Origin of the sequence: Halalkaliarchaeum sp. AArc-GB, from assembly GCF_031432225.1 — an archaeon.
Taxonomy (GTDB): domain Archaea; phylum Halobacteriota; class Halobacteria; order Halobacteriales; family Haloferacaceae; genus Halalkaliarchaeum.
This window is the reverse complement of sequence record NZ_JAVKGM010000001.1, coordinates 111,181-222,679: the sequence shown is the minus strand read 5'-3', so window position 1 is coordinate 222,679 and position 111,499 is coordinate 111,181. Positions and strand designations below refer to the sequence as shown.

Sequence of the window (111,499 nt, the reverse complement as noted above, 5' to 3'; positions counted from 1 at the left end):
CTGGGCGCGTTCCTCGTCGGTGTCGGCGGCGGCCATCGCTGCGGCGAAGGCGCGGCGGTCGAGTTCACCTTTGAACTCCGCGGCGCCGACGCCGACGACACCGCCGAACTGCTCGCCTGGCGCGACGGAGTCGTTCCTCGCGTCGCCGTCGGCACCGTCGTCCGCGTCGCCGTCGTTCGTGTCGGTACCGTCTTCGTCGTCACCAGGAGTGTCGTCGGCCTGGAACTGGCCGACGACTGGAACGTCGCCGTCCAGCACAGTCCGATCCTCGGCGTCCAGCGCCGCACCTCCCGTCGCACCGAACGCCGACGTCACCATCACGATCGCCATCGCGATCGCCACGATCTGATTCATGTTCGCCACATAGCGAGCCCATCGCTTATACGTTCGACATACTCGCCCGGAATCAGCCCGAATTAAGCCGAGTTAAGCGAACGACATCGCGGTACTGCATCCGGGTCGGTGTCAGGGGCGAACCCCGCACCGCAGGAGCTAAGTTCCGACCCCCGGAAGCATCGTGCATGGCAGAACACACAGCGTCGACCGATATGGGACTAGGACTCATGCTCGCGCTGTCGGCGGTCGCGATCGTCGGCGCCGTCGTCCTGTACGGCGGACCGACTCAGCTCGACCGGGCCTGGGGGTTCCTCGTGGCGATCGTCGCCGCGTCGCTTGCCGTAAGCGCCATCCACCTCTTCGACGGCTGAATCGACACTGTTCCACGCGGCGCCGGACCGTCCGATCGGCGAAGAAATCGTTAAGGCTCACAATCCCCTACCTACAGTGAAGATGACCGAGCTGACCGACGAGGAACAACGGATCCTCGCGTACCTCTACGACAGCGTCTCGCGCGGACAGCGGTACTTCCGCGCGAAGACCATCGCGGAGGCGATCGGACTCTCCTCGAAACAGGTCGGCGCGCGTCTACCCCAGCTCGCAGAGAAGTCCGAGGACGTCGAGATCGAAAAGTGGGGTCGTGCCCGATCGACGACCTGGCGCGTGACTCCCGAGTGAGGAAAAGACCGTTCGTGTGGAGCATCTACGTTTAAGTAGCCCGAACGGGTCGTTTTATATATGGATATCGCTGGATACGAGTTCAAGGGACCGTTCACCGACGTGTCGAAGGTACCGCTCGACCGCCGAGGCGTCTACGTCGTCGTCTGTCTCGTCGACGGTGAGGTCGACTGTTATCTGGACGTCGGGGAGTCCGAACAAGTCGGCGAACGCCTGCGAACGCACAACAGGAGCGGCTGCTGGGAGGAGCACGCCCACGGAGAGATCGCCTACTGCTACCGGCTGACCTCCGGGACGTGGGATCGGGACCTCGAAGTCAATCCACTCCAGCACGTCCGGAGCCACAGCCGGTCGGAACAGTTCGGGATCGAAGGAGAACTGAAGTGGAAGCTGGACGTCGCCTGTGGCCCGAACCCGTGGAAAGAGATCGAGGAGTACTGGGAGATCTACCGGGAGTACGAAGAGCAGTTCGGTCCGAGGGCCGGCGCCGACGCGGAGTGAACATCTCGAGGGTACGTCCTCGAAACTGTCGACGCGAGCGCCACGTGACGGGGAATTGCCACCCCCTCTTGAATACCTGTTTTTGTCCCCCCGACGCTTTTCTTGAGTGGGAGCCTACCGTCGGACATGACCGTTCGCGTCTCCCGGACCTTCGAGTTCACTTCCGATCCCGACGATGTCTGGGCGTTCATCTCCGATCCAGACAAGCGCGCCGCCGCGATAAGCGTGGTCGACTCCTACGAAGTTCACGAGGACGGTTCGGCGACGTGGCACGTGGCGTTGCCGATCCCGGTGATCTCCTCGACGGTGACCGTCGAAACCGAGAACCTGCGGATGGAACCCCCGAACCGTGTGAAGTTCATCGGGCGGTCGAAAGCGCTCCGGGTGACCGGCGAACACGAGATCGAACCCACCGAAACCGGCTGTAATCTCCACAACGAGTTCATCGTCGAGGGGCGACTGCCCGGCGTCGAGCGGTTCTTCAAGCGGAACCTCGACGAGGAGCTGTCGAACCTGGAGCGGGCGCTGCGCGCCGAACTCGATCGAATCGAAGAGGTGGACCCGTGACAGTCTCGCTCGCGCTGTGTCAACTCGAAATCGAACCGGACGAGGTGGCCAGGAACCTCGAACGCGCCCTACAGCGCATCGAGGAGGCGGCGGCAAACGGTGCGGACGTCGTCGCGCTTCCGGAGCTTTTCGACGCGGGCTACTTCGCGTTCGACGCCTATCCGCGGGTCGCCCAGGGGCTCGAGGGGGCCCGGCTGGGCGAACTCGCCGACGCGGCTGCAGATCACGGGATCTGGTTGCTGTCGGGTAGCGTCGTCGAAGATCTCTCTGCCTCCGCCGAGTCCGGGGTGGACGTGCCGGCGACGGACGGCTACGCGAACACGGCGGTGCTCTTCGATCCGTCCGGGACCCGGCAACTCGTCTATCGGAAACACCACCTGTTCGGGTACGAGTCGGCGGAAACCCGCCTGTTGACGCCTGGAGAACGCATCGACACGGCCGATGTCGGCGGGTTCACCGTCGGCGTGACGACGTGTTACGACCTCCGGTTCCCGGAACTGTACCGGGAACTCGTCGATCTGGGCGCGACGCTCGTACTGGTTCCCAGCGCGTGGCCGTACCCCCGTGTCGAACACTGGAAGACGCTGTCGCGGGCCCGCGCTGTGGAGAACCTCGCGTACGTGGCCACGATCAACGGATCCGGAGAGTTCGAGGAGGCGACGCTTCTGGGTCGGTCGGCGGTGTATAACCCGTGGGGAACCACGGTAGCGGCCGCCGGCGACGAGCCGGCGACGGTGACCGCCGACGTCGACCCCCGCCGAGTGAGGGAGATCCGCGAGGAGTTCCCGTCCCTCCGGGATCGACGTCGGTGACTCGACACCGGTGATTCGGCGCCGGTGACCGACGCCGGAGCCGGTGGCTTTATGTCCGTGAGTCGGTTACGAACTGACGCCGACGATACGGCGCTTTTCTCGCCGTTGGAGTCGGCACAATCCGGCCTGCTCCCACACTCCCGATCCCGTCGCGCTCGGGCTCCTCGTCCACCCGTCCCGTTTCCGTCCGTTTCGACGTCGCCGGGCCGATGCGTTTTCGTGACGCCGTTTTCAGTCCGAGGCCACCGGTACTTCGCCGGGGACGTCGTCGTCGGTCGCCGCGAGCAACCGATCGAGTCCCTCGACCATGGCGTCGACGCTGGCCCGCGTGATGTCCGCCTCCGATGCCGACACGGTCACCGACCGATCGCCACGCGAGATGTCGACCTCGACGGTGACGACCGCGTCCGTCCCGCCGGTGATCGCGTCCACGTGGTAGGAGTCGAGATCGAAGTCCACGCCGTCGAGCGCCTCCCGGACCGCCTCGACGGCCGCGTCGACCGGCCCGGAACCGGTACCGGCGGCGATGCGCTCGGCGTCGCCGATCCGGAGCCGCACCGACGCGGTCGGCACCCCTGCCCCGGAGGTCGCAGACAGATCCAGCAGTTCCACTGTCCGATCCCGCGTTCGCCCCTGGACGTCCTCGACGATCGCCAGCAGGTCGGCGTCGGTGACGCGTTTGCCCCGGTCGCCGAGTTCCTTGACGCGAGCCACGACGGCGTCGAGATCCTCCTGGGAGGTGTCGACGCCGTGTTCCGAAAGCGCCGCCCTGACGCCCGCCCGTCCGGCGTGTTTCCCCAGAACGAGCCGGCGCTCCCGGCCGACGCGTTCGGGCGGATACGGCTCGTACATCCGGGTGTCCTTGAGTGTGCCGTCGGTGTGGATCCCGCTCTCGTGAGCGAAGGCGTTCGCCCCGCAGACAGCCTTGTTCGGCGGATGGCCGACACCGGTGACGTCGGCAACCCTGCGGGTGAGCTCGTAGAGCCCCTCGAGGTCCACCGTCTCGACGCCGTACCCCTCCTCGAGGGCGACCGCCACCTCCTCCAGGGCGACGTTGCCGGCGCGCTCGCCGACGCCGCCGACGGTGGCGTGGACGAAGTCCGCCCCGGCGCTCACTCCCGCAAGCGCGTTCGCGAGCCCGAGCCCGAGGTCATCGTGAGTGTGAACGCCCGTGGGCCCGTGTGTTTCGAGCCGCGCGACCGCCTCGGCAACCTCGTCGGGGGTCGCCGCGCCGACGGTGTCACAGTAGCAGATCCGGTCGGCGCCCGCCTCGATCCCCGCCGAGAGGAGCCGCTCGAGGAACGCCGGATCCGCCCGGGAACCGTCCTCGCCGAGCACCTCGACCCAGAGGTCGTGGTCTTTGGCGTACTCGACGAGTTCCCGTGTTCGGTCGACGACCGCCTCGCGGGTCGTCCCCACCTTCGTCTCCACGTGGCGATCGGAAGCGGGGACGACGAGGTTGATGCCGTCGACGTCACAGGAAAGTGCGTGATCGACGTCGGCGCGGACGCCGCGGGCGAAGCTGGTCACCCGTGCGTCGAGGCCCTCTCTTGCGACCCGGGCGATCGCCTCGCGCTCGCCCTCGGAGGTGCAGGCGCTGCCAGCCTCGACGGTCGAGACGCCCACCGCGTCGAGCGTGCGGGCGATCGACACCTTGTCCGTCGGGGTGAGCGAGACGCCCGGCATCTGCTCGCCGTCGCGAAGCGTCGTGTCCAGAAGCGAAACCTCTCCCGAGAACGACTCGGGACCGAATACGTCTCGTGCGTTACCGGAGAATTTCTCGGCCAGCCGCCGTGAGGCGACTTGGTCTATCCTCCGTGCCGGTGTTGGAAAGATCCGACATGGTACCTTCCCCTCTGGAGGCAGGGTACTTAAACTGGACGATCTGGCAGGTATTGCCTGGCGGAGCAGCGACAGCTATACGCCGTTTCAGTGTAACCATCGCCCGTGACGGACCGAGACGAATACACCGGAACGGCAGATGAAGACGGCGACACGGACGCCGACACCGGCGACGGCGAATCGAGACTGACCGCACACCCGATCGAGCCGTCGGTCCCCGAGGAGTTCGGCCTGGTACAGGCGTGGTGGGGCGACGGAAAGGGGAAGACCACCGCCGCCCTCGGCATGGCGTTCCGGGCGGCTGGACACGGCTACCGGGTGCACGTGCTCCAGTTCCTGAAAGGCGGAACGGAAAGTGTCGAGGACGTTCGGGGCGAGTACAACGCGATGGCGATGGTGCCCGGGATCAGCTACGAGAACACCGGCCACTACGGCTGGTACGGATTTCTCGACGGGACCGCCGACAACGAACACGAGGCGAAAGCACGGGGGGCACTGGCCCGGGGTCAGGAGCTCCTGGAGTCGACACGGGAGACGGATCTCCGTGAACCGCTCCCGCTGGACGGGCCGCCGGAAGACGGGATCCACATGCTCGTGCTCGACGAGATCCTTTATGCGGTCGACCGGGAGCTGCTCTCCCCCGACGACGTTCTCGGACTGATCGAGGACAAACCCGAGAACCTCGAGTTGATCTGTACCGGCAGCCACAGCCGACCCGACTACCTGTCGGAACACGCGGAACTGATAAGCCAGGTGAAAAAGGAGAAACACCCTCTCGAAGGTGGCTACCCCGCCCGCAAGGGCACCGAGTTTTGAGACCGACCGTCGAACCGCTTCGAGCGGAGAACAAATCGAGTTGTGATCTCAAAAGTCGAGTTGGAAAGCTTTATTGAATCACCCGCCGGCAGCCGAACCGATGGAGTTCGACATCCCGCAGCTGGACGAATCCGCGATGGACCGCGCGAGAAAGCGACAGGACCAGCTCACCAAGCCGCCCGGCAGCCTGGGCCGACTCGAGGAGCTTTCCGTCCGGATCGCGGGGATGGTCGGCGATCCGACGCCGTCGATCGACTCCCCGGTCGTCGTGACGATGGCGGCCGACCACGGTGTCGTCGAAGAGGGAGTGAGCGCGTTCCCGCAGTCGGTGACGGCGGCGATGGTCGAGAACTTCGCCCACGATGGCGCCGGCGTCAACGCGCTCGCACGCACCGCGGGCGCAGAGAACCTCATCGTCGACGTCGGCGTCGTCGGCGACTACGACGGCAACGGCCGAGTGATCCGAAAGCCCGTCGCCGACGGGACCGCAAACCTCGCAGAGGGGCCTGCAATGAGCCGCGAGGAGGTGATCGAAGCGATCGAGGCGGGACGAGCGGTCGTCGCCGAACACGCCGCCGACGCCGACGTGATCGCGCTCGGCGACATGGGGATCGGCAACACGACCGCGAGCGCCGCCGTCACGGCGGCGATTACCGGCTCGGATCCCGCCGACGTGACCGGTCGGGGGAGTGGCATCGACGACGAGGGGCTCGATCGAAAGGTCGCGGTGATTCGGCAAGCGCTCGCCGACCGCGAACTGGACCCCGAGGACGGCGTCGACGTGCTCCGTGCAGTGGGCGGGTTCGAACTCGCCGGACTCGCCGGCGTCGCGCTCGAGGCGTCCAGCCGGCGGATTCCGGTCGTCGTCGACGGGTTCATCACCGGCGCGGCGGCGCTTTCCGCGTGGGCGATCGACGAACGCGTGAGCCGCTACCTGCTGCCGTCCCACCGTTCCGTGGAGGACGGCCACGACGTCCAACACGACGCGCTCGGCCTGGAGCCGTTGTTCGACTTCGACATGCGGCTCGGGGAGGGCACCGGCGCGGCGGTCGCGATCGGCATCTACCGCGGCGCCTGTAGGGCGCTCCGGGAGATGGCGACCTTCGAGGAAGCCGGGATTCCCACGTAGGCAGGTGCGCGCGGCCCGGGCGCATTGGCCGGCAGCGACTCGGGCGCATTGGCCGGCAGCGACTCGGGCGTCACTCGACGACGTGTATGGCGCCTTTCATCCCGCTGGTTCGGTGGGGCGTACAGACGTACTTGTACACCCCCGCCTCCTCGAACGTGTGGCTGAACTGTCGTCCGTCCTCGAGATACAGCTCGCTTTCGAACGCCCGATCGACCTCGACGACGTCGTGTTGCCCCCCGATCCCGGTCCAGTCCCAGATGACGGTCGTGCCCGTCGAAACCCGGACTGCAGCGGGATCATACGAGAGGCCGTTTCCGGTTCCGACCTCGACGACGACCTCCGGTTCCCCGGTCCGATCGACGGTGCCCTCGAAGTTGTTGGCGCCCCGGAACCAGTCCCCATACGTTTCCTCCTCGATGTCGCCGTCCCCGAGACAGCCCGCGAGTCCGGCGGCCGCGACAGCCGCACCCAGCCCTTCGAGGAGGCGACGGCGGGAAACGACACCGGAGGGACGATCCGACTCCCCCCGGTCTGCCGACTGCGTTTGCATACCGGCGGTACGTGCCGATCGCCAAAGAGCGGTTCGTTCCCGTCGGGAGATTTTTTACGGCGCCGGAGGACCCATCCCCATGAACGACCGCTCCGAGGGCGCCCGTCGAGACACCGACCGCAGAGCCGACGGCGGCTCCGAGGCGATCGATCGGCCCGATCCGACAGACGTGACCGTAGACAGCGACGTCATTGACCTCGAAGCCCACCGAGCGGGCGATCCGGAGGGCGTCGTCAGACTCGTGCTGGACGACCCGGACCGGCGGAACGCCCTCTCGCGGGAGATGGCCGACGGGATCGTCGATGCGATCGACGCGATCGAAGGTTCAGACATCCGGTGTGTCGTCCTCGAGGGACGGGGTCCCGCCTTCTGTGCCGGCGGGGACGTCGCCGCGATGGCACAGCTTCAGACGACCGACCTCCCGCTGGAAGCGGCAGTTCGACACGTCATCCGGAACACGGCCAGATGCGTCAGGCGGACGGCCGAATGCGAGTTCCCGACCGTTGCCGCGATCGACGGCCCGGCGATCGGCGCCGGTGGGGCGCTGGCGCTTGCGTGTGACCTCCAGCTGGCTCACGAGGACGCCCGGATCGGGTTCGGGTTTCGGGAGGTCGGCCTCGCGATCGATTCGGGGGTGTCGTACTTCCTGCCCCGGTTCGTCGGCGACAACGTCGCCCGCGAGCTGGTTTTCACCGGCGAACAGCTGGACGCCGAACGCGCACGGGAGCGGGGATTGGTAAACCACGTGTACACCGACGGCGAGTTCGAGAAGGGAGTTCGGGAGTTCGCCGAACGCGTGGCGAGCGGCCCGCCGATCGCGCTTCGCGCCTCCAAGCGGCTGCTTCGGGACACCGGCGGGCGGTCGCTTTCGGCCACGATCGAGCGCGAGGCCGAGGCCCAGGCCGCCGCACTGGCCTCGCGAGACCACAGGGAGGGTGCCGAGGCATTCCTCGAGCGGCGGGAGCCGGAGTTTTCCGGCCGGTAGCCGCCGAGGACAGCCCGACGAACGTGACGATCGCGAGGGCGAGCACAACGCTTTCCTCCGATGCACCGAACCTACGGGTATGAGTGACTGGACCGACGCGATCGTCGGCGAGCGAATGGCCGTCGACAGGGAGTTCAACGACCGGGTGCAGGCATCGGAGTTCTCCAGCCAGGAGTGGGGACTTATCATGACCGCCACGGAGTTCGAAATCGAACACGCCGACGATCCCGACCGGGCACGGATCGTCGCCGACACGGAGAAATTGCCCAGCATCATGCCCGAACTGGACAATATCCAGGATCAGATGGCCGCGATGGGTGGCGGGGCAGGCGGTGGATCCGGCGGATCGGGCTCCGGCGGGCTACTCGACGGGATAAAAAGCGCGCTCGGACTCGGCGGCGAGGACGGTGTCGATGCAGAGCGGCTCGAGGCTGCAGAGCAACTCACCCAGGAGTACGCCGACGAACTCCAGGCACACCTGGAAGCGAACAACCGCTTCGAGCAGGTCAGAATCGCCTATCAGGAGTAACCCCGACCGCGGATCCCTTCAGAACTTCTCGAGGTACCGGTCGAGCTCCCACTGGGAGACTTCCGCGACGTACTCGGCGAACTCCTGTGTCTTCGCCTCGATGAACTTCTCGGAGACGTGTTCGCCCAGCGCGTCCTGGACAACTTCGTCGTCCTCGAGGGCGCTTACGGCCTCGCCGAGATTGGCGGGAAGCGTGTCGATGCCGTACTCCTCGCGTTTGGCTTCGTCGAACTCGTAGATGTTCTCCCGGACCGGGTCGGGCGCTTCCAGCCCCTGTTCGATCCCGTCGAGTCCGGCGTGAAGCATCGCCGCGATCGCGAGGTACGGGTTACACGAGGGATCCGGCGACCGGAGTTCGATCCGCGAGGCGGCCGGCACGCGCGCGGCGGGCTTGCGGATCAGCGCCGACCGGTTGACGTCCGACCAGGCGACGTAGACGGGGGCCTCGTAGCCGGGGACGAGCCGCTTGTAGCTGTTCACCGTCGGGTTGCACACCGCCGTAAGCGCCGGTGCGTGTTCGAGCACCCCCGCCAGGAAGGACTTCGCTTCCCCGGAGAGGTTGAACTCGTCGTCCGGGTCGTGGAACACGTTCTCGCCGTCGTCGAAAAGTGAGAGGTGGGTGTGCATCCCGGAGCCGTTGATGTGAGCGATCGGCTTGGGCATGAACGTCGCGTGCAGGTTCTTCTCCTCTGCGGTCGCGCGCACGACCGACCGGAACGTGGCGATGTTGTCGGCGGTGGTGAGGGCGTCGTCGTATTTGAAGTCGATCTCGTGTTGCCCCTCGGCGACCTCGTGGTGGCTCGCCTCCACCTCGAATCCCATCGCCTCGAGGTTGTAGATGATATCGCGGCGCAGATCGGAGGCGTGGTCCTTCGGCGCCAGATCGAAGTATCCACCGGCGTCGTGGGTCGTCGTCGTCGCGCGGCCGTTCTCGTCCTTCTCGAACACGAAGAACTCCGGCTCCGGACCGACGTTCAGCGTGTACCCCATCTCTTCGGCGCGATCGATCGCCCGCTTGAGGACGTACCGCGGGTCGCCCACGAACGGCTCACCGGTGGTGGTGTCGATCACGTCACAGATGAGGCGGGCGGCCGATCCCGAGTTGGTGTCCCTCCAGGGTAACACCGCAAACGACTCCGGATCCGGCTTGAGCCGCATATCCGACTCCTGGATCCGGACGAACCCCTCGATCGAGGAGCCGTCGAAGTAGATCCCCTCCGCGAACGCCTTCTCCGCCTGGGATGCCGGAATCGAGACGTTCTTTACGGTGCCCAAAATATCGGTGAACTGTAGCCGGAGGAAGTCGACGTCCTCCTCTTCGATGGTCTCTACGAGCTGCTGTTCCTCGGCGGAGAGTCCGCCGTCGGGTACGCTGTGTTCGTCCGTCATGTTATGGACGGATGAACGCAATACAGCCAGTATAAAGACGTTGTTGTTTGATGCACAATCCGCCCAGGCTGCTCAGACAGTGGACATTCGTAAAATTATAGGCCTCCCGTCCCCAGCGTGAATGTAATGACGTACGAAAACCTCGACGCCAAGTTGGTAAACGAGCTATTGGGCAACGGTCGCGCGAGTCTCCGGAGCCTCGCAGAGGAACTGGACGTCTCCGTTACGACTGTCTCGAACCATCTCCGCGATCTCGAAGAGGAAGGAGTGATCCGGGGATACACGCCGATCGTCGATTACGGTGCGCTGGGGTACGACGTCACCGCGATCCTCCAGTTGAAGGTAGAAGGGGACGCACTCCCGGAGATTACCGAACGGTTACGGAGCGAACGGCAGATGATCTCGGTGTACGAGGTCACCGGCGACTACGACGTGATCGCCGTCGGGAAGTTCCTCGACACCGACGGGATGAACCGCCAGATCAAGAAGCTGCTCACCGACGAGAACATCCGCGAATCGAACACCGCCGTGGTGCTCAACGCGGTGACGGAAAACGAGCAGTTCGAACTCGACGTAGACGAGTGAGCCGACGACGACACGAAATGTCGTTCAGGTAATAGCTATTCGGTCGGAACGGCTTTCCCTCCCGGGCCCGCAAGCCCGGGCATGGAACTTTTCGGGTCCAGTGGAACGCGCGGCATCGCGCTCTCGGACCTCACGCCGTCGCTCGTTTTACGGATCGCACAGGCCTCGGGGTCGGAGTGGGAAACCGACAGCGTCGCCGTTTCACGCGATACGCGAACGACGGGGGAACTGTTCGAGAACGCGGCGGCTGCAGGGCTCGCCTCCGCCGGCCACGACGTCGACCGACTCGGCGTCGCCCCGACACCGGCTGTCTGTCGGTACTGCCGACGCGAAGGGGTGCCGGCAGTGCTGTTGACCGCCTCGCACAATCCGCCGGAGTTCAACGGAGTGAAGCTGGTCGGTGCAGACGGTGTCGAACTGTCCGTCGACGCGCTCGAAAGCGTCGAAGAACGCGTCCTCACGGAGTCGTTTTCGGTGGCAGCGTGGGACGAAGCCGGACGCACGAGGGACGTCGACGGCGTCAACCGGATCTACGTCTCGGAGCTCCTCGAGGAGATCGACCGCGATGCGATCGCCGACGCCGAGCTGACTGTGGCGCTGGATCCGGCACACGGTGCCGGTGCGCTCACCTCGCCGACGTTCTTCAGGCAGTTGGGTTGTAACGTAGTGACGGTGAACGGCCAGCCCGACGGCCACTTCCCGGGTCGGCTTCCCGAACCGGTGCCGGAGCATCTCGACGACCTCCGGCGACTCGTCCGCGCCTCCGACGCCGACGTCGGGATCGCCCACGACGGCGACGCGGACCGGGCGATCTTCGTCGACGAGAACGGCGAGTACGTAGAGGGTGACGCCTCGTTTGCGGCACTCGCTGCGTCGGCGCTTGAACCGGGCGATGTGACCGTGTCGGCAGTGAACGTCTCACAGCGCCTGGTCGACGTCTGCAACGAGGTCGGCGCGGACCTCGAACTCACGCCGATCGGGGCGACAAACATCATCACGCGCGTTCGCGAGCTGTGGGGGATCGACGGCGTCTCGGACACTGCCAGCCCGAGCGAGGGCGTCGACGAACCCAGGCGCGTCCCGATAGCAGGCGAAGGGAACGGCGGGCTGTTCTTCCCGGAGGACGCCCTCGTGCGGGACGGTGCCCTCATCGGCGCGCGGTTCCTCGAACTTCTCGCGAGAACGGACGCGACGGTGAGCGAACTCGTCGCCCCATACCGGGAGTACGTGAACGTCCGGCACAACCTCGAATACGACGACGACCGGCAGCTCGAGGCGATGCTCGAAGCCGCCGCGGAGTACGTCCGCGAGGCCGACGCCGAACCGGACACGACCGACGGCTACCGGCTCGACTACGGCGACGCGTGGGTGCTGGTCCGTCCCTCCGGTACCGAGCCGAAGATCCGCATCTACGCGGAGGCGCGTGATTCTGATCGAGCACACGAACTCGCGGACGACCTCTACGCGACGCTCGAGCGCGCTCGCGAAGGGACCGCCACAGCGGCATAGTCGACGCTCAAAACTCGCCGAGAGACGACTGTTCGGCCGCCGCGAGGACGTCCGCACACGTCGCCCACGACCGACGGGCGCAGTCGGGGACGTCGCCGTGTTCGCGGACGTACGCCCGGAGGAACTTGCGAGTCGCCGGATCGCTCGGATAGCCGCTTCCGATCGTATCGATCCCCTCGTCGGTCACTCGAGGAGCGTACTCCTCGTCGATCAGTTCCATTCGGCGGTCTCGTTCGACTTTCGCGACGACGCTCGCGGCCGCGACGATCGGATGTCTGTCGTCCGCGCCGTGCTCGGCGGTCACCTGTATCCCCACGCCGCGGTCTTCGACGCCCTCGCGGACGCGACGCGCGAACCGCGACTCCGAGACGTCGCCGGCGTCGACGATCGCCACGTCGCCGTCGTCGACGACCGCCGAAAGCGCACGGGCCTGTGCCGCGACCGTGAGGCCGTTCATGTCGGTTTCGAGGCTGTCGATCCTGACGGGCTCGACGGCGGCGACGGCGACCTCGACGTCGGGGTGTTCCCGGAGCTGCCGGTCGAGCAGTTCGCGGCGATCGGATGAGAGGCGCTTGGAGTCGGCCACGTCTTCGGGAATGGCCTCGGTGGGCGACCGCACCGCGGCTGCGATCATCGGACCGAGCACGGGCCCTTTTCCGGCTTCGTCTGCGCCGACGTGCACGGGTGGCGAGTTGGATGGATCCCCTCAAGTGTGTTTCCCTCGCCGTCGGCGTCGATCGGACGCGGATCCACAACGGCGGAGTTTTCCCGGTCCCGCCCGCAGCCGGAGTATGGACGACGACCTCATCCACGCCGAGGACGTTCCGCTCTCTCGACGGTCGCGGCTCCCCGGGGCGGGGTTCTTCTATCCGGACTCCCTCGGAAAACAGCGGGCACAACAGCGCGCGAAGGAAGCGATCGAGGGCTCCGAAGTCGTAGTCGTTACCGACTCCGACGCCGACGGGCTGGGCTGTGTCGCGCTCCTCCGGGAGCTGTACGACGCGGCACTGGACGTCGCCGACTTCGAGGCGGAACTGGAACGACAGCTCTCCGAGGACCCCGAACCCGACGACGGGGCGGTAGACGACACCGACGAGGACCCGACCGCGAACGCGCACGCCGAATCGACGGTGGCGCTTCTGGCCGCCAGCCCGTACTCGCTTTCGAACGCGCTCGAACAGGTCGCCGAGTACGCAGATCCCGAAATCGACCTGTTCGTGTGTGACCTCTGTCCCGACGAGTACGAGCCGATCGCCGATCCGCTCGAGACGCTCGTCGGCCGGTGTGATCGGGTCTCGTGGTACGATCACCACCAGTGGGACGACGACGTCGCTACCGCTGTTCGGGAGGCCGGCGCACAGCTCGTCGTCGGCGAATCCGACGAGGAGTGTACAGTCGACGTGGCGTTGCGATCGCTGGAGTACGAGTTCCCCGATCGGTTCCGCGAACTCGCGGCAGTCACGCGGGATCACGACCTCTGGCTGAAGGAGGATCCCCGAAGCGACGACCTCGCAGATTACGCCCACTGGGCGGATCCCGAGGAGTACGTCACCGTGGTGGGCGCCTACGGGGTCGACCTCCCGGGGCCGGTCGAGGGGTTCCTCGAGGAACGACGGGTCGAAAAGCAGCGACGGATCGAGGCGGCGGTCGACCGGGCCGTCACGACCGATGTGGGCCCCTGGACCGTCGGGGTCACGTACGGCCGGTGTTCGCAAAACGAAGTCGCCGAGGCGCTACGGGAGGCGGGCGCCGACGCGGCCGTGATCGTCAAACCGGCCGGGAGCGCGAGCATCCGGGGCAGCGATGGGTTCGAGCGCGCACACGAGGTTGCCGGGCAGGTGCAGGGGGGCGGTCACCCGCGCGCCGCCGGCTGCAAGCCCGACATCTACGACGACATGCTGGATTACGCCCACCACTGGACCACGGAGGGACAGGCAGCAAAGCGGGTGATCCTTCAGGCGTTCGAACGCGTCGCGGAGCAAGCGGAGGAAAGCGTCGACCGGGCGGCAGACTCGAACGACGGGGACGTCACGAACGACGAGTAGACGGAACGGAGACGGGACGGAGACGGGGAAGGACGGAGACGGGGAAGGACGGAGACGGGGTCACTCGACGCCGAGGCCGTCGAGCAGGCTCCGCAGCGACGCCAGGTCGTACTGACCGGGAGCGGTGGCTTCGTCGGGATCGACCGGCGCGTAGCCGATCAGAGAGCCGTAAATCGGCGTCACTGCCCGGGTGTGTCTGCCCGCCTCGCCCATACACATCGTGGCGACGTCGTGTCCGGCTGCCGTCGCCCGGTGGGTCGCAGAGAGCATCGCGAGGGCGTCTACCCTCCCCTCTGCGGTCGTCGCGAGCTTCGCGACGTCGCCCTCGGCGGCGGCGTCCGCGAGTAGCTCTACCAGCACGTCCTCCTTGGGAGTGCTCTCGAAGTCGTGGACCGACGCGATCACGGTGACTCCCTTCTCGCGGGCGGTCTCCCGGAGCGCGACGGCGTGTGGCTGTTCGCCCTCGGGAGCGTTGCCCCGTAACGCGGAAAGTTCGATGTCGACGGCGACGACAGCGTCGTGGGCGACGGCGTCGGTCAGTTCGTCGTACCGGCCGAGATCCTCGGCACCGCCCCCCTCCCACTCCGCGCGGTTCGTGACGACGATCGGCAGTTCGCCGTCGTACGACTCGAGATCGGCGGTCGGCTCGTCCGCGAGGTCCATTCGGAACTCGACTGCGTCGGCGCGATCGCGGGCAACAGGTTCCCGGGAGAGGTCGGCCGTGCTGGCACACAGGGTAAACCCGTCGAGGTCGGCGTCCATACCGGTCCGGTGGTGGGGTCCGGACAAAAATGGTCGGCTCTCCGCACGCGCCGGGGCGGGCCGGACGCGAGGGAATCGGCGACTACTCCACGACGTCGAAGACGTCTAGCCGGCTGAACGCGACCCGCAAAACGTCGGTCCGGGCGTGGATGCCGTCGGCGATTTCGCGGGCTGCACGCTCGTCGTCGTCGGTGTCGATCTGGGTGAGAAGCGGGATCACGGACGCGTCGTCCGGGACGTCCTTCAGCCCGCCCGAGTCGCTTGCGAGCACGGTCGCGACCGTTTCGGGAGTTACCCGATCGCCGACCGACAGCCCGGTGAGTTCGGCGACCCGTTCCGGCCTGTGGACCCACTCGTCGGTGAGGGGACGGCCGACCACGCGGACGCTGGTGATCGGAACGACCACGTCGACGGCCGACGGAAGCTGTGGTTCCCGCTCGTTCGGGGCCTTGAACGTCCGGGTTCGCGCGCCGTCGGCCTTCACCAGCACCGGTCCGTCGTGTTCGGCGGCGATCTCGTCGACCGTCTCGGGGCCGTAGCCGAGATACCGATCCGACCGCTCCTGTGTCGGAACCAGCCCGAGGGGGAAATCTTCGGGATCGGCTTCGCGAAGCACTTCGGTCGGCGACCGGGTGACGGCCACGCTGGCGACGTGTGAATCGAAGATCGGAATGCGGACGGTCGAGGTGACGATGGAACGTTCCATCCGGGCAGAAAGCGCGTACATCGTCGTCTTCTTGCCGCCGGCACCGACCATGCAGATCGTGGGATCCTCGCCGACCGCGAGTGCGTCGACGAGCCCCTCGTTTCCGGTCATTAGTGGTGATCGAATCGCCAGGCGTGTGTACGTTTCGATCGCTAGCCCGAACTGCAGTCCGGGCGCATTCAACTGCGCTATCTGAAAAACCCCGTTAATTCGAGGACCGAACCCACTCTTCGAGGGTAAAATCGTCGTACTCGACCCGGTCGACCAGCTCCCACTCGTCGGCGTCCCACTCGGGGAAGTACGCGTCTCCGTCGTATTCACCGGGAATCCGACTCAACACCATCCGGTCGACGACTGGCTGGAAAAGATCGTAGATGACGGCACCCCCGATTACGTACGCTCGGTCCCCCCCGAGTGACTCGGCGACCGCAATGGCGTCGTCGACGTCAGAGGCGTGGTGAGCCGTCTCGACGTCGAACTCCCGCTGGGAGCGACTCAAGACGACCTGTGCAGTTCCCGGGAGGTCGTCCACCATCGATTCGAACGTGACGCGGCCCAAAATCACGGTCGCGTCCGCGATCCGATCACGGTACTGCCGTTTGTCCGCGGGAACGCTCGGCCACGGAAGTTCTCCGTCGTTGCCGATCACGCCGTTTTCTGCCACCGCAGCGACTGTAACGAGTTCCATGGTCGACGCCTTCGAGTCGCGGCGCCTTAATCGCCTCCGTGGATCCCGTAATCGTCCCCGTGGATCCCGTAATCGTCTCCGTCTGCGGCTGTTACCGAGAAGAAACCCGACACGATGCTGTGCGATCGGGGGCCACGGACACAGCGTGCAGCGATTCGACTGACGGAACAAGAAGGCGGGGAAAAACCCCGGATCGCCACCGGGAGGGCTACGGGTTCGAACTGGATTCGAGGCCGACCTCGAACCGTTCCGCGTCGAACCGCACCAGCCCGTCCAAAACGTCGGCGATCGCGCGGTAAAACTGACTGTCTGCCGAATCGCGAAGGTCTGCAGCCAGTTCCGGAAGCCACCAGCCGTGATCCCGGAGGAACAGTCGCTTGTCGTCGGGGCTCTCCCCTTCCCGTCGACTCAACACCGAAAGCGCCGCGAGTTCGACGGCGGCGTGGTCGGCCTCCTCCTTGAGGTCCTCACTCGGTTGGATACCGAGGCCGGCGTAAGTGCCCTTCACCGCCGCCAGCGGTTCACCCAGATAGTCGTCGGCGTAGTACGACTCGTGGACCTGGAGACTCGGTCGGGGACCGACAAACAGCCGGGTGTGTTCCCGCTCGAGCTCCGCCGCCGCCTCGGCCGGAGCCTCGACCCCGTCAGCCCACTCCCGGAGGGAACCGAACCCCTCACGGAGCGCTCCGGGTGGGAGTCCATCCGGCTCGGGAATCGCCCCGGCCTGGAACTCCTCGATGGCTGCCGCGGACGGTGGATCCGCCAGGACGCCCGAGACGAACCGGTACAGTTCCGAAAGCGTCTCGCCGGTGTCGGGTTCCCGGTCTCGAGGGGCGTTCGTCGGTTCAGACATCGTACTCACCCCGGAGCCGTTTGCCTATTCCGTAGATGATCGCGGCGCTCCCGCCGAGAACCATCAGAACGGCGACGTTCAGTCCGATGAAGTAGACGACGCCGGTCACCCCCTGTGCGAGGACGTCTCCCGACACTGCGAGCAGGTAATCGCGGGTCGGTAGCGGCGAGAACACGGCGGCAAACAGCGTCGCCGTCACGACCACCGCAAAGAACACGAGCAACGCGAAGGTGATCCCGGCCAGCGTTTTCTTGGAGGGAGCTGCGGTCTCGGCGTGGCCCGGAAGCTCGCCGAGCTTCTTTTTGACCCACGCCGGCCAGTGATGCGCCGCGCGGTCGACGGAGACGTCGCCGGAGAACATCGTCTCGTTGAACGGATACTTCTCTTTGACGTTCACGATGTAGAGGTGGAACGCGATCCCCATCAGGAACGTCAGCGCGAAGATAAGGTGGATGTCCCGAGCGATAAGGAGCATGAAGTCCGCCAGCGGCTCGTGACCGCCGAGCAGTGCCCGGAACTCGGGTGAAACGAACAGCCCCCTGTACCAGAGCAGCAGGCCGGTGAGGCTTATAAGCGTGAGTTCGGTAACGATCACGCCGACTTCGGCCTTCTGGAGCCAGCCGTACTTGTCCGCCTCGGGTTTGTTCGCTCTCCCCCCCAGATACTTCCCGTACTGTACCGCCTCACGGGCGTCCTCGAGGGTCGGCACCGCCGGGATGCCAGCGCGTCCGGAAAGAACTCCGAGCAGGAGATACGACACGTAGTAGATACCCACCAGAATGAGCGCGACGCCGGCAATAATGTGCAACAGCACCACGTTACCGTAGCCGAAGATCGCAAAGAGCCATCCGAGGTGCTCGCTGAAAGTGATCGGCAGCCCCGTCAGATACAGGAAGAATATCGACAGGGCCGCGGTCGCGTGGACGTACACCTGAACGTCCGAAAAGCGATTGATCCGTCCGAACGCGCCGGAGTCGGTTTCGGTTGCCATTATTCGAGCACCTCCTTCCAGGTCGCGAACGCGAGCACCGAGATGAAGACCGCGACGAAGACGATGTAGGCACCCATGGTCGCCCGAACCGCCAACCAGAGACCGGCGTACTGGTTGTACACGGAGTCGCCGCCCGCAATGGCGGCGCTGCCGGCGACGCGAAGCGTCTCCCCGGTCTCGAGGGGTACCGCGATCGCGTCGAGTGCGAACAGCACGACGGCAACTACCACTACTGTGAGGACCGCCGCGATCTGCGAGCGGTACTGGGCGATCGTGCCCGAGATCCCGCCGCCGTCGACGTCGATTGTTTGACTGGCCATGGTTGCGGTCAGTGACGGTTACAGCGACCCGCCGAACACGACGTCACCGAGGTCTCCCCGGAACATATCCGCGCTTCGGTCACCCCGGAGCTCCTGTGCGATCTCCGATGGCGTTCCGTACGCCAGCGCGTCCGTCGCACACTGGTCGAAGCAGACCGGGTTTTCGTCCTCCTCGATCCGCTCGACGCAGCCGGTACACTTGTCCATCGTCCCGGCGTTGCCCGTCGATTCGATCTCGTCGGGGAACTGGGTTGCACCGAACGGACACGCCCAGGCACAGTACGAACAGCCGATGCAGTCGTCCTTCTCGACCTGAACCAGTCCGTGCTCGTCACGATAAATCGCGTCAGTGGGGCACACCTCCTTACACGGTGCCTCCGCACAGTGGTAACAGGACATCGGGACGCTGGTTTCGCCCGCACTGAACCGGCCACCTCCCGTTCCTTCGTTGTGGGTGACGACCGCGATGCGGTCGTTGTTGTCCGAGAGGTCCCACTCGTCTTTACATGCGACGTTGCAGGCGCCGCAGTCGATACAGGCTCCCACCTTGGGAATCACTCTAAGGGGTGTGTTTGCGCTCATTGGAGATCACCTCTTTTTGAATCCGCGCTGCTTCTGGTAGGCTTGCTGCTTCTCCGGAAGCTCCGGAATCTCGTCGGCGCTCGCCGGCTCGAGGCCACACAGGGTCACCTTCGTCGCCTGCATGTTGGTGACGGCGTCGTAGCCGACCGACGTCCCGATGTTCGCCGAATCGCCGATCACGAGCGGTTCCGTTCCCTCGGGATACCGGTCGGTGTAGGACTCGCCTTCGAACAGGCCGCCCCAGTGGAACGGGAGGAACACCTCCTCGTCGTTCACGCGTTCGGTGACGCGAGCCTGCACGAGCATCCGTCCGGGATCGGTCTTTACCCAGATCCACTCGCCGGTGTCGACGTTCAGCTCGTTCGCGACGTTCGGGTGGATCTCGGCGTACATCATGGGTGCGCGGTTCGCGGTGCCCATCGTGTTCCGCGTGGTGTAGCCGCCGCCCTGGTGTTCCACCTGCCGGCCAGTGGTGAGGACGAACTCGAAGTCGTCGACCAGGTCCCGGCGTTCCTCCTGTGCGCCGCGGTTGTCGAGGTCCAGGCGGTAGAAGTCCTCCTGGCGCTCGTAGTTGGGGTACTCGTCGATTAGGTCCTTCCGGGGCGTCTCGACCGGTTCCCGGTGTTTTGGCACGTCGTCAGGGAGGTTCCAGGCACGGGCACGGGCACGACCGCGACCGGTCGGTGGGTCGGGCTGTTCGTTGTCGAACTCGGCGAACTCCGCGGCGTCGACTCCGTCGACCGCCTGTGCGGCGTCGTACACCGAGTGATCCTCGCTGAGCGCGTATTCGATCGGGGTCGTCGGAGCGGCGGGTGTCGTTCCGTCCGGCAGCTCCGTCGCGTACCCAGGGTACTGCGGGACGCCCTCGATCTCGCCGTCCCACCAGTCGGGATCGTAGCTGTTCCGGAGGAGGGTCTCGCCGTCCGGGGCCTCCGTCCCCCACCGGGCACGGAAGTCGAGCCCGCCCTCGGCAGGATGCACGCTGTCGCGGTAGAGGATCGTAGTTCCGGGGTGATCTTCGTGCCAGCAGGGCCACGGCAGCCCGAAGTACTCCCCGTGGAGGTCGTGGCTCTCGGTGACTTCCGCCTGGAGCGTCTCCGAGCTGAACACGTGGCTGTTCTCCATGTGGGCCTTGATACGCTCGGGTGTCTGACCGATCTGACCGATCGAGCGCATGCCGAGGTTGTACTCGTCGGTCACCTCCTCGACTGCGTCGTAGTCGAAGTGCTCGGCGAAGCCGAGTCGCTCGGCCAGGTCGGTGAGCATGTCGAAGTCGGTCCTGGAGTTGTGCCGCGGCGTCACCGCCTGGTAGCGCCACTGCACCGAGCGGTTCGTCGCCGTAACGCTGCCTTCACCTTCCTGTCGTGTTGCAGCCGGCAGCAGGATGATCCCGTCGTCTCGGTCCGCAAGCGTTCCCGACAGGCCAGGGAAGGGGTCGACGCCGACGACCAGATCGACGTTCTCGAGGCCCTGTTTAACCCGCTTCATCTCGCTGAGGGAGTTCAGCGAGTGACCCCACACCATCACGGCCTTCACTGGGTTGGGCTGGTAGAGACCACCCTTCCGTTCGTCGTCCTCGAGGGCGCCCTCGAACCAGCGGCTCACCGTGAGACCGTTCTTATTCATCAGGTCCTGGCTGTGGAAGTGATCCGCCAGGAGTTCCTCGCGGGTGATGGTCCCGCTGGTGCTCGGCGTTTCCGACCAGACGTTCGTCCAGTGATCCCACGCACCGTCGTCGAGACCGTAGTAGCCCGGGAGCGTGTGCGAGAGAATGCACATGTCCGTCGCACCCTGGACGTTGTCGTGGCCCCTCACCGGGTTATTCCCGCCGCCGACCTGTCCCGAATCGCCCAGCGTCAAGTTGAGGATCGCGTACGACCGGATGTTCTGCGTGCCGGTGGTGTGTTGGGTCGACCCCATCGACCACTCCACTGTACTGACGTCGGAGTCGACGAGCGTCTCCGCGACGTCTTTGATGTCTTCGACGTCGACCCACGTGATGTCCGAAACCGTCTCGAGGTCGTAGTCGGCGACGTTTTCTTTGACTTCCTCCCAGCCGTAGACGCGGTCCGCGAGGAATTCCTCGTCGTGGGCCTCGAGGTTGTAGATGATGTGATAGAGGAGACCGTTGATGAACGCGACGTCCGTTCCGGGCCGGAATCGGACGTACTCGTCGGCGTGAGCCGCGGTCTTGGTGAACCGCGGTTCGGCGACGATCACGTCCCCGCCGTTCTGACGCGCCTGCTGGATGTACCGCATCATCACCGGATGCGACTCCGCGGGGTTGTGTCCGATGATGAGGTTGGCGTCGGCGTGTTGAACGTCGTTTGCCGACTGGGTCATCGCGCCAAAGCCCCAGGTGTTCGCCAGTCCGGCGACCGTCGTCGAGTGGCAGATCCGCGCCTGGTGGTCGACGTTGTTGGTGCCGTAAAAGGCCGCGAGCTTCCGGAACAGGTACGCCTCCTCGTTGCTGATCTTCGCCGACCCCATCCACATCGTGCTGTCGGGCCCGTACTCCTCGCGGATTCGGAGTAGCTCGTCGGCGATTTCGTCCATCGCCTCATCCCACGAGAGGGTCACCCACTCGCCGTCAACCTTTTTGACCGGCTCCTTGAGCCGTCGCGGCGAGTTTACGGTCTGGGCCTGGCTTGCACCCTTCGAACAGAGTCCGCCCTGGTTGATCGGATGGTCCTTCCAGGCCTGTTGACCGACGACCGTGTCGTCTTTGACCTCCATTTTCAGTCCACACCCGACCGCACAGTGTGAACAGATCGTCTTCACCAGTTCTGTCTCCCCCTCCTCGTCGGCGTCTTCCTCGGCTTTCCCGGGTTCGACGAGCGTTCGCCCGCCGACGAGTCCAGCAAGCGCGGCGGCCCCTCCGAGCTTGAGGACTCCCCGGCGTTCGATGTCGAACTGTGACGGTGTCGTACTCATTGGTGCATCTCCACGCAGACGTACACGATTGCTGTTCTTAGTTCCAGCCGGGGAGCCCACGTACCTTAGAATAATGGGAAAAGTTAAGCACCAAATTTAATACCATAGACTAGATAAGCCTGAACAAGTTCCGACCTTTATTATGGGGTGTCTATCTCCATGTTCGGCATAACGATCCGTTGTGACTGGGACTTCGTCCGCGAGGAACTATGACGGAAAAATCGGACTCATACTGATTATTCTCGGCCGTAACCGGACGATCGGCCCACCGAGTGGCCGATCGCCCGGTAAATCGCTACAATAATCAGTATCAGGCTCACTCCACGTCCGACGAGTCGGTCCCGTCGGCGTCGGTCTGCTCTGCGAGCACCGACTGGATGAGCTTCGATTCGCTCGCGCGGAGGCGCTGTGAGACGGCGGACTTCGAGACGTCGAGTTCGTCGCTTATCGCCTCGAGATCCGTCTCCCGGGGCGTCTCGTAGTAGCCGCGTTCGAACGCCAGTTCGATCGCCTTTTGCTGTTTTTCGGTGAGTTCGTCCAGATCCACGATCGCGAGTGAGGAGTGGGCCCCCGCGTCGCTGATCCGGTTGATCTCGAATGGAACGTCCGACTGGACGAGCGATCGAAGCACGTCGTGAAGCGTCGGTCGATCGGGGACCTGCAAGGAGAGGTGGATACCGCCTTCGGGGTCGATGTTGTGACGTCCCCTGGCGTCGGTGGCGTCGGCGGTCGGCTGGCTGTCGTCACCGCAACACTCGGAACCCGCATCAGTCTGTTGACTGCTCTCGGTACATCGCTGATTGTGTCCTCCGTCCTCGTTCATGTGGTAGTAAATCGATCCGATCTGTTCTGGAAGGCAACCGACGTACAGTACCGGAGACATGGTAATAGACTTTCATCTTCACATGGTTGTTTTTTATCAGCGGGCAAGGCGAATACCCCGAGGCTTGACCTCGGGGATGAAGCCGACAACTCGTGATACAAACCATTAAGTCAATAGTTCCTAATCGAGAGACAGCGATGGAACACAGTCACCGCTACCACGCCCACCCGACACAAGAGGTAGCGGAGCGACTGGAACACCATCTCGACGTTCATCGCCAACTCTACAACCACGTCCGCTGGGACTACGAGAACAGTCCAGAGGACGATAAGCCGAGTGAGTACGACCAGAACAACAAACTCCCCGAGTGGAAGCGCAAGTGGCCAGTGTTCGGTGAACTACATTCGAAGGCCGCGCAAGCCACCGTCGCACGCTTCCATCGGAACCTCTCGAACCTCAAAAAGAAGAAAGAGAAGGGGTACAACGTTGGTCGGCTCAAGAGGCAAGCACCCACAGAGTACCGGAGTGTGACGTACACCCAGTCTGGTTTCGACCTCGATGAAAAGAGGGGCCGCGACAGGTATGCTTACGTCCGCTTCAGCAAAATCGGCTGGGTGAAAATCCGTTACCATCGCCCAATCCCAGACCACGCCACCATCAAAGAAGTCACGTTCAAAAAGGAGACGACCGGCGAATGGTTCGTCTCTTTCGGACTCGAAACTGATGCGGCTGACCTGCCCGAGAAAACCGACGTAGACTCGCTGGACGCGAGCAACAGCGTCGGTATCGACCTCGGCATCCTCAACTACATCCACACCTCGGACGGCAAGACCGTGGATTGGCTTGACCTCGAAGACGAGTACGAACGACTTCGGCGTGAGCAACGGAAGTTGTCTCGAAAGGAGAAAGGCTCGAACAACCACGAGAAACAACGCCGGGAAGTGGCGAAGGTCAAGCGTCACATCAAGCGGAAGGTTCTGGACTACCAGCACAAGATAACGACGTGGCTCGTCCGCGAGTACGACGCTGTATTCGTCGAGGACTTGGACGTGAAAGAGATGCTCGAACAGTCGCATAATACTCGGAACAAGCAGGATGCTGCGTGGCGACAATTCATCACGCTCCTCGAATACAAAGGCGACCTCTACGGCACGCACGTCGTGCAGGTGGAGGCTCGGGGCACAACCAAGGAGTGTGCGTCGTGTGGTGTGGAAACAGCGAAGCCCATCTGGGTACGTGAGCATTCGTGCCCGTCGTGTGGGTTTGAGTGTGACCGTGATACGAACGCGGCGATGAATGTTCTCAAGAGAGGCTTTTCTGAATTAGGGCTGGGATGGCCCGAATCCACGCCTGTGGAGACTGCGCTCCCTACGGACACCACTTCGGTGTCTGCAAAGCGCGTCGTAGAAACAGGAAGCCTCGGGGTCGTTCGAGAGAGCGAAGCTCTCTCATGATGACGAGAATCTTCGATTCTCGAACCACTTGATCCCGAGGCGATTCACCATTGCGTGTCTTTACTTGAACCCCCCATTTATTGTACTGCAAGAACAATACCGGTCCAGACGACCGATGACCGCCGACACGGACGCGCACTGGGAGGAGCAAACCGAAGAACAGCGCCGACAGCGGGAACGGTACTTCAGGGAGCATCCCCAGTCGCCGCTTCCCGAGGAAACATTCGCAGGGTTAGCATACTACCCGATACGCGAGAACTACCGGTTCGTCGTTCCTCTCGAGGAACACGACGATCCCGAACTGATCACCGTCGAGACGACGGCAGATGGGGAACAGCAGTACCACAGACACGGCGAATTCTCCGTCGAACTGGAGGGCACGGAGATCACGCTACAGGCCTATCGACCCCCCGAATCGGATCGGCTGTGGGTGCCGTTCCGTGACGAGACGAACGGTGACGAGACGTACGGCGCGGGGCGATACCTCGATCTCGACCCGGAGTCACACGAGAGGGAGGACGGCTGGATCCTCGATTTCAACGCCGCGTACAATCCCACCTGCGCGTACAACACCGCATACGAATGTCCGTTGATCCCGATGGAAAACTGGCTCGACGTCCGGATCGAGGCCGGCGAGAAAGACTACCCCGGCGAACCCGTCGATCCACACGGTCACAACCAGCAACGCTAAGGCGTAGGAACTGCGCTTCGGGTCAATCCCTCTCCGATCGTCCTGTATTGTATATACACCACAATACTTTATGGCGGGGAGACGAATCCTCTGGTATGGACGACACCACAGCCGAGGTACCCGGAGCAGCCGACGAAAACCCGGTCGTCATCGTCGGCGGCGACGCTGCGGGGATGAGCGCCGCGAGCAAACTCAAGCGGGAACGGCCGGACCGAGAGGTGATCGTCTTCGAGAAAGGGGACTGGGTGTCGTATGGAGCCTGCGGGCTGCCGTATTATATAAAAGGCGAGGTGGAGTCGCTCGACGACCTGGTGTCGATTCCGCCGGAGAAGTTCAGATCGGAGCGTGGGATCGACCTCCGGACGAACCACGAGGTCATCGAGATCGATCCCGACGACCGGACCGTCACCGTCGAACCACTGGGCAACGAGGACACTGAAACGTTCGTCCAGCCCTACGGCGAGCTTCTCATCGCAACAGGGGCTAGGGCGGTGGAACCGCCGTTCTCGGGGATGGATCTCGACGGCGTCTTCACCCTCCACGAGATGGACGCCGCACGCGAAATCCGAACGTACCTCGGCCTCGAGACCGGCGACGAGCCAGATCACGACGCTGTCGCGATCGTCGGTGGGGGGTACGTCGGCATCGAGATGGCAGAGGCGTTCGCCCACCACGGGCTGGGGGTACACCTCTTCGAGATGCTCCCACACGTTCTCCAGCCGTTCGGTAGCGACGCCGCGGAAGTCGTCGAGGACCACCTCCGTGAACAGGGAATCCGGCTCCACCTCAATACGGGCGTCGACGGCTTCCTGCCCCGCTCGGCAGTAGAGACCGACGCCGGGGACGCCGACGACGGGTTCGGCAATGGCGACGCGATCGGTGCAGTCGAGGCCGGGGAAGATCGCTTCCCGGTGGATCTCGCGCTCGTCGGCGTCGGCGTGGTTCCGAACGTCGAGATCGCCGAGAAGGCAGGAATTGAGACCGGCCCTACGGGTGCGATCGCGACCGACGAGCACGGGAAGACGAACGTCGAAGGCGTGTACGCGGCTGGCGACTGTGCGGAGGCCCGCCACGTCGTCACCGGGGAGCCGGACCACGTTCCCCTCGCGTTGACGGCGAACCGGGCGGGTCGTGCAATCGGGTCGACGCTCGCTGGCGATGCAACCGCCGTGGGCAAGATCGCCGGCACGGCCGTGCTGAAAGCGTTCGACCTCGAAGTGGCCCGCACCGGCGTGATCGACCCCGAACGGGCGCGATCCAGCGGGTTCGATCCCGTGTCAGTGACGATATCGGCACCCACGCGGGCTCACTACTACCCCGGTGGCGCCGAGTTGCAGGTCACGATGGTCGCGGACGCGACGACGAACCGGGTGCTCGGGGCGAGCATGGTCGGCGAGGAAGGCGCAGCAAAGCGGATCGATACCGTGGCGACTGCACTGTCCGCCGGACTGACGGTTCCGGAGCTCGAGCAACTAGATCTGTCGTACGCGCCGCCGTTCAGTCCGGTGTGGGATCCGGTGTTGACCGCCGCAAAAGTGCTCGCCGGAAAACTGGAGCCGGACGAAGACTGATTGCGACCGCTCACCGGTCTTTGAGGACGTTCTCGCCGGGTGTCGTCGTTGCGCCTTCCGAGAGAACCACCCCGGCATTGATGCTGGTGTCGATCGCCGTTTTGACGTCGTCCCCGCAGACGACACCGAACTTCCGTCGACCGGTCGAGATACGGTCCCCTTTGACGGTCACGCGAACGTCCTCGCCGTCGTGACGCAGGTTGGCGACCGTCGTTCCGGCGCCGAAGTTGACGTCCCGGCCGATCACGCTGTCTCCGACGTACGTCAAGTGGCCGGCGGTCGCCCCCGACATCAGGACGCTGTTTTTGATCTCGACGGCGTGGCCGACGTGGGCACCGGCGCCGATGGCAGTCGCACCGCGGACGTACGCGTTCGGGCCGACAGTCGCGTCCGGCCCGACGTACACCGGCCCTTCGAGGGTCACACCCTCCCGGATTTCGGCACCCCGGGCGACGAACACCTGACCCGACAGCGTGGCGTCGGGACTCACCTCGCCGCGTTGCACGTCGTCGATCTCTTCGAGCTTCCACTCGTTGGCTTCGAGAAGCTCCCACGGGCGGCCGACGTCGAGCCAGCGCCTCACCGTCACTGAACGAACGTCCGTCGACTCGCAGGTCCGCTCGAGGACATCCGTGAGTTCGAGCTCGCCTCGTTTGCTCTCGCCCACGTCGAGCCACCCTAGCGCTGTCTCGGGGAAGACGTACGCGCCGGCGTTGATCAGGTTCGACGGCGGATCGTCGGGCTTCTCGATGACGCCCGTCACCTGCTCCCCGTCGAGAAGCAACACGCCGTAACTCGTGGGGTCCTCGACGCGGTAGCTCGCGACCGCAGGGCCGCCGCCGTACAGACGAGACAGCGAGTCGACGTCGTAAAGGCTGTCTCCGTTGAGCACGACGAACGGCTCCTCGTCGAGCGAGGATGCCGCCTGCGCGACTGCGTCGGCGGTCCCACGCTGGGTCGGCTGCTCGGCGTACGCGATCGGCACACCGCGGTAGCTGTCGCCGAACTGGTCCCGTATCAGATCGCCGCGATAGCCGACGACGATCACGAGCCGACTCGCACCTGCCTCGACTGCGGCGTCGACGGTGTGTTCCACGAGCGGCGATCCGGCGACCGGAAGCATCGGTTTCGGGCGGCTCTCGGTCAGCGGACGCATCCGCGTTCCCTTCCCGGCGGCGAGGACGACCGTCTGCATGGGCCAACCACGTGGGGCCGACCTCAAAGCGGTTGCGGCTCCGGGGTGTCTGTCGGCCTGGGAGGCCGGATACAACAGCTAACAACCTGTCGAGAGTTCCCATTGTTTCGGTGGTCGAGATCGTGATTTTCGGCCGAGACCACCCAAAATAATACGTCAGATGGTTCCGTAGTGCCGACTGCGATGCCGGAATGCAGGAACTGTGGTTCGTTCGTCACGGAGCGATACGTCCGAGTGTTTGCGCCGCCGCATTACGACGACGTCCGCGTGTGTCCCTCCTGTGAAGACAAGGTACGGGACGGTGCAAACGTTCGCGAGGCGCGCTCGAAACGTGTGTGAACTTCCCCCAAACACAGACGACCGCATACTCAAGTCGGACCAAACCGTTTCACGACCGTGAACACGCCGACGCGCGTCGCAGCCGAGAGCGCGCACGCCAGGCTTCGACAGCATACCGCGGCCTGGTTTCTGACGGCGGGAATCGCGACCGGAGGCGTGGGCGCTCTCGGGGCGGTCAGGAGTGGGTTCGGCGCCACCTGGCTCGGCTGGGCCGCGATCGCGCTTGTCGTCCTCGCAGTCGAGTACCGACTGGTCGTCGTCCGCCTCCCCGCGAACCACCGTCCGGACGCCGAGGGACTTTCACCGAATCTGGGTGCGGCGAACCTCCTTACACTTCTTCGGGGCATTCTGATCGCGTGGACTGCCGGGTTCCTCGCGTTCGGAGGGGGGTGGCTCTCGACGGTCGGGTGGTTCCCAGCAGTGTGCTACGGCGTAGCCGCGTTGCTGGACGCGGGGGACGGCGCACTCGCTCGACATCGCGGACGGATTACGGCGCTTGGAGCACAACTGGACACGGAGTATGACGCGCTCGGAATCCTGGTCGCGACCGTCGTCGGCGTGTTCGGCGGCGCAATTCCGGCGTGGTACCTCTCTGTCGGGTTCGCCCGCTACGCGTTTGTCGGCGGCGTCCGCCTGCGGCGGCTCCGTGGCCTGCCCGTGTACGAACTCCCCGAGAGGACGCCCGCGCGACTGCTCGCCGGCGCCCAGATGGCGTTTCTGGCGGCCGCACTGTCGCCGATTCTCGGAACCGACGCCGTCGCCGTCGGCGTCGTGATCGTCGGCGTTCCGTTCCTGCTCGGCTTCCTGCGGGACTGGCTTCACGTTTCGGGACGGCATCCGGGACTCGACCAGTCGAAGATGGACGGCCGTTGAAAACCCCTGATTGCCAGATCTACCCGTGTCAGGCAGTCTCCTGCACGATTCGACAGAAGGCCCATATACGCTCGCAGCCAAAGCCGAACGTGTTCACACTCGCAGCCGAACTCACCACAGCGTTCGTCGTCCGCTACGGGCTGGGAGTGCTGTTTCTCGTTTTCGCACTGGAAGGAGCGCTGGTGGGGAAGTTGATCCCGACGCGAGCGATTCTCGTCGCGTCCGTGCTCGTCCTCGGTACGAGTCTCTTCGAGCTGCTGCCTGTGGCGGCCGCCGCGATACTGGGGGCAACCGCCGGACAGCTCCTGCTTTTCGGGCTCGTCAGGTACGCCGGAATGGAGTACGACACGCTTTCGGGAACGGGACTGAAGGAAAGCCACCTCCGGCGTGCCGAGCGCTGGTTCGACCGGTGGGGGCTGCCCGCCGTCGCGGTCTCGAACACCCTCCCGGTCGCGCGCGGATCGATGACGATTCCCGCGGCCGCGTCCCGGCAGTCGGCTGCGGGGTTTTCGGTCGTCTCGCTGGCTGGAACCGCCGTCTACGTCGGAGCGCTTGTGGCGATCGCCGAGGGGATCGCGGTCGCGCTTCCCCTCTGACGGAAACAAAAACGGGGCTTTTTCAGTGCGGGCCGCTTCGCTCCGTCCATGCAGGGTAATCTGCCGCCGGAGGCGCAGGAGAAACTCGAAGAGCTACAGGACCTTCAAGAGACCGCACAGAAGGTCGCACAGCAGAAAGGACAGGCCGAAACGGCCCTCAACGATGCACAGACCGCACTCGACGCGCTCGAGGACGTCGACGAGGACGCCGGAATGTACCGCGAAGTCGGCGAGATCCTGGTCGAGACCGACTACGAGTCGGCCTCCGACGATCTCGAAGAGAAGGTCGACAGCCTCGAAGTTCGCGTCGAGCAGCTGAACAAACAGGAAGAGCGCGTCCAGCAGCAGTTCGAGAGCCTGCAGGAAGAACTCCAGCAGCTCCTGCAGGGCGGCGCGGGCGGCGGTCCGGCCGGCGGTATGGGCGGACCGGGCGGTCCCGGCGCCGGCGGCGCGTAAACCGATGTCCGAAGACGCGAACGGTTCGGACGATCTCTCGGACGCAAACACCGCAGCCGATGGCGGTGGCCCGACCGACGCGGAAGTCGTCGAAACCGCGGCGGAAGCCGCCGAGGAGGTCGTCTTCGAGAACTACCGACAGTCGGAGGTCGTCGATCTCGACGTGACGGTCACGTTCGAGGACGGCGTTCTGGAGGTGGACGTCTACCTGAACGTTCCCGACGACGCCGACCCGGACCCCGAGGCCGTCGTCGACGAGGCGGCCAGAGCGGCCCAGGACGCGGTCGACGAACTGTTCGCCGACTGAGCCGGGCCGGTCCGACCGTTCTCTCCGACCTGCTGGGTTTTAAGACCTACAGAGCCAACTGTGGGCTATGGGAATCCTCTCGCGTATGTCGTACGTGGTCCGGTCGAAGATCAACGCCCTCCTGAATCGGGCCGAGGATCCGACGGAAACTCTCGACTACTCCTACGAGCAGATGCGCGACGAACTCCAGCAGGTGAAACAGGGGATCGCGGATCTCACCACCCAGAAAAAGCGCCTCGAGATCCAGAAGCGCCGGCTCGAGGAGAACGTCGAGAAGCACAACCAGCAGGCGCGACAGGCCGTCGAACAGGACAGGGACGACCTCGCCCGCAAGGCCCTCGAGAAGAAGAAATCCAAGATGCAACAGATCGAGGACCTGGAGGGACAGATCGCCGAGCTCGAGGGAACACAGGAGAACCTCGTCGAGAAGAAAAACGAGCTACAGAACCGCATCGAGGAGTTCCGGACGAAAAAAGAGACCATGAAGGCGCGCTACGAGGCCGCCGAGGCCTCCTCGCGGGTCTCCTCGGCGATGAGCGGCGTGGGCGACGAGATGGAAGACGTCGGCCGGGCGATCGAACGCGCAGAAGAGCGAACCGACGAGATGGAGGCCCGGGCGGCCGCGATGGACGAACTCCAGGAGACGGGCGCGTTCGACGACGCTCTGTCGGACAAAGACGCCATCGACCGGGAGCTCGAGTCGCTCTCGACGGACAGCGAGGTCGACGCGGAGCTGGAAACCATCAAAACCGAGATGGGCAAAGAGACGGCGGCGGAGCCGGAGGAGCCGTCGGACGTCGACGTCGACGCCGAGATCGAGGGGATCGAGTCCGAACTCGCCGAAAACGATCTCGAGGCCGAACTCGACGACTCCGAGGTCGAGTCCGAACTCGCAGACCTGAAGGACGACGAGGAGAACTGAGAGGCGTTCGCGTCGCCAGAGAGTAACCCCATTCCAGTTCGATGACGCCCGACGAGTACGCCGCAGCCGTCCACGAATCCCTCGCACCGGAAACCCGGCGAGAGTTCGACGACCGGGTCGAAACTCAGGCCGACGCCGTCGCCGCCGATCTGGCCGCCGGGCGGCTCGACAACGCGGACTTCTCGGTCGGCCTCGAACTCGAGGCGTACGTGACAACTTCTGACGGAACGCTCACTCGAGTTCCGACGGAGCTTTTCGGCGCCGACGGCACGAACCCGGAGCTGGGCGTCCACAACCTGGAGCTAAACACCGAGCCGGACGTGCTCGATGGGCCGGGAATGCGTCGACAGGCCCGACGCCTCCGGGAGCTGGTGTCGACCGCCCGGGAACTGCTTCCCGACGACCGTCGACTCGCACTGGACTCGATGTGGACCGTCCCGCCGGCCGAGGGTACTCGTCCGTATCTCTCGTCGGGGATCGAACACGACGGCGTCTTCCTCTCACAGAACATGCACGCCGACGCCCGATACTACGCCCTGGACAACGAGGTCCGGAACCGGGCCGACGGCGAGATCGAACTGTCGGTCCCGGGTGTCGACCTGACCGTTCCGTCGATTCTGATCGAGTCGCTGACGGCGTCGATACAGCCGCACCTCCAGGTGCCAAACGCGTCGTCGTTCCCCCGGTATCACGACCTCGCGATTCGGACGCTCGGGCCGGTGCTCTCGCTTGCAACGAACTCCCCGTTCCTACCGGCCGACTGCTACCGGCCGCTCGAGGACTCCTCGGCGGTCGAACGCCTCCTAGCGGCTGCACCTCACGAACACCGGATACCCGTCTTCGAAGACGCGATCAACGCCGGGCTCGCTGGCGAGAAACGGAAAGTGCGGGTGCCAAACGACCTGGAACGTCTCGATCGCCTCCCCGCCAGGGTGGTCGCCGACGTCACGTACGCCCCCCATCTGTACGACGACCTCCCGGCAGCCAGCGCCGCGACAGCCGAACAGTCGGTTCCATACGCCGACCGGATCCCCGAATACCGTCACAAGCGCGGGACGTACTGGCGGTGGGTCCGTGGCGTCGTCGGCGGGGACGTCCCGACCGGCGCAGACGGAGAGCCGACCGATCCCGGGAACGACACGGCGTCGCTCAGGCTCGAATACCGCCCGCTGCCGACCCAGCCGACGGTCCGGGACACCGTCGCATTCCAGGCGCTCGTGGTCGGACTGTTGCGGGGACTCGTCATCGAGGATCACCCGCTGGGGGAACTCCCCTGGAGTGACGCGAGAGACGCGTTCTACGCCGCCGTCGACGACGGTCCCGAGGCGGAGCTGTCGTGGGTCGCCGCCGACGGGACGTACACTGAAAACCGGCGGCACATCCGTCAGGAGCTGCTCGAATACGCCCGTCGCGGCCTCGCAGCCTCGGGGACCGACGGGACGACCGTCGACTGGCTGCTCGACCCGATCGAAGCCCGTGTGCGGTTGGGAACCACGCCGAGTTCCTGGCAACGAGACCGAGTGCTGTCTCGGGTTCGCGGCGGGGAGACACTCCCGGAAGCGATTCGGGGGACGAAACGGAGATATCTCGACCGCGCCGCAGCCTCGGAGTCGTTTGCAGACTGGCTGTGAGATGGGGGAATACCGCCCGTCTCCCTGGCGGATCTCTGTCTCTCGGGGATTCCGCACGAACCGATCCAGTTGGAACAGGATAGCACAAACTGACATTTGTGCCTCTGGAAGACACTTACATGGACCTGCCGTAGTGACGGCCATGAATCGACGCGCCGTGCTTGCGACCTCCGGAATGCTGGCGGCCGCGATCCTCGCGGGCTGTGTCGACGACGAGGGGCGATCGGGAGGCGACGAGAACACAGAGACGCCCACAGACCAGCCGGCCGACACACCAGGTGGCGACGGGGAGGAACAGAAATCGCTTCCCGAGGGCGACCCCGGGGCGGCCGACGAGCGGATCCGCGAACTCGTCGCCGGCAACGCGGAGTTTGCGATGAACCTCCACGAGCAGTTCGTCGCCGACGAGGACGCCGACAACGTGTTCTACTCGCCGTACAGTATCTCGATGGCGCTCGCGATGACGTACGCAGGGTCGGCCGGCGACGCCGAGACGGCGATGCGAGAAGCGCTCCGATTCACGCTGGAGGATGCGACCCACCCGGCGTTTTCGGATCTGCAGTCCGCGCTCGACGAGCGCGAGACGACAGCGGATCCCATGCCGGACGACGACGATGAAACGGATGAGGTGGACGCATTCACCCTGTCGGTCGCAAACGCGTTGTGGGGCGAGGAGGGCTACCCGTTCGACGAGGAGTACCTGGACCTCGTCGACGAGTACTACGGTGGCGGCTTCAACGAGGCGAATTTCACCGCGCAACCCGAACTCGAGCGCGAGCGGATCAACGACTGGGTCGCCGACGAGACCGACGACCGGATCGAGGACTTGATCCCCGAAAACGGGATTACTCCCCAGACGGTCCTCGTGCTCACCAACGCCATTTACTTCATGGCGAGCTGGGAGCAGGAGTTCGACCCCGACGACACTCAGGAGGCACCGTTTATCGCGCTCGACGGCACGGAGACGACAGTGCCGATGATGGCACAGAACCTCCGCACGGACTACGCCGATTTGCCGCGCGCCCAGGCCATCGAACTCCCCTACGTCGGCGGCGAGGTGTCGATGGTCCTCGTCGTTCCCGACGAGGGCGAGTTCGAGGCGGTCGAGTCCGACCTGGCGGGCGAGAACCTCTTCGGTGTGTTCGAGGAACTCACCGACGCCGCCGGCGACCTCCGGATGCCGCGGTTCGAATACGAGTTCGACGCCGAACTGCGCGAGGCCCTCTCGGACCTCGGCATGGAGTCCGCGTTCGGCCCCGGCGCCGACTTCTCGAACATGGTCGACGGAGAAGGTGGGCCGGGGATCGACGAGGTGTACCACGACGCCTTCGTCAGCGTCGACGAGGAGGGCACCGAGGCCGCGGCTGCAACTGCCGTGTCCATGGTCGAGAGCGCCCCGGCCGAGTCATTCGATTTGACGATCGATCGTCCGTTCCTGTTTTGTATTCGCGACCGACCGACCGACGCCGTGCTGTTCGTCGGTCGCGTCACCGACGCGGCTGCGGCACAAGGGTAGCGGCAGGAACGGACGGGCGTGGCCTCCGCTCTCGCCCGTCAGTCGACCCGTCGGACTCCCGTACCTGCTCGATCGGTTTCCGCAAGCCGGATCTCTCCGTCCGTGAGGTCGATCCCCGCGTACGGGTCCTCGGCGAGGAGAAGCGATCCGTCGAGGTCGGCGTAATCGAGCAACGGTGCGAGGTGACAGCCGGCCGCGATCGAGGCGTTCGACTCCACCATGCAGCCGAGCATCACCTCGAGCCCGTGGGCTCGTGCTGTCGCGATCATTCTCCTCGCTTCCGCAAGTCCGCCGCATTTCATCAGCTTGAGGTTCGCGATGTCGGCCCGGTCGGCGATTTCCGGTATGTCCGAAACCGTGACACACGACTCGTCGGCGGCGATCGGCAGCACCGAGCGCTCGTAGGCGAACCGCAGCCCCTCGGGGTCTTCAGCCGGCACCGGCTGTTCGATGAACTCGACGTCGTACTCTTCGAGCCACCGGCTTTTCGCCACCGTCTCGCGGGGCGTCCACGCCTCGTTGGCGTCGATCCGGAGCCGGGCGTCCGGGGCGGCCTCCCGAACCGCCTCGACGAGTTCCCGATCGTGGTCGGTGCCCAGCTTCAGTTTGAGCACGTCGTAGCCGGACTCGACGGCCCGTTCCGTCTTCTCTCCGACTCGGTCCACCGTGTCGAGTCCGATCGTGTAGGAACTCGTCGGCGCGTCGGTCGGGTCGAGCCCCCACAGCCGGTACAGTGGAACGCCGAGTCGCTTTGCTGCCAGGTCGTGCAGCGCAATCGACACCGCACACCTGGCTGCAGGGTTGTCGCGAACGACCTCGGTGAGTCGGCGCTCGACCTCGTGGATCGCATGGGGGTCGTCGACCTCCTCGACGACGTCGAGCAGTTCCGGAAGGACGGCACCCACGGTGTCTGCAGTTTCCCCGTAGTGAGGCGAGGGGGCAGCCCCGCCGATCCCGGTCATCCCGCCCTCGTCCGTGATCCGGACGACGACGTTTTCGGTTTCGGTCGTCGTTCCCCGTGAGATCGTGAACGCGTCGTCGAGTTCGAGGGAAACCCGTTCGAACTCCGCCGAAAGCGTCATCGGTCCACCCCCTCGAGCACCGCGTCGAGAACGTCTTCCGCGTCGAATCGAACCGGATCGGTTGCCGGGACGCCGATCGTCCGGGAGTACTCCGCGACCGCTTCCCGGGCGTCGTCGTCGCCGTCGATTTCCCTGGTGTTGAGCGCGCCCGCCACGACGGGTGACTCGTGAACCGGTTTCGCCAGCGACTCGTAGAGGTCGACGTACTCGGGAAGCGGCGGAAGCGAAAACTCCTCGTAGCCGTGAATCGCTTCCCGTCCGGAAGCGTGACACAACACGAGCGCGTCGGCCATCGCTCCGTGGAGGATGCCACACGTGACAGCCGAGTAGGCGGGGTGGACGATGCTCCCTTGCCCCTCGACGAACAGCACGTCGTGTTCGTCACCGAGTTCGAGGATCATCTCTTCGACTGAACCGGCGGTGAAGTCGCTTATCACCCGGTCGACCGGATTCCCCCAGCCGGCGATCATGATCCCGGTCTGTCCCGTCGGGACGAACCCGGCGTCGATCCCCCGATCTCGGGCGGCCGCCAGCAGCTCCAGCGAGACGGTCATCTTGCCGACCGAACAGTCGGTACCGACGGTGAGGACGACGTCGGCGTCGACGTCGGCTGCGACACCCTCACTCACCGTGAGATCCTCGTGGGGATTTCGGACGTCCCACAGTTCGACGCCCTCCTGATCGGCCAGCGCGGCGAACTCCTCGTCCTCCGAGAGGAAGTAGTGGAGCCCGGAGATGACGTCACAGCCCGCGTCGATCGCCGCCGTGACGTCCGGTCGCCACGACTCCTCGAACCCTCCGCCGATCGGCGCGATTCCGATCAACAGCGTGTCGAGATCCGATTCGACCTCGAGAGCCTCCTCGAACGAGCCGACGATCGGAGCGTCATCGAGGTCCCGCACGTGATCGCCAACGCTGGAGCCGGCTTCCTCGCGGTCGATTACGGCGGCGACGTCGTAGTTGCCGTAGCGCATAACGCCGATCGCCGTCTTCGCACGGTCGGGAAACTTCTCGTGGGCGAGGATAGCGATCGTCCGGTCCGATACCCGTCGGGTCCCCCTGTCGGAAACGTCGGTCATACCTGCACGGATGTCGAGGGGACTAATAAATCGGCGGCCACCGGCGAAACATCGGAACAACCCGGTCGCGTCCCCGGGCCGTCGACGCGGTCACTCGCCGTCCGCGATACGGTCTGCACACTCGAAGCCGGCCACCACCCCGCCGTTGAGCGACCGTTCGGGGTACTGCGCCCGAGAAGCCATCCCGGCGTAGTACATCCCATCGCCGACCGACTCGCGCAGGTCGTACGGGATCACCGTCTCGAGGTATCCTCGTTCGTAGACGGGCGCAGCCCGCGGGTTCCGGGAGAGCCGGACCGACTCGACGTGTTCGCGGGAGAACGACGGGAACAGTTCTTCGATCCCGTCGAGCCAGCGTTCCTCGAGTGTGTCGTCGTCGGCCTGCCACCGCCAGTCGTCACTGGACTGGACGTAGCTCGCGACATACAGGAGGTGTTGGCCGCCGTAACGGTCCGGCGGGACGAAGTTCGTGTGTTCGATGAGGGCGCCGAACGGCGCCTCGTCCGCGATGTTCAGCCAGTAGGTGTCCATGAGCGTCCGATCCATCGTCACGACCGCACACACTGCGCCCTGGAAGTCGATGTCGCATTCATAGCCAGTCAGTGATTCGAGCACGTTCGGCATCGCCGCCACGACGACGCCGTCGGTGTCGTGGGTTTCCTTCCCGGATTCCGTCTCGACAGTGACGGTTTCGACGCGTCGATCCGCAGACTCCTCTGTGTCAGTCGTAAATCCGACGTCGACCACCCGGGCGTTCGTGGTAATGTGATCGCGTCCGACGGAGTCTACGAGCGCGTCGATCAGGACGCCGAAGGAGCCGTCGAAGTAGCCGAGGATCTCCCCCCGTCTGAGGTCGCGTTCGCCGCGGAATCTGATCCGGCCGAGCAGCCAGGCCGCGCTGACGTCCGCCTTCCTGTCGCCGAACTTCGCGTCCAAAAGCGGGTCGAAGAACCGCTCGTACACGCCGCGAGTGGTGTGTTCTTCGACGAACTCCCGAACGGGCACGTCTTCGAACGCGGAGAGATCGTCGTAGGTGTCGAACCGCGGACGGCCGCCGCGCACGTCGACGCCCAGCGTGAGCATCCCGAGCCGAAACTTGTCATAGAGGCTCAGGTGGGGATAGGCGGCGATCTGGGCTGCAGTGTCGAGCGGGTGGACGACGCCGTCGACGTAGTAGGCGTTCTTGCCGACGATCCACTCCAGCCGCTCGTCGATCCCGAGTTCCTCGGCGAGTTCGACGATCGTCTCCTCCGACTTCGAAAGGTGGTGGTAGTAGCGTTCGATCGGGTCCCCGGCGGTGTCGTACAGCGCCGCGAGACCGCCGACGTCAGCGGTAGCTTCGTACACCGTGACGTCGAAGCCGTGTTCCTGGAGCCGGTGGGCGGCCGCCAGCCCGGCGATACCCCCGCCGACGACAGTGATCATGTCACCCGATGGGTTCGTCCGGCGTAAGGTGTTTTCCCTTCGACGGCCGCGGGTTCTGCCCGGCCGGACGGAGTCGCCGGTCACTCGTAGGGATATCTGGCGATCTCGCCGCAATCACACGTGATCACCACGTGCCCCGACTGCAGCCGCACCCGGGCGTTGCGTCCCGGCAGGAGGTACACGTCACAGCGATCGCAGGTGAACCGTTTGAACTCCCGGGGGACTCCACAGCGGTGCCGCTGGGCGATCCGACGGGCGAGTCTGACGTACTCCCTGGAGCGGTCGAACTCTCCGTTTCCGGCGGCCTCGCGGGCGAGAGCGTGCAACCGGTCGATCCGCTCCTCGGGGAGGCCCATACCGACAGACCGCGGGCTCGACGCAAAGGCGTTGCGAAAGAACCTACAGCTTGTTTTCCGCGTCCTCGGCGAGTTCCTTCATTCGCTTTCCGACCCGGCCAGCTGTCGAGAACTCGTCTTTGGCCATCGCCGACGCGAGGGCGTTGCCGAGCACGAACACCGCGTGTTTGTGCTCGCTTTTGGATTTGTGGACGTGGGACGGATCGACGTCGAGCTCCTCGTACGGTTCGAACAGCTCCGGATCGACGTGCTCCTTCTCGCGGAAGTACTCCATGATAGTGACCATCTGCTCGTGGAGCTCGAGCAATTCGTCTTTGTGCATACCCCGTTGTAGGCGCGTTCTCCGTTTAAATATTGCTCGGGAGCCGATGGCACACGCTGAAAGGACGAGCAGTTCGCCGCAAGGGTGCCTCGCGGGAGAAAACGCGGTGTCGACTAGAAGACGTACTCGTCCTCGTGTCCCATCATTCCGTCGTCTTCGAACCCCGGTTCCTCGTCGTCCATCGGGCCGCTCGTTTTGTACGCTTTCATCCCGGTGGACAACAGCTCCTCGATCGCTTCTTCGCGGTTGACGAACTCGCCCTGTTCGACGAGCTGGGCGATCTGCATCTCGAGGTGTTCCGGGATCGTAATTTCGACCTTGGGCATCTGAACAACCGGGGTTTGACGGAGGGTGTATATAAAGTTGCTGCCAGCTTCGCGACACGCGTTCCCGCGACTCACCCGTTCGGCTGTGGCTCGGGATTCGGCGCGACCCGACATTCATACGGTTCTGGAAGTCGTGGTGCCTTCATGGTCGTCGATCATACCGACCTCTACCGGGAGTTCGGGGAACAACGGCTTCCGCCGGGACAGCGGAAGACAGAGAAGTTCCCCGTCCTTTCGAAGGGAGAAACGCCCGACTGGAATCCGAATAGCTGGAGGTTCGAAGTGTGGGGGGCCGTCGACACCGGACTGTCTTTCGATCTCGAAGAGTTCCGGTCACTGCCGTCGGAAACCCAGCGACAGGACTTCCACTGTGTCACCGGGTGGAGCACCTTCGACCGGGAGTTTACGGGCGTGCCCTTCGCGGAAATCGCCGAGCGTGCCGGCGTCGACGACGATGCGGTGCACGTCATGTTCCACGCACTGGACGGCTACACGACGGATCTCCCGTTGGCGACGTGCATGCGGCCCGAAGTGCTGTTCGCGTCCGAACTCGACGGGGAGAAGTTATCGGACGACCACGGTGGCCCCCTGCGGGTCGTGACGCCACACAAGTACGCATATAAAGGGGCAAAGTGGGTAACCGGGGTCGAGTTTCTGACTGAACCCGAGCGGGGCTACTGGGAGAAGCGGGGATACTCCCGGACAGCGGATCCGTGGGCCGAAGAGCGGTACAGCTAGGATCGACCGTCGGTCCCTCGATTGAATCGCCATCCCGGAGTGGAACGCTTAAGTGGCCGGACGTCAGAATTCCATCGAGGGCCGATAGCTCAGCCCGGCAGAGCGTCTGGCTTTTAACCAGACGGTCGGGGGTTCAAATCCCTCTCGGCCCGTTTTCCTGCGAACGAAGTGAGCAGTGAAAACGCATACAGAGGGATTTGAATCCTACCAGTCGCGCACAGCGACCGGCGGGAGCGAGCACGTCTGGTTCCGGTTCAAATCCCTCTCGGCCCGTTTTCCTGCGAAAGACGAACTACAGACTGGACCGAACCGAAGGGCGAGTCGACATCACAAACCTGCCCCGTACGACACCTCATCTCCGGCGAATATTACTTAAAGAATCCGAGAGAAAACGGCGACCCGCGCCGCTACTGCTTAAATAACGTCCCGCCAATTCACTCGGGAGAGAAGAAATTCCCAGACTGTGAGAAACACGTTCCCCTTTTATTCGTCGAGATAGCCGAAGTTCTAACACGCGATGTCGGTCCGGAAGCCGACACAATATGAGGTGTAATAAATGAGTGATGGTTGGACAATCGTAGTGGGAGTCAAACAGGTTCCCGACTCCGACGAGGTAACGATCGATCCGGACACGGGTCGACTCGACAGGGCAAACGCCCCTGCCGTGTTGAACTCCCCGGATCGAAACGCGCTCGAGGCGGCACTCGCGCTGCGCGACGAGGTCGGCGGTAAGGTGATCGCAATCACCATGGGCCCGCCCAACGCCGCCGCCGTACTCGAGGAGGCCGTCGCGATGGGCTGTGACGACGCCGCCCTGATAACCGATCGGGCGTTCGCGGGTAGCGACACCTGGCCGACCAGCTACACGCTGGCGGAGGCGGTCAAGTACTTCGACGCCGACGTCGTCGTCTGCGGCGAGGAAACCACCGACTCCTCGACCGGCCAGGTTCCGCCGGGGATCGCCGCCCACAACGACTGGGCGCAACTGACCTACGTCGAAGACCTGGAACCCCGTCCCGAGGAGAACCGTCTCGTCGCCGTCCGCGACGTCGAAGGCGGCCACGAACGCGTCGCCGCCGACCTCCCGGTCGTCGTCGCGTTCGCCTTCGGCGAAAACGTGCCCCGCCCCGCGGGGCTCCACCGCAAGATCTACGCCGAAAACGAGTTCGAGCCAATGGAGATTACCGCCGAGGATCTCGGCATCGATCCCGACGAGGTTGGGCTCGACGCCTCGCCGACCCAGGTCGGCGGCATGGACACCGTCTCGCCGGTCGACCGGAAAGAACAGAAATTCGAGACGGCCGAGGAACTCTTTGAGGCGCTCGCCGAAACGGAGGTGTTCTCATGAGCGACGAAGCCGAGCAGGAACTGACCGAGGAAGAACAGCGGGTCGCCGATGCCGAGGACGTGTGGGTCTTCATCGAGGAGCACGCTGGCGACGTGATGAACGTCTCCTGGGAGTTGCTCGCGGAGGGACGCAAACTCGCCGACAAGATCGATCAGAAGCTGGTTGCAGTGGTGATCGGTGAAGACGTCGACGACGTCGCCGAGGAGGCGATCCAGCGAGGGGCGGATCTGGCACTCGTCGCCGACGATCCCGTCTTCGAGCCGTATCGGGCGGACCCGTACGGCACCCAGTTCCGGCACATGGTTGAGGAGAAAAACCCCTCGATCGTGCTGATCGGCGGCACCCACACCGGTCGCGACTTCGCCGGTCGGGTCGCCGTACCGACGTGGGCCGGCCTCACCGCCGACGTCACGGTTCTCGACGTCGAAGAGGACGGCCTGCTGCTCGCGAAGCGTCCGGCCTTCGGCGGCAACGTGCTCGCGACGATCGTCTGTGAGGACCACCGCCCGCAGATGGCGACGGTGCGTGCCGGCGTCTTCGAGGCTGCCGAGCCCGATCCCGACCGCGACGGCGAGATCGAACACGTCGAGGTCGTCGTGGGAGAAGACGACACCATCTCGGAAGTGCTCGAACGCGAGATCGGAGACACCGCCGACATCACCGACGCCGACCGCATCGTCGCCGTCGGCGGCGGAATCGAGGGCGACGTCGGACCCGCCGTCGAACTCGCGGAGGCGCTGGACGCCGAACTCGCCGCGAGCCGCAAGGCCGTCGACGAGGGATGGGTCGAAGCGTCCCGGCAGGTCGGTCAGACCGGCAAGACCGTCCGTCCGGAGCTGTACGTCGCCCTCGGCATTTCGGGGGCGATCCAGCACCTCGAAGGGATGAAAGACAGTGGCGTCGTGGTCGCGATCAACGACGACCCGAACGCAGCGATCTTCGAGCACGCCGACTACGGCATCGTCGGCGACATCTTCGAGATCGTGCCGGAGCTGGTCGAAGCGATCGAATCCGGAGCGGAACTCACGGAGGTGGCCCAATGAGCGACAGGGCCGAACCGATCGAGAACCCGAACTACGACGACGCGTTCGACGTGATCGTCGTCGGCGCCGGGCTGGCCGGCTGTGCGGCGGCGACGAAGCTCGCACAGGAAGACCTGGACGTGCTGATGATCGAGCGCGGTCGGTTCCCGGGCGCGAAGAACGTCTTCGGGGGCGTGATGTACACGCCGACCGTGCGCGAGATGGTCGACCTCTCGGATGCGCCCCTGGAGCGCTACGTCGCAGAGCGGCGGTTCAGTATGCTCTCCGAGCGCGACGAAACTGCCGTCTCTCTGCGCCCCGGTCAGTGGCACGAGCCGCCACACAACGACTCCTACACCGTGCTTCGCGGGGAGTTCGACCGCTGGTTCGCCGAGCAGGCCGTCGAAGAAGGGGCCACGCTCGTCACCCAGACCACCGTCACGGATCTCATCAAAGAGAACGGACAGGTCGTCGGCGTCGAGACGGACCGCCCGGACGGGCGGATCAAAGCGCCGTACGTCGTGCTCGCGGAGGGGGGCAACTCCCTGGTGAGCGAGGCGGGCGACCTCCGATCGGTCGAACGCGCAGAGAACGTGGCGGTCGGCGTCAAGGAAGTGCTGGAGTTCCCCGAGGGCGAGAACGTCATCGAGGACCGCTTCCGGCTGTACGACGACGCCGGTGTCTCCTACCACTACTTCGGTGAGGGCGCCGTCGGCGACGCGTTCGGCGGCGGCTTCATCTACACCAACGACGACACCGTAAGCGTCGGGCTCGCCTACCGCCTCTCGGACGCCCGTGGCGCCCAGCCCAAACCCGAGCAGACGCTGAACGCGTTCAAGTCCCACCCGGCGGTCGCACCACTGCTCCGGAACGCCCGCACTGTCGAGTACACCGCCAAAACGATCCCCGAGGGCGGCCCCGAGGCCGTCCCGGACCTTGTCCACGACGGGGCGGTGCTGGTGGGCGACACGGCCGGACTGGTGTTGAACAACGGCGTCCACCTCGAAGGAACGAACATGGCCGTCGAGAGCGGCTATCTGGCGGCGAAGGCGATCGCGAGCGCGGCCGCCCGCGACCGCACGGACGCCGCCGCCCTGCGGTCGTACCCCGAAGAGCTCGAGGAGTCGTTCGTGATGCAGAACCTCGAGCGGTACGACTGGATGATCGAGCGCGTGAAAGAGGACAAGGAGCTGCTGTTCGAGACACTCCCGCAGGCGGTCGCCGACGCGAGTACCGAATACTTCCGGATGGACCGCGAGCCGAAGGAAGCACACGCCGAAGAGGCGAAAGACCGCATCCTCGAGGCCGTCGGCGGCTGGACGGGTGCAGCGAAACTGGCGTACAGATACAACAAAATGATACGGTGACACAATGAGCGCAAACACTGACGCGGCCGACGAGACCGGACCGGACCTCTCCCCGAAGTCGTTCGGGGTCGAGAACGAATCGATGGAAGACAAGCTGTACACCGTCAAGTACGAGGATGCCGGCGAATCCCACCTGGACGTGAAGGTGCCCGGCATCTGCGAAGAGCGGTGTGTAAACGACGACTGCGTGAACGTCTGTCCGGCAGACGTCTGGCAGCGGGACGACGACGGCGTACCGCACATCTACTACGAGAACTGCCTGGAGTGTGGCAGCTGTCGGTGGGGCTGTCGCCACGGCAACGTCGTGTGGACCTACCCCGAACGCGGCGCCGGCGTCACCTACAAGAAAGGCTAGCGAACCGATCGTTCTTCGCCGGGATCGCAACCTACTCGGCGCTGTGTACTCGAGACGTTTTCGAGTGATGAGTGCGTGACGTCGCCGTTCCGGAACGCGATCCTGTTCGTCGTGCTCGCCGCCGTCTGGGGGAGCGCGTTCACCGCGATCAAGGCCGGACTGGAGTTTTTTCCCCCGGTCCTGTTTGCGGCGTTCAGGTACGATCTGGCCGGCCTGTTGATGCTCGGTTACGCAGTGTACGCCACCGATCGGTGGCGACCCCGGAGTCGCGACGAGTGGTTGCTCGTCGGGACCGGCGGGGCGTTCCTGATCGCCGCCTACCACGCGTTCCTGTTCGTCGGCCAGCAAGGGACCACGAGCGCCGCCGCGGCAGTGATCGTCAGCCTCTCGCCGATTCTGACGACGGGGTTTGCGCGTGCGCTGCTGCCGGACGAACGGCTCGCCATCCTGGGAGTCGTCGGCCTCCTGGTCGGATTTGTGGGTGTGGTAATCTTGAGCAACCCCGATCCGAACAACCTGCTGGACGCCCGGACCGTGTCGATGCTTTTGATCTTCCTTGCGGCGGCGTCGTTCGCGCTCGGCAGCGTGCTGACCCGGCGGTTCGACACCGGACTCCCGATCGAGACGATGGAGGCGTGGTCGATGCTGGTGGGCGCACTCCTGATGCACGGGGTAAGCGTCGCACTCGCGGAATCTGTGGCGGACGTCGAGTGGACGCTCGAGGCGCTCGTAGCGCTGCTGTATCTCGTCGTCGTCGCAAGCGCAGCCGGCTTCCTGATCTACTTCGACCTCCTCGAACGGCTCGGCCCGATCGAGATCAACCTCGTTTCGTATGCCGCCCCGGTCGCCGCCGCGGTCACCGGGCTGGTGTTCCTCGGAGAGGTGCCGACGATCCACACCTGGGTCGGCTTCCTGTTCATCCTGACGGGCTTTCTGCTCGTAAAGCGGGACGCGATCCGTGCGGAACTCGTTCGGCTGTAAGTCTCGGTTCCCGAGAAAAACGCGCGAAGCGACTGCTACAACAGGACGATGGCAGCCGCCTGTGCTGCCTCGTACGTAGAGTCGTACACGTGATTCAAAAGGAGATACGCCACGACCCCGAGAATCAGCGACAGTAGCCACGAACCGGCTGCGATCCGTCCGATCCGACGGTGAGGCGTCTCGGTCCGGAGCTCCCGTTCGGTGTGCGTGAGGCCGAGAACGATCGCATAGATTACCACCGGCACCGCGAGAATCGACAGCACGATGTGGATCCCGAGCATCACCAGATACGCGTAGAAGGCGGGGTCGGGGCCTTCGAAGTACTTCGTCCCGCCGCCGGCGACCCGCGGGAGATACATCCCGAGGAAGATCAGGATCAACACGAACGAGGTCGTCATCGCCGCGGCGTGTTTTTTCATCTCGCCGGCGCGGATCCAGTACCAGCCAAGCGAAAGCGTGAGGATCGTAAGGGAGTTTACGGCGGCGATCGCGTGAGTGAGAAACTCGACCTGGGGCTGTGATAGCCGGGGGAACAGTGCCGCGAACGACGGCGAGAGAAACACCCCGAGCACGGCGACGTAGCCGACGAGCGAGAGGGCGATCGTGACTGCGAGCGGACGGTCCCGAACCGGACCGCGAACGACTGGCGTCTCCATATTCGCCGTTGGGGAGGAACCGGTATTCCTTTTCGGGTTCCGACCGCCGGACGGAAAAGACACTTGTCGGCTGCTCCCTACCTCCCCGCGTGAACTGGGAGAACGGCCCGCGCCGACGGCTTGCAGTCCGGCTCCTGCAAGCGACGGCTGCGGGTCTCCGGCAACGCCCCCGGTGGGAGCTGTTCGCGGTGTATCTCGCGGTGCCGACGCTTCTGGTCTTCGTCCACCTCCTTCCGGGAACTCGGAGCTGGAGCCTCTCGCTTGCCGCCCAGTCGCCGTTTGCCGACGCGACGACGCTGTGGACGGCGTTCGCGTCGAGCTACGTCCACGTCGACACCTCCCATCTCCTCAACAACGTCGGCGTGTACTGGCTCACGATGGCGGCGATCCATCCGCTTGCGATCGCGGCCGACTGGCGCCGCGAGTTCGCCGGCGCCGCCGCGGGCTATCTCATCGCCGTCCCAATATTGGTCTCGTGGGTGTCGATCAACACGCTCGGGGAGTTCTCCAACTACCCGTCCGCCGGATTTTCCGGACTCAACTCGGCGTTTCTGGGCTTTCTCGTGGTCGTCTGGTTTGTCGCCCTCGCGTCGGAGTCGGAATCCGATCGACGGATCAATCCGACGTGGGCGTTCGTCCCGTTTTCGCTCGCGCTGGGCGTCGCGTTCGCCGTTCCGCGGAACGCCGGCTTCCTGCCGCCCGACCCCTCGATCGCAGCGCTTTTTTTCCTCGTCGCCGCCGCCAGTGCAGCCGGATTGTTCCGCCTGGACGGCGACCCTCGCGGGGTCGTGCTCCCCGCCGAACGGGAGTTCATGTTCGTGTTCGGGATCTCCGTGACGACCGCGGGCCTGCTCGGATCGCTCGTCCTCGTCGCCCCCGGGACCAACGTGTACGCCCACCTGACGGGGTTCGTCGTCGGCTTCGGCCTCCCGTTTCTCGGGTTCGTTCTTCCCCGACTTGCCACGCGCTGAACCGTCAAAACTCGATGGGGAACAGCGACAGGATCGACACGCCGATCGCCTCTCCCATGAAAACGGCGTTTTTCCTCGATGCGGTCAGTCCCAGAACGACTGCGTCCGGGCGTACTGTCGCTCCTGTTCGAGGATGTCCCGATAGAAGTCGTCCTCGTTCTCCCGGAGCTTCGCGATGATCCGCGCGGCGTTGTGCGGCCCCACGCCGCGGGCCGCCATCGCGATCACCGCCTGTTTGCCGTGGCTCTGGACCAGGTTCGCCGAACGATAGGCCCGCTCGGTGAGTCGGCGCTGTTCGTCGTCCTTCTCGCCGGCCCGGACTGCCGCTGGCGTCTCCTCGTCCCACGGGTTGAGGGCAGCGATCCGGGTGGAGCCGCAGTCGGGACACTCCGGCTGGTCTTTCACCCGACGGACGGGACGGGTTCGCTCCCACTCGAGACAGTGGAGACACAACAGCCTGACGCGGTCGTCCATGATCCGGTTCCGCACGGTGTCGATCACCGACGCGTCCGCGTTCTCGGGCACCAGGAACTCCCGTCCGCCGGATCGTCCCCCGGCCCCCAGCGGCGTCCGCTCGCCGACGATCGCGAGGTCGATATCTCGACCGTCGCTGTCGGCCGTAGTGTCGTCAGATCGAAGTCGACCGAGGAGGTCCGCGGTTCCGTCGATCTCGAGATCGCGGTGAAACACCTCCCGAACAGCTTCATCGAACACCGGCGTGTCCGAAAGCGCAGCCAGCAGCCGGTCGGCACCGAACCGGTGGTCGCCCTGGTAGCGCTTGAGCGCGCCGAACTTCGCGGCCACCTGCGCGAGAGTGAACTTCAGGGTGTCCGAGCGCTTTAAGGCGAGTTCGAGCAGCGGCTCGAGGTGGTCGGGGTCGGTTTCGAGAAGCACCTCCCGGAACGTCCCCGGCCCGACAGACGGGGGCACCTCGAAGGAGATCCGGTAGGGATCCACCTCCATACCGACCGACGAGCCGGTCCGCTGGCCGACAAGCGCCGCGAGCAGCCGTCCAAGCGTCTCGTTGATCTCGTGGCCGAACGTCGCGTTCAACGCCACGGTCCGCGCTTCCCCCTCGAGCAGGAGCCGGCGGTCGGTCGGCAGCGGTGCCCCCGACTCGACGTGGCGCTCGACCGGCTCGAGGGCGTTCGCGATCGTCCGTTCGTCCGCGGGGTATCGGCGTGACAGCTCTCGGGCGACGGACTCCCGGGAGCCGCCGGCCGAAAGCTGCCTGCCGGCGACACGGCGCAGTTCGCCGACCTCGCGTGCAACCGCCGCCGGCACCGGGATCTCCTGGCCCACCCAGGAGGGGACCTCCCCGCCGGGGTCCTCGACCGGCGACACCTCCACCCGACTCTCCTCGTCGTCAATCTTCGTGATCCGCCACATTTCCCCGCGCTGGATGAACGTCGCTCCCGGTTCGGCGAAATTGACGACGAACCGCTCGTCGAGGGTCCCCACCCCCGTCCGGGAGGAGACATCGTACACCTCGTAGGTCTCCTCGTCGGGGATCATCGAGAGGTTGGCGTAGAAGTACTGCCAGGAGCCGCCGGTCTTCTCGATCCGGTCGTGGTCCTCCGCGTACCAGACGAGCCGGTTGCCTGCGATCTCATCGATCACCTCCCGGAGCTGTGGTTCAGAGAGCTCCCGGAACGGATACGCGGCGGTGAGCATATTGTGAGCGTCGCCGACGTCGATCTCTCCGAAGTCCATCACGAACCCGACCAGCTGGTTTGCCACGACGTCGAGGCTGCCGTGATGGATCGCTGAGGGCTCCACCTCGCCTTCCCGCGCTCGTCGCGCGATGGCGAGCGCCTCCAGTGCGTCGTCAGGATCGCTCGTCAGGATCGTCCCCCGCGAGATCTCGTCCCTGCGGTGGCCAGCCCGGCCGACCCGCTGGAGCAGCCGGGCGACCTCCCGGGGGCTGTTGTACTGGACGACGTGATCGACCCGCCCCACGTCGATTCCGAGCTCCATCGAAGAGGTACACACGAGCGCGTCGATCTCCCCCGACTTGAACCGGTCCTCGACGTCGATCCGAACCTCCTTTGAAAGCGACCCGTGGTGGACTTCGATCGGCGCGTCGAGCTGTTTGAACCGCGAGCCGAGCGCCTCGGCGGTTTGTCTGGTGTTGACGAAGATCAACACCGACTCGTTGTCCGCGACGATGTCACGGATAAACCGGACGTGGCTGGCGATCTCCGGATCGGTCGCGAGTTCGCCCGCGAGATGTTCGTCTTCGTCGGTCACCGCTGGTTCGGTGACGGTAAACTCCACGCGGCTGCCGACGTCGATTTCGACGATCTCGACGTCTCGGTCTGCACCTCGGGTGACTTCCTCGTTTTGTACCGTCGTATCCGCGGTGGCGGCCGGGTGATCAGAATGTGGGGTGCCGACGCCGACGAGAAAGCGACCGACCTCTTCGGGATCGCCCACCGTCGCCGAGAGCCCGATCCGCTGTGAAGGGCCCGCGACCGCCCGGAGTCGTTCGAGTCCGACGGTCAGCTGTGCGCCGCGTTTCGCCGCGGCGAGTTCGTGGACCTCATCGACGACCACGTGATCGACGTCGGAAAGCGCCTCGCGCATCCGCGATCCCGTCAGGATCGCCTGGAGGCTCTCGGGGGTCGTGATCAGCACGTCCGGCGGGTCCTCTGCCTGCTTTTTTCGCTGATAGCTCGTGGTGTCGCCGTGTCTGACCGCGATCTCGACGTCGAGTTGCTCGCCCCACCATTCGAGCCGGTCCATCATGTCGCGGTTGAGCGCCCGCAACGGGGTTATGTACAGCGCCCGAATCCCCTCGATCGGTTCCCGCCCCTCGTCGCGGCAGCGCTCCCGCCGCCGGACGATCGCGTCGAACACCGGCAACATCGCAGTCTCGGTTTTTCCGGTTCCGGTAGGGGCGACGATCAGGGCGTTCCGACCGGCCGAAAGCGTCGGAATAGCACGGCGCTGCGGCTCCGTCGGCGTGGTGAATCCGCGGTCGGACAGCGCCTCCCGAACGGACGCCCCGAGCGCGGCGAACGCGTCCATCCCGGCGTCGGCCGATCGCCCCTCTGCCATCGCCGACGATAGCGGGGCGACGCGATTAAGGCCACCGTTTCGACGGTTCCGATTTCCGCCCCTGGCACCGCCCGACCTTATAAGTCGATCGCGTACAGCGATTCAGTATGGACCTCGGGCTCACGGTCGGGGACGAACTCGAGCGGATCGACGCTGCCGATCCGCGGTACGACTTCCTCGAACTCTCGATCGGGGACGGGTTCCTCCCGCCGGAATCGATCGATCGCGACCGTCTGGAGACGGCGCTGGACGGCCGCGAACTGTACGTCCACCTGCCGTTCGACCAGCCGGTCGTGACACACGTCCCGGAGCTAAACGAGGCGATCCTCGAGTATCAAACCCGGCTGCTGTCGTGGGCCGGGGACGTGGGCGCCCGGAAGGCGGTGTTGCACGGAACTACCGCCGACCGGGACGACGTCGACCTCCGGGACGGGTTCACGGAGCAGCTGGCTGGGATCGTCACCGCGGGCGACCGCACAGGGGTGGAGGTGGTCGTCGAGAACGTCGGCCACCAGCACCACGGCGTTCAACTGTCCGTCCTGGGCGAGGCTGCACGGGAGGTCGGCGCGTCGGTCTGTTTCGACGTGGGGCACGCGTACATGGAGGCCGGAAACGACGGAATCGAGCGGTTCCTCCGGAGCCACGGCGATCGAGTCACCCACCTGCACGTCCACGACGCGCGTCGCCGCGGGGATACCCACATCCCGGTCGGCGCCGGCGAGATCGACTACGAGATCTTGTCCGATCAGCTCGCCGGGTTCGACGGAAGCGTCGCAGTCGAGGTGTTCACCGACGACGCGGCGCTTCTGTGGGATTCCGGGAGGCGGGTGCGCGAGCGACTGACGCTCGGGTCGACGACGACCGACGAGAAGGGAAGTTCTTAGTTCCCACGCGGTGTTGACCCGGCAATGAATAGCGACGGAACGTCGCCGACCGACGAGCAGGCGACGAGATCCGGAGGCGGAATTCCTGTCAGGGGCGAAGTCATCGCCGACCGGTTCTCCTCCGACGAAGTGTTCCAACGGATCGTCGCCGACGCCGACCACGAGATCACCTCGAGCGTCCGCGAACTCTTCTTCAGCGGGGTCGCAGCCGGGTTCGCGATCACCATTACGTTCCTGCTGTACGCCTCGATGACGACCAAGACGGACAGCAGCATCGTCGCAGCCCTGCTGTATCCGCTCGGATTCATCTACATCATTATCGGTGGCTATCAGCTGTATACCGAAAACACGCTTCCGCCGGTGGCGCTGACGCTGGAGCGGCTGGCCTCGATTCCGGCGCTGTTGCGTCACTGGTCGATCGTGCTCGCTGGCAACTTCGCCGGCGGGGCCGTCGGCGCAGTCGTGCTCGCGTACGGCGGCGTGTTCAGTCCGGAGGCGACAGCCGTCGCGATCGATCTCGCAGAGAAGGGCGTTGCGACTCCGGCCTGGGATCTCTTTTTCAAGGCCGCCTTCGCCGGCCTGATCGTCGCCGGCGTCGTGTGGATAAACTTCGCCTCGCAGGACACCATCTCCCGACTGGTAGTGGTCTATCTCGCGTTTCTGGCGATCCCTCTCGGCGACCTGTTTCACGTGGTCGTCTCCTTTACCGAGGCGCTGTATCTGATGCTCGTAGGGGATCTCGGATTCGTGGTCGGCATGTGGGAGTTCGTGATCCCGGTGCTGCTCGGCAACACGATCGGTGGCGTGTTGCTCGTCACCGTCGTCAACTACTACCAGACCAGCGAGCGACGGCTCGAAGTCGAACGGTTCGAACACGTTCGCCGGCTATCGATCCGCGAATGGTTACTCGGTAATATCGCCGGGCGGTCGTACGTTCCGGTGGTCGATACCGTCGAGGACATCGTTCGTGATCCCGACTCCTACCGCGTTCTGGTTCCGATAGCGAACCCCCGCACGGAGTCGAACCTGATCAGACTGGCGGCTGCGATCGCCGAGAGTCGGGAGGTCGGGACCGTACACGCCGTCCACATCGTCCAGGCGCCAGAGCGCATGACAACCGGCTCGCAAGCGAGACGGATCACCCACGAATCGGAGCAACTACTCGAAGACCTCGAACGCCACACCGACGACTACGACGTGGCGTTCGAGTCGTCGACGATCGTCTCCTCCCGGTCCTTCGAGGAGGTGTTCGACCGGGCGAGGCGGACGCGTCCCGACCTGGTCGTCCTTGGGTGGGGGCCGGACCGTCTGTGGGATGCGGCTCGTGCCGAACGCCCGATCAACGAGCTGACCAACACACTTCCCTGTGACTTCCTCGTCGTGAAGGATCGTGGACTGGACCCGTCTCGCATCCTCCTTCCGACCGCCGGCGGTCCGGATTCGGATCTGAGCGGGGAAATCGCCCGGGCGCTTCAGGAAAGCGTCGGTTCGGAGCTCGAACTGTTGCACATCGTCGACGGCGAGGACAAGCGACAGGCCGGCGAACAGTTCCTCGAACGGTGGGCAGAGGAACACGACATCGAGGAGGCAATCCGGACTGTGGACACCTCCGGCGACGTCGAGACAACGATCGAACGGAGGGCCGAAGACAGCACGATGGTCATACTGGGTGCGACCGAACGCGGTATGCTCTCGCGGCTGGTGACCGACTCGTTGCACCTCAAGGTCGCAGACGAGGTCGACGCCTCCGTCCTTCTGGCGGAACGTCCCGCCGATAGATCGCTCGTACAGCGGTTGTTCGGTCGCGGACGGCGGCGAAAGTGAACCGTAAAGCGGTACAGCGACTGCGATCGCTAGTGGAGCAAAATCAGATCGTTTCGAACGGACCGAGACGGGTGCCGTCCAGGAGGTAGGCCTCACCGCCGGCGAGTCCTGCCGGAAGGAACGGCGAGAGGAATGACTGTCCCTCGACGTTCACCCAGGTTCCCCCCGATCGATCGTTGAAGGCGGGAAAGACCACGAGTTCCGTTCCCGAGCCGGCGGCTTCCTCGGCGATGATCCCCTCCCTCCGGAACGGTTCCGGATCGAGTGTCCCGCGTAGCCACGCCCGCTCCACACGGGTGCCACCCACCTCATCTCTGAGTCGGACCTGCGGGTGTTCGTGTCCCACGCAGACGACGTCGGCCTCGAGAACCTCGCGTGCGGGCCAGGTGTGGCCGTGGACCAGTCCCACGCTCCCGTAGACGGTTCCGTCGGTGGGAGCGACGTCGATCCGGTCGGCGAAGGCGGCCGCGACGCCGCCGTCGTGGTTCCCCTGCACGAGCGTCAGGGGAACCCGGTCGGTCACCGCGCCGATCAGCGTTTCGAGTTCCTCGCGCTCCTCGCCGTCGGGGGCGCGGAGCCGATGGGCGAGATCGCCCAGCACGATCACCCGATCTCCGTCCGTCCGGTCGAGCAGCGACAGTAATCGCTCGCGGCGGCTGTCGGCCGCCGAGTCGAGTTCGACGCCGCGTTCGTATCTGAGCCCGATCTCGATGCCGGCGTGGTAGTCCGCGACGACGAGTGCCCGCTTCCCGTCGCCGTCGACGATCGCCGCCGGCGCGTTCGGGATCGGCTCGACTGGCGTCGGCGCCACCGTCGTCAGATCGCCTTCAGGCGGTCGTCGCCGGGTTCATAACAGAGACCGCCCATCAGGGCGTCCTGGATCGCGTCCTCGACCGCGTCCGGATCGACCCCGTATTCGTCGACGACGCGGGCGACGACCGCCTCCCTGTCGGCGCCGTCGCCGTCGTCGATCGCCCCGATCGCGTCGACCGCCGCCGACTCCAGGTCGACGTCGGCCGGATCGACGTCGTCGGTCGCCTCGGATTCCTCGTCGGTGTCCGGCTCGGTTTTCTCCTCGGCAGGGTCGACGTCGGTCGCCTCGTCGCCGGCGTCGGCCTCGAGTTCGGCCGCCAGCTCGTCGGCGTCGGGCACGTCGATGTCCGCCTCGCCGGGGTCGTCGACCTCGGTTCCGGTGGTGAACTCCGTCCCGTACTCGTCTTCGACTTCCCTGCGCTCGTCCTCGTCGAGTTCGTACATTCCGTCACCGCCCTCGGGATCGTCGTCCGGCGACGCGTCGATGTCGGTGCCCTCGACCGACTCCGAGCCACCTGCACTCGCGTCAGTCGCAGCCTGCGTTTCGTCGGGTTCGGTTTCCTCCCCGGGTTCCGGCTCGGGTTCCTGTTCCGGATCGACTTCCGGCTCCGTCTCGGGTTCCTGTTCCGGATCGACTTCCGGCTCCGGCTCGGGTTCCTGTTCCGGATCGACTTCCGGCTCCGGCTCGGGTTCCGGTTCAGCTGTCGGCGGCTCTTCGGTCGCAACCTCGGCCACGTCTTCAGACGCGGCGGGAGCCGCCGAGTCGTCGTCGATCGGCTCGGCATCGGCGGCCGACTCATTGACTGCGGCCGGCTCGGCGTCCGTTTCGGCGTCGACGTACGCGATCGTAACGTTGGTCTCCGGCAACGGGCCGATCTCCGAGATCCCGACCTCGCCCCGTTCCGCCGGGGCCATCGAGGGACGGGTCACTTCCTCGCGCTCGCCGGCGACGAGTTCGAGTGCTTCCACCGCCGTCCGGCGGATCGCCTCGACGTACGCGGGCGAGGTGTCGTACGTCGCAAGCGCCTTCGGGATCCCGGCTGCAACCGCCGTGGAGGCCCCGCCCGCGGCCAGCGCCTCCCGGAGTCGGTCGCCGCGGAGGTCCGACTCCAGCGCGCGAACGAACACCGCGAGCCGGTCGAGAGTGGCCTCCGCAGTCGAGACCACCCAGCGATCGCGCGTCCGGGCGTCGACCGCGTTGAGGCTCTCCGGACGTACCGAGGTGAACACCCGGTCGGAGTCCTCCGGCTCGAACGTCCGGGCCTTCCCGGTGAGCGCGACGAACGCCGGGGGATCGGCGCGTTCGAGGAACGCCGCCTCGTCGGGCTGGTACTGCCCGGCGTAGGTGACGAACGCCCCTGTCGGATCCACGATCCGTCCCCGGCTCGTCTCCTCGTTTACGGCCTCCACCTCGGTCAGTACGCCCACCGCGAACAGCCGGTTGACCCGGGCACCGGTCGGCGTCACGACGTAGTTCGGTGCTCGCTCCTCGTCGCTTTCCGAATACGACAGCGTCGCGTCGTCGAACTCCGCAGCGAACAGCCTGTGGGCGATCTCCCGCCCGCCACCGCCGACGGGTCCACCGTCGCCGGAACCGGTGCCTCCCGAACCGCCGTCCTCGGCGCTCATCGTCGCTCACCTCCGTCGGCAGCGGGACCGTCTGCGGGGGCCGAACCGAGCCGCTCCAGGGCGGCTCTCGCCTCCTCGGCGGGGTCGACCTCGACTTGCTCGAACGCGTCGGCGTCGAGGTTGGCGCCGTAGTCGTCGACCGAGAGGTTCCCCCGAACGCGGAACGTCCGTCCTTCGATCCGGCTCGCGATCTCCGCGGCGACGACCTCCTTGTCCATCGCGTCGCGGGCGGCGGATTTCGCCTCCTCGATGCCGCCGCCGTACACCTCCGCGGTGAGTTCGGTCCCCAGGATCGCGGTCAGCGTTCCGGTTCCGTCGTCGACGATCGCCTTTATCCGGAGGTCGTCCTCGGCATCGACAGCGCCGTGGCTCCGACACTGGCCGCCCTGAACCACGCGTCCACACTCGGGACACCGCTCGATTAGCCCCGAGCCGTCCCGCACCTGGATTGCGGTTCCGACGACTTCGACGTCGTACATCCCGCCGGTTTCGACTGCGTCGCCCACCGACAGTCGAGGGGCGTCCTCCCGAACCGCGACCGGCTCCGGAAGCGGCGTGACCGTCGTGTATTCCGAGAGGTTCACCGACGGCACGCCACGGAACTCCCGAACGTACACGTCCTCGATCCGGAGGTCGGCGCCGGGCTCGACCTCGGCTCTGGGCGACCAGTCGGTGAACGGCAGCCGGCCGGTTTCGTCTCCGACCTCCCCCGAGAGGATCTCTGTTTCCCCGTCCCGACCGTCGATCGTCCGGCGCTCCATCTCGAGGACGCGAACCTCGACCGTCCGCCCGCGGTCCCCGGGTTCGAGATCGATCAGGCTCGACTCGCCGCCCACCTCGTACGGGACGTTGACGTCGTCTGCCACTGCGACGCTCGTGTTCTCGCCGAGGTTGAGCTCCGGCTGTCCGTCCCATTCGCGGACGCCGGCGTTGCCCACGGTGATCGAGTCGCCGGGTTCGAACCCGAAGTCCTGCCAGGCGGTGTAGGAGATCTTACCGGTCTCGTCTGCGAGTTCCCCTTCCTGGATCTCGACGTCCTCGCCCTGATAGCGGATCGTCCGTCTGCCGACGGTCAACACTTTCCCGGTGGCGGTGACGTTCGATCGGTCGGGCGTCACCTCCGCGACGTCCAGGGAGACGGGTTCGGCGGAGCCGCGACCACCGTCGCCGTGTTTGCGCCGGATCGACTGCTTGGCTTCCTCGATCGGAACGCTGTACTGGAGCAGGTTCTCCAGGTCTGATCTGACCTCCGATTTGTTGACGCCGAGAGCGGAGGCGAGCTCCTCGGCATGTTTGTCTACGTCCATCGGCCGAGGATTGGTCGCCGCGTCCTATAAATGATTGTTCGCAGAGGATCGACCGGACACGCGGGCGATCACACAGCCTGCGGGGATGAAATGAGAATTACGCCGTCCGCGGCGGCGGGACCAAGAAGACGTTCCCGTTCGCACGCGCGACAATGTCTTCGGAGACGCTCCCGAGCAATAGTCGTCGAAGGCGGCTGTGTCCCCGAGACCCGATCAACACCGCCGTCGGATCGTACTCGGCCTCGGCGGCGAGGATCTCGTCGGCGGGATCGCCCCGGCGAACGTCGGTCTCGGCGTCGATCCCCCACTCGTCGAGCTGTTCGGCGAGTTCGGTCAGCCGACCCTCCGGGGAGAGATCGCCCTCCGGACCGGGATCCTTCGGCGATCGTACGTGGACGAGTGTCGCCTCCCGAGTCGCGTGCCGGAGATACGAGAACGACTGGAACGCCCGATCCGCGTTCTCGGAGAAGTCGGTGGCGAACAGCACGCGCTGGAAGAGGTGTTGCCTGACGACTTCGGGATCCTCGGCCCCCCGTTCGACCCGGTTGACCACCAGGGGGACGACCGTCGTCCGCGCGAGGTTTCGGGCGGTCGATCCGATCACCCTGTTTTCGAGCGGGCTCTTCCCGCGGGAACCGACGACCGTCAGGTCGGCGCCGACCGTGCCGGCGATCCCGTTGATCCGTCGGTGGGGCGTCCCACGGACCACGTGCGTCTCGACGTCGAATCCCGCGTTCTCCATGGTGCGGCGGTATCGAGCCAGTCCGCGCTTTCGTCGGCCTTCGAAGTCCATTCCGGGCATACCCGCGTGAACGTTCGAGGGGATGACGGTCACCAGATGCATCTCCTCGATACCGATGCGACCCAGACAGCCGAGGCACGTCTCGTTTTCGATCGCTGCCTCGCTGGCCGCAGAGAGATCTGTCGCGTACACCGCTTTCATACTCGCCGTAGGGACTGCCGGTATAATATTGTTTTGTTTCACCAATACCGATGCGTCGGCCCCCGCCGTTTTGCGCGGAGGAGGTCGACGGGATGCCCCGGATTACGACCCGATCAGTACTTCAAAACCCTCCGTATTTCGGAAACTTATGTGGATATTCTCGTGGGATACCGATGGCATTCTTGGCAGTAATATTGTTTTTCAATCCCAAAACTGTTATAACACCGCGTCGGTTAGAAACGACCGAGTGAGAACGCGTGATCCGTACACGACCCGACGAAACGCGGGGTGGCAATGAATGACGACCGAACTGAAGCGAGGTGAACGCGAGTGATCGAGTCGCTCGGACTGCCGGCCTGGCTACAGGCGGCACTGCTCGTGGGCATCGTGCTCGTCGAGGCTGTGCTGCTGTACGTCGGCTACGGCTATCTCGAAGACTGGGCTGCAACGCGTGTGATCGAGACGATACAGAACGCCTGATAAATGGAGCTACTCGGACTTACCCCAGAGCTGCTGGCACTGTTCGTTAGCTTCGGGTTCATGGTCGGGGTGTTCTTCGGGTTCTTCGGTATGGGGGGGTCGTTTCTGGTCACCCCCGCGCTGTTGATCCTGGGATACCCCGCGCCGGTGGCGATCGGTTCCAGCATGGCGTTCGTCTTCGGAACCGCCGTCATCGCGACGCTGAAACACCACGACGTCGGCGAAGTGGATTACAAACTCGGCGCCCTGATGTTCGTCGGGATCGCGCTGGGAATCGAGGCTGGAAAGATGGTCGTGCTGTTTCTCGATCAGCTCGGCCAGGCCGAACTCGTAGTCGGGATCGCCTACGTCCTGTTACTGGCCGCGATTGGGCTCATCTTCACCCGGAACGCTCTCAAGGAGAACGGGAAAACCGACGAATCCGACGACGGAGAGGCGACGACAGACGAAGACGACATCCCCGAGATCGCCAAGAAGATCAAGTCGTACAACATCCCCCCCATGGTGACGTTGACCGACGGCAGCAAGGCGTCAATGTGGACGATTTCGGGGGTCGGCGGGGGTGTCGGGGTCGTTTCGGGCTTTCTCGGTGTCGGCGGCGGGTTCATCCGCATGCCCGCGATCTACTACCTGATCGGGGTTTCGCTTACCGCGGCGGTCGGAACCAGCCTGTTCGGCGCGCTGATGTCCGGCGCCGTCGGCGCGTTCACCTACGGGCTCTCCGGCGTCATCGACCTGGGCGTCGTCACGGCGCTTCTGGTCGGCAGCGCGCTCGGAGCCCGGATCGGCTCGGCGTCGACAGCGTACGTCGACGAGGGCGACGTCACGATCTACTTCGGGATCATGCTGCTTCTGGCCAGCACCGCCGTCGCGTTCGGCGAACTCGCAACCTGGCTCGAGATGCCGATCCTCGATACGGTGAGTTTCGTCCTGCTGATCGGCTCGTCGGTGTTCGTTACGGTCGTGATCCTCTATTACGGCGGCGTGGCGTTGCGGGAACGGAAGGTGACGACGACGACGTCGACTCCACGGGGTGACGATTAGATGCCGACAGGGCTAAAACGTGATCTCGGACTGCCGGCAGTCGTCGCCATCAGCATCGGGGCGATGGTCGGTTCGGGGATTTTCATCCTGCCGGCACTGGCCTACGAAATCGCCGGTTCGACGGTAGTGCTGGCGTACCTGCTGGCGGGACTGCTCGTCGTGCCAGCGGCGTTCTCGAAATCCGAGATGGCGACGGCGATGCCCGAGGACGGCGGGACGTACGTTTATATCGAGCGGGGGATGGGACCACTCGTGGGAACGATCGCTGGCATCGGAACGTGGTTTTCCCTCTCGTTCAAGGGGGCACTGGCTCTCGTCGGGGGCGTTCCGTACCTCGTGTTCGCGCTCGGTCGCGACCTCTCTTCAGGGACGGTCACGGCAATCGCACTGGGGCTTGCCGTCGTGTTGATCCTGGTCAACCTGCTCGGTTCCGACGTCACCGGACGGTTCCAGGTCGCGATCGTCGCAGTGATGCTCGCGGCGATGACCTGGTTCGTCGCCGGTAGCGGGTTCGCCGTCGAGGGAAGCCGCCTTTCAGGAGCGCTCGATCCGGGCACGCCGGGACTGCTGGTGGCGACCGGTGCGGTCTTCGTCTCGTATGCGGGCGTCACGAAGATCGCAAGCGTCGCCGAGGAGATCGAAAACCCCTCCCGAAACATCCCTCTCGGAATGATGCTCTCGCTCGGGTTTACGACCCTCTTGTATGTGCTTCTCGTGGCGATCCTCGTAGGAGTGACGCCGGGGGACGTCCTCACGGCGACAGACGCGCCGGTCGCGGTCGCCGCTCAAGAAACGCTTGGCACCCTGGGCGTCGCCGCTGTCGTCGCGGCCGCGCTGCTTGCGCTCGTGAGCACGGCCAACGCCGGCGTGCTTTCCGCGTCCAGATACCCGTTCGCGATGGCCCGCGACGATCTCGTTCCCGCGGCCTTCGAGCGGCTCGACCCTCGATTCAACACTCCCTCCAGAGCCGTCACGCTTACCGGCGCCGTCATACTCGTGTTGATCGCGTTCGTGCCGATCCTCCAGATCGCGAAGCTCGCGTCAGCCTTTCAGATTCTGGTGTTCGTCCTCGTGAACCTGGCTGTCATCGGCTTCCGCGAAGGCGCCGTCGAGGGCTACGACCCAGATTTCGTCGCACCTTTGTATCCGTGGCTGCAGGTCGCCGGCATCGTCGGCGGTTTCGTGTTGTTGTTCACGATTGGAACGATCCCGCTCGTTGGCGCAGTGCTCATAACGGCCGGCTCGATGGTCTGGTACTACGTGTATGCCCGTTCCCGGATCGACCGCGAGGGAGTCGTGCGAACGAGCGCCCGCAAGAACGTCGGTGACCGGGCGATCGAAGAAACGGAAGCGCTGTTCGATTCGGAGGAGCCGTTCGACGTGCTCGTGGCGATCACCGAAGACACGTCGCCGGCGATGAAACGGGAGCTGGTCCGGACCGCGAGCGACATCGGTCGACTCCGGAAGACGGCCATTTCCGTCGTCGAGTTTGTCGATGTCCCCCAGCAGATGTTCGCCGAAACCCATCCGAGCGTCTCGAGAGAGAACCCCGAATGGTTGAACGCGGTGCGTGCAGACGGCGGAACGCCGGGAACCGATATCGACGTCCAGTACCGCCGGATCGAGTCGGAGCACTCCGCACAGTCGATGGTCGACTACGCCACATACGAGGATCACGACCTGCTCGTGATGGAGCGCGACAGGGCCGACTTCCACACGCGGCTGTTCGGCAAGGGATCCGACTGGATACTCGAAAACGCCCCCTGTGACGTGCTTTTAGTCGACGAAGGCCCGGATCCCGCGTCGAAAGACCGCCCCGGCGTGAACGACGCCTCGGAGGTGGCGGTGGTCGCGAACCGCGGGCCGTACGACCCCGTAAAGCTCCTTTTGGCCGACTCGATCGCCGAGGAGGCGGGCGCGGGGATCCACCTCCTGCAGGCGGTCCCAGCGGACGCCCCCGAAACCAGACGACAGACGATCGAGGCGTACCACGACCGGTTGATCTCGACGTTGACCGTTCCGACTCGGTCGACGGTGATCGAAACCGACGACGAGATCACGGGACTCACACGGTTCGTCGGCGACGCGGAGCTACTCGTCACCGGAGTGGACCGGACGGGCCTTACCGCCCGCCTGTTCGGACGGCCGGGTAACAGGCTCGTCGACTCAGTCGACGCGAACGCCGTGATGGTGAAAAGCCACGGCGATCGGAACCCCGGTTTGCTCCAGCGGTTCCTGATGGATCACGTCTTCGGGTGAGCGATCTGACGATCGGTCCGCACCAAGCCTGATGTTTTTTTTCGAGCCGACCGCGCGGTGGCTTTTTCCCGTCCCGGCCGGTCGAAGCAGATATGCGGGTGAGCGTGATCGGCGGGAGTTCGGTCTCCGATCGAACGGCAGCACGGGCGGAAGCGGTGGGACGGTTGCTGGCTGAGCGAGGCCACGTTGTCGTCTGTGGCGGGCTCGGCGGAGTGATGGAGGCGGTCTGTCGGGGAGCTCGCGAGGTCGGCGGCGAAACCATCGGTATCCTCCCGACCGACCGTCCCGAGGACGCAAACGACTACGTCGAAACCCCGATCGCAACGGGTCTTGGCCACGCACGGAACGCGCTCGTAGTGATGAACGGCGACGCGGTGATCGCGATCGACGGTGGCCCCGGTACCCTCTCGGAGATCGGCCTCGCCGGCGTTTTCGATCGGCCGATAGCCGGCCTGGATACCCACGACGTCAGCGACGTGACCGGAATCGAACCCGTGAACACCCCGGAAGCGGCGGTGACGTACGTCGAAGGGGCATTCGAGTGAGAGAGGTCGGCGAACCGGTCCCGAACAACGGTTAACATCACGGAAGCCCAACTGTGAGGCATGCCGATGAAAGGATCCGGGGCGGCCGACCTCGACGTCATCGACCAGTGGGACGGCGGCGTGGGATGGCTGGCGTATCCCGGGGAGACGATGCAGCGAGCGAGTCATGCGGTGGCGGTCGACGGGGAGGTGTGGGTGCTCGACCCGGTCGACGCAGACGGGGTCGACGAACTGCTCGGAGAGTACGGCGACGTTGCCGGCGTGGTCTGCTGTCTGGATCGGCACAAACGCGACTGCGGGACGATCGCGAATCGCCACGAGGTTCCCGTGTTCCTCCCCGAGTGGATGACCGGCGTTTCGGACGCGTTCGATGCGCCCACGCGCCGGTTCGGCAGGTCGCTCGCCGACACCGGGTTCCGGGCGATCCGGATCCGGAACTCGACGGTGCCGCCCTGGCAGGAAGTCGGGCTGTACGCCCCGCCGGGGGACGGTCCCGAGGAAGACCCGGTTGCAGGGACCCTATACGTTCCGGAGGCCGTCGGCACGTGTTCGTACTTCCGGACCGAACAGGAACGGCTGGGCGTTCATCCGATGCTCCGGCTGTTCCCGCCACGGGCTGTGCTCGAGGGGCTTCGTCCCGAGCGAATACTGGTCGGCCACGGCGAGGGCGTGATGGAGGACGCGCACCGTGAGCTCCGGGCAGCGTTAGACCGGTCCCGGAGCGAAACGCCTTCGCTGTACCTGAAAACGCTCAAAAGCGCGGTTTTCGGCTAAACGGGTGACAGAACACGGGAACTGACGGACAGTCGCCGGTGTTTTTTATTCGGACGGCGTAACCCGTCGTCGATGGCAGTGAGACCGCCCGGCGACGGATCGGACCCGGATCACATAGAGTTCGGTATCGCCGCACTTGCTGCGAGGCTCGAGGAGGCCGATCTCGAGTATCCAGCGACGGCCGACGAGATCTGTACCGCCGTAGACAACACCGACGTTCCGTACGACGGTTCGGGGAACACGCTCGAGCTTCGGGAGGGGCTGGCGGAGCTGGAAACCGAGCAGTTCGAATCCGAGGCACAGCTCCTCGAGGAGATCCACCCCGTGTTCGAGCGGCGCCGTCGTGCAGCCGGCGGGATTTTCGATCGGATCCGGGGGCTGCTTCCGTTCTAGCGCCGTCGCTTCGAGCTCAGTCGCTCTCGATTCGTTCGATCCGGTCGAGCTGTTCGCGGTGGAGCGTGAGGATCAGATCCGACAGCACCCCGAACATCAGAAGCTGGACGCCAAAGAGGATCCCGAACGCCGCCACGAGCGCGAGGACCTCGTGGCTGACGCCGACGACGAACCAGCGATACCCCACATACAGCCCGACGAACGCTCCAAACACCGTCGAGGAGAGTCCGACGGACCCGAAGTAGAAAAGCGGATTGTTGGTTTTCGCCCGTCGGTACAGCTCCAGGAAGATGATCCCCCCGTCACGGATCGGATGTAGGTTCGTCTTCGACCCGTCGGGACGCGGGAGATACGTGATCGGAACGGTGGCCACCTCGAGATCCCGTTTTGCACACTCGACGGAAAGCTGCGTTTCGATGCCGAAGCCGTCCGCAGTGACGTTCATTTCCCGGAACGACTGCCGCGTGAACGCGCGATAGCCCGAAAGGATGTCCCCGTACGATTGACCGTGAATTGCCGCAAACGATCGGTTGATCGTCCGGTTGCCGATCCGGTTGAGCCGCGTCATCGCGCCCTCCCGCATGTCGGCGAACCGGTCGCCGACGACGTGGTCGGCCTCCCCGGAGAAAAGCGGCTCGAGCATGGCGTGAGCGTCTTCCGGACGGTAGGTACCGTCGCCGTCGACCATCAACACGTACGGTGCCTCGACGTGTTCCTCGATCGCCTCCCGGACCGCCTGTCCTTTCCCGGTGCCCGACTGCTCGATCACGCGTGCGCCGGCCCCGCGGGCGAGTTCTCTGGTGTCGTCACTCGAACCGCCATCGATGACGAGAACCTCGTCGAACCCCTCCCCCCGGAACCCGGCGACGACGTCGCCGATCGTCTCGGCCTCATCGAGCGTCGGAACGAGAACACAGACGTCGTCGGTCGAACTCATCGTGAGGGTCGTCGCCGCACGGGCGTATATCTCTGTTCGTTCGCAGTGCGCCTTCGTTCGCAGTGTGCCGATCGTCTGGCGGGTAGATCACTCGCCGTCAGTAACTTCGACGGACTCTTCGCCGTCGGCGGCTGACTCCACCGACTCCGGCTCGACGCCGATCTCTCCGGTCAGTCGGCGCTCGGCCTCCTCCCGGTCCTCCGGGTAGCCGACGTCGATGCGCCAGCCGTCCATCCGGATCGCGTCGATCGTCCGCCCGCTCTCGATCAGCAGGTCGATGGCCTCGCTGATCTCGTACTCGCCACGGTTGGACGGCTGGACGAGGTGACACGCGTGGAAGATCGCCGGCGTGAACGTGTAAAAGCCGGTCATTACGAGGTTCGTTGGCGGCTCTTCGGGCTTTTCGATCACGTTCGTAATCTCCCCGTACTTGTTCGTGTCACACACCCCGTATCGGGAGGCCTCGTCGTACGGGACTTCCTCGACGAGGAACGCCGCGTCGGCGCGTTCCTCCCGCTGTCGGCTGACCACGTCACCGAGGTTCGCCCGGAAGACGTTGTCTCCGAGCATCAACATGAAGTCGTCCTCGACGTGTTCTTCCACCGTGAGCAGCGCGTGGGCGAGTCCGTTCTGCTCCCGCTGGTGGGTGTAGGTGATCGGAATCCCGCGGAACTCGTCGCCGTAGTGGCTGATGATGTCCTCCTTTCGATAGCCGACGACGACGACGAACTCGTCGGCGTCCAGGTCCGCGAGCTGTTCGAAACAGTGGGTCAAAAGGGGCTTGTCCGCGACTTCGACCATCCCCTTCGGTTTGTCGTCGGTAAGTGGGCGGAGGCGAGTCCCCTTCCCGGCGGCGAGTACGACAGCTTTCATAATTTTGACTCTCTCGATTCGGACACAAATACTTTCGCCTCTGCAGCGAGTTCCTCCACAGTTCGAGAGCAACCCCTGTGGCTCGATACCACATAGCTTACGATTTTCGAAAATTTGCTGCGAGAATCGTACTATATCGCCGACCTTATTACGATGAACACACTGTAGACTGGTGATGACCGACGAGAACTCCCCGGGTGAAACACACACGGGGTCAGACGACCGGACCATCCTGCTCATCGGCAGCGGACCGATCCAGATCGGACAGGCAGCGGAGTTCGACTACTCCGGCGCGCAGGCCTGTCGAGCGCTCCAGGAGGAGGGTGCCCGAGTCGTCCTCGTCAACTCCAACCCGGCGACGATCATGACCGATCCGGAGATGGCCGATCGGGTGTACATCGAGCCGATCACGACGGAGGCGATCGCGGAGATCATCCGGATCGAGGAGCCGGACGGGGTGATCGCCGGCCTGGGTGGACAGACTGGACTCAACGTCACCGCTGAACTCGCCGAGCAGGGCGTACTCGAGGAGTACGACGTCGAGATCATGGGAACGCCGCTGGACACGATCTACGCCACCGAAGACCGCGATCTCTTCCGCCAACGGATGGAACGGATCGGCCAGCCGGTTCCCCGCTCGACGACAATCTCCCTTTCGGAGGGTGAGTCGCTGACCGACTTCGACGAAGGGGCGCTGAGAGATCGCGTCGAGGCGGCCGTCGAGGCGGTCGGTGGGCTGCCCGTGATCGCCCGGACGACCTACACCCTCGGCGGCTCCGGCTCCGGTGTCGTCCACGAAATGGACGAACTGGTCGAGCGAGTCCGGAAGGGACTACGGCTCTCGCGCAACCACGAGGTGTTGATTACCGAGTCGATCGCCGGCTGGGTCGAACTGGAGTACGAGGTGATGCGCGACGCCGGCGACTCGTGTATCATCATCTGCAACATGGAGAACATCGACCCGATGGGGATCCACACCGGCGAATCGGTCGTTGTCACACCCTCGCAGGTGATCCCCGACAGGGGCCACCAGGAGATGCGCGACGCCGCACTCGAGGTGATCCGCGAGCTGGGGATCCAGGGCGGCTGTAACATCCAGTTCGCCTGGCGCGACGACGGCACGCCCGGCGGGGAGTACCGCGTCGTCGAGGTGAACCCCCGGGTCTCTCGGTCGTCGGCGCTCGCGTCGAAGGCGACCGGCTACCCGATCGCCCGCGTGACCGCGAAGGTCGCGCTCGGCAAGCGGCTCCACGAGATCGAAAACGAGATCACCGGCGAGACGACCGCCGCCTTCGAGCCCGCAATCGACTACGTGGTCACGAAGGTTCCGCGCTGGCCCAAAGACAAGTTCGACGACGTCGAGTTCGACCTCGGGACCGCGATGAAGTCGACCGGCGAGGCGATGGCGATCGGCCGGACGTTCGAGGAGTCACTTTTGAAGGCGTTGCGCTCCTCGGAGTACGACCCGGCAGTCGATTGGGCGGACGTGAGCGACGTCGAACTGGAGCAGGAGCACCTGGAAACGCCCACGCCGGACCGTCCGTACGCGATCTTCGAGGCGTTCGAGCGGGGGTACACCGTGGACGATTTGGTGGAGCTGACCGGCATCAAAGAGTGGTATCTCGAGCGGTTCGAGCGCGTCGCCGACGCCGCCGAGCGCGCCCAGGACGGAGAGTTCACGCCGGCGGCAACCGCCGGCTACACCGACGCCGAAGTCGCCGCAATCGCGGGTGCGGACGTCGGCGACGTCGAATCGTCGGTCCCCGACAGGGCGTTCAAGCAGGTGGACACCTGTGCGGGCGAGTTCGAAGCGTCCACGCCGTACTACTACTCCTCGCGTCTGCCCGAATTTCTCGCGGGCGGTGGAAGCGACGACACCACGACCGGAACAGACGAGCTCCAGGTCGACCGGGACGCCGAAAGCGTCGTCGTGGTCGGGGGCGGGCCGATCCGGATCGGACAGGGCGTGGAGTTCGACTACTGTGCCGTCCACGCGGTGACTGGGCTGCGGGAGCTGGGAATCGACGCCCACGTGGTCAACAACAACCCGGAGACGGTGTCGACCGACTACGACACCTCGGATGGGCTGTTCTTCGAGCCGATCAGCCCCGAGGAGGTCGCCGACGTCGTCGAGGCGACCGGCGCCGACGGCGCGATGGTGCAGTTCGGCGGGCAAACGTCTGTCAACGTCGGGGCGCCCCTGGAGGCGGAACTCGAGCGTCGCGGGCTCGACTGTGAGATCATGGGCACCGGCGTCGAGGCGATGGACCTCGCGGAGGACCGCGACCGCTTCAACGTGCTGATGGACGAGCTCGGGATCGCCCAGCCGGAGGGGGGCACCGCGACGAGCAGGGAGGGCGCCCTCGAGCTGGCCCGCGAGATCGGCTATCCGGTGTTGGTGCGCCCCTCCTACGTGCTGGGCGGTCGGGCGATGCGAGTCGTGCGCGACGACGCCGAACTCGAGGCGTACATCGACGAAGCGGTTCGGGTGTCGCCCGACAAGCCGATCCTCGTCGACGACTTCCTCGAGAACGCGATCGAGCTGGACGTCGACGCGGTCTCGGACGGCGAGCACGTGCTGATCGGCGGGATCATGGAGCACGTCGAGTCGGCTGGCGTCCACTCGGGCGACTCCGCCTGCGTCATCCCGCCCCGGTCGCTGGATTCGGCGACGCTGAGTCGCGTCCGCGAGGTCACAGAAGAGATCGCCCGCGCGCTGTCGACGGTCGGGCTGTTGAACGTCCAGCTCGCGGTGACCGGGGTCGAGGACCCGGCCGCGGAACCGACGGTGTACGTGCTGGAGGCGAATCCCCGCTCCTCGCGGACCGTCCCGTTCGTCTCGAAGGCGACCGGCGTCCCGATCGCCAAGCTCGCCGCGAAAGTGATGGCCGGTCGATCGCTGTCGGAGCTCGAGGCCGAAGAACGGATTCCCGAGCACCACAGCGTCAAGGAGGTCGTGCTCCCGTTCGACCGCCTGCCGGGATCGGATCCCCGCCTCGGCCCGGAGATGAAGTCCACCGGCGAGGTGATGGGTACCGCCCGGTCGTTCGGCAAGGCCTACGACAAGGCGCAGTCGGCCGCCGGCGCGGGGATCCCCAGGTCCGGGACGGCGGTGGTCGACCTGTCGGCCCCCTCGGTGCTCGGAACCGAAACGGACCCGGAGACGGAATCGGCGCTCCGGGAAGGGTTCGCCGAGCGGTTCCATCTCGCGGAGTACGACGACGAGACGGCGCTTTTGGACGCCTTGCGGGCCGGCGAGATCGATCTTCTGGTCTCCCGGGACCGCGAGGCGCTTTCGGTCGCCGTCGAGGAAGATGTCCCGTACTGTTCGACGATCGCGAGCGCCCGGGCGACACTTGAGGCGCTCGTACACGCAGAGGAACCGCTGGACGTGATGGCGGTCTCCGACCGTCCGCGTCGGGTTGGCGAGTGGGGGCGGTAGGTCACTCGGTCCGAGCGAGCTGTCGTTGGATCTCGTCGTAATCGGGGAACTCGGGCCACTCCGAGGCCACCCAGACGTATTCGATGGTTCGGTCGGCGGCGAGCAAGAACACCGCCGGCCGCGGTTCTTCGATGCCGGCCATTCCGTCGAGCTCGTGGGCGATCCCGTACGCTTCGGCGACGCCGTTTCCCGGATCCGAAAACAACCGCGAGTCGATTCCACGGGCTGCGATGAACGACTTGTGCTCGTAGGGCGTCGAAATGGAGACGCCCACGACGGTCGCCGTTGTTTCCCAACCCCGATCGCGGATCTCGTTGTACAGATACGTCGCCGGGAACGAGCCGTCCATCGGATGAAAGACCAGAAGCGTCGGCTCCGGCCCGACCACCTCGGACAGCGACGTGTCTTCCCAGTACTCGTCGTTCACCAGCGGCCTGGTGAAGTCGGGGGCCGTCTCCCCTTCCGCCGGATGATCTGCCGGCGGGAGTTCGACGACGTCGAACTCGACCATCAGTTCTCCCCGTACGTTCGCTGGAGGTACTCGACGATGTTTCCGCTCTCGGACATCGTGACCCCCGTTTTCTCGTCTACGATCACCGGGACGCTCCGTTTCCCGGAGACGCGTTTTACCACGTTCCGGTCGGAGTGCATCGGTTCGACGAACCGAGACTGGTAGGAGACTCCGAGTTCCTCGAGGAGCCGCACGACGCGTTCGCAGTACGGGCACGCCTGAAGTCGATATACGGTGATGTCGGCCGAAGTCATGGCCGATCTGTCGGGTTGCATCCGGGTAACGGCTTCGACTGCGGAATTCAGCATCTTTCGAGTCGTGGGTTTCCCGCCGCAGCCGCTGTGTCGACGAGAACGTTCCGGGTGCGGAGGGCAATCCTTAATTTTCCCGCCCGGGAAGGGCTAACGGTATGGGCTTGTCGCTGCCGACTTCGTTTGCGCCTGCAGTGGTTGGTGATTCACCGGCCGTCCTCCAGCTAATGGGATCGGACCCGACCACGATAACGATCCTGGGCAGCATCGCGATCCTGGTGTTGCTCGGGCTGTCCGCCTTCTTCTCGTCTTCGGAAATCGCGATGTTCTCGCTCCCTCGTCACCGGGTCGACACGCTCGTCAACGAGGGTGTCAAAGGGGCAAAGACGGTCCAGCACCTCAAGGACAACCCCCACAGACTGCTGGTGACGATCCTCGTGGGCAACAACATCGTCAACATCGCGATGTCCGCGATCGCGACGACACTTTTCGCGATCTACATGAGTGAGGGACAAGCCGTGCTGGCGACGACGTTCGGTATCACAGCGCTGGTGTTGCTGTTCGCGGAGACCGCGCCGAAGTCGTACGCGGTTGAGCACACCGAATCGTGGGCGCTGCGGATCTCTCGGCCTCTCAAGTACTCCGAGTACGTGCTGTTGCCGCTGGTGATTGTCTTCGATCACCTCACGCAGGCGATCAACAGGATCACCGGCGGGCGGGCCGCGATCGAGTCGACGTACATCACTCGCGACGAGATCCAGGACCTCATCGAGACCGGGGAGCGCGAAGGCGTCATCGAGGAAGAGGAACGGGAGATGCTCGACCGGATCTTCCGGTTCAACAACACCATCGCGAAGGAGGTGATGACGCCGCGACTCGACGTGACTGCCGTACCACGGGACGCGACGGTCGAGGAGGCGATCGAGACGTGCATCCAGTCCGACCACGAGCGCGTGCCGGTGTATGAGGGGAACCTCGACAACATCGTCGGCATCGTCACCGTCCGCGACCTGGTCAGGGAGCAGCGATACAGCGAGGGCGAACCCTCGCTCACGCGGGTCGTGAAGCCGACACTGCACGTCCCCGAAAGCAAGAACGCCGACGAACTGCTCGAGGAGATGCAGGACAACCGGCTCCAGATGGTGATCGTCATCGACGAGTTCGGGACCACCGAGGGATTGATCACACTCGAGGACATGGTCGAGGAGATCGTCGGGGACATCCTCGAGGGCGACGAGGAGGAGCCGATCGAGTTCGTCGACGACGACGAGGCGCTGGTTCGCGGCGAGGTGAACATCGACGAGGTGAACGAGGCACTCGAGCTGGAGATCCCCGAAGGCGAGGAGTTCGAGACGCTCGCGGGCTTTATCTTCAATCGGGTGGGACGGCTGGTCGAAGAGAGCGAGGAGATCGAGTACGACGGGATCACGATCCGGATCGAGGAGGTCGACAACACCCGGATCAAACTCGCCCGGATAACCATCCACGAGCGGCCGAGCGACGATGACGAGGAGGACGCGACCGTGGAAGTCGAAGACTAGCACCGCCGTGGCATTCAGATCTGTTCGATAAGTTCGTGCCGAGCAAGCGAACTATGCGAAGATCAGTTCGGCTACCGAAAAGATCCCGAATCCGAGCGCGAGCGCGAGCGCGAGCGAGCCGACCCACGCGAGGACGGTGTACCCCATCTTCCGGCGCGACACGCCGGCCTGGCCGGCAGCGTAGCCGGCGCCGACGATCGCCGAGACGATAATCTCGTTGAACGAGACCGGAATGCCGAACGCGACGGCGGTCTGGGCGATCGCAAACGACGGGATCAACGCCGCAATCGACCGACGCGGCCCCATCGAGGCATAGTCCTGGGCGATCGCTTTGATCATCCGCGGGGCGCCGGTCCAGGAGCCGAGCAGCAGGCCGAACCCACCCCCGAACAAAAGCGCCCAGAGGGGAACCCCGCTGCCGTCGAACAGCGGCACGAGCGGGCCGATGGCGAGCCCGACCTGCGATCCGCCGGCCGAGAATGCGACGAGTCCCCCCATCACGAGGAGGAACCGACGCTGTCCACCCACGAAATCGCGTCGAAGATCCGCACCGAGGAGTCCCGCCGCAAGCAGGGCGACCCCGAGCGTCGCCGCCGGCACGCCGAGGTCGATCCCCGCGGCGCTCGGCAGCGAGACCGACGCCGCGAGTGTCTCGGCGATCGAGCCGTCCTCGCCCGCCGGCCCGAGCACGGCGAAGCCAACGTTGGCCAGAACGGCGCCGACGACGCCGGCGAGGCCGGCCGTCACCCGACGTTCGTCGAGCCACTCGGCGTCGAGCAGCTTGACGGTGCCATAGGCGACCCCGCCGCCGACGAAGGGGGTGAGGATCCACAGCGCAAGGATCTCGGTGTACTTCGCCCAGGCGGGGTCGCCACCGAGTGCGAGCCCGACACCGACGACCGCGCCGGTGACGGTGAAGGCGGTGGCGATCGGGTAGCCGCTGAACACGCCGACGGCGACCAGTGTGGCCGCGACGACGAGTGCGACGATCGCAGCGGTTGCGGTGAGGGTAACTCCGCCGATCAGCTCCGTACCCACCGCCTCGGTCACGTTCGCCCCCTGGAGGACGGCGCCGAGAAAGCCGAGCACGCCCACGACCAGCCCGGCCCGGAGGACCGAGATCGCGTTCGCTCCGACCGCCGGCGCGAACGGCGTCGACCCCGAGGAGCCGGCGCCGATCGCCCACGCCATAAAGAGGCTCGCGATCCCGGCGATCAGGAAGGTCGCGGCTGCTTCGATCCCTATCATCAGGTCACCGTTGCTGACCGTCGCGGTAGCCCTCCCGGAGCCCCATCAGCGTCCGGCGGACCAGGAGGTATCCGAAGAAGAACAACCCCAGCAGGAACAAAAGCAGGAGAATAAAGACCAGATCCAGATCGGTTATCATACCCGGCGATATCGTGGCCGACGGCAAAGGCGTTTCGCCACGGTTGCCCGTGCGAACACGACGAGGATCCGGTTACTCGGCGGGATAGGACGTCTCGTCGCTTCCACCCGTCGCGTGCGCGTCCGAGAGGATCTCGGAGACTGGCGGTTCGTAGTCGTAGCCGGGGATGATCCCCTGGACGTAGGTTCCCTCGACGTAGTCAGCGATCGCGGCGGCGTCGCCGACGCCCCGACGGACGTTCCGATCTTCAAGACTCGCTTCCACGACGGCGATCCGGGTTTCCTCGTCGTCGATCGACCGCCGAACCGACGGGGAGACGTCGCGGTCGGCTTTCAGGACGCCGCCGACGTCTGCAACGCGGAGTTCGAACGTCTCGTACCAGCCGTCCTCGACGACGTCGGCCACGTGATCGCCGGTGACCTCGTCGAGCATCGGCACCCGGACTGTCAGGTGAAAGGTGACCACGGCGTCCTCGCCCGTCCCGGACGCGGTAGGTTCGACGGTCGCCTCGAAGGGGGTCGTCGTGTACCGGAACTGGCGGGGGTCCGGCGTCGGTTCGAACGCGGAGTGGTCGCGGAACGCGCGTCGGACGCGTTCGGGGAGTTCGTTCATGTCCCGTTTCAGGAGATGGGACGGCAAAAGCGTCGCGTTCGGCCTCGACTGACGTCAGCCACAGCGTCATCGATCGTTGCGACGCTTGCCTCTCGCGAGACGTTTTACTGTCTGGATCCCCTGGCTGTGCCAATGACCGACAGGGAAGCCGATCGCGAGGAGCCGGTCGGGGAGCCGGTCGTGCGCTCGGACCCGGCCGTCACCGGCGAGCGAGCCGCGGAGGCGGTCGGGTTCGATCCGGACGATCCGGACGACCTGGCGGCGGCCGCGCGCACCGTCCGGGAGTTCGCGAACGACGCCATCGGCGACGACCACGTGTTGATGCTCCGGGGGGCGGCAGCCTGTGCGGCGCTCGTTCGCGGGCTGGACTCCTACACGGCGGCGGCCGAGCGTGCCGGCGATGAGGTGTCGGTGGCGTTCATCCGGAAGTGGGCCCGGGTGCACGCGCTCCCGCAGTCGATCCGGCGGCACGTCGCCCGCGGGGAGATCGCTCCCAGCGCGGCCAAACACGTCGCCCGGGTGTCCGGGGAGGCGCGGTACCTGCTTGCGTTTGCGATCCTCGATGGCGGACTCACCGTCAGGGAAGTCCGGGCGATCGCCTCGGAGGTGAACGACGGGCGGCCGATCGCGGAGGTGCTCCGGGAACGGGACGTCACGCTCGGCGAGGTTAGGGTGACGCTACCGGAGGACACGTACGTGGAGCTCAGGCGGCGGGCGTCGATGGAGGACACTGACCCCGACGAGATCCTTGTGGAGGCTCTCTCCGCGTACTTCGACGGGGAGTGACCGTCGGTTTTCTCGGGTGGGGATCGCGGTTCCGTCAGGCGACTGTCGGAGCGAGTCAGAAGCGTTAAACGCACGGCGGTGATATCGCGGCGTGAGGGCGCGTAGCTCAGCGGACAGAGCACTTGGTTCCGGACCAAGATGCCGCGGGTTCAAATCCCGTCGCGCCCGCTTTCTGTCCGAACGAAGTGAGGACGAAAGCGGTATCCAGGGATTTGAACCCTACCAGTCGCGCGCAGCGAAGCGAGCACGTCTGGTTCTGGTTCAAATCCCGTCGCGCCCGTTCGTTCGCTTTTCGAGGTCTCACTCCGTTCGACCTCGCAGCTCACTCACGGGCGCGACTTACCCCCGTTCGCTTTCCGAGGGGCTCCCGGTGGTCGCCCCTCGCCCCGCTCACGGGGATCCCGTCGCGCCCGTAGCAGCCTAATCGCCGTACAGCGTCGGGGTGTTACTGTTTTTGCGAGGTTGAGCGTTGCGCTACGTGACGAACGCAAAATAAACGTGGGCGAAACCGAACTCAATCGTCGCCTCTGTACGCGTTGCCTCCCCGTTTTCTGATCGCGACCACGTACAGTACTCGTTGGTCACGATCAGCGCGGCAGCCGAGCCGGAACTGTCCGACCCGAAGCTTCTGATGTGGGGCTCCCGCAAGCGGTTCGAGGTGGTCCGTTGGCTCCCGCCATTGATCGGTGACAACTTCCTCAAGCTTGGAGATGATCCGATCGCGAGCGTATTCGTCGAGTGCGTCGAATTGTCGCTTCGACCGATCAGTGAGCTGCCAGTCCCACTCCTCGCTCATCGCTCGTTTGCATCGTCACGACCGTACTCCGCTTTGATCTCCTCGCTGGAGTGTGTTCGGCCCTCTTGAATGTCGACCTCGCTCGCAGCGATCGCCTTGAGATCCGCACGGTTGAACTCGGGATGCTTGACCGCGTCACGAAGGACGTCGCGGACGAACTCGCTACGGCTGTTGTATCCGAGGTCTTCCCACGTTGCGTCGACATCGGAGAGAAACGTCTCCGTGATTCGGATGTTGACAGTCGTTTTTTCAGGCGGTGAACTAGCTTCGGACATACAGCTGTGTTGAAATTGTGTAGCAATAACGATTACGGGAGCATAGAGATTACCGATGCATCTTCGTTACTGCACAATTATTCAGTTCTTCCTCACCACACCAGCGTATGAAGTGACCGAGGCGGGAGCTGTGCGAGTACAGCGTCGCCTTCGACACCTCGGTCTCGCGGTCGGCGAGGTACAGTTCTACTCCGGTTTCCGGGTTGAGTGGTTCGAGCCTCATCGCTCTTGGTTCGCGAACCACGTTCTGGCCCCGATCTGAACTGTCCGAAATCAGGCGGCACAGGCCTGAAAGGACGATTCGTTACCGGCGGTAACGCGCGCCCGTACTAGGTTAATCGCCATACAGCATCGGGATAACGCTGTTTTTTGAGAGGTTGACCGTTACGATGCGGAACGAAAGCGAGAGTGATCCGAGTGACACGAAAGAACTGTACGACGCATCGATTTTTCGGGTTCGCGACGGAATATCTCTCCTGTACATGGACGTGACCGTGGACGACGTTCGCGAACTCTGTACGGACGCGGTCTATGAGCGCGGCGAGAACTACCTCGCAGAGGGCCGGATCAGGGAAATTCATCGCGTCAACAGTACCGTGACAGCCGTGTTGACATCCTCCCCGCGCTGAAGCGCAAGGATTCCCACGGTGGGATATTAGGGTTTACGGGACGACCTGTTCTTGTGGGGCTACTCGCCCCGTGGATGTGTCGAACAGGCGTACCGATGGCTGTGCCAAACAGCCGTTACTCCTATCCTCTCCAGGATTTGGAGTTACCGTCGCTCGCATATTCTCCGCCCCGTTTAAATCGCTATTGGCGACCAGACCACACTCCTCACAGACGTACAGCCCACGTTCAACACGGTTTGAGTCGGCTACCGTCCCACACTGACAACACGTTTTCGACGTTTTCAATCCCGCTTCATCGACCCGCTCTACGTCGATCCCGCGCTCTTCGGCCTTGTACTCGATGTGACTGAGAAGCGTCTCGAACGCCCAGTCGTGCAACCGTTTGTTGCCGTGGCGTCCCCAGTCTGTATCAGCACGAATCTCTTTTGGATGCCCAACTGCGATCGTACCGACGCCGTGTTGCACACACTGGGCTACAATGTCTTTCGACAGTGCGTGCAGGAAGTGGTCTTGTCGCCGTGATTTCTTCCGGCGGGCCCACTGTGCTTTCTGGCTGGGGCCGTTCTCGCCTTCCGTATCGTACTCTTCGTGTCGGAAGTAGTGCGCGTCTTCTTTCAGGGCATTCCCTGGATACAGCAGCGTCTCGTCTCCAAGCGAGACTGCGGCTGTGTTGCAGATGCCGAGGTCGATCCCTGCTGTCTTCTCACCGGGTGTCTCCGGTGAGTCAACCCGCATCTTGCAGACGAAATGCAGTTCCCACCGCTGGCCGTTCCAGACCGCACGCACAGTCTGGACGCTTTCGGCATCAGCCAGCGTCCGGTCTGTCTGTGGCGTGTATTCACAGAGAATGTAGTCAGCGGCGTACCGCGACTCTTTCATATTCGTCCCCTTGGAGAGCCGAACACGGTCGTATTGCGTGTCGAGTTTGAAGCCCTGATTTTTCCACGTCACCGTTGAGCGTGGATGTTCATCGCCATGCTTGCGGTAGCCGGGCGGATTCGCGTCGGGGTCATCCTGTTCGTACCATGATGTGAACGCTTCACCGAGTTCTTGAAGAACTCGCTGACTGGATTGAGAGTGCAAATCCGCGTAGCGGTCGTGGTATTTGAGATACGAACACAACTCGTCGGCGTCTGGAATGTCGTTACTTCCCAAACGAGTCGAGAGAGTGCTGCCTGAACGCCACGAAACAGTCACTTTCTGTATGATTAGGCTTTCAAGCTCGGTTGCTACCGCAGAGTAGATCGAGGCAGTTCCAAGATACCGCCCCGAACAGACCAGATCAACCAAATTTCGACGGTAGCTGTCGAGAGCTGTCGCTCACCGCCCAATAGGCAGGCCGTGGGCTGACCCCGGTCAGCCCGCGGCCGCCGCCTGTGACGCCGGTACGCCAACCCCGTTCGCTTTGATCTTCCACTGCCGACGCAACTGCTCTTCCAGCTCGTGACGAATCCAGTCGCAGAACGTCTTGAACGTGAACTCCTCGGGGAGGTCGCGCCCGCCCCGCCGTGGGCGGGCGACGACCGCCCACCGTAATACGAGCCACAGATTCTCCAGCAGTGCTGCGACCAACATGATTGCAAACCGCACGACGGGATCACGTGTCGTCGTGATCCCGCGTGCTTGCCGGAGCAATCGGTAGCTCGTTTCGATGCCCGACCGCTTTCTGTAGAGGCGTTCGACTTGCTTTGCTGATCGATCAGTAACGCCGCAGGCGACGTAGCCACGAACTACCTCACCACTCTTGCCTCGATCTCCTGCGTGATAGGAGACAGCGACCGCGAGCGGGAAGCGCAGTTCCCGCTCGCTGTCCTTGTACATGCGGTAGGTCGTCATGTACGACTTGTGCGTGTCGAGTTTGTCTTTCATCCGCTCGCCCTTCTTTGGTACGTGGACGACCGTTGCGGCGATCTCACGAGCGCGGCGGATGACGCGCTCGTTGTAGAAGCCGCTATCGGCAAGCAGAAGGTCGATCTCGAAGGGGTAGTTCTCGACGCGGGCGAGCACGCGCTCGACCGCGTCGGCCTCGTCTTCATCGTTGCGGACATACGTCATCGCCAGTGTCACCGGCTTCTCGTTGGAGACGACGTAGGCGGTGCAGTAGCGATGGCAAGTCGTCGTCCCGTCTTTGGGGGCCATCGAGCAGAGTTCGCCTTCCTCGGCGTAGTGATCGCCGTGATAGGGGTTGTCGATGAAGTCGATAGAGACGATTCTCGACCGGTCAGGGTCGAGAATCGTCATGGCAAAGCGTCCAAGCAGAAGGTTGGCGACGAACTCAAGCCAGTGACGGTCAAGGGTGTGAAGCCACGTGAGAGTCGTGTCGTCACACGGCGTCTCGTCGGTGTCTTTACACGTTTCCCAGATCGAGGTCTGGTTGACACAGGCCAAGATGACGACGAGCCAGATGTCGCCGGGGTCGAGGGGGCTCCCCTCGACACCCGGCAACGGGAGCGGAGCAATGACTTCTTCCGCTACGTCTTTCACGTCCGAGGCCGAAAGGTAACCGTCTGGATCGGGGATATTGAACACATCCAGATCCAGACACTTTCTCGTGGTCAATGCGGCGATTCAATTCTGCTGATTACGCCGATTGGGAAGTACCGAATGTGACCGATAGCGTCCCAGACGCGCTGAATTGTCCATCGCCCGACGTTCCACAGTTTGCTGGCGGCGAAGCCATGCGAATCGAGATCGTCACGGACTTGCGAGGGGTTGTCGATACTCGCTTTGATGGTCCGAGTGACGACTTGATTCGACACATGTAAGCATGATATTTTTAATTACATAATTGTTTGGATTATCCCTCACGGTGGACTAGCCAGTCGTAGCTATGAGCGTGGGTTGATTCCCAGTTGTCGGCTTCATCCCCGCGCTGAAGCACGAGACTTTCGCCTCGATTTCCCGTAAGCGGCAGCCGTCAGTACGACGTTCGCGTCGACCTCGTGGCCGACGGGTTCGCCCCATGGTGTGACTGTCCGTACGACGGTCCGGGCACCTGCAAACACGTCGTCGCCGTGCTGCTTCGGTGTGCCGACGAGTTCCCCGAGGATGAGGGTGGCGGACTCCATAACGCGCTCGATGATGCCGACGACGAACTCCGCGCATTCTTGCGCGAGGTGCTCGCTACTGACGCCGATCTCTGTAACCGGTTTTTCGCCCGCTTCGGAGAATCGACGACGCGGTCGGTCGACGAGCTCCGTGCCGCGATCGACCGAGAGTTCGAGGAGACGAATCCCGAGTACTACGTCGTCTTCGAGCCGATCGACTTCATGCAGTGGTTCGACCTCGCGAACGAATATCGCGAGCAGGGACGGTACGCGTCGGCGGCGACCGTCTACCGGGTGCTCGTCGAGTCGCTCGACGACAACATGGAGCGCGTCGACGGCGCGTACGACCACTTCTCGGATGCGTTCAGTCGGGCACTCGACGGGTACGTCGACTGCGTCGCGGCCGCGGAACGCGACGCCGGTGCGGTCACGGATGCTCTCGAGTTCCTCGACGAGCGGGCGGCGTCGGGGACCCCGTTCCTCGCGGAACACTTCGAGCGGGCGGCCGTCGGGCTTCGGGAGGAAGAGAGGGAACAGTCACGCGAGTAGCTCACGCGGCGTTGGCTAGTTCCGGAGCGCATCGACGACGTCCTCGAGTTCGAAGAGTCGAAGATCCCCGCGCTCGGCAGCAGTATCACGCAGGCTCTCGGTGAAGCCGGCGCGTGAGAACAGGGCGTACTCGATGTGCCGGGACCCACCACTTGGCGGCGTCCACCGGAGCTCTTCGACGTGCGACTCCAGCGAGCGGAGCGCGTCGTGGCCGGTCCGCGACGAGCGGTACTTGCACTCGCCGACGACGAGCGCCTCCGCGTCAGTAAGACCGACGACGTCGATCTCGTGGTCCTGATACCACCACTGTCCGACGTCGACGAGTGGGGTCTCGTCGTATAGCGTCCACAGGCCCCGACAACAGAGGGCCTCGAACGCCGGCGCGATAAAGTCGGCCATCTCCGGCTCGACCAGCCGCTCGTACGCGTTCTCGCCGAACTGATCGTACCGATCAGTGCTCCCGTACAGGAACCGGAACCAGAACCGGAAAAGCGGGTCTCGGAGCCGGTACTGGCTGCGTTTGGAGCGTTCGGGCTTCTCAGTGACGGGAACGTGTCGTTCGATGAGGCGTAGTCGCGAGAGCCGGTCGAGGTACATCGACAGCTGGTTGTACTCGATTCCGGTCGCACCGGCGATCTCGTTGCGGCTGGTCGCTCCGCCGGCGATCGCTTCGAGGATCGAGAAGTACCGGGTCGGCTCCGTCAGCTCCATCCTGAGAACATACTCCGGCTCGTTTCGAAGTGAGCCATGACGGCTGAGGACCAACTGCTGGACGTTGTCGCCGAGTGAGCGGTCATCGTCCAGTTCCTCGAGGTAGTACGGAACGCCGCCGAACACGCTCCATGCACGCACGATCTCGTCTGCTGACGCCTCGTCCGAGAGGAACGCCGAGACGTACTCGAACGGGAGCTGGCGGATGTCGAGTTTCATCGAGGTCCGTCCGTACAGGGGGCTGTCACCGAGGACCGTCGCCTCCTCCATCATGCTGATCGACGATCCCACAAGGACGAACGTGGTACTCGAGGAATCGAACTCGTGGTCGAACAGTGCCTGTAGTACGGACGGGAGACTCTCGTCCTGCTCAATCAGATACGGAAACTCGTCGAGGACGACGGTCGCGTCACGCTTGCCGAGGTACGTGAGCAACGGTTCCCAGTCGAGGCGGATATTCTCGATACCCGGGAACGAGTCGCTCGCCGCCTCAACAAACTGTTCGATCTGGAGCTCGGCGGTCTTTTGCCGTGCTTGATAGAAGATCGCGTCTTCGATGCCTTCGAGCGCCTTCTTCACGAGCCGCGTTTTCCCGAGCCGCCGCCGACCGTACACGACGCCGAGTTCGGCACGGTCCGACTCGAAGAGATCGTGCAGACGGGCGAGTTCCTCCGACCGATTCACGAAGGCAGTCATAACGGCCAGTCGTGCGGCCGAGAATAAAAATATTCTGGATAATCAAATTTCAGAATATCATAATCTCAGATATTGTTCGAGAGTTGTAAGTGTTTTCCGTAGAGTCAAATCACTAGTCACGATCGTGCTCGTCCAATCGTTTCATAGCGCAGTGTGAACGACCAGCCTCTCGATTCGACTCAGAAACTGTCGAAGAGTCCGTCATTGCCTCATCGGCCTGGCTCTCCACGCAGAGCCGATAGATCGGCCCGGTAACCCGCCGCGAGTTCGCGAACGACGAACCGGTCGCGGGGGTCGACGCCGAGTAGGTGAAGCGCACCCAGGTACGTCGCCACGCCGACGACGATTCCGGGGAGGACGGCGAGGCCACCCGGCAATCCGATCCGGACAGCCCACATCGCGATCCCGGCCACTACGCCGGCTGCAATCGGGGTGAGGAACGTCCGGTCGAACGGCCACAGCCCCTCGAACCGGCGCAACAACAGCACCTGGAGCCCGTTCTGGACCGAGATAGCGAGAGACGTCCCGAGGGCCGCGCCGACGAGCCCGAACCGCAGGATGAACGCGTAGGTCAACACCACGTTCAGCACCGCGAGCAGCCAGTCGAGGATCATCCGGGCGTACTGGTGGTCGGTCATCATCAACAGCCAGCCGGTCGCACCGACGGCGCTGCCCACGAAGACACCCCCCAGGTATACGACCAGCGGGACGTATCCCTGCACGTACGTCGGTCCGAACAGCGCGAGAAGTTCCCGTCCGTAGACGACGAGGACCGCGAGGAAGGGAACGACGGTGGTGACGATCAGGCGGGTCACGGAGGTGTAGATCGCGTTCAGCGTCTCCAGCCGATCGTTCGAGTAGAGGTCCGACGCGATCGGCGGCAGCAACTGGTTGAACGACTGCAGCGGGATCCACGCGATGGCGATCAACACGAGGAGTGCGTTGTACACGCCCGCCGCCACCGCCGTGAGCAGCGCCCCCACGAGCAGGACGTCGATTCGGTTCTGAAACACCTTGCCGAGGCTGCTCATCGCGACGGGTGCCGCGTGGTTGTAGAACCGCCGGGCTTCGCTTCGGGCGGCACGCACGGACGGCCGAATCGCCGTCACGCGTGCCGCGATCGGGACGGCGAACACGACGAGGAGGCCCGTCCCGAAGACGATTGCGGCGGCGACGCCGATCACCGAGTACCCGAGCGCGAGTGCGACGACCGCGGCGACGAGTCGAACCCCCGGCCGGAGCAGTTTGTTGAATAGCACCTCACCGCGTGCGGAGCCGACCGCCCGGAAAATGCCGGAGACGATCATGACGATACCGAGCAGCACCACCAGCGCACCGAACCACCGCATCGTCGGTACGAACGCCGGTTCTTCCACGGTGACGGCGTCGATCCAGGGCGATAGCCACCACACGCCCGCCGCGATGGCGACGCCGAACCCCACCGTGGTCGTGTAGGCCAGTCCGACGACGGTCGCTCGGCGTCCCGGCTCCTCGTCGTAGGCGGGAACGTATCGCTGAAGCGCCGGGACGCTCCCGAACGTGACCAGCCGGACGAGGATCTGTGCGATTCGCCAAGCTAGCGCGTAGACGCCGTAGGCGGTCGGCCCGAGACCCCGTGCGAGGACGACCTCCACGGCGGTGATTAGCAGTCGCTGGGCGGAGACACCGCCGGAGGTGACGACTGCGCCGTGGGCGATCGTAAGGAGGGCGTCCCGTTCGTCCTCCGGAATCGTCTCGTCGTCTCGACACACGAGTCGTAACCACCCGAACTCACCGGGCTCAAAAATAAAAGTAGGTCGATCCAGAGGACCGAGAACTCATATCTCGGCTGCGCTTCCGGCAGCAATAAGGAACCCAATCATCGCAGTGATGAACGCCACGGTTCCGATCGCAACTGATCCCACCTGTAGCAGTTCGCCCTCGAGCCGACTGGCGACGAGGAGGAGAAAAACGGCAGTGACGAACCCGATGAGGACCAGTGTCCGACCGAACCGACCGAGGGGAATACCAGGCTCACTAGACACGATTGAGTACCTCGAAAAGTACCCCGTTGTATTCGTCGTCTATCGCTGCGTTCCCGAGCGAGTGAATCGCGTGGGAGATCCACAGTCCTGCGGTGAAGTTGATGAACGCGACCATCGAGATCGTCCCGACCTGGCCCTCGATGAACAGTCCGGAGACGACAGCTCCGATGAACCCGACGGCCATTAACGCGTGCGTGACGAGCGAGCGGACACCGAAGTCAGCGAGCGTGGTAGAAACACGTGACCCGACTGGCATACATTTAATTTGGTTGACTGAACATAAGCGTTCGTGTTGTCTGAATGATACAGTGTGACGGAGATCGAAGGCGAAGGTGACGGCCGAGAGTCAGCCACCATCGGCTCGCTCGACGGGTTCAGGACTTGCCCGCGCGGATCGACGCGCCAGGACTTGCCCAAGTGAAGTTGACTCGGAAACGATCTTCACTGACTGGCAGATTCGGGCTAATCAAGCTGGCAATTTCCGTCACTCCCGACGAAGACTGTTCCGAAGCAACGCCAACGCACCGAGACCCACGACGGCGCCGACGCCGAGACTACCGAATGCGAGCGTGAACCCGGAGACGTCGAGCGCGGCCCCGAACACCACCGGCGAAATGATCCCCGGGATGAAGCCGAGCAGCGACTGTCCCGCGAGTGCCGTTCCCGTACTTTCATCGTCAGCCAGTTCCGTCATCATCGTAGACAGTGGGGCACTGTCGGCTGCCAAGACGAGCCCGTAAACGACGATTATGCCCCCGAGAACGAGGAGGGCCATCCACTCGACAACGCCAAGAGCGATAGTGAGACATCCGCTTAGCGCTAAGGCTCCGGCACTCGTTTTGAGACGACCGATCCTGTCACTCAACCACCCGCCGATCGCATTCCCCGGACCCCCCAACACGACCAAGAGTCCGGCGAGGAGTCCCGCTGTCGTCGTGGGTGACTCCGTTGCCACAATTGCCGGCGTCGCCACGAGGAACGCCACGATCCAGTTTTGAACGCCGAACAACTCCCAGTTGTGCCCAGCGTACGCCGTCGTCACGTAGAGGTACTGTCGATCCGTAAATATCGACAGGCCGAACGTGATGTCCTGGCCAGTCGTGCCGGGATAATCTGCCGCCAACCAGACGACAGCGATTCCGGCGGGAATGGCGATCCCGCCGGTGAGCGCGAGCGCCGTCCGCCAACCGCTGACCGTCGCGATCCACGACGTGATCGGAAACGCAATCCCGCTCCCGAGTGACAACACACCCACGTAGGTTCCGATCGCCCAGCCACGGGTACTCGGGTCGAACCAGTCGGCCAGGAGTCGCATTCCCGGGACATACACTCCGGCGAAACAGGCACCGGCGAAGAGACGGAAAACGCTGCCCGTGACGACACCGGTCGTCAGTACCGCGAACGCCACGCTAAAGATACCAGTTCCCATGGCAGTGAACCCGAACAGCCGGCGTGCCGAATGCCGATCGGCAATAATTCCCGCCGGTAAAATCGCCACCACATACCCGACAAAGTAGGCCGAATACACGATTCCTGCTTCCGTCCCAGAGAACGCGAGATCGTCAATGACGAGCGGGAGGACCGCAGAATAGTGTGCCCAACTGAACGAGACTACACCAACAGCCCCGCTCAAAACGATCAACACCCGCTGTGCCGTCCGCATTTTAGAACTGAATTACCCATCCGACTGTAATCCTGTCGAAAGACAAACCATCGGGGCGGGTCCCCTCCTGAACAAACGTTTTATTTGTGGACTCAAACGAGGCCCCATGCCCGAACGGAACGTTCTCGGCGGGGAACTCGCCGTCTGTGGTACCGATCCGACGACTGGCTTCGAGCGCGACGGGTGCTGTGGAACGCATCCAGACGACCGTGGGAGACACGAACTCTGTGCGGTGATGACGGACGAATTCCTCTCGTTCAGCAAACAGCGGGGCAACGATCTCGTGACGCCGCGTCCGGAGTTGCAGTTTCCGGGGCTCGAACCCGGCGATCGCTGGTGTCTCTGTCTCGGACGATGGCTCGAGGCCCTCGAAGCCACGCGGACCCGCCACCTTCCGGAGACGACCGTCCCGTTCGTCGTTCTCGAGGCGACGAACGAGGCGGTGCTGGATTCCGTGGACCTGGAGACGCTCGAAAAACACGCGTATGACGTGTGACTGCAGACGACCGGCGCGTACGAGAGAGTTCCGTCCGCCGCAGTGAGTGACTAGGTGCAGAAACGCGCTGATGCAGGCTCTGAAGGCTCAAGACGGATTTGTCACCAGTAAGACAACAACTTACTAATAGGTTTGGCACGTCTGTACACGGGTAATTATGTCAATTATACAACAGTCGTTCAGTATTGATCCACAGCAGTACGTCCCGGCAGTCATCAGTGCGATCACGACTGTCGTGCTGTTCGTCGTCGTGTTCGCGATTATCTACACCCTCGGGAAATACTTCATGACTCGAGCGGTGGAAACCAGCCTCAGACAGCGCAACTTCGACGAGTCGCTCGTCGGGCTCGCGGTGAGCACGACTGTCGTGATCATCGCCGTCGTGGCGGTCGCCCTGGCGGCGACGGTGGCCGGGTTCGGTGTCGTCCTCTCGGCGTTTGCGGTCCTGGCCGGTGCGCTCGCGCTGGCGGTGGGCTTCGCGTCGCAAAACATCATCGCCAACTTCGTCGCCGGCGTGTTCATCGTGCAGGACAAACCGTTCGTCGTCGGCGACTGGATCGAGTGGGACGGCAACAGCGGCGTGGTTCGCGAGATCAAACTGCGGGTGACGAAGCTGGACACGTTCGACAACGAACTGGTCACCGTGCCGAACCGCGATCTCGCGAACGCGGTGCTTTTCAACAACGTTGCAAACGACCAACGCCGGGTGTCGGTCGATTTCGGCATCGGATACGACGACAACGTAGAGCTGGCACGCGAGGCCATCGTCTCCGAAGGAGCGGAGATCGATGGCGTCCTGAACGAGCCCGAGCCGGCAGCCCCCGTCACGGACCTTGGTGACTCGGACGTCGTCCTCTCCGGACGGATCTGGATCGACCCGACCGAGAGCAGTTACGGGGCAGTCCGTGCGGAGTTCGTCGAGGCAGTCAAGGAACGGTTCGACGCCGAAGGGATCGATATCCCGTATCCGAATACGGAGCTGTCGGGGAATATTGGGGTTGGGGACGTCGGCGAAAGCGAGGGAGTCACTGGCGACTGAGAGGAATTTTCGAGAGAAACCCTGCGAATGGGCGATTGTACAGGAGAACGGATCTCAAAGAAGGATCGGAACGAGTACAGACACTGCGAAAACCACGAGCAGCAAAACGAGCGCGAATCGAACGAGAGTGACAACCATCTCACCGGTTGACATCCCTGTATTTCGACCGGAGAGAGTCCGAATAGCCACGATCGTCTCGTCGATGAAAGCAGCTATTTCCTCGGCGTCGACACTCTCTACGTCCCGGAACTCGTCGTTGCTCCATGCCGGTTGCACAGACGGTTGTGCGCCGAGGGAGCGGTCCGGGGCGTATCCGAGATCGCGGTTCAACTGCTCGATTTGCGCGTCCATCGCGTCCCACCGGTCGTAACGGTTCAGAACCGTACTCACGTACGAGGCGGAACAGTCGCAGTTCTCGGCGATCTCTGACTGGGTCGCAGTCGGGTTATTATAAGCAGTCAGAAGGATTCTTCGCTGGAGTTCTGTTTTGTCACCCATAGCTGTCAAATCAGACTACCGCTCCGAGTCGAATGACGGACAAAGCCATCGCTTCGCTCATTCTGTGACTGTTGATTAGATCTATTGTTAGAAATAGTACTTAAAACTATTGAATAATATACTTGAAATAGAGAACAACCGTTTCTAACTAGTTCCAGCCGTATCTGAACAGTACCCCGACGTATTTACCGAAAGAATGACACCAGAACATATGAGCGTAAACCGACGATCAGTCCTCGTCGGTGTGTTGACGGTGGTTCCGCTGTCGATTGCCGGCTGCCTCGGAGACGACGACCTTGTCGTGAGTACGAGCGTAGACGGGAGCCAGACGTTCCGCTTCGAGGCCGAGGAAGACGACGACATCGTCGTCGCGATCGACAACCAGGATGGCGATTTCACCGCCGTCGAGCTCACGACGGTCGACGATCGGGGGACCGCCCTCTCGAACCGCTCCGTCGAGGACGAAGCCGAAATCACCGTGGATGCGCCTGAAACCGGGCGGTACGAACTGTCTATCGTCGCCGCCGGGACCGCCAGCGTGACGGTGCGCTTGCAGCAGGACTAGTTAATCGGGACTGGTTCGGAAAGAGTACTTGCAGGTCGAGACTGGTGCAGAGCGAATACGGATCGGATTCGTTCACTCGAGTCCGGAGACACGGTTCGATTCGCGAGTCAGTGAGTCAGGTGTCCTACTCAGAGGGCGGTACCTTCGTGGACCGCAGCCGAAACGGAAGGCGGAGCGCGAAGAGATTTAAGGGACCGCTGCCCGTACAGAGGGAAAGAATGCTCTACGATCGCGTGGCGGATCTCGACCTGTCCATCGACGAGTTCGAGATGGCCCGTCGCGAGCGGGAGACATCGAGCGGCTTCACCCGAACGACGACGGTCATCTCCCTGCGAGGCGACGGCGAAATCGGGCGGGGCGAGGACGTCACCTACGACACCGAGGCCCACGACGCACTGTTGGCTTTCGGGGAGGAGATTCCCGTAACTGGGACGTACACCCTCGATGAGTTCTCGGAGTTCTTGACCGGTCTCGACCTGTTTCACGGCGACGAGCCGGGACAGTCGATCTACCGGAACTACCGACGCTGGGCCCTCGAGAGCGCCGCGCTCGATCTCGCGTTGAAACAGGCGGGAACGAACCTCGCAGAGCGCCTGGACCGGACGTACGACCCGGTGCGGTTCGTCGTGAGCACGCGCCTGGAAGAGCCGCAGACGGGCGATCGAATCCGTTCCTGGCTCGACCGGAACCCGGACCTCGAGTTCAAGGTCGATCCGACCTCCGACTGGACGTCGGCAGTCGTCGACAGGCTGGCCGAAACCGGCGCCGTGCGCGTGCTCGATCTCAAAGGCCAGTACCAGGGCACGACCGTCGATCAGCCCGCGGATCCGGCCCTCTACCAGCGGGTTCTGGAGGGGTTTCCGGACGCGCTCGTCGAAGATCCGGCACTGACCGAGGAGACACGCCCCCTGTTCGACGGGCACGCCGAACGGGTGACGTGGGACTACCCGATCAGGAGCGTCGAATCGATCGAGGAACTACCCTGGACGCCAGCGTGGCTCAATATCAAACCCTCTCGGTTCGGGACGGTACAGACGCTGTTCGAGACGCTGGAGTACTGCGACGACCACGACATCGACCTGTTCGGCGGTGGCCAGTTCGAACTCGACGTCGGCCGCGAGCACCTCCACGCGATCGCCTCGCTGTGGTACCCGGACGCGCCGAACGACGTCGCGCCCAGCGGGTACAACGACCCGGAACCGCGCGAGGACCTCCCGTCGAGCCCGCTGGCACCGCCGACGTCGCCGCGGGGCCTGGAGTGGAAATGAGATCGTGACAAACGACGATCGTGACCGCGTTCCGACCAAGACAGTCGATGAGTTCGCCGGCCGGTACGACGACTGCGCCCGGGAGTACGACGACAGGTACGACCCGACAGAAGACGCGAACGATTCCCAGAACAGTACGTACGTGCGTCTCGTCCGACTGGTCGCCCACTACGCAGATCCGAACCTACCGATCGTTCCGTATCAAAAGTTACTGTGGTCGGCTCCCTACCGGGTCGTGATGGAATCGCTGTCCGAGGATCCGGTCATGGCCGACCTGATCGAAACGCACGGGAAACTGACGATCGAACCGGCCGACGGCATGTTCCGCCGCATGGCCGCCTCGATCATCAATCAGCAGCTTTCGACTGCCTCCGCCCGGGCGATTCGAACCCGGGTGTTCGATCACGTCGAGGTGACACCCGAGGGGATGCTCGCTGCGGATCCGACGGAACTCCACGAGCTGGGGCTCTCCGAGTCGAAGGTCGAGTACCTCAAAAACGTCGCCGACGCTCACCAGACGCGGGGCTATTCGGTGGCCTACTTCGAGGGGATGACCGACGAGGAAGTAATCGCCGAACTCACCGAAATCAAGGGCGTCGGGACCTGGACGGCGAAGATGGCATTGATATTCTGTCTGGGACGGGAGGACGTTTTTCCCGTCGAAGACCTGGGGATCCACCGGGGAATGGAAACCGCCTACGGGCTCACACAGCGGGACGCAATGATCGAAAAGGCCGCAGAGTGGGCCCCGTATCGGAGCTACGCGAGCCGGTACCTGTGGCGCGTCGTCGACTGACTATTTTTCAGGCCGCCAGCGGCCACCGATCTCCTCGCGGGGATAGTCCTGATAGGTGCCGTCGAGGAACGTCGTGACTCGCCCGTCTTCTTCACTGAGCGTGATCACCCACAGGACTTCGTCACGGATCGACGTTTCGAGCGCGCTCATGTGTTTGGCACCCATCCAATCGCCGTATTCTAAGTTGCCTGCTTCCCTGATGGACTCCCGACTGGGGCTGCGGACCCGAACCATCTGCTCTTGAACCGTCCCGTCCCCGGTCACGACGACAGCCCCGTCGCGGCTGAACGCCACGTCTCGAGCGACCTCAGTGAACCTGTCGGACGACTCGGTGACGACCTGACAGCGCTCGATCGGCCACCTGTTGTCCCCCATCGGATCAGTGTAGGCATCGAAATTGATGTCGGCAACGATCAACAGATACAGACTTGGACCGCTTATGTACTGTTCGCCCCACCGATCGAATTCCAAGCTCAGGGTCTCGGCAGTGTATCTGATGTGGTCCATGAGCTCCTGACTGGTCGCATACCTGTCCAAGACGTGATCGAGTTCCTTCATGCTGACACAGGCATACATACGACACGTGGTCGGTTAAGTACGTGCCCGGGAAGCGGCAGGGTCACGATCGAAGCGTCCCCGATACGCGCATCGTATCTCGGTACCGCTCACTCCAGCACCTCACCCAGCACGTTCCGCTCGGCGCGCTGGAGGTGCTCGGCGACTGTCGAGGGGTCGAGATCCAGTTGTGCGGCGACCTCGTCGGTCGAGGCCTCCCGCGGGACCTCGTAAAAGCCCATCTCGTAGGCGGTCTCGATGACCTCTCGCTGGCGGTCGGTAAGCGCGTCTACGGGATCGTTCGGCCCGTCGTAGGTCCCGAGCTTCCGGAGATCCGGCGACACTCCCGCAGCTTCGTACTCGCGGATGGTTCCGGAGATCGACTCCTGTGACCCCACGAGCGACATCGTCGCCTCACGATCGGAGAGCTCCGGATCGCAGGTGCCGATCAGGTCCGCAGCCTCCTCGGCGAGGCTCTCCGGGAGCTCCGGCGCCGTGAACTCGATGACGTACAGATGACCGCCGTCCGTCTCCGAGACGTGTTCCCACTCGTCGACACAGGAGAGGTCCTGGAGACGCGTTTCGTCGTATCGCGATTCGACCGTCACCTGGACGATCCCGCCGGTGCCCCGGCACGCGAGTTCCTCGAACTTCCGGATCCCCGCCTCCCGACCCAGGGCGATCAGTTCCCCGATCCCCATCGCCTCGAACTCCGCGTCGTCGACCGAGACGTTCGCTTTTCGTATGAGTTATCCCGTGTTCGGACCAGATCCGCTAGAATTGTGCCCAACATACTGGGGACGCTTGCGACGGCAACGCGGCCGGTCAGGTCACTGCGGAACCGATACCGAAAGCTCACCTGCGTCGCCTCCGCCGTAGGTCGCGCTGGCGTACTCGTACAGCTCCTGCTCGTCGACCTCGGCAGGGTCGTACGGGCCTGGCATGACAAATACGGCGAGATGGAGGTGGCGTTCGGGTGCGCCCTCGTCCAGTTCGAAGGCGACGGAGACCTCGGTCGGGTCATCACTGTCGGCAAAGGAGACAGATCCGTCAGCGACGCGTACGTCCCCGAGCTGGCCGTCAGTCTGTTTCCGCCGGAACGACGGGTTCTCGGTAACGCCGTCGGCGGAGTTTCCGAGCGCTGCGACGACATCGTCGGGGTAGTAGCGGGGCGGCTCGGGCGGTTTCTCGCCCGCCCCGAAGTCGACCTGCCAGTAGACGAGTTCCTGATCCCCTTCACTGGACTCCTGGTCCTCTTCACCGGACTTCTGGTCCTCTTTTGCCTCCCCGCCTGTGGTCACGAACGAGCGAACGTCCCCGCGGTCGGTCGCGTCGTCAGCGTCCGCGATCGCACGGAACTCGTAGGCCATCTCGGGATCGAGTCCCGACATCCGAAGGTCGACGGTTCCCGTCGATTTCCGCGTTTCCATCTCCGTCGTCCACCACGTCTCCGTTCCCGACTCCCGCCACTCGAAACCGACTGTAGCACTGTCAGCCCCGTCGAGTTCCGTCAGTTCGGCGGCAAGCCTCGCAGCCGAATCGGTCACCTCGGTCGCGGCGAACGTCTCGATCGAGAGCTCCGGCTCGGCTGGATCGTCGGAACTGATCGGTACGTACTCCCCGGAAGTGAACGTCAGCAACTGGCCGACAGTGGTCTGGCCGTCGACGTCGGCGACGGCGCGGAACTCGTAGGCCGTCTCGCTTTCGAGTCCGGGGATCGGATGCCGGAACGTCTCGGGTGTGTCCACAGTCTCGACGTCGGAGGTCGTCCACGCTTCGGTTCCCGCTTCCCGCCACTCGAAATGGACGTCGACCGACTCGGCCTGGTCGAGATGCGTTACTTCGCCGATGAAAACCGCGTTCGAGTGTGTCACGTCCTTCACCTCGACGGTTTCGATGCCGACGGCCTCCGGCTCTTCGGTCGTCGTAAACGAACTGAGATCGCTCGTCGCTGCGATAGATTCCCCGTCGGCCTCGGCGACGGCCCGGAACTCGTAGGCCGTCTCGCTTTCGAGCCCGGACAGCGAGTGCTGGAACGTCGTCGGGGACTTCCGACTCTCAGTACCGGAAGCTGTCCACTCCTCCGATCCCACGGGCCGCCACTCGAAGCCGACGATCGCTTCCTCGAGGCCGTCCAGTTCCGTCACCTCGCCGACGAGGGTAACAGTCGAATCCGTCACCTCGGACGCCTGGCCTGTTTCGACCGCGAGGTCGATCCCCGTCTCCGTCGTAAACGTCCGCGTTTCGCCAACGTCCGTCTCACCGCGTGCCTGCGCGACCGCGCGGAACTCGTAGGGGGTATTCCGATCGAATCCGGTCGACCCGATGCTGAAGCTCCCGGGGGATTCGAGGACCTGCGAACTCGTTTCGTTCCACTCCCCGTCGGTCTCGCCCCGCCAGTCGAAGTGAACGGACGTCGAGTCGGCACCCTCGAGTTCGACCACCTCGCCGACGAACGTCGCGGCCGAGTCCGTCACATCGGTGGCCTCTGCCGTGTCCACGGCTACAGTTACCTCGGGATCAGGAGGTTCCCCCTCCTCGTCGACCTCCGTTTCCGGGTCGTCTGCGGCGGAGAACGTCGCTCCGGACAGACACCCGCTCGTTCCGGCGACGAGCACGCTCCCGGAAACCAGTGCGCTCCTCCGCGTGAGTGAATCGTCCATCACTCGCGAGCAGAACCCGAGGACTCTTTGGTAATTATCGGATAATGGACCGGTAGTTGTTCTATAACAGCGGTAGGCAATTCGATCCGTTTCGACTCCAAAACCGTGCAAACTGTGGCCGAAACATAAATTTACACGTATTGTATTATGTAAATAATATTGGGTTGCCAACGACTGATAACGAGGATCCGGTCCCGCTGCAGACGACGTCGAAAACAGGCTGCCTTCCGGCACGTCGGTTCATCTATCCGAGAATTTTTTGTAGCGTGTCACAATATACCGACTCGGTGGACAAAATTGGTTCGTAAACGACTCGTAGTCGCTTTCGCTCTCGTTCTTCTCACGGCGGGATGTACAGGAGCGTTGACAAGTGGAGACGCCCAGCCGGTCGAACAGATCCCCGACGGGTCCGAACTCGTCGTACACGTAGACTACGGTGAACTCAGCGAGGATCCAGAGACGGAGCGTCTCCTCGAGGCGTTCGCCGAGGAGGACCCCTCGGTTGAAGATCCCGCCGAGATCGAAGAGGAGTTCGAGGACGAACTCGACATCGACCCCGACGACGTCGACACCGTCGTCGCGTTCGTCGACGACCTCGAGGCGTCCGAACAGCCCGGCGAAGATCAGTTCGCGCTGATCGCCCACGGGGAGTTCGAGGGCGACAGCGTGATCGACGCCATCGAGGATGAAGAGGGCGACCTGGAGGAGACGGAACACAACGGTCATACCATGTTCACGTTCGAGGATAGGTCGGTGAGAGGGGACGCCGCCGCGATCGCTTCCCTCGGAGAGGGGCAGGTCGTCGTCGGTGACAGACAATCCGTCGAGGACGCCATCGACACCTCCGCCGGAGACCACGACGCGCTGAGCGGCGATCTCCGGGACGCCTACGACCGATCGACCGAGGACGGCCTCATCTCCGTCGTGGTGGACTTCCCCGGCGAGGAGGTGCCTGCAGACGACGCGGCGTTCGGCCTCGACACGTCGGTCCTACAGTCGGTCGAGACGATGTCGTACGAGTACTACACGACCGACGGTGCTGCCGGCTCCGAACTCCGGCTGTACACTGACCGCGCTGCCGACGCCGAGGACGTAAACGACGTCATCTCCGGGGCGCTGGTCGCCTTCGGCGACACCGGAATGGCGGAACTCGACGCCGAGATCGAGAAGATCTCCGCCGACCAGAGCTCCGAGGACGACACGGTCGTGGTCGTCACCTACGAGAGTGATCTCGACGACATCGAAGCGTTGCTGGAGACACTGCCCTGACCGTGGGAAAGCGAACAGCCGATACAGCGACCGCGGTACCCCCCGTTCAGCCACACACCCGTGATCCGTGACACACTCGTCTTTCTCTGGACGGAAGCGTACGGCGCACGGCGCAACATCGCGGTCCTACTGGTCGGCTTCGTGCTGCTTCCCGGCCTGCTGGTGGGAGGGACCGTCGGCTTCGATCAGACGCTGCCCGAGGACGTCCCGATCGGCGTCGCGCCGGGCGATGAGGCAACGACAGACGACGATTTGACGCTCGCCCAGGGTGGCGTCGCGCTGCTTGGCACGCCCGAACCGTACGATACGCGCGAGAAAGCGATCCGCGGCCTGGATCGCGAGGAAGTGTACATCGTGGTGCTGGTTCCGCCGGACGTCCTCGACCAGGAGACGACCGCGGAGTTTCGGATGCTCTCTCACGGCTCGGCGGTTCCGTTGATCGACGCGACCGGGCTGCTGGCGCTGTTTCTGGACGCCGAGCTGTCGTCGCTACTGTCGGGGCCAGTCGAGGTGACCCACGAACAGCGAGGGGTGGAAAACACGCTCTCGGAGTACCTCATTCCGACCGGGATCACGCTGTTCGTGCTGTCCGTGGCGCTGCTGTACGTCCCCTACGACGTCAGGGTCGACAGACAGGTGCTCGACCGGATCCGCCACCAGTCGCGGCTCGAAGCGTTCCTCGCGGCGAAACTGCTGTTTTACACGGCGATGATGGCGGTCGTGCTGGGCGCGATCGCAACGGCGAACCTGTGGCTGGAGTACCGAATCGACGTGGCGACCGTCGAGACGATGGCTGCGGTCGGCCTGCTGTTTCTTTCGACTGCCGCAATCGGGACGGGGGTGCTGTTCCTCACAGGCCTCGGTCGCGTCGCGTTGTTCGTCAACCTCGGCGTCCTGGTGGGGATCGCCGGGCTCGGGAGCCTGGTGTATCCGGTCGGGTTCTTCTCCCCGGTTCGAATGGAGATCGCCCGCAGCCTACCGCCACACTACCTCGCAGTCATCATCCGCGGGCACGTGCTCCGGGGCGATCCATTCGGCGTCTACCTCGACTGGTATCGGTTCCTGGGGCTGTACACCCTCGCGTGTCTCGGGTTCTGCTGGGTGTGTGTCCGCAGCTACGAATGGAGGGCCTGAACACGGATGACGGGAGTGACCGACCGTGAGTGACCGAACCGACCCGCACCGAGAATCGGTACGCGAGTCCGTACACGAACTCCTGACACGCTGGACGCGACCGCTTCGTCCGGGCGGCAACTATCGAACCCCGGCCGAGGGAGACGAGACGCCGGCGATCGAACTGGGGGGGATAACGAAGCGGTTCGGCCCGATACTGGCGCTGGATGGCGTCGACTGCCGATTCGAGCGGGGGAGGGTTCACGGCGTCGTCGGGCCCAACGGCTCCGGGAAAACCACGCTCTTCGAGATCGTGTTGCGACTGCGGCGACCGACCGCGGGCACCGTCATCGCGCCCCCGCCGGCGGAGATGGGATACTCGTTCCAAAAGCCACAGTTCTACGGCACGCTCACGGTACGGGAGAACCTCCGCGTGTTCTCGCGGCTGAACGCCCCGATCGATGCGGAGTGGCTGAAAACGCTCACGGGAGATCTCGGACTCGACAGGGTCGCCCACCGGCCGGCCGGGGAACTCTCCGGGGGGTTCCAGCAGAAACTCGATCTCGCACTCGCGTTCCTGTCGCACCCGGACGTGGTGATCCTCGACGAGCCCCTCGCGGACGTCGACGAACTGTCTCGGGGGCGGATCCTGAAGTTGATCGGCAACTACACCGACTACGGGGGGACAGTGCTCGTTTCGTCACACAACCACGAACTCCTGGATCCGGTCGTCGACAACACTGTCGAACTGCTCGAGGGAACGGTCGTGACAAAGTAAAAAACGGACAGGGGCGTCCCTTCGGTACTAGTCTCTGACCGACGCCTCGCCGAACGCGACGAATCCGGTGACGACGAGATCGGCACCCGTCCTCTCCCCAGTCGGATCAGCCCCCCCTCCGGTCGGATCAACCTCTTCCCCGGTCGGATCGTCCGCGAGCGCCCGGCGGGGACGCTCGTCTGCGGCCGACCCGAGCACGGGAACGACCTCCATCTGGACCACCCAGTCCCGCGGGACGATCAGCTGGGCCTCGCCGAACAGCACCGTCAGGTCGACCCTGGCAGGTCGATCGGTGAGCTTGGCGTCCCGGAGATCCAGCGTCGTCTCGCCGAAAATCGTCGTCAGATCGCCGCCGACGAACGCCTCGGAGGTGTTTCGCTTCTCGACGCCGCCGAACACCGTTACCCCGGAGGTGTAGCTCGCGTCGGAACGCCGGACGCTGGATCGATACTGTCCCAGCGCGATCGACAGGCCCAGCGCGATCACCAGCACCGGCCAGTAGACAACCAGCTCCTCGGCGGTAGCGTAGCCGAGAACGCTCAGCTGAACGGCGCCGGCGACGCCGACGATGACGACCGGTCCGACGATGCTCCGGTAACCGCTCTGGACGAACAGCCAGATCCCCAGCAGGACGAACAGCGACGGAACGTACTGCAGGAGGCTGCGGGTCTCGAAAATCCCGGTGGTCTGGAACAGCAGGAGTACGCCCACGAGAACGACTAGCGCTCCGAGGAGGAATCGGCCGGACGGGAGAGGTCGCGATCGGGTCGTGGAGGTCATAGTAGACATACAGTTCGTACGGCAGCCGAGGATATATAGTCGCAGTATCAGTTTCGTTCCGCGGGAGGCGAGCCGTGGCCACACGGCACACTCCCGCGCCACACGGCTGGGAACCGATCCCGGCGAACGTTCCCGGCGCCACACCACCTATTTATATACTACACGGCCTCCAAGCCGACGACAGAACGCCGAGGAGGCCGACACTCGCTGATGAGCTGGAACCGAACCGGAACTGACACCACACGTCGCACCGCAGAGCTCGCCGCACGACGCGCCGCAAATCACACGCGCGGCGCGATGGCGAGAGCGACCCACACCCACAGCAGGGGGAGATGACCATGTTCGCGACTGTCACTGGACTCGTCGTGATCGCGCTCGGTCTCGCGATGGCATGGTACGGCAGCCGGTCGCTGGTTGTGGTGCCGAAACTGTTCGCGGCAGAGATCCGCGAACCAGGGAAGCTCAGAGCCACTGGCGAGTTCGTCGCCTGCCGGGGACGTGCAGTCGCAGTCGGGGAGACGATCGAGGCGCCGTTTACGGGCGCCGACTGCCTGGGGCTCGAGTACGAGGTGACCGAACGGCACCCGTTCGGGATCGCCTGGCCCTGGACCGACGCGTATCTCGACGACGGGGTCGCAACCACCGCGTTCGACCTCGAAAGCGACCGGGGGACGATCCGAGTCGACCCCTCCCCGCGGCGGTTCTCCCTCGACCTCCCCGGCGAGGTCGTCACCGCCGACGCCGACGGGGGTGTGCCGGACCGAGTCCGTCGATTCCTCGAAGCCCGCAACGTCCCCGATGCACCCGAGTGGCTCCAGTCGATCCCGGGTCTCGGCCGCCGGCGCTTCGTCGAACGACGGATCGATCCCGGCACCGAGTACGTCGTTTTCGGACGGATCGAACGCAGGGACGGCACGGTCGCACTCGAGGGAGATCTCGTGATCGGCGAGGAGAGCCCCTCGAAGATCGCGAAGGCGCGGATCCGATCGGCGGCGTTTCCTCTCCTTGTCTCGCTTTCGTTTCTGATCGGGGGCGGCTGGCTGCTGCTTGCCTGAAGGGAAGTCGCCGCCTCACGAATCCTTTTGAATACCGGCGTGGAGTTTTACCCATGCATTACGCGCGATTTCGCGATCCGGCCGGCTCGATTCGTCGGGGGACGTTCGATCCCGGCGCTGAAACCATCGCCTTCGGCGGCACCACCTACGACCTCGACGATCCCGAAGTCGACGTTCTGCCACCGTGTGAGCCCTCCAAGATCGTCTGCGTGGGACGCAATTACGCAGATCACGCCGCCGAGATGGGAAGCGACGTTCCCGACCGGCCGCTTCTGTTTTTGAAGCCGCCGAACGCGCTTGCAGCCCACCACGACACCGTCACCGTCCCCGCCGGCAAGGAGCGCATCGACTGGGAGGCGGAACTGGCGGTCGTGATCGGCAATCAGTGCCGGAACGTCGACGCCGCCGACGCGATGGACGTCGTCGCCGGCTTCACCTGCATGGACGACCTCTCGAACCGGGAAGACCAGCGAAAGGAACAGAACTGGGTCCGCGGGAAGGCGTTCGACAACGCCGCACCTCTCGGCCCCTGTATTGCGACCCCCGACGAGGTGCCGGCTGACGCGACCGTCCGGTTGCGGGTGAACGGCGAGACCAAACAGGAGGGCTCACGGGCGCAGTTCATCTTCGACGTTCCGACGTTGATCCAGGAGATCACCGCCTACCTCACCCTCGAGCCGGGCGACGTCATCGCCACGGGAACGCCGGAGGGGGTCGGGGCGCTCGCGGACGGCGACAGCGTAGAAATAGAAATCGAGGGCGTGGGCACCCTCGAACACGACGTCGTCGTTCCCTGATACTGATTATTGTAGCGATTTACCGGTCGATCGGCCACCCGGCCCGCCGATCGTCCGGTTACGGTCGAGAGTAATCAGTATGAGCCAGATATCAGTCCGTTTCGGCCACCCGATCCGGATCGGACAGTCCCGCCCCGTTCGACAGGGCGTCGACCTCCGCCAGAAACCCGACGAAGTGCGTAGACTCCCCGGTTTCGTTGCCGATCGGGGCGACGTCGATTCGGGCCTCGAGTTCCGCCCCGTTCTCCCGGTAGCCGATCAGCTCCCCCGAGACTGGAACCTCCGCCTGGATCGCCTCACAGAGTCGCCTGACGGGGTGGCTCACGGATCCGTTCTCGAGGATCGACCGAAAGTCTTCTCCGAGGAGATCGCCCGGATCACACCCCGTGAGTTCTCGAAACCGCGTATTCGCGTAGACGACAGGCGTTCGTTTCTGGCGAACGTCGGCCAGGAGGACCCCGACGGGCGCAGCGTCGAGCGCGCGATAGCCACGCTTCATCCGCGTCTCCGCCCGATGTTGGGAGACGACGTTTCGGATGCGATTTGCGAGCACTTCGTACTGTTCCGTTCCGGTCTCCTTTTGCAGGTACTCCGTGACGCCCAGTGAGATCGCCTCGCTGGCGATTTCCTCTGACCCCTTTCCGGTAAACAACACGAACGGGACGTCGACCCCTCGCTCCCGAACCTCTTCGAACAGTTCGAGGCCGTCGAGCCGCGGCATCTGGTAGTCGCTGACGACGCAGTCGAACCGCCTCCCGGTCAGACGGTCGACCGCTCGCTCTGGATCCGTGGCCGTCTCGACGGCGATCCTGTCGTCGTGGCGCTCGACGAACGTCGCCGCCAGTTCGACGAACTGTTCGTCGTCGTCTACGTGTAACACGTCGATGTCGTCGCGTAAGTTGACCATGGTTTCTGAGTATCAACCTCGATTCGGAACAAACCCGAAACGGATAGCGTCGAGTGTGATCGCGGATTACCGTCTCTTTTGGAGTCTTCCTGGCTATCATATTTAATTTTTTGTAGAGAAGTAGTTAGAAATACTACAACTACAGGAAGAATAAATTACAGCTATCGCGGGACCAGAAACCGCGAGAGACGGGTCGGGAAAAACCGGCGGCGAAAGAGGAAGTTCGGTGCTCAGATCTGCTCTTCGAGGACGTCACCGTCGCTTTCGTCGGCGATCTCGATTGCGAGGTCCTCGCTGTCGCTGCGGAACCGGCCCACGGCGACGCCGATCAGCGAGACGATCGAGAGGACGCCGGCGATCGCCACGAGGGTCCGAAGGCGACGGCCCTCGGACGGTCGCTCCATGGTCCTCATCTCCGTCTCGGTTTCCATTTCGTCGCCCGACGCGTGATTTTCACTCGCGGGAGCCTCCTCGGCGAAGTCCAGACTGGCAGGGCCGATCTGGGCGCCGTCGAAGTGCAGTTCGAACATAGTGATTTTGCGTGCCATACAGAACGGATGCGTCCCAAATATAAATAGCAGTACTGACACGAGATAGCAGGAGTCTGGTTCCGCCCGTAAACATATCGAACTCGGACCCAGTTCGGTCACGAATTGGCCACTGGTTACCGAGGAGATTCACCGTTCCGGGACGTTGCGGTCCGGGAACTGTTCGTGGAGATCCGTCGCTCGGACGTCTATCTCCCAATCGTCCGGAGGTTCCCCCCGTCCATCCTGGATCGTGAGGATCCGGAAGCCGGATCCGCGTCGATGGATCGTCGCCCGATCGCCGAACTGCAAACGGTTGAACGTCCGGCGAGGTACACCGACCTGCCCCCGGTCGTTTTCGAGGGGGGACCTCTCGACTGCATCCGGGTCCGAAAAGCCGACCACGTACGCCACTCCATCGAACCGACGCTCGAGCTGGCGTTCGGTTTCTTCCGAGACCCGAACCGCTGTCGGCGACCGAACGATGTCGGGATACGCTGCGGGCTCCCAGCCGTACACTCGGCTCTGTCCATCGGACCACAGCCAACAGAGGTCGGCGCCGTATCCACGTCCGTCCGCTTCGAGCCAGCGCACGCTGATGGCTTTATAAGAAAGAGTGGCGTCCTCGATCCCGGGAATCCTCCCGAGACAGCCGCCGGTCGCCGTGAGAAGGGGCACGCCGAGCGCCCCCAAGACGGTTCGTCGCGTCGGCATTCAGTTCCACAGCCCGCGGAACGGCTTGAGCACCGCGAGCGTGTAATCCTCGTGGGGATCGTAGCCGCGGAACGCCAGCGAGTTCGCCATCACCGACACCGAGGACCCCGCCATCGCCAGCCCCGCAAGCGCCGGATTGAGCAGGCCCAACGAAGCGATCGGGATCAGCGTCGCGTTGTAGACGAACGCCCAAAAGAGGTTCTGCCGAACCTTCGAGATCGTCGCCTCGGAGATCCGCAGCGCCTTCAACACGTCAGCCGGGTCGTCGCGCATCAGAGTGACGTCCGCAGACTCGATCGCGACGTCGGTGCCCGAGCCGATCGCGATTCCGACGTGGGCAGCGGTGAGCGCCGGCGCGTCGTTGACCCCGTCCCCGACCATCACGACGCGGGAGCCGTCCGCCTGAATGTCGTCGACGACGTCCGCCTTGTCATCGGGGAGCACCTCCGCGCGGACGTTTTCGGGCGGGATGCTGACCTCCTCTGCCACCGCCCGGGCGGTACGCTCGTTGTCGCCGGTGAGCATGTGGACCGCGATCCCGCGGTCGGAAAGCGCCGCGACCGTCCGTTTCGCGCTCTCTCGGACCGTGTCGGCTGTCGCAAGGACGCCCAGAAGCTGTCCGTCCAGCGCGACGAGCATTGCAGTCTTCCCTTCCCGTTCGAGTTCGAGCAGCGTCTCCTCGGCGGGTTCGGGGTCGACTCCCTCCTCGCGAAGCAGCTTGCGGTTGCCCACGAGCACCTCGCCGTGGGGGATGGTCGCCCGGATGCCGTGTCCGGGGACGTTCTCGAACTCGACGGGCTCCTCGAGGTCGAGCCCCCGGTCGTGGGCGCCGTCGACGATCGCCCGCGCGAGCGGGTGTTCCGAACCCGACTCGGCGCTTGCAGCGACCGCGAGCAACAGCGACTCGGCGCCGAGCGAGTCGCCCGCGGAGTCGACAGCGGCGACTCCCTCCGGATCGGCAGCCGCCCCACCGTCGGCGCGCGCCTCCTGCACCGAAACGACGTCGGTGAGTTGCATCTCGCCGTGGGTCAAGGTGCCGGTCTTGTCGAAGATCACGGCGTCGACGTCGCGGACCTTCTCGAGCACGTCGCCTCCTTTAAACAGAACGCCGTTGGTGGCCGAGATCGTCGAGCCGACCATCGTCGCCGCCGGCGTCGCGAGTCCGAGCGCACAGGGACACGCGATCAAGATCGCGGAGGCGAGCACGACCATCGAGAACTCGATGACGGGGATCCCGCCGAGTTCGACGCCGATCGGACCTCCGCCCACCGGGCCCCACAGCGGAAGCGACGTGACAAACGCGTACAACGGGTCGGGAAACAGAAACCACAGGGTCGACCAGAGCACCGCGTTGACGATGACGGCGGGCACGAAGTACGCGCTCACTGTGTCGACGAGCCGCTGGATCTCCGGCTGCCGCGACTGTGCCTCCTTTACGCGCTCGACGATCTGCTGGAGGGCGGTGTCGCGGCCGACTTTCGTCGCCTCGACGACCAGCACGCCGTTTTCGTTCACCGTCGCCCCGACGACCTCGTCGCCGGGCGACTTCTCTACGGGGACGGACTCGCCGGTCAACATCGACTCGTCGACCGCAGAGTCGCCGTCCACCACGACCCCGTCGACGGGAATCTTCTCGCCCGGTCGAACCTTGATCCGATCGCCGACTTCGATCTCCTCGATCGGGACCATCTGCTCTTCGCCGTCCCGAATCACCGTCGCCTCGTCGGCCTGCATCTCCAGCAGTTTCCGCAACGCATCGCTGGCCTGCGCCTTCGAGCGCGCCTCGAGCCAGTTGCCCAGCGTGATGAACCAGAGGATGAACGCGACCGCCTCGAAGTAGAGCCCGCCGGCGACCTGGTAGCCGATCAATGCGGGGGCGGCAAGAACCGCCGTCGAGTAGACGTAGCCGACGCTCGTCCCCATTGCCACCAGCGTGTCCATGTTCGCCTGCCGGCTCTTGGAGAACGCGCGCCACGCGCCTCGGAGGAACTCGCGTCCGAGCGTCGCCATCAGGACCGTCGCCAGCAGGAACTCGAGCCAGCCGACGCCGACGGAGAAACCGAACACCGGAATGGCTTCGGGCAAAAATCCTGGATAGAACATGTCGATCATCACGAGGACGAACGGCGCGGTCAACACGCCGCCGCCGACCGTGAGCTTCCACTGCTTTCGCATCTCCCGGCGGGCTGCCGACTCGCGGGTTCCGGACTCGCCGTCCCCGGTGCCGTCGTCCCCCTCCGATTCCCGGATCGGCTCGTAGCCGGCGTCCTCGACGGCGGCATAGACCTCCGACAACGAAACGTCGACCGGGTTGTACCGCACCCTGGCCTCGTCTGACGCGAAGTTGACGTCCGCCGAGAGCACGCCCGGCAGCGCCTCGATCGCCGTCTCGTTCGCCTGCGAACAGTTCGCACACGACATGCCGGCGATGCCGACCGTTCGCGACTCCGAGAGCGGTTCGTACCCCGCCTCGGCGATCGCCTCGAAGATCTCCTCCAGGTTTACGACCTCGGGGTCGTACTCGACGGTCGCCTCGTCGGTCGCGAAGTTGGCGTCGGCTGCCGATACGCCCTCGAGTTCGAGGGTCGCGTCCTCCACGGAGGCAGAACACGTCGCACACGACATACCCGTGATCTCGATGTGCGCTCTGCGAATACCCATTACGAGTAGTACTATTGGGGGCCTCGTTCAACCGGCTTGTGGTTTCGTCCGTGAAAATGTAACCCGACAGAATCTCAGAAGTCGTTGCGAATTTCCCACCTAATATTTCATTTCCAAAGTGACCGCCGAAGAACGGGACGGGTATAGTTGTGTGCCTGCAGAACAATATCAAAACGTACATACGCGGGACGCACGAATCGAGATGTATGTCGGAAGACGTGGTCGAACATCGCACGCTGATCGTCGCAGGGACCGGAATCGCCGGCCTCAGCGCGGGCATTTACGCGGCCCGTGCGAACAACGACCCGCTGTTGATCGAGGGTGACGAACCGGGCGGACAGCTGACGCTTACAACTGACGTGGAGAACTATCCAGGCTTCCCCGACGGGATCTCCGGACCGGACCTGATAAACCGGATGAAAGAGCAAGCCCGAAAGTTCGGCGCGGACGTGAAAAACGGCATCATCGAGACAGTCGACGCCGACGACTGGCCGTTCCGAGTCGAGCTCACGAACGGCGAGGTGTACACCGCAGACGCGGTCATCGCCGCCTCCGGCGCCTCCGCCAGAACGCTGGGGATCCCCGGCGAGGACGAGCTCATGGGGTACGGGCTGTCGACGTGTGCCACCTGTGACGGCGCGTTCTTCCGGGACGAGGACATGCTGGTAATCGGCGGCGGCGACGCCGCGATGGAGGAGGCGAACTTCCTCACCAAGTTCGCCGACACGGTGTACGTCGCCCACCGGCGCGAGGAGTTCCGCGCGGAGAAGATCTGGATCGACCGGACGATGGAAAAGGTCGACGACGGCGAGATCGAACTCCTGTTGAACACCGAAGTGACCGAACTCCACGGGAGCCCCGAAGAGGGGATCACGAGTGTGACACTCGTGCAACACCCGGACGGCCATCCGACGGAGAAACTCGAGGATCCCGAAACCGCAGACGAGGTCGACGAGTTCGAGTTCGAGGTCGGCGCCGTCTTCTACGCGATCGGTCACACGCCGAACACAGGCTACCTCGAGGGGACCGGCGCCGAGTTCGACGAGGAGGGATACCTGCTGACGGAAGGCGGCCGCGGGGGCGGACAGACGAAAACCGGCGTCCCCGGACTGTTCGGCGCCGGTGACGTCGTCGACTTCCACTACCAGCAGGCGGTCACGGCCGCCGGAATGGGGGTAGAGGCCGCCCTCGACGCCGACGAGTACCTCACCGAACTGGACCGGGAACGCAGAGCCGACTCCGCAGTCGCGAGCACGGACGACTGAGCTCCCGATCGCGGGCAGGCCCTCCGACCCGTTCGGCGGTCGTTTATATACGAGCCCGAGCCAGCAGCCCCCATGCTCGCCGTCGCCGGCGGAAAGGGAGGATCGGGGAAGACGACCACGACGCTCGGGCTGGCACGAGCCCATCCGGACACCGTTCTGGCTGCCGATCTCGACTGGGAGATGCCGAACCTCCACGCCATGGCAGGCGTGAACCGGCCGAGTCGAACGGAAAACTCCCACCTCTGGGGGCCGGAGTGGCCGGGACGCAGCCGGGCCGAGGGGTTCGATTGTGACGTGCTTCCGGCACCACCCGTCTCCGGGGGCGAGCGTGCCGACGTGCTTTCGGGCTTGAGTCGTCTGCAAGCGACAGCGACGCCGGTGCTGCTGGACTGTCCCTGCGGGATCGCCCCCGACGCGGTGAAGCCGCTGTCCTTCGCCGATCGAACGGTGATTGTCACGACGCTCTGTCGCGCGAGCGTCAGGGGAGCGGTAAAGACTGCAGCCGCCTCCAGGGCGGTGGGAACGCCGGTATCCGGCGTGATCGCGACGCGGACGGCGACCGCCGGCTCCCGTCTCGAATCGCTGCTGGACGCCCCCGTACTGGCGACGATCCCGGAAACGGACGACAGCCCGCTTTCGTCACCGGCCGTTCGGGAGTCGTATGCCCGGGCCATCGACAGTCTGGTAGCCGAGAACCCACCCGATTATCAGACGTGGAAAACCCGGAACAACAGTTAACTTATTCCCCAGAGAAATCAGGTGCATGCCGAAGCGACTGCCGACCGGAATCACCGTCCTCGACAGACAGCTCGACGGCGGCGTCCCGGCCGGCAGTATCGTCCTTTTGAACGCCGACCCCGCGAGCCAGTCGGAGCTGTTCCTTCACGAGCTGTCCGCCACCCGTGGGACACTGTACCTGACGACGGTTCGCTCGGAAGCGGCAGTCAGGGACGCGCTGGACCGGTCCACCGCCCGCACCGGAAACCCGACAATTCGGGACATCGGCGCCGACGCGCCGCTGGATCACGCGAACCGCCTCGTAGGCGCGCTCCCGGAGGAGGCGAACCTCATCGTCGACACGCTAGACCCGCTGGAGTCGTCCGACTCGGCGCGGTATCGGAACTTCCTCAACAGCGTCCAGACCCACATGGCAAACACCGGCGGTCTCGCGGTCCTGCACGGATTGACCGGCCGCAGCGTCCCGGAGAACCGCGACATGACCGAACACATGGCCGACGTGGTCTTCGATCTGGAGACGGAGGTCCGCGGAAGCGAGATCGTAAACCGGCTGGCCGTGCCGAAGTTCCGCGGCGGACGAGCCCCCGGCGAAACGATCAAGCTGAAACTCGAGGAGACGGTTGCGGTGGACACGAGCCGGGACATCGCCTGATCGACGCGTCGGTCGTGCGATTCCGACGGACGACCACCGAACGTCGGGACGGCCTCAATCCAGTCAAGTCTTTATGTCCGAGCGTAAACTCCGGATATGGACGTTGCGTCGTTCCTCGAAGAGCGGATCGATCCCGGAACGGTACCGATCGCAGTCGGCGACATCGTGTTCCTGCTCGTTTTTCTCACGATCGGCGCCCTGCAACACAACCCCGGCGACTACCTCGCCGAGAATCCGCTGGTGTGGGCGGGTATCGTCGCACCCTTCATTATCGGATGGGTCGCCGTCGCCCCGCTGGTGGGTGCCTACTCTCCCGGCGCGGGCGAGTCCGCCAAATCGTCGATCCCGCTCGCCGTCAGATCCTGGATCCTCGCGGCGGTCCTCGGGATGGCGCTGCGTGCCTCGCCGCTTTTCGCCGGCGGGTTCGCCGTCACGTTCGCGGCCATCATGCTCGGCGGCGGCGCACTGTTCCTCGGTGGCTGGCGATATCTCTACTTCAAACTGTTCGGGTAGTCCGACCGGTAGGACCAGTTATCTCGACCGGGCCAGATACAGCCCCAGTAGCGACGCCGACGTCGCAAACGCCGCCAGCACGAAGAAAAGCGCCGTCGAGTCGGCGTACGCGAGCACGGTTCCGGCCACGGCTGCGCCGAGCGATCCGACGCCGAACACACCCAGATACGTGTAGCCGTACGAGAGCCCCCGCGTCCCCGGCGGAGTGTACTCGGCGACCGTCGCCTGGTACAGCGGCTGGACGACGAACAGGAACACGCCCAAGAACCCGCCGAAGACGGCAAGCGGGCCCAGACCCATCCCCGAGACGATCGGGAACGTCACCGCGAGCACCGCGAGTATCCCGAACGCGCCAGCGATGCCGTATTCGACGGGGAACCGATCGGTGAGTTTCCCGCCGATGTACTGTCCGACGACTCCGATCATCAACAGCCCGGCGTAGAAGTAATCGCTCGGTTCGAGCGTCTCGCCGTCCGCGGGATCGACCCCGAGAAGATCCGCGAGCGTGCCGGGCAGCAGGTCCGCAATCGGAATGGCCTCGAAGCCGGGCAGTGCCCGGAGCAGCTCCGGCAGGAACGTCAACACGCCCCGGTAGTAGAGCCCCGAGAACATCACGATCAGGAACACGAAGACGAAGCTCCCCGCGAACAGACGCTTCGATTCGGTCAGAAACTCCGAGAACGACTGGACGCCGCTTTCGGCCTTCGATCCCCCGTCTGTGGCCGCGTCGCCGGCCGTCGCGTCGGGGGTAGTCTCGTCCGGACGCGTTACGGCGGCCTCCGGGTCGAACCGCGCGCGGTGGGCGAACACCGCCGCGAGCAACGCGGGGATCGAAAGCGCAAGCGCCACACTCCGCCAGTCGAACAGCAACAGCAGTATCGCGGCCACGAGCGGTCCCAGCCCGATCCCGAGGTTGCCGGCGATCCCGTGGTACGCGAAGCCGGTTCCCCGCTCGTGGACTCCCTTCGAGATGAGCGAAAGCCCCGCCGGGTGATAGACGCTCGCGGCGACGCCCCACAGGACGATCGCCGCGGCGACGGCGAGCAGGCTCGGAGACAGCCCCAAGAGGAGGTACGAACCGCCCATCCCGGCGAGACAGGCGGTGATAAGCTGGCGGGAGCCGATACGGTCGACCAGCACGCCCCCCGGAAGCGCCCCGAGGCCGAACAGCCCATAGCCGATCGTCAACACGACCCCCAGCGTCGCCTCGTTGACTGCAACCGACGTGAAGCCGAGCGACAGCGTCTCGAACTCCAGCAACCAGATGGTCACGAAGATCGGAAACGCCATCTCGTAGGTGTGGACCATCGCGTGGGCGATCATCACGAGTGCGGTGATCGCTCTGTCGTTGCGGTTCACTACTGGTCACTCTCGTCGGCGAACTGTTTAACTGTTCGATGGCGGCACGCTCTGCAGCGAGTACCCCGAGCAACCAGTGTGGATTCCCGGATCCACAGCGTCTCGAAACGGCTTATTATTACCGTAGAATAAATCGCGTTAGATGTGAACACAGTAGTTCGTTAAATGGCCATAGAAGCCCAGAATACGCCGATCGCAGAGAGTAAGAATGATAAGTTATACAATTACTATGGATTGGTGTTTGAATGGTCATTAGTTAGTCACGGGGAAATTTTATATAGTAATTTTACATAGTATGGAATGGATTATGACAGGGTACTACGACCACGTTCTCGGCCTCATCCCCGTATCGCTGATCGGAATCACCGGGATCCTCGGCGCGTACGGGTTGCCGTTGTCGGCCGCCGTGTTCGTCGGCGCCCTGCCCTCCCTGTTCTTTATGCTCCACGCGCTCTTCGTCGCAGCTCCGACGATCGAACGTGGGAACCACTCCCCGGTCCGGCGGTCGGCACGATCGGCCGCGGCCAGAGGCGAGGCCGGCCCACCGCAGGCGGACTGAGTTCCGCGTTCGATCCGATCAGTCGAGTCGGCCGAACACGTTTTGACCCCGGGAACCACAACCCCGGATATGACCGAAGCGCTGTTCCTTCGAAGCGACGAGGTGGCCGATCTCGCAACGCCGGCAGAGTACGTCGACGCGGTACGGGAGGCGTATCGACAGCGCGGCAACGGGGCCCCCGCCGAACCGCGGACGAAACTCGTAGCGGAGAACCCGCCTGGGATGTTCACCGGGTACGCTGCCGTGTTGCCCGAGACGGGAGCCATGGGCGGGTACATGTACTCGGCCGGGTTCGGGGCGGGCGACGCCTGGTTCGTCACGCCGCTTTTCGACGCCGAAACAGGGGAGCCGCTCGCGATCGTCGACGGGGCGTCGATGAACCCCTTCAAGACCGGCGCAGCCGGCGCTGTCGGTGTCGACGCGCTCGCCCGCGAGGACGCCACCGACCTGGCGATCATCGGCTCGGGCGCACAGGCGCGTGGTCAACTCAAGGCGACGGTGACGGTCCGGGAGTTCGAGCACGTCCGGGTGTACTCGCCGACGCCGGACAACCGGGAAGCGTTCGCCGCAGAGACGGACGACCTCGTCGATCCGGCTGTCGAGCCAGTCGAGTCGGCAGCTGCGGCCCTCGATGGGGCCGACGTCGTCGTCACGGCGACGAACGCCTCCGAACCGGTGATCGCCGACGCCGACGTCGAACCTGGCACCCACGTGACGGCAATGGGGCAGTACACGCCCGGCAAAACCGAACTCGAGCCGGAGACGATCGCGCGGGCGAAATACGTCCCCGACCTCCGGGATCGGGCGACCCAGGACGCCGGTTCGTTTCTGGCGGCACTGGAAGCGAAACTGATCGACGAAGACCACGTCCACGCCGAACTCGGGGAGATCGTCGCCGGGGTCGAACCCGGCCGCACGGACCCCGATGAGGTGACGGTGTTCGACTCCGGCGGGACCGGGATCGAAACGACCGCCGGGGCGTATCTGCTGTACCGGCGTGCCCGGGAGGCCGGACGCGGCACCGAGATCGATTTCGCACCCGCAAGCGAGGCGCTCACCGGGACGTAGCCGATTCGGAGGTCCGTCCGGCACACAGCAGGCCAGTTCGACCCGTCTCAAACCCGTTCGGTCGGGTTGGTCGTCGGAGTCCCGTACAGCGTCCGGTAGGCCCTGGGGAAGGCCGCCATCCCCGCTACCTCGACGACGCCACCGGCCACCATCGCGAAGAGGAACGACCCGGCGGTGTCGAACGCAGAGACGGCGACGGACGCGACCCCGAGCGTCGCGATCGCGAACACCGCCGAGAAGTAGACGACTCGGAACGGCACCGACGAGAGCTCCCCGCGCCGGGGCCACTTCCCGACGTCGACCTGTCGGCTCCGGAAGATCGCAATCGAGAGCACTCCAAACGCGATCGCGCTCAACCCCGCCAGCGGGACCGTGTCGGGAAACGTCGTCTGGGCGAGAAACACCGGCAAGAATGCTGGCGTCGACAGCACCGAGAACTCGACGCCCGCGAAAAACAGCATATCGGCCCAGTAGGTGAGCCGGTCGGTCGCCCGCGAGACGACCGAGGAGCGTTCCTCGGTCGCTTTCGAGGACGGATCGTCGGGCAGATCCGCGCCGGTCATTGGAGTCGGTATCTGAGCAGGGCGGCGATCCCACCGAGGTTCTTCAGCTGCTCGCCGGGGGAGAACTCCGAGGAGAACACCACGACCTCCCCCCCTTGCTGTTCGACCCGCTCGATGACGTCGTCGGCGTCGATTTCCCAGTCGCCCTCGCCGTGTCGTTCGGTTCTGAGCCGCTCGTCGAGCACGAGCAGCGTTTCGACCGCGCCGAACTCCGCCGCCTCGGCCACCGCCTCGGGGCCGTAGGAGGCTTTCTCCCCCTCCGCGATCCGCCCGGTGAGCTCGTCGATCAGTTCGGCCTCGCGGGCGATCCGGGTCTCCGTCTGGACCGTCTCGACTGCGCCACGCTTGAGCACTTCGTGCACGCCCCGGTCGCCGACGCTGGCGGTGTCGACCACCGAAATCCGGTCGGAGAGCTCCGGATAGTTCTCGTCGACGTACTTGTGGGCGTCACCCTTCGTGAATCCCGGTCCGGCGAGGATGATCGCGTCGGGATCCAGATGCGACAGCGCCTCCCCGAGTTCGGAGAACAGCTCCGCGCGCGGCCTCGCGTACTCGCCTTTGCCCGTCGGTCGCGTAATCGATGCGTACTCTTCAGTGCCGTACTGCTGGACGGTGTGGATCGAGGCGGCCCCCTCCTCGACGGTTGCGATGGCGACCTCGGGGTTCTCTGCGGCCCCCTCCGCCTCCTCGAGTCGGTCGATCTGGTCGGGTTTGAAGACCTTCTCGACGGTGATCTCGTCGTGCTCCTCGACGTTGAGCGTGTGGTGGTGGCCGAGCTGGTCCTCCCGGGAGCAGCCCACGATGACTCCCCCGACCCGGAGCCTGTTTGCGAACCTGGCAAACTCCACGTCCTCGAGTTCGATGGTGACGTGCAGGTGTTCCCGCTGGCCGCCGGTGTCCCGGAGGTTCTCCTCGTCGCGCTGGATGCGGCGGGTCGTGTCACCCTCGACGAGGTCCCCTGGTTCGAGGACGTGCGAGAGGTGCCACAGGTCGTCGACCGTCTCGGGCACGACTGTGATTCGTTCGCGGCCCTCTTCCCCATGGCCGCGCTGGACGATGCGCATGAAACTGGATTCGATACCCCGGCTAACAACCCTTCCGTTTCGATCCCTTCACGGCGACTCTCCGTTAGGCGGGACGGGGAAGCCCAGCGGCGTCCCGTCCGTCGGCGTACCCCTGGGCGAAGCAGTAGTAGACGGCAATCTGGACGTAAAACAGGACGAAGATCCCGATGAGCAGGAAGCTGAGGAGGCTTCCGACGAGCCCGCCCACGATCGCGACGAGAACCCCGAACAGGATCCCGCGGGCGTACTCGGCGGTCGTCACGATCTCACGGAGCGTGCCGAACTCGAAGGCAGCACCGATCGAATCCTCGACTGCGAAGTTGGTGACCGCCGCGGGGACGACGTACGAGACGACGATCGCGTAGCCGAGCGCGATCAGGCCCACGATCAGCCCGATTACCGCGCCAGCCCCTTCGCCGATGGCAGCGCCGGCGCCGCCACCGATCGCCGAGAGCACGAGCACTGGGATCCCGATCAACAGCCCGTAGCCGAGCCCGACGACGAAGAGTTTGAGCCCGTCCACGAAGAGGTCGCCCCAGTCCGTGAACGACGGGGCCGTCGATTCTCCACTGGATACGCCGCGGAGCACGCGGACGTAATAACCCTGCACGAGGATGATCGGAATCAACAGGAACTGGAGAATCAACAGGATCCCACCGATCGCGATCGTCGGGAGCCAGTCGTCGTTCGTCCGTGGATACGAAATCGCGTCTCCGAACATACCTGTTGGTTCTTTAGCCGACTATTTAAATAATGACCCGAAAACCGCATCGGTTTTTCACTCCTCGTCGACGTCAGCCCACTCGAACGATCCGGAATCGTCACCCGCCGCCCGGGACCCGGCTGTGTCGGACGACTCGTCCGAAATCGACTCACCCTCCCGCGACGCAGCACGCGAGAGCACGTCGCTTGCAGTGAGCGGAACCCGTCGTCCCACCTGGACGTCTGGGGTCGGTTCGGAGGGAAGTTCCCCGTGCGTCTCTGCGGCGACCGGATCGGCTTCCTCCGCCGCGTCGACGGCGACCGGCTCCCCGCTCGCGTCGCTTGCAGCCGTACAATCCAGCGTCTCGCTCGCCCCACGCCCGTACAGGTTGTGCGCGACCACCCGGACGACGAACAAAAGCGGGAACCCAACGAGGACGGCCAGGAACGGTCCGACGAGGACCAGCCCGGCCAGCGTGACGAACATCGCGACCAACCAGCCCGTGGCGAATCCGCCGGAGAAAGCCACGCGGAGGTTCCGCCGAGGCGACAGTCCGGCCGCGAGCCGTCCGGTAGCCGCAAAGCAGGCGAGCGCGGCCGGACGGACGTACAGGAACGCGAGCAGGTAGCCGATCAGGAGCACGGCGACGAACCCGATCGAGACCGCGTAGACGGGTTCTGCCATCCCGCCGAGGTCGACCCGCCCGAGCTGGATGACCGCACCTGCCGCGGCGCCGAGCGCGACGAGGAGAACTGCCGGAAGGAGCAATACGATCGAAAGCAGCACGCTGGCGACGCCGGCCCGATAGAGCCCGCCCCACCCGACGAACGATGGAACGCTCGTGTCCCCCGCGAGCCCGCTTTGTATCACCCGCACGTAGTAGCCGCGCAGGACAAGCGCCGGCGCGAGCGCGATCGGCGCCAGGAGAACGGCAAGCGGTGTGACGACCAGCAACCCGAGCCACAGCGGAACGAAGACGACGGTCAGGAACAGCAGCACTCCGCCGACGATCGCCGTCCCGATCCCGTCGTCGGAACGGGGAAGCACCGCCAGCGCGTCCCGGAGCATACGGTACACTTTCGGGGGCGGAGTATAAAAGGGTCGACCGGTCGGGGCTGTCGGAACCGCGCGGAATCAGGCGATCACCGTCGACCGGTCGGAACTGACAATCAGGTGCCTGTGAATCATTCACACAGACAGCGCGAGAGGATGGGAAGGCCGGAGCGGGGACAAAAAATCCGACACAGAATCAGCGCGTTTCCTCAGCGTGCGACGTTACTCGGAGACGGTGATCGCGTCGACCGGACAGGCCTGCTCGGCCTCCCGGGCCATCTCGAT

At 64.4% G+C, this 111,499-nt stretch carries 116 protein-coding genes, 2 tRNA genes and 3 pseudogenes (2 of these 121 running past the window's edge); 61 read left to right on the top strand and 60 right to left on the bottom strand.

Translation table 11 applies throughout. The annotated features are described in order from the left end of the window. Positions 1-354, bottom strand: partial view of a hypothetical protein gene (locus tag RH858_RS01170; protein WP_259533365.1) — the 5' portion only. 465 nt of this gene lie to the left of the window's left edge; the window shows 354 of its 819 coding nt (coding positions 1-354); the start codon lies at positions 352-354; its stop codon lies beyond the left edge, outside the window. 167 nt (positions 355-521) lie between these two features. Here RH858_RS01170 and RH858_RS01165 point away from each other — a divergent pair, with 167 nt between their 5' ends. From RH858_RS01165 to RH858_RS01145, 5 genes are all read left to right on the top strand, one after another. Next, entirely contained in the window at positions 522-707 is a 186-nt protein-coding gene (locus RH858_RS01165; protein WP_259536536.1) for a hypothetical protein, read from the top strand. An 82-nt stretch (positions 708-789) separates the two neighbouring features. Beyond that, positions 790-1,014 carry a hypothetical protein gene (locus RH858_RS01160; protein WP_259533364.1) on the top strand — a complete coding sequence of 75 codons (225 nt, stop codon included), beginning with the start codon at positions 790-792 and terminating at the stop codon, positions 1,012-1,014. Between the two features lie 60 nt (positions 1,015-1,074). Continuing rightward, positions 1,075-1,515: a hypothetical protein gene (locus RH858_RS01155; RefSeq protein WP_259533363.1), complete on the top strand. Its 441-nt coding sequence runs from the start codon at positions 1,075-1,077 to the stop codon at positions 1,513-1,515. A gap of 126 nt (positions 1,516-1,641) precedes the next feature. Further along, positions 1,642-2,082, top strand: a complete 441-nt coding sequence (locus tag RH858_RS01150; protein ID WP_259533362.1) for an SRPBCC family protein — start codon at positions 1,642-1,644, stop codon at positions 2,080-2,082. Next, positions 2,079-2,894 (top strand): carbon-nitrogen family hydrolase, encoded by an 816-nt coding sequence (locus RH858_RS01145; protein ID WP_310560969.1) that lies wholly within the window; start codon positions 2,079-2,081, stop codon positions 2,892-2,894. The genes RH858_RS01150 and RH858_RS01145 overlap by 4 nt, the downstream gene beginning before the upstream one ends. Before the next feature lie 231 nt (positions 2,895-3,125). Here the strand turns inward: RH858_RS01145 and RH858_RS01140 are convergent, their stop codons facing one another. After that, positions 3,126-4,682: a 2-isopropylmalate synthase gene (locus RH858_RS01140; protein ID WP_303650976.1), complete on the bottom strand. Its 1,557-nt coding sequence runs from the start codon at positions 4,680-4,682 to the stop codon at positions 3,126-3,128. 159 nt (positions 4,683-4,841) lie between these two features. Here RH858_RS01140 and RH858_RS01135 point away from each other — a divergent pair, with 159 nt between their 5' ends. After that, positions 4,842-5,552 (top strand): cob(I)yrinic acid a,c-diamide adenosyltransferase, encoded by a 711-nt coding sequence (locus RH858_RS01135; protein ID WP_259533359.1) that lies wholly within the window; start codon positions 4,842-4,844, stop codon positions 5,550-5,552. A gap of 100 nt (positions 5,553-5,652) precedes the next feature. Next, positions 5,653-6,681 (top strand): nicotinate-nucleotide--dimethylbenzimidazole phosphoribosyltransferase, encoded by a 1,029-nt coding sequence (cobT, locus tag RH858_RS01130; RefSeq protein ID WP_259533358.1) that lies wholly within the window; start codon positions 5,653-5,655, stop codon positions 6,679-6,681. A gap of 70 nt (positions 6,682-6,751) precedes the next feature. On the opposite strand, the gene RH858_RS01125 is transcribed toward cobT, so the two are convergent. Next, positions 6,752-7,231 carry a halocyanin domain-containing protein gene (locus RH858_RS01125; RefSeq protein WP_259533357.1) on the bottom strand — a complete coding sequence of 160 codons (480 nt, stop codon included), beginning with the start codon at positions 7,229-7,231 and terminating at the stop codon, positions 6,752-6,754. A gap of 79 nt (positions 7,232-7,310) precedes the next feature. Between RH858_RS01125 and RH858_RS01120 the strand changes: the two genes are divergently transcribed. After that, entirely contained in the window at positions 7,311-8,216 is a 906-nt protein-coding gene (locus RH858_RS01120) for an enoyl-CoA hydratase-related protein (protein WP_259533355.1), read from the top strand. Between the two features lie 79 nt (positions 8,217-8,295). Continuing rightward, positions 8,296-8,745, top strand: coding sequence for a DUF5799 family protein (locus RH858_RS01115; RefSeq protein ID WP_259533354.1), 450 nt, complete (start codon positions 8,296-8,298; stop codon positions 8,743-8,745). 18 nt (positions 8,746-8,763) lie between these two features. On the opposite strand, the gene glnA is transcribed toward RH858_RS01115, so the two are convergent. After that, positions 8,764-10,134 carry a type I glutamate--ammonia ligase gene (gene glnA, locus RH858_RS01110; RefSeq protein ID WP_259533352.1) on the bottom strand — a complete coding sequence of 457 codons (1,371 nt, stop codon included), beginning with the start codon at positions 10,132-10,134 and terminating at the stop codon, positions 8,764-8,766. Positions 10,135-10,260: 126 nt separating this feature from the next. Here glnA and lrp point away from each other — a divergent pair, with 126 nt between their 5' ends. Both lrp and glmM read left to right on the top strand, forming a co-directional pair. Continuing rightward, positions 10,261-10,719, top strand: coding sequence for an HTH-type transcriptional regulator Lrp (gene lrp / locus RH858_RS01105; RefSeq protein WP_259533351.1), 459 nt, complete (start codon positions 10,261-10,263; stop codon positions 10,717-10,719). Between the two features lie 81 nt (positions 10,720-10,800). Continuing rightward, positions 10,801-12,228 carry a phosphoglucosamine mutase gene (gene glmM, locus RH858_RS01100; RefSeq protein WP_259533350.1) on the top strand — a complete coding sequence of 476 codons (1,428 nt, stop codon included), beginning with the start codon at positions 10,801-10,803 and terminating at the stop codon, positions 12,226-12,228. 7 nt (positions 12,229-12,235) lie between these two features. Here the strand turns inward: glmM and rnhB are convergent, their stop codons facing one another. Continuing rightward, positions 12,236-12,910 carry a ribonuclease HII gene (rnhB, locus tag RH858_RS01095; protein ID WP_259533348.1) on the bottom strand — a complete coding sequence of 225 codons (675 nt, stop codon included), beginning with the start codon at positions 12,908-12,910 and terminating at the stop codon, positions 12,236-12,238. 109 nt (positions 12,911-13,019) lie between these two features. Between rnhB and RH858_RS01090 the strand changes: the two genes are divergently transcribed. Beyond that, positions 13,020-14,273, top strand: a complete 1,254-nt coding sequence (locus RH858_RS01090; protein WP_310560968.1) for a phosphohydrolase — start codon at positions 13,020-13,022, stop codon at positions 14,271-14,273. A gap of 60 nt (positions 14,274-14,333) precedes the next feature. On the opposite strand, the gene RH858_RS01085 is transcribed toward RH858_RS01090, so the two are convergent. The 9 genes from RH858_RS01085 to RH858_RS01045 form a co-directional block, all read right to left on the bottom strand. Beyond that, entirely contained in the window at positions 14,334-15,035 is a 702-nt protein-coding gene (locus RH858_RS01085; RefSeq protein ID WP_310560967.1) for a type I 3-dehydroquinate dehydratase, read from the bottom strand. An 82-nt stretch (positions 15,036-15,117) separates the two neighbouring features. Continuing rightward, positions 15,118-15,852 carry a selenium cofactor biosynthesis protein YqeC gene (gene yqeC / locus RH858_RS01080; RefSeq protein ID WP_259533345.1) on the bottom strand — a complete coding sequence of 245 codons (735 nt, stop codon included), beginning with the start codon at positions 15,850-15,852 and terminating at the stop codon, positions 15,118-15,120. Between the two features lie 94 nt (positions 15,853-15,946). After that, the gene (locus RH858_RS01075; protein WP_259533342.1) at positions 15,947-16,429 is read right to left on the bottom strand and encodes a dihydrofolate reductase; all 483 of its coding nucleotides are present in this window, start codon (positions 16,427-16,429) and stop codon (positions 15,947-15,949) included. 208 nt (positions 16,430-16,637) lie between these two features. Next, positions 16,638-17,282 carry a molecular chaperone TorD family protein gene (locus RH858_RS01070; protein ID WP_259533341.1) on the bottom strand — a complete coding sequence of 215 codons (645 nt, stop codon included), beginning with the start codon at positions 17,280-17,282 and terminating at the stop codon, positions 16,638-16,640. After that, positions 17,275-18,273, bottom strand: a complete 999-nt coding sequence (locus RH858_RS01065) for a cytochrome b/b6 domain-containing protein (protein WP_259533340.1) — start codon at positions 18,271-18,273, stop codon at positions 17,275-17,277. The genes RH858_RS01070 and RH858_RS01065 overlap by 8 nt, the downstream gene beginning before the upstream one ends. Next, the gene (locus RH858_RS01060; RefSeq protein ID WP_259533338.1) at positions 18,273-18,593 is read right to left on the bottom strand and encodes a hypothetical protein; all 321 of its coding nucleotides are present in this window, start codon (positions 18,591-18,593) and stop codon (positions 18,273-18,275) included. Before RH858_RS01060 ends, RH858_RS01065 begins: the two co-directional genes overlap by 1 nt. A gap of 18 nt (positions 18,594-18,611) precedes the next feature. Next, positions 18,612-19,175 (bottom strand): 4Fe-4S dicluster domain-containing protein, encoded by a 564-nt coding sequence (locus RH858_RS01055; protein WP_259533336.1) that lies wholly within the window; start codon positions 19,173-19,175, stop codon positions 18,612-18,614. Positions 19,176-19,181: 6 nt separating this feature from the next. Further along, positions 19,182-22,109, bottom strand: a complete 2,928-nt coding sequence (locus RH858_RS01050) for a molybdopterin-dependent oxidoreductase (RefSeq protein ID WP_259533335.1) — start codon at positions 22,107-22,109, stop codon at positions 19,182-19,184. A 316-nt stretch (positions 22,110-22,425) separates the two neighbouring features. Then, a complete protein-coding gene (locus tag RH858_RS01045; protein ID WP_259533334.1) occupies positions 22,426-22,992 on the bottom strand; it encodes a helix-turn-helix domain-containing protein in 567 nt (188 codons plus the stop codon). Between the two features lie 137 nt (positions 22,993-23,129). Between RH858_RS01045 and RH858_RS01040 the strand changes: the two genes are divergently transcribed. The 3 genes from RH858_RS01040 to RH858_RS01030 all read left to right on the top strand — a co-directional run bounded on the left by RH858_RS01040 (position 23,130) and on the right by RH858_RS01030 (position 26,648). After that, complete coding sequence (locus RH858_RS01040) at positions 23,130-24,386, top strand: transposase (RefSeq protein ID WP_259533333.1); 1,257 nt, start codon at positions 23,130-23,132, stop codon at positions 24,384-24,386. Between the two features lie 115 nt (positions 24,387-24,501). Continuing rightward, a complete protein-coding gene (locus tag RH858_RS01035) occupies positions 24,502-25,077 on the top strand; it encodes a DUF1684 domain-containing protein (protein ID WP_259533332.1) in 576 nt (191 codons plus the stop codon). 95 nt (positions 25,078-25,172) lie between these two features. Continuing rightward, entirely contained in the window at positions 25,173-26,648 is a 1,476-nt protein-coding gene (locus RH858_RS01030) for an FAD-dependent oxidoreductase (protein ID WP_310560966.1), read from the top strand. Positions 26,649-26,658: 10 nt separating this feature from the next. Here the strand turns inward: RH858_RS01030 and glmU are convergent, their stop codons facing one another. Continuing rightward, positions 26,659-27,843 carry a bifunctional sugar-1-phosphate nucleotidylyltransferase/acetyltransferase gene (gene glmU / locus RH858_RS01025; protein WP_259533329.1) on the bottom strand — a complete coding sequence of 395 codons (1,185 nt, stop codon included), beginning with the start codon at positions 27,841-27,843 and terminating at the stop codon, positions 26,659-26,661. Between the two features lie 396 nt (positions 27,844-28,239). On the opposite strand from glmU, the gene RH858_RS01020 reads away from it, so the two are divergent. The 7 genes from RH858_RS01020 to RH858_RS00990 all read left to right on the top strand — a co-directional run bounded on the left by RH858_RS01020 (position 28,240) and on the right by RH858_RS00990 (position 34,483). Continuing rightward, entirely contained in the window at positions 28,240-29,055 is an 816-nt protein-coding gene (locus RH858_RS01020) for a CDP-alcohol phosphatidyltransferase family protein (RefSeq protein WP_259533328.1), read from the top strand. An 89-nt stretch (positions 29,056-29,144) separates the two neighbouring features. After that, the gene (locus RH858_RS01015) at positions 29,145-29,651 is read left to right on the top strand and encodes a VTT domain-containing protein (protein ID WP_259533327.1); all 507 of its coding nucleotides are present in this window, start codon (positions 29,145-29,147) and stop codon (positions 29,649-29,651) included. Between the two features lie 60 nt (positions 29,652-29,711). Further along, on the top strand, positions 29,712-30,107 hold the full coding sequence (locus RH858_RS01010) for a prefoldin subunit beta (protein ID WP_259536425.1): 396 nt from the start codon (positions 29,712-29,714) through the stop codon (positions 30,105-30,107). Positions 30,108-30,111: 4 nt separating this feature from the next. Further along, entirely contained in the window at positions 30,112-30,414 is a 303-nt protein-coding gene (locus RH858_RS01005; protein ID WP_259533326.1) for a DUF3194 domain-containing protein, read from the top strand. A gap of 67 nt (positions 30,415-30,481) precedes the next feature. Further along, a complete protein-coding gene (locus RH858_RS01000; RefSeq protein ID WP_310560965.1) occupies positions 30,482-31,336 on the top strand; it encodes a PspA/IM30 family protein in 855 nt (284 codons plus the stop codon). A 41-nt stretch (positions 31,337-31,377) separates the two neighbouring features. Beyond that, positions 31,378-32,967 carry a hypothetical protein gene (locus RH858_RS00995; RefSeq protein ID WP_310560964.1) on the top strand — a complete coding sequence of 530 codons (1,590 nt, stop codon included), beginning with the start codon at positions 31,378-31,380 and terminating at the stop codon, positions 32,965-32,967. A gap of 142 nt (positions 32,968-33,109) precedes the next feature. Beyond that, positions 33,110-34,483 (top strand): serpin family protein, encoded by a 1,374-nt coding sequence (locus tag RH858_RS00990; protein WP_259533323.1) that lies wholly within the window; start codon positions 33,110-33,112, stop codon positions 34,481-34,483. Between the two features lie 38 nt (positions 34,484-34,521). Here the strand turns inward: RH858_RS00990 and RH858_RS00985 are convergent, their stop codons facing one another. From RH858_RS00985 to RH858_RS00960, 6 genes are all read right to left on the bottom strand, one after another. Then, positions 34,522-35,565 (bottom strand): dipeptide epimerase, encoded by a 1,044-nt coding sequence (locus tag RH858_RS00985; RefSeq protein ID WP_259533322.1) that lies wholly within the window; start codon positions 35,563-35,565, stop codon positions 34,522-34,524. Then, positions 35,562-36,644: a DUF1611 domain-containing protein gene (locus tag RH858_RS00980; RefSeq protein WP_259533321.1), complete on the bottom strand. Its 1,083-nt coding sequence runs from the start codon at positions 36,642-36,644 to the stop codon at positions 35,562-35,564. Before RH858_RS00980 ends, RH858_RS00985 begins: the two co-directional genes overlap by 4 nt. A gap of 90 nt (positions 36,645-36,734) precedes the next feature. Further along, positions 36,735-38,069 (bottom strand): NAD(P)/FAD-dependent oxidoreductase, encoded by a 1,335-nt coding sequence (locus RH858_RS00975; protein WP_259533320.1) that lies wholly within the window; start codon positions 38,067-38,069, stop codon positions 36,735-36,737. Between the two features lie 80 nt (positions 38,070-38,149). Continuing rightward, positions 38,150-38,425: a ribonuclease P protein component 4 gene (locus tag RH858_RS00970; protein WP_259533319.1), complete on the bottom strand. Its 276-nt coding sequence runs from the start codon at positions 38,423-38,425 to the stop codon at positions 38,150-38,152. A 43-nt stretch (positions 38,426-38,468) separates the two neighbouring features. Next, a complete protein-coding gene (locus RH858_RS00965; protein WP_259533318.1) occupies positions 38,469-38,747 on the bottom strand; it encodes a UPF0058 family protein in 279 nt (92 codons plus the stop codon). A 113-nt stretch (positions 38,748-38,860) separates the two neighbouring features. Next, positions 38,861-39,073: a ribbon-helix-helix domain-containing protein gene (locus RH858_RS00960; RefSeq protein ID WP_119818280.1), complete on the bottom strand. Its 213-nt coding sequence runs from the start codon at positions 39,071-39,073 to the stop codon at positions 38,861-38,863. 144 nt (positions 39,074-39,217) lie between these two features. Between RH858_RS00960 and RH858_RS00955 the strand changes: the two genes are divergently transcribed. From RH858_RS00955 to RH858_RS00925, 7 genes are all read left to right on the top strand, one after another. Further along, entirely contained in the window at positions 39,218-39,811 is a 594-nt protein-coding gene (locus tag RH858_RS00955; RefSeq protein ID WP_259533317.1) for a sulfite oxidase-like oxidoreductase, read from the top strand. Between the two features lie 78 nt (positions 39,812-39,889). Continuing rightward, positions 39,890-39,963, top strand: a tRNA-Lys gene (locus RH858_RS00950). A 404-nt stretch (positions 39,964-40,367) separates the two neighbouring features. Beyond that, on the top strand, positions 40,368-41,159 hold the full coding sequence (locus RH858_RS00945; protein WP_259533316.1) for an electron transfer flavoprotein subunit beta/FixA family protein: 792 nt from the start codon (positions 40,368-40,370) through the stop codon (positions 41,157-41,159). Then, complete coding sequence (locus RH858_RS00940) at positions 41,156-42,202, top strand: electron transfer flavoprotein subunit alpha/FixB family protein (RefSeq protein WP_259533315.1); 1,047 nt, start codon at positions 41,156-41,158, stop codon at positions 42,200-42,202. The genes RH858_RS00945 and RH858_RS00940 overlap by 4 nt, the downstream gene beginning before the upstream one ends. Beyond that, a complete protein-coding gene (locus tag RH858_RS00935; RefSeq protein WP_259533314.1) occupies positions 42,199-43,548 on the top strand; it encodes an FAD-dependent oxidoreductase in 1,350 nt (449 codons plus the stop codon). Before RH858_RS00940 ends, RH858_RS00935 begins: the two co-directional genes overlap by 4 nt. Before the next feature lie 4 nt (positions 43,549-43,552). Continuing rightward, positions 43,553-43,903 (top strand): 4Fe-4S dicluster domain-containing protein, encoded by a 351-nt coding sequence (locus RH858_RS00930; protein WP_259533313.1) that lies wholly within the window; start codon positions 43,553-43,555, stop codon positions 43,901-43,903. A 75-nt stretch (positions 43,904-43,978) separates the two neighbouring features. Then, positions 43,979-44,884: a DMT family transporter gene (locus RH858_RS00925; protein WP_259533312.1), complete on the top strand. Its 906-nt coding sequence runs from the start codon at positions 43,979-43,981 to the stop codon at positions 44,882-44,884. 35 nt (positions 44,885-44,919) lie between these two features. Here the strand turns inward: RH858_RS00925 and RH858_RS00920 are convergent, their stop codons facing one another. Continuing rightward, a complete protein-coding gene (locus tag RH858_RS00920) occupies positions 44,920-45,540 on the bottom strand; it encodes a DUF420 domain-containing protein (protein WP_310560963.1) in 621 nt (206 codons plus the stop codon). 89 nt (positions 45,541-45,629) lie between these two features. Here RH858_RS00920 and RH858_RS00915 point away from each other — a divergent pair, with 89 nt between their 5' ends. Beyond that, a complete protein-coding gene (locus tag RH858_RS00915) occupies positions 45,630-46,511 on the top strand; it encodes a hypothetical protein (RefSeq protein WP_310560962.1) in 882 nt (293 codons plus the stop codon). 84 nt (positions 46,512-46,595) lie between these two features. Here RH858_RS00915 and RH858_RS00910 read toward each other — a convergent pair whose 3' ends face one another. Continuing rightward, positions 46,596-49,571: a DEAD/DEAH box helicase gene (locus RH858_RS00910; protein WP_310560961.1), complete on the bottom strand. Its 2,976-nt coding sequence runs from the start codon at positions 49,569-49,571 to the stop codon at positions 46,596-46,598. 107 nt (positions 49,572-49,678) lie between these two features. On the opposite strand from RH858_RS00910, the gene RH858_RS00905 reads away from it, so the two are divergent. Both RH858_RS00905 and RH858_RS00900 read left to right on the top strand, forming a co-directional pair. Further along, positions 49,679-50,455 (top strand): sugar phosphate isomerase/epimerase, encoded by a 777-nt coding sequence (locus tag RH858_RS00905; RefSeq protein ID WP_310560960.1) that lies wholly within the window; start codon positions 49,679-49,681, stop codon positions 50,453-50,455. Positions 50,456-50,479: 24 nt separating this feature from the next. Next, the gene (locus RH858_RS00900) at positions 50,480-52,279 is read left to right on the top strand and encodes a formate/nitrite transporter family protein (protein ID WP_310560959.1); all 1,800 of its coding nucleotides are present in this window, start codon (positions 50,480-50,482) and stop codon (positions 52,277-52,279) included. Positions 52,280-52,322: 43 nt separating this feature from the next. Here the strand turns inward: RH858_RS00900 and RH858_RS00895 are convergent, their stop codons facing one another. From RH858_RS00895 to RH858_RS00880, 4 genes are all read right to left on the bottom strand, one after another. After that, the gene (locus RH858_RS00895; protein ID WP_310560958.1) at positions 52,323-53,090 is read right to left on the bottom strand and encodes a metallophosphoesterase; all 768 of its coding nucleotides are present in this window, start codon (positions 53,088-53,090) and stop codon (positions 52,323-52,325) included. A 5-nt stretch (positions 53,091-53,095) separates the two neighbouring features. Then, positions 53,096-54,721, bottom strand: coding sequence for a hypothetical protein (locus tag RH858_RS00890; protein WP_310560957.1), 1,626 nt, complete (start codon positions 54,719-54,721; stop codon positions 53,096-53,098). Continuing rightward, positions 54,718-56,028, bottom strand: coding sequence for a Single-stranded DNA binding protein (locus RH858_RS00885; protein WP_310560956.1), 1,311 nt, complete (start codon positions 56,026-56,028; stop codon positions 54,718-54,720). Before RH858_RS00885 ends, RH858_RS00890 begins: the two co-directional genes overlap by 4 nt. Before the next feature lie 97 nt (positions 56,029-56,125). Next, complete coding sequence (locus tag RH858_RS00880; protein ID WP_310560955.1) at positions 56,126-56,971, bottom strand: universal stress protein; 846 nt, start codon at positions 56,969-56,971, stop codon at positions 56,126-56,128. A gap of 330 nt (positions 56,972-57,301) precedes the next feature. Between RH858_RS00880 and RH858_RS00875 the strand changes: the two genes are divergently transcribed. The 6 genes from RH858_RS00875 (at position 57,302) to RH858_RS00850 (ending at position 62,466) form a co-directional block, all read left to right on the top strand. Beyond that, a complete protein-coding gene (locus tag RH858_RS00875; protein WP_310561135.1) occupies positions 57,302-57,451 on the top strand; it encodes a hypothetical protein in 150 nt (49 codons plus the stop codon). A gap of 3 nt (positions 57,452-57,454) precedes the next feature. Continuing rightward, positions 57,455-58,495 carry a sulfite exporter TauE/SafE family protein gene (locus tag RH858_RS00870; protein ID WP_310560954.1) on the top strand — a complete coding sequence of 347 codons (1,041 nt, stop codon included), beginning with the start codon at positions 57,455-57,457 and terminating at the stop codon, positions 58,493-58,495. Beyond that, a complete protein-coding gene (locus RH858_RS00865) occupies positions 58,496-60,754 on the top strand; it encodes a universal stress protein (protein ID WP_310560953.1) in 2,259 nt (752 codons plus the stop codon). A gap of 92 nt (positions 60,755-60,846) precedes the next feature. Next, positions 60,847-61,299: a TIGR00725 family protein gene (locus RH858_RS00860; RefSeq protein WP_259533301.1), complete on the top strand. Its 453-nt coding sequence runs from the start codon at positions 60,847-60,849 to the stop codon at positions 61,297-61,299. A 60-nt stretch (positions 61,300-61,359) separates the two neighbouring features. Then, positions 61,360-62,073 (top strand): hypothetical protein, encoded by a 714-nt coding sequence (locus RH858_RS00855; protein ID WP_259533300.1) that lies wholly within the window; start codon positions 61,360-61,362, stop codon positions 62,071-62,073. Positions 62,074-62,145: 72 nt separating this feature from the next. Next, positions 62,146-62,466 (top strand): hypothetical protein, encoded by a 321-nt coding sequence (locus tag RH858_RS00850; RefSeq protein WP_259533299.1) that lies wholly within the window; start codon positions 62,146-62,148, stop codon positions 62,464-62,466. Between the two features lie 16 nt (positions 62,467-62,482). Here the strand turns inward: RH858_RS00850 and aglJ are convergent, their stop codons facing one another. Both aglJ and aglF read right to left on the bottom strand, forming a co-directional pair. Then, complete coding sequence (aglJ, locus tag RH858_RS00845) at positions 62,483-63,403, bottom strand: S-layer glycoprotein N-glycosyltransferase AglJ (RefSeq protein ID WP_259533298.1); 921 nt, start codon at positions 63,401-63,403, stop codon at positions 62,483-62,485. Between the two features lie 87 nt (positions 63,404-63,490). Continuing rightward, positions 63,491-64,276 carry a UTP--glucose-1-phosphate uridylyltransferase AglF gene (gene aglF, locus RH858_RS00840; protein ID WP_259533297.1) on the bottom strand — a complete coding sequence of 262 codons (786 nt, stop codon included), beginning with the start codon at positions 64,274-64,276 and terminating at the stop codon, positions 63,491-63,493. A gap of 175 nt (positions 64,277-64,451) precedes the next feature. Here aglF and carB point away from each other — a divergent pair, with 175 nt between their 5' ends. Then, a complete protein-coding gene (gene carB, locus RH858_RS00835; protein ID WP_310560952.1) occupies positions 64,452-67,718 on the top strand; it encodes a carbamoyl-phosphate synthase large subunit in 3,267 nt (1,088 codons plus the stop codon). Position 67,719: 1 nt separating this feature from the next. On the opposite strand, the gene RH858_RS00830 is transcribed toward carB, so the two are convergent. Next, complete coding sequence (locus RH858_RS00830) at positions 67,720-68,229, bottom strand: redoxin domain-containing protein (protein WP_259533295.1); 510 nt, start codon at positions 68,227-68,229, stop codon at positions 67,720-67,722. After that, complete coding sequence (locus tag RH858_RS00825; RefSeq protein ID WP_259533294.1) at positions 68,229-68,483, bottom strand: glutathione S-transferase N-terminal domain-containing protein; 255 nt, start codon at positions 68,481-68,483, stop codon at positions 68,229-68,231. Before RH858_RS00825 ends, RH858_RS00830 begins: the two co-directional genes overlap by 1 nt. A gap of 224 nt (positions 68,484-68,707) precedes the next feature. On the opposite strand from RH858_RS00825, the gene RH858_RS00820 reads away from it, so the two are divergent. Beyond that, positions 68,708-70,021: a hemolysin family protein gene (locus RH858_RS00820; protein ID WP_310560951.1), complete on the top strand. Its 1,314-nt coding sequence runs from the start codon at positions 68,708-68,710 to the stop codon at positions 70,019-70,021. Positions 70,022-70,072: 51 nt separating this feature from the next. Here the strand turns inward: RH858_RS00820 and RH858_RS00815 are convergent, their stop codons facing one another. The 3 genes from RH858_RS00815 to RH858_RS00805 all read right to left on the bottom strand — a co-directional run bounded on the left by RH858_RS00815 (position 70,073) and on the right by RH858_RS00805 (position 72,020). Next, on the bottom strand, positions 70,073-71,269 hold the full coding sequence (locus RH858_RS00815) for an anion permease (protein WP_310560950.1): 1,197 nt from the start codon (positions 71,267-71,269) through the stop codon (positions 70,073-70,075). Between the two features lie 4 nt (positions 71,270-71,273). Continuing rightward, entirely contained in the window at positions 71,274-71,408 is a 135-nt protein-coding gene (locus RH858_RS00810) for a hypothetical protein (RefSeq protein ID WP_310560949.1), read from the bottom strand. Positions 71,409-71,480: 72 nt separating this feature from the next. Beyond that, complete coding sequence (locus RH858_RS00805; RefSeq protein WP_310560948.1) at positions 71,481-72,020, bottom strand: DUF5813 family protein; 540 nt, start codon at positions 72,018-72,020, stop codon at positions 71,481-71,483. Between the two features lie 132 nt (positions 72,021-72,152). Between RH858_RS00805 and RH858_RS00800 the strand changes: the two genes are divergently transcribed. Together RH858_RS00800 and RH858_RS00795 are read left to right on the top strand one after the other, a co-directional pair. Beyond that, positions 72,153-72,806, top strand: a complete 654-nt coding sequence (locus RH858_RS00800) for a hypothetical protein (RefSeq protein ID WP_259533289.1) — start codon at positions 72,153-72,155, stop codon at positions 72,804-72,806. A gap of 95 nt (positions 72,807-72,901) precedes the next feature. Continuing rightward, positions 72,902-72,974: transfer RNA gene (locus tag RH858_RS00795), tRNA-Arg, on the top strand. Positions 72,975-73,320: 346 nt separating this feature from the next. Here RH858_RS00795 and RH858_RS00790 read toward each other — a convergent pair. From RH858_RS00790 to RH858_RS00780, 3 genes are read right to left on the bottom strand one after another with little or no spacing between them, the layout of a single operon-like run. Next, entirely contained in the window at positions 73,321-73,602 is a 282-nt protein-coding gene (locus RH858_RS00790; protein ID WP_259533288.1) for a type II toxin-antitoxin system RelE/ParE family toxin, read from the bottom strand. Beyond that, positions 73,599-73,877, bottom strand: a complete 279-nt coding sequence (locus RH858_RS00785; protein WP_259533287.1) for a ribbon-helix-helix domain-containing protein — start codon at positions 73,875-73,877, stop codon at positions 73,599-73,601. Before RH858_RS00785 ends, RH858_RS00790 begins: the two co-directional genes overlap by 4 nt. 49 nt (positions 73,878-73,926) lie before the next feature. After that, complete coding sequence (locus RH858_RS00780) at positions 73,927-74,100, bottom strand: hypothetical protein (RefSeq protein WP_310560947.1); 174 nt, start codon at positions 74,098-74,100, stop codon at positions 73,927-73,929. A 259-nt stretch (positions 74,101-74,359) separates the two neighbouring features. On the opposite strand from RH858_RS00780, the pseudogene RH858_RS00775 reads away from it, so the two are divergent. After that, a pseudogene (locus RH858_RS00775) lies at positions 74,360-74,497 on the top strand (SWIM zinc finger domain-containing protein); the annotation flags it as partial. 42 nt (positions 74,498-74,539) lie between these two features. Here the strand turns inward: RH858_RS00775 and RH858_RS00770 are convergent. The 3 genes and pseudogenes from RH858_RS00770 to RH858_RS00760 form a co-directional block, all read right to left on the bottom strand. After that, a complete protein-coding gene (locus tag RH858_RS00770) occupies positions 74,540-75,703 on the bottom strand; it encodes a transposase (RefSeq protein WP_310561130.1) in 1,164 nt (387 codons plus the stop codon). 159 nt (positions 75,704-75,862) lie between these two features. Continuing rightward, positions 75,863-77,035: an ISH3 family transposase gene (locus RH858_RS00765; RefSeq protein WP_310560946.1), complete on the bottom strand. Its 1,173-nt coding sequence runs from the start codon at positions 77,033-77,035 to the stop codon at positions 75,863-75,865. A 74-nt stretch (positions 77,036-77,109) separates the two neighbouring features. Then, positions 77,110-77,265: pseudogene (locus RH858_RS00760) on the bottom strand (RNA-guided endonuclease TnpB family protein); the annotation flags it as partial. Positions 77,266-77,409: 144 nt separating this feature from the next. Here RH858_RS00760 and RH858_RS00755 point away from each other — a divergent pair. Further along, positions 77,410-78,102, top strand: a pseudogene (locus RH858_RS00755) (SWIM zinc finger family protein); the annotation flags it as partial. A 15-nt stretch (positions 78,103-78,117) separates the two neighbouring features. On the opposite strand, the gene RH858_RS00750 reads toward RH858_RS00755, so the two are convergent. The 5 genes from RH858_RS00750 to RH858_RS00730 all read right to left on the bottom strand — a co-directional run bounded on the left by RH858_RS00750 (position 78,118) and on the right by RH858_RS00730 (position 83,196). Then, entirely contained in the window at positions 78,118-79,509 is a 1,392-nt protein-coding gene (locus RH858_RS00750; RefSeq protein WP_259533284.1) for an ATP-binding protein, read from the bottom strand. 209 nt (positions 79,510-79,718) lie between these two features. Next, complete coding sequence (locus RH858_RS00745; RefSeq protein ID WP_310560945.1) at positions 79,719-81,260, bottom strand: oligosaccharide flippase family protein; 1,542 nt, start codon at positions 81,258-81,260, stop codon at positions 79,719-79,721. 66 nt (positions 81,261-81,326) lie between these two features. Further along, complete coding sequence (locus tag RH858_RS00740) at positions 81,327-81,533, bottom strand: hypothetical protein (RefSeq protein ID WP_310560944.1); 207 nt, start codon at positions 81,531-81,533, stop codon at positions 81,327-81,329. Further along, a complete protein-coding gene (locus RH858_RS00735) occupies positions 81,526-81,789 on the bottom strand; it encodes a hypothetical protein (protein ID WP_310560943.1) in 264 nt (87 codons plus the stop codon). The genes RH858_RS00740 and RH858_RS00735 overlap by 8 nt, the downstream gene beginning before the upstream one ends. A 228-nt stretch (positions 81,790-82,017) precedes the next feature. Further along, positions 82,018-83,196 (bottom strand): MFS transporter, encoded by a 1,179-nt coding sequence (locus RH858_RS00730; protein WP_310560942.1) that lies wholly within the window; start codon positions 83,194-83,196, stop codon positions 82,018-82,020. Positions 83,197-83,302: 106 nt separating this feature from the next. Here RH858_RS00730 and RH858_RS00725 point away from each other — a divergent pair, with 106 nt between their 5' ends. Together RH858_RS00725 and RH858_RS00720 are read left to right on the top strand one after the other, a co-directional pair. Beyond that, positions 83,303-83,692 carry a DUF2237 domain-containing protein gene (locus RH858_RS00725; RefSeq protein ID WP_310560941.1) on the top strand — a complete coding sequence of 130 codons (390 nt, stop codon included), beginning with the start codon at positions 83,303-83,305 and terminating at the stop codon, positions 83,690-83,692. 157 nt (positions 83,693-83,849) lie between these two features. After that, positions 83,850-84,731 (top strand): mechanosensitive ion channel family protein, encoded by an 882-nt coding sequence (locus tag RH858_RS00720; RefSeq protein WP_310560940.1) that lies wholly within the window; start codon positions 83,850-83,852, stop codon positions 84,729-84,731. A 54-nt stretch (positions 84,732-84,785) separates the two neighbouring features. Here the strand turns inward: RH858_RS00720 and RH858_RS00715 are convergent, their stop codons facing one another. Then, positions 84,786-85,082 carry a hypothetical protein gene (locus RH858_RS00715; protein ID WP_310560939.1) on the bottom strand — a complete coding sequence of 99 codons (297 nt, stop codon included), beginning with the start codon at positions 85,080-85,082 and terminating at the stop codon, positions 84,786-84,788. A gap of 358 nt (positions 85,083-85,440) precedes the next feature. Here RH858_RS00715 and RH858_RS00710 point away from each other — a divergent pair, with 358 nt between their 5' ends. The 3 genes from RH858_RS00710 (at position 85,441) to RH858_RS00700 (ending at position 87,858) form a co-directional block, all read left to right on the top strand. Continuing rightward, the gene (locus RH858_RS00710) at positions 85,441-85,794 is read left to right on the top strand and encodes a pre-peptidase C-terminal domain-containing protein (protein WP_310560938.1); all 354 of its coding nucleotides are present in this window, start codon (positions 85,441-85,443) and stop codon (positions 85,792-85,794) included. Positions 85,795-86,012: 218 nt separating this feature from the next. Continuing rightward, entirely contained in the window at positions 86,013-87,062 is a 1,050-nt protein-coding gene (locus RH858_RS00705; RefSeq protein ID WP_310560937.1) for a hypothetical protein, read from the top strand. Between the two features lie 238 nt (positions 87,063-87,300). Next, on the top strand, positions 87,301-87,858 hold the full coding sequence (locus tag RH858_RS00700; RefSeq protein WP_310561129.1) for a DNA-3-methyladenine glycosylase 2 family protein: 558 nt from the start codon (positions 87,301-87,303) through the stop codon (positions 87,856-87,858). Here RH858_RS00700 and RH858_RS00695 read toward each other — a convergent pair whose 3' ends face one another. The 3 genes from RH858_RS00695 to RH858_RS00685 all read right to left on the bottom strand — a co-directional run bounded on the left by RH858_RS00695 (position 87,859) and on the right by RH858_RS00685 (position 91,076). Continuing rightward, on the bottom strand, positions 87,859-88,416 hold the full coding sequence (locus RH858_RS00695; protein WP_259536424.1) for a diadenylate cyclase: 558 nt from the start codon (positions 88,414-88,416) through the stop codon (positions 87,859-87,861). Between the two features lie 107 nt (positions 88,417-88,523). Then, positions 88,524-89,114 carry a helix-turn-helix domain-containing protein gene (locus RH858_RS00690; RefSeq protein ID WP_259533277.1) on the bottom strand — a complete coding sequence of 197 codons (591 nt, stop codon included), beginning with the start codon at positions 89,112-89,114 and terminating at the stop codon, positions 88,524-88,526. 129 nt (positions 89,115-89,243) lie between these two features. Continuing rightward, positions 89,244-91,076 (bottom strand): fibronectin type III domain-containing protein, encoded by a 1,833-nt coding sequence (locus RH858_RS00685; protein WP_259533276.1) that lies wholly within the window; start codon positions 91,074-91,076, stop codon positions 89,244-89,246. 363 nt (positions 91,077-91,439) lie between these two features. Here RH858_RS00685 and RH858_RS00680 point away from each other — a divergent pair, with 363 nt between their 5' ends. Genes RH858_RS00680 through RH858_RS00670 form a run of 3 tightly spaced genes read left to right on the top strand, consistent with a single transcriptional unit; the run spans position 91,440 to position 94,236 of the window. Continuing rightward, complete coding sequence (locus RH858_RS00680) at positions 91,440-92,345, top strand: hypothetical protein (RefSeq protein WP_259533275.1); 906 nt, start codon at positions 91,440-91,442, stop codon at positions 92,343-92,345. A gap of 60 nt (positions 92,346-92,405) precedes the next feature. Next, the gene (locus RH858_RS00675; RefSeq protein ID WP_259533274.1) at positions 92,406-93,479 is read left to right on the top strand and encodes an ABC transporter permease; all 1,074 of its coding nucleotides are present in this window, start codon (positions 92,406-92,408) and stop codon (positions 93,477-93,479) included. A 25-nt stretch (positions 93,480-93,504) separates the two neighbouring features. Next, a complete protein-coding gene (locus RH858_RS00670; RefSeq protein ID WP_259533273.1) occupies positions 93,505-94,236 on the top strand; it encodes an ABC transporter ATP-binding protein in 732 nt (243 codons plus the stop codon). Positions 94,237-94,263: 27 nt separating this feature from the next. On the opposite strand, the gene RH858_RS00665 is transcribed toward RH858_RS00670, so the two are convergent. After that, positions 94,264-95,025 carry a cell wall-active antibiotics response protein gene (locus tag RH858_RS00665; protein ID WP_259533272.1) on the bottom strand — a complete coding sequence of 254 codons (762 nt, stop codon included), beginning with the start codon at positions 95,023-95,025 and terminating at the stop codon, positions 94,264-94,266. A 201-nt stretch (positions 95,026-95,226) separates the two neighbouring features. On the opposite strand from RH858_RS00665, the gene RH858_RS00660 reads away from it, so the two are divergent. Genes RH858_RS00660 through RH858_RS00650 form a run of 3 tightly spaced genes read left to right on the top strand, consistent with a single transcriptional unit; the run spans position 95,227 to position 96,868 of the window. Further along, on the top strand, positions 95,227-95,352 hold the full coding sequence (locus tag RH858_RS00660; RefSeq protein ID WP_310560936.1) for a hypothetical protein: 126 nt from the start codon (positions 95,227-95,229) through the stop codon (positions 95,350-95,352). Positions 95,353-95,354: 2 nt separating this feature from the next. Continuing rightward, positions 95,355-96,071 (top strand): hypothetical protein, encoded by a 717-nt coding sequence (locus tag RH858_RS00655; protein WP_259533271.1) that lies wholly within the window; start codon positions 95,355-95,357, stop codon positions 96,069-96,071. A 53-nt stretch (positions 96,072-96,124) separates the two neighbouring features. Then, positions 96,125-96,868 (top strand): fumarylacetoacetate hydrolase family protein, encoded by a 744-nt coding sequence (locus RH858_RS00650; RefSeq protein WP_259533270.1) that lies wholly within the window; start codon positions 96,125-96,127, stop codon positions 96,866-96,868. Between the two features lie 91 nt (positions 96,869-96,959). Here the strand turns inward: RH858_RS00650 and RH858_RS00645 are convergent, their stop codons facing one another. The 4 genes from RH858_RS00645 to RH858_RS00630 all read right to left on the bottom strand — a co-directional run bounded on the left by RH858_RS00645 (position 96,960) and on the right by RH858_RS00630 (position 101,677). Next, entirely contained in the window at positions 96,960-97,775 is an 816-nt protein-coding gene (locus RH858_RS00645) for a response regulator (RefSeq protein WP_259533269.1), read from the bottom strand. Positions 97,776-98,005: 230 nt separating this feature from the next. Further along, positions 98,006-98,323 carry a hypothetical protein gene (locus tag RH858_RS00640; RefSeq protein WP_310560935.1) on the bottom strand — a complete coding sequence of 106 codons (318 nt, stop codon included), beginning with the start codon at positions 98,321-98,323 and terminating at the stop codon, positions 98,006-98,008. 129 nt (positions 98,324-98,452) lie between these two features. Next, positions 98,453-99,016, bottom strand: coding sequence for a hypothetical protein (locus tag RH858_RS00635; protein ID WP_259533267.1), 564 nt, complete (start codon positions 99,014-99,016; stop codon positions 98,453-98,455). Further along, complete coding sequence (locus RH858_RS00630) at positions 99,017-101,677, bottom strand: heavy metal translocating P-type ATPase (protein WP_310560934.1); 2,661 nt, start codon at positions 101,675-101,677, stop codon at positions 99,017-99,019. Between the two features lie 206 nt (positions 101,678-101,883). Between RH858_RS00630 and RH858_RS00625 the strand changes: the two genes are divergently transcribed. From RH858_RS00625 to RH858_RS00610, 4 genes are all read left to right on the top strand, one after another. Next, a complete protein-coding gene (locus tag RH858_RS00625; RefSeq protein WP_310560933.1) occupies positions 101,884-102,942 on the top strand; it encodes an FAD-dependent oxidoreductase in 1,059 nt (352 codons plus the stop codon). A gap of 72 nt (positions 102,943-103,014) precedes the next feature. Further along, positions 103,015-103,680, top strand: a complete 666-nt coding sequence (locus RH858_RS00620) for a CDP-4-keto-6-deoxy-D-glucose-3-dehydrase (protein WP_310560932.1) — start codon at positions 103,015-103,017, stop codon at positions 103,678-103,680. Positions 103,681-103,705: 25 nt separating this feature from the next. Further along, the gene (locus tag RH858_RS00615) at positions 103,706-104,332 is read left to right on the top strand and encodes a transcriptional regulator (RefSeq protein ID WP_259533263.1); all 627 of its coding nucleotides are present in this window, start codon (positions 103,706-103,708) and stop codon (positions 104,330-104,332) included. Positions 104,333-104,428: 96 nt separating this feature from the next. Further along, a complete protein-coding gene (locus RH858_RS00610) occupies positions 104,429-104,845 on the top strand; it encodes a DUF3054 domain-containing protein (protein ID WP_259533262.1) in 417 nt (138 codons plus the stop codon). An 18-nt stretch (positions 104,846-104,863) separates the two neighbouring features. Here RH858_RS00610 and RH858_RS00605 read toward each other — a convergent pair whose 3' ends face one another. Then, on the bottom strand, positions 104,864-106,168 hold the full coding sequence (locus RH858_RS00605; RefSeq protein ID WP_310561128.1) for an MFS transporter: 1,305 nt from the start codon (positions 106,166-106,168) through the stop codon (positions 104,864-104,866). A gap of 343 nt (positions 106,169-106,511) precedes the next feature. Here RH858_RS00605 and RH858_RS00600 point away from each other — a divergent pair, with 343 nt between their 5' ends. Beyond that, on the top strand, positions 106,512-106,763 hold the full coding sequence (locus RH858_RS00600) for a hypothetical protein (RefSeq protein ID WP_310560931.1): 252 nt from the start codon (positions 106,512-106,514) through the stop codon (positions 106,761-106,763). 69 nt (positions 106,764-106,832) lie between these two features. Next, positions 106,833-107,831 carry an ornithine cyclodeaminase family protein gene (locus tag RH858_RS00595; protein WP_310560930.1) on the top strand — a complete coding sequence of 333 codons (999 nt, stop codon included), beginning with the start codon at positions 106,833-106,835 and terminating at the stop codon, positions 107,829-107,831. Positions 107,832-107,878: 47 nt separating this feature from the next. On the opposite strand, the gene RH858_RS00590 is transcribed toward RH858_RS00595, so the two are convergent. The 5 genes from RH858_RS00590 to RH858_RS00570 all read right to left on the bottom strand — a co-directional run. Next, positions 107,879-108,394 carry a hypothetical protein gene (locus tag RH858_RS00590; protein WP_310560929.1) on the bottom strand — a complete coding sequence of 172 codons (516 nt, stop codon included), beginning with the start codon at positions 108,392-108,394 and terminating at the stop codon, positions 107,879-107,881. Next, positions 108,391-109,458: an mRNA surveillance protein pelota gene (locus RH858_RS00585; protein WP_310560928.1), complete on the bottom strand. Its 1,068-nt coding sequence runs from the start codon at positions 109,456-109,458 to the stop codon at positions 108,391-108,393. The genes RH858_RS00590 and RH858_RS00585 overlap by 4 nt, the downstream gene beginning before the upstream one ends. Positions 109,459-109,522: 64 nt before the next feature. Continuing rightward, positions 109,523-110,179 (bottom strand): DUF4013 domain-containing protein, encoded by a 657-nt coding sequence (locus RH858_RS00580; protein WP_310560927.1) that lies wholly within the window; start codon positions 110,177-110,179, stop codon positions 109,523-109,525. A 57-nt stretch (positions 110,180-110,236) separates the two neighbouring features. Then, positions 110,237-111,229, bottom strand: coding sequence for a DUF4013 domain-containing protein (locus RH858_RS00575; protein WP_259533256.1), 993 nt, complete (start codon positions 111,227-111,229; stop codon positions 110,237-110,239). A gap of 207 nt (positions 111,230-111,436) precedes the next feature. Continuing rightward, positions 111,437-111,499: the 3' end of a ferredoxin gene (locus tag RH858_RS00570; RefSeq protein ID WP_259533255.1), read on the bottom strand. It continues 144 nt past the right edge of the window; 63 of the gene's 207 nt are visible here — the last part of the coding sequence; its start codon lies beyond the right edge, outside the window; its stop codon occupies positions 111,437-111,439.

Coding starts and splice junctions, on each gene's coding strand:
- RH858_RS01165 (WP_259536536.1), top strand. CDS start 522: ATGGCAGAACACACAGCGTCGACCGATATGGGACTAGGACTCATGCTC.
- RH858_RS01160 (WP_259533364.1), top strand. CDS start 790: ATGACCGAGCTGACCGACGAGGAACAACGGATCCTCGCGTACCTCTAC.
- RH858_RS01155 (WP_259533363.1), top strand. CDS start 1,075: ATGGATATCGCTGGATACGAGTTCAAGGGACCGTTCACCGACGTGTCG.
- RH858_RS01150 (WP_259533362.1), top strand. CDS start 1,642: ATGACCGTTCGCGTCTCCCGGACCTTCGAGTTCACTTCCGATCCCGAC.
- cobT (WP_259533358.1), top strand. CDS start 5,653: ATGGAGTTCGACATCCCGCAGCTGGACGAATCCGCGATGGACCGCGCG.
- RH858_RS01125 (WP_259533357.1), bottom strand. CDS start 7,231: ATGCAAACGCAGTCGGCAGACCGGGGGGAGTCGGATCGTCCCTCCGGT.
- RH858_RS01120 (WP_259533355.1), top strand. CDS start 7,311: ATGAACGACCGCTCCGAGGGCGCCCGTCGAGACACCGACCGCAGAGCC.
- RH858_RS01115 (WP_259533354.1), top strand. CDS start 8,296: ATGAGTGACTGGACCGACGCGATCGTCGGCGAGCGAATGGCCGTCGAC.
- glnA (WP_259533352.1), bottom strand. CDS start 10,134: ATGACGGACGAACACAGCGTACCCGACGGCGGACTCTCCGCCGAGGAA.
- lrp (WP_259533351.1), top strand. CDS start 10,261: ATGACGTACGAAAACCTCGACGCCAAGTTGGTAAACGAGCTATTGGGC.
- glmM (WP_259533350.1), top strand. CDS start 10,801: ATGGAACTTTTCGGGTCCAGTGGAACGCGCGGCATCGCGCTCTCGGAC.
- RH858_RS01090 (WP_310560968.1), top strand. CDS start 13,020: ATGGACGACGACCTCATCCACGCCGAGGACGTTCCGCTCTCTCGACGG.
- RH858_RS01085 (WP_310560967.1), bottom strand. CDS start 15,035: ATGGACGCCGACCTCGACGGGTTTACCCTGTGTGCCAGCACGGCCGAC.
- yqeC (WP_259533345.1), bottom strand. CDS start 15,852: ATGACCGGAAACGAGGGGCTCGTCGACGCACTCGCGGTCGGCGAGGAT.
- RH858_RS01075 (WP_259533342.1), bottom strand. CDS start 16,429: ATGGAACTCGTTACAGTCGCTGCGGTGGCAGAAAACGGCGTGATCGGC.
- RH858_RS01070 (WP_259533341.1), bottom strand. CDS start 17,282: ATGTCTGAACCGACGAACGCCCCTCGAGACCGGGAACCCGACACCGGC.
- RH858_RS01065 (WP_259533340.1), bottom strand. CDS start 18,273: ATGGCAACCGAAACCGACTCCGGCGCGTTCGGACGGATCAATCGCTTT.
- RH858_RS01060 (WP_259533338.1), bottom strand. CDS start 18,593: ATGGCCAGTCAAACAATCGACGTCGACGGCGGCGGGATCTCGGGCACG.
- RH858_RS01055 (WP_259533336.1), bottom strand. CDS start 19,175: ATGAGCGCAAACACACCCCTTAGAGTGATTCCCAAGGTGGGAGCCTGT.
- RH858_RS01050 (WP_259533335.1), bottom strand. CDS start 22,109: ATGAGTACGACACCGTCACAGTTCGACATCGAACGCCGGGGAGTCCTC.
- RH858_RS01045 (WP_259533334.1), bottom strand. CDS start 22,992: ATGTCTCCGGTACTGTACGTCGGTTGCCTTCCAGAACAGATCGGATCG.
- RH858_RS01040 (WP_259533333.1), top strand. CDS start 23,130: ATGGAACACAGTCACCGCTACCACGCCCACCCGACACAAGAGGTAGCG.
- RH858_RS01035 (WP_259533332.1), top strand. CDS start 24,502: ATGACCGCCGACACGGACGCGCACTGGGAGGAGCAAACCGAAGAACAG.
- RH858_RS01030 (WP_310560966.1), top strand. CDS start 25,173: ATGGACGACACCACAGCCGAGGTACCCGGAGCAGCCGACGAAAACCCG.
- glmU (WP_259533329.1), bottom strand. CDS start 27,843: ATGCAGACGGTCGTCCTCGCCGCCGGGAAGGGAACGCGGATGCGTCCG.
- RH858_RS01005 (WP_259533326.1), top strand. CDS start 30,112: ATGTCCGAAGACGCGAACGGTTCGGACGATCTCTCGGACGCAAACACC.
- RH858_RS01000 (WP_310560965.1), top strand. CDS start 30,482: ATGGGAATCCTCTCGCGTATGTCGTACGTGGTCCGGTCGAAGATCAAC.
- RH858_RS00995 (WP_310560964.1), top strand. CDS start 31,378: ATGACGCCCGACGAGTACGCCGCAGCCGTCCACGAATCCCTCGCACCG.
- RH858_RS00990 (WP_259533323.1), top strand. CDS start 33,110: ATGAATCGACGCGCCGTGCTTGCGACCTCCGGAATGCTGGCGGCCGCG.
- RH858_RS00985 (WP_259533322.1), bottom strand. CDS start 35,565: ATGACGCTTTCGGCGGAGTTCGAACGGGTTTCCCTCGAACTCGACGAC.
- RH858_RS00980 (WP_259533321.1), bottom strand. CDS start 36,644: ATGACCGACGTTTCCGACAGGGGGACCCGACGGGTATCGGACCGGACG.
- RH858_RS00975 (WP_259533320.1), bottom strand. CDS start 38,069: ATGATCACTGTCGTCGGCGGGGGTATCGCCGGGCTGGCGGCCGCCCAC.
- RH858_RS00970 (WP_259533319.1), bottom strand. CDS start 38,425: ATGGGCCTCCCCGAGGAGCGGATCGACCGGTTGCACGCTCTCGCCCGC.
- RH858_RS00965 (WP_259533318.1), bottom strand. CDS start 38,747: ATGCACAAAGACGAATTGCTCGAGCTCCACGAGCAGATGGTCACTATC.
- RH858_RS00960 (WP_119818280.1), bottom strand. CDS start 39,073: ATGCCCAAGGTCGAAATTACGATCCCGGAACACCTCGAGATGCAGATC.
- RH858_RS00955 (WP_259533317.1), top strand. CDS start 39,218: ATGGTCGTCGATCATACCGACCTCTACCGGGAGTTCGGGGAACAACGG.
- RH858_RS00945 (WP_259533316.1), top strand. CDS start 40,368: ATGAGTGATGGTTGGACAATCGTAGTGGGAGTCAAACAGGTTCCCGAC.
- RH858_RS00940 (WP_259533315.1), top strand. CDS start 41,156: ATGAGCGACGAAGCCGAGCAGGAACTGACCGAGGAAGAACAGCGGGTC.
- RH858_RS00935 (WP_259533314.1), top strand. CDS start 42,199: ATGAGCGACAGGGCCGAACCGATCGAGAACCCGAACTACGACGACGCG.
- RH858_RS00930 (WP_259533313.1), top strand. CDS start 43,553: ATGAGCGCAAACACTGACGCGGCCGACGAGACCGGACCGGACCTCTCC.
- RH858_RS00920 (WP_310560963.1), bottom strand. CDS start 45,540: ATGGAGACGCCAGTCGTTCGCGGTCCGGTTCGGGACCGTCCGCTCGCA.
- RH858_RS00910 (WP_310560961.1), bottom strand. CDS start 49,571: ATGGCAGAGGGGCGATCGGCCGACGCCGGGATGGACGCGTTCGCCGCG.
- RH858_RS00905 (WP_310560960.1), top strand. CDS start 49,679: ATGGACCTCGGGCTCACGGTCGGGGACGAACTCGAGCGGATCGACGCT.
- RH858_RS00900 (WP_310560959.1), top strand. CDS start 50,480: ATGAATAGCGACGGAACGTCGCCGACCGACGAGCAGGCGACGAGATCC.
- RH858_RS00890 (WP_310560957.1), bottom strand. CDS start 54,721: ATGAGCGCCGAGGACGGCGGTTCGGGAGGCACCGGTTCCGGCGACGGT.
- RH858_RS00885 (WP_310560956.1), bottom strand. CDS start 56,028: ATGGACGTAGACAAACATGCCGAGGAGCTCGCCTCCGCTCTCGGCGTC.
- RH858_RS00880 (WP_310560955.1), bottom strand. CDS start 56,971: ATGAAAGCGGTGTACGCGACAGATCTCTCTGCGGCCAGCGAGGCAGCG.
- RH858_RS00870 (WP_310560954.1), top strand. CDS start 57,455: ATGGAGCTACTCGGACTTACCCCAGAGCTGCTGGCACTGTTCGTTAGC.
- RH858_RS00865 (WP_310560953.1), top strand. CDS start 58,496: ATGCCGACAGGGCTAAAACGTGATCTCGGACTGCCGGCAGTCGTCGCC.
- RH858_RS00860 (WP_259533301.1), top strand. CDS start 60,847: ATGCGGGTGAGCGTGATCGGCGGGAGTTCGGTCTCCGATCGAACGGCA.
- RH858_RS00855 (WP_259533300.1), top strand. CDS start 61,360: ATGCCGATGAAAGGATCCGGGGCGGCCGACCTCGACGTCATCGACCAG.
- RH858_RS00850 (WP_259533299.1), top strand. CDS start 62,146: ATGGCAGTGAGACCGCCCGGCGACGGATCGGACCCGGATCACATAGAG.
- aglJ (WP_259533298.1), bottom strand. CDS start 63,403: ATGAGTTCGACCGACGACGTCTGTGTTCTCGTTCCGACGCTCGATGAG.
- aglF (WP_259533297.1), bottom strand. CDS start 64,276: ATGAAAGCTGTCGTACTCGCCGCCGGGAAGGGGACTCGCCTCCGCCCA.
- carB (WP_310560952.1), top strand. CDS start 64,452: ATGACCGACGAGAACTCCCCGGGTGAAACACACACGGGGTCAGACGAC.
- RH858_RS00830 (WP_259533295.1), bottom strand. CDS start 68,229: ATGGTCGAGTTCGACGTCGTCGAACTCCCGCCGGCAGATCATCCGGCG.
- RH858_RS00825 (WP_259533294.1), bottom strand. CDS start 68,483: ATGACTTCGGCCGACATCACCGTATATCGACTTCAGGCGTGCCCGTAC.
- RH858_RS00820 (WP_310560951.1), top strand. CDS start 68,708: ATGGGATCGGACCCGACCACGATAACGATCCTGGGCAGCATCGCGATC.
- RH858_RS00815 (WP_310560950.1), bottom strand. CDS start 71,269: ATGATAGGGATCGAAGCAGCCGCGACCTTCCTGATCGCCGGGATCGCG.
- RH858_RS00810 (WP_310560949.1), bottom strand. CDS start 71,408: ATGATAACCGATCTGGATCTGGTCTTTATTCTCCTGCTTTTGTTCCTG.
- RH858_RS00805 (WP_310560948.1), bottom strand. CDS start 72,020: ATGAACGAACTCCCCGAACGCGTCCGACGCGCGTTCCGCGACCACTCC.
- RH858_RS00800 (WP_259533289.1), top strand. CDS start 72,153: ATGACCGACAGGGAAGCCGATCGCGAGGAGCCGGTCGGGGAGCCGGTC.
- RH858_RS00790 (WP_259533288.1), bottom strand. CDS start 73,602: ATGAGCGAGGAGTGGGACTGGCAGCTCACTGATCGGTCGAAGCGACAA.
- RH858_RS00785 (WP_259533287.1), bottom strand. CDS start 73,877: ATGTCCGAAGCTAGTTCACCGCCTGAAAAAACGACTGTCAACATCCGA.
- RH858_RS00780 (WP_310560947.1), bottom strand. CDS start 74,100: ATGAGGCTCGAACCACTCAACCCGGAAACCGGAGTAGAACTGTACCTC.
- RH858_RS00750 (WP_259533284.1), bottom strand. CDS start 79,509: ATGACTGCCTTCGTGAATCGGTCGGAGGAACTCGCCCGTCTGCACGAT.
- RH858_RS00735 (WP_310560943.1), bottom strand. CDS start 81,789: ATGCCAGTCGGGTCACGTGTTTCTACCACGCTCGCTGACTTCGGTGTC.
- RH858_RS00730 (WP_310560942.1), bottom strand. CDS start 83,196: ATGCGGACGGCACAGCGGGTGTTGATCGTTTTGAGCGGGGCTGTTGGT.
- RH858_RS00725 (WP_310560941.1), top strand. CDS start 83,303: ATGCCCGAACGGAACGTTCTCGGCGGGGAACTCGCCGTCTGTGGTACC.
- RH858_RS00720 (WP_310560940.1), top strand. CDS start 83,850: ATGTCAATTATACAACAGTCGTTCAGTATTGATCCACAGCAGTACGTC.
- RH858_RS00715 (WP_310560939.1), bottom strand. CDS start 85,082: ATGGACGCGCAAATCGAGCAGTTGAACCGCGATCTCGGATACGCCCCG.
- RH858_RS00710 (WP_310560938.1), top strand. CDS start 85,441: ATGAGCGTAAACCGACGATCAGTCCTCGTCGGTGTGTTGACGGTGGTT.
- RH858_RS00705 (WP_310560937.1), top strand. CDS start 86,013: ATGCTCTACGATCGCGTGGCGGATCTCGACCTGTCCATCGACGAGTTC.
- RH858_RS00700 (WP_310561129.1), top strand. CDS start 87,301: ATGGAATCGCTGTCCGAGGATCCGGTCATGGCCGACCTGATCGAAACG.
- RH858_RS00695 (WP_259536424.1), bottom strand. CDS start 88,416: ATGAAGGAACTCGATCACGTCTTGGACAGGTATGCGACCAGTCAGGAG.
- RH858_RS00690 (WP_259533277.1), bottom strand. CDS start 89,114: ATGGGGATCGGGGAACTGATCGCCCTGGGTCGGGAGGCGGGGATCCGG.
- RH858_RS00685 (WP_259533276.1), bottom strand. CDS start 91,076: ATGGACGATTCACTCACGCGGAGGAGCGCACTGGTTTCCGGGAGCGTG.
- RH858_RS00665 (WP_259533272.1), bottom strand. CDS start 95,025: ATGTCTACTATGACCTCCACGACCCGATCGCGACCTCTCCCGTCCGGC.
- RH858_RS00660 (WP_310560936.1), top strand. CDS start 95,227: ATGAGCTGGAACCGAACCGGAACTGACACCACACGTCGCACCGCAGAG.
- RH858_RS00655 (WP_259533271.1), top strand. CDS start 95,355: ATGTTCGCGACTGTCACTGGACTCGTCGTGATCGCGCTCGGTCTCGCG.
- RH858_RS00650 (WP_259533270.1), top strand. CDS start 96,125: ATGCATTACGCGCGATTTCGCGATCCGGCCGGCTCGATTCGTCGGGGG.
- RH858_RS00645 (WP_259533269.1), bottom strand. CDS start 97,775: ATGGTCAACTTACGCGACGACATCGACGTGTTACACGTAGACGACGAC.
- RH858_RS00640 (WP_310560935.1), bottom strand. CDS start 98,323: ATGGCACGCAAAATCACTATGTTCGAACTGCACTTCGACGGCGCCCAG.
- RH858_RS00635 (WP_259533267.1), bottom strand. CDS start 99,016: ATGCCGACGCGACGAACCGTCTTGGGGGCGCTCGGCGTGCCCCTTCTC.
- RH858_RS00630 (WP_310560934.1), bottom strand. CDS start 101,677: ATGGGTATTCGCAGAGCGCACATCGAGATCACGGGTATGTCGTGTGCG.
- RH858_RS00625 (WP_310560933.1), top strand. CDS start 101,884: ATGTCGGAAGACGTGGTCGAACATCGCACGCTGATCGTCGCAGGGACC.
- RH858_RS00620 (WP_310560932.1), top strand. CDS start 103,015: ATGCTCGCCGTCGCCGGCGGAAAGGGAGGATCGGGGAAGACGACCACG.
- RH858_RS00615 (WP_259533263.1), top strand. CDS start 103,706: ATGCCGAAGCGACTGCCGACCGGAATCACCGTCCTCGACAGACAGCTC.
- RH858_RS00610 (WP_259533262.1), top strand. CDS start 104,429: ATGGACGTTGCGTCGTTCCTCGAAGAGCGGATCGATCCCGGAACGGTA.
- RH858_RS00605 (WP_310561128.1), bottom strand. CDS start 106,168: ATGATCGCCCACGCGATGGTCCACACCTACGAGATGGCGTTTCCGATC.
- RH858_RS00600 (WP_310560931.1), top strand. CDS start 106,512: ATGACAGGGTACTACGACCACGTTCTCGGCCTCATCCCCGTATCGCTG.
- RH858_RS00595 (WP_310560930.1), top strand. CDS start 106,833: ATGACCGAAGCGCTGTTCCTTCGAAGCGACGAGGTGGCCGATCTCGCA.
- RH858_RS00590 (WP_310560929.1), bottom strand. CDS start 108,394: ATGACCGGCGCGGATCTGCCCGACGATCCGTCCTCGAAAGCGACCGAG.
- RH858_RS00585 (WP_310560928.1), bottom strand. CDS start 109,458: ATGCGCATCGTCCAGCGCGGCCATGGGGAAGAGGGCCGCGAACGAATC.
- RH858_RS00580 (WP_310560927.1), bottom strand. CDS start 110,179: ATGTTCGGAGACGCGATTTCGTATCCACGGACGAACGACGACTGGCTC.
- RH858_RS00575 (WP_259533256.1), bottom strand. CDS start 111,229: ATGCTCCGGGACGCGCTGGCGGTGCTTCCCCGTTCCGACGACGGGATC.